The sequence below is a fragment of the Paraburkholderia sp. 22098 genome (genome assembly GCF_052045935.1).
GTDB classification, from domain to species: domain Bacteria; phylum Pseudomonadota; class Gammaproteobacteria; order Burkholderiales; family Burkholderiaceae; genus Paraburkholderia; species Paraburkholderia caledonica.
Window position 1 is genome coordinate 1 of record NZ_JBQEPV010000002.1, and the last position, 112,866, is coordinate 112,866.

The 112,866-nt window shown below is 62.4% G+C and carries 106 protein-coding genes, 1 rRNA gene and 1 pseudogene (1 of these 108 only partly in view); 56 read left to right on the plus strand and 52 right to left on the minus strand.

What is annotated here, in order from left to right; all coding sequences use genetic code 11:
• The first annotated feature begins 13 nt into the window (after positions 1–13).
• A 5S ribosomal RNA gene (gene rrf, locus ACTJLB_RS03560) occupies positions 14–127 on the plus strand.
• 100 nt (positions 128–227) lie between these two features.
• Here the strand turns inward: rrf and ACTJLB_RS03565 are convergent.
• Both ACTJLB_RS03565 and ACTJLB_RS03570 read right to left on the minus strand, forming a co-directional pair.
• Positions 228–461 (minus strand): annotated as a pseudogene (locus ACTJLB_RS03565) (lipocalin family protein); the annotation flags it as partial.
• A gap of 407 nt (positions 462–868) precedes the next feature.
• Positions 869–1,768: a LysR family transcriptional regulator gene (locus ACTJLB_RS03570; RefSeq protein WP_440782506.1), complete on the minus strand. Its 900-nt coding sequence runs from the start codon at positions 1,766–1,768 to the stop codon at positions 869–871.
• 110 nt (positions 1,769–1,878) lie between these two features.
• Here ACTJLB_RS03570 and ACTJLB_RS03575 point away from each other — a divergent pair, with 110 nt between their 5' ends.
• From ACTJLB_RS03575 to ACTJLB_RS03595, 5 genes are all read left to right on the plus strand, one after another.
• Complete coding sequence (locus ACTJLB_RS03575) at positions 1,879–3,297, plus strand: aldehyde dehydrogenase family protein (RefSeq protein WP_440782507.1); 1,419 nt, start codon at positions 1,879–1,881, stop codon at positions 3,295–3,297.
• A 370-nt stretch (positions 3,298–3,667) separates the two neighbouring features.
• Complete coding sequence (locus tag ACTJLB_RS03580) at positions 3,668–4,723, plus strand: sensor histidine kinase (protein WP_440782508.1); 1,056 nt, start codon at positions 3,668–3,670, stop codon at positions 4,721–4,723.
• A gap of 344 nt (positions 4,724–5,067) precedes the next feature.
• The gene (locus ACTJLB_RS03585) at positions 5,068–5,451 is read left to right on the plus strand and encodes a BON domain-containing protein (RefSeq protein WP_440782509.1); all 384 of its coding nucleotides are present in this window, start codon (positions 5,068–5,070) and stop codon (positions 5,449–5,451) included.
• 116 nt (positions 5,452–5,567) lie between these two features.
• The gene (locus tag ACTJLB_RS03590) at positions 5,568–6,011 is read left to right on the plus strand and encodes a DUF3331 domain-containing protein (RefSeq protein ID WP_087751601.1); all 444 of its coding nucleotides are present in this window, start codon (positions 5,568–5,570) and stop codon (positions 6,009–6,011) included.
• Between the two features lie 79 nt (positions 6,012–6,090).
• Positions 6,091–7,284, plus strand: coding sequence for an MFS transporter (locus ACTJLB_RS03595; RefSeq protein WP_440782510.1), 1,194 nt, complete (start codon positions 6,091–6,093; stop codon positions 7,282–7,284).
• Positions 7,285–7,311: 27 nt separating this feature from the next.
• Here the strand turns inward: ACTJLB_RS03595 and ACTJLB_RS03600 are convergent, their stop codons facing one another.
• Entirely contained in the window at positions 7,312–8,700 is a 1,389-nt protein-coding gene (locus ACTJLB_RS03600) for an aminotransferase-like domain-containing protein (protein ID WP_392395408.1), read from the minus strand.
• 160 nt (positions 8,701–8,860) lie between these two features.
• Between ACTJLB_RS03600 and ACTJLB_RS03605 the strand changes: the two genes are divergently transcribed.
• From ACTJLB_RS03605 to ACTJLB_RS03615, 3 genes are all read left to right on the plus strand, one after another.
• Positions 8,861–10,147, plus strand: coding sequence for a hydroxymethylglutaryl-CoA reductase, degradative (locus ACTJLB_RS03605; protein ID WP_088174978.1), 1,287 nt, complete (start codon positions 8,861–8,863; stop codon positions 10,145–10,147).
• Between the two features lie 359 nt (positions 10,148–10,506).
• Positions 10,507–11,007 carry a hypothetical protein gene (locus ACTJLB_RS03610; RefSeq protein WP_408194180.1) on the plus strand — a complete coding sequence of 167 codons (501 nt, stop codon included), beginning with the start codon at positions 10,507–10,509 and terminating at the stop codon, positions 11,005–11,007.
• Positions 11,007–12,386 (plus strand): tripartite tricarboxylate transporter permease, encoded by a 1,380-nt coding sequence (locus tag ACTJLB_RS03615; protein WP_440782511.1) that lies wholly within the window; start codon positions 11,007–11,009, stop codon positions 12,384–12,386. Before ACTJLB_RS03610 ends, ACTJLB_RS03615 begins: the two co-directional genes overlap by 1 nt.
• Positions 12,387–12,454: 68 nt before the next feature.
• On the opposite strand, the gene ACTJLB_RS03620 is transcribed toward ACTJLB_RS03615, so the two are convergent.
• On the minus strand, positions 12,455–14,146 hold the full coding sequence (locus tag ACTJLB_RS03620) for an FAD-dependent oxidoreductase (protein WP_440782513.1): 1,692 nt from the start codon (positions 14,144–14,146) through the stop codon (positions 12,455–12,457).
• 409 nt (positions 14,147–14,555) lie between these two features.
• Here ACTJLB_RS03620 and ACTJLB_RS03625 point away from each other — a divergent pair, with 409 nt between their 5' ends.
• The gene (locus tag ACTJLB_RS03625; RefSeq protein WP_440782514.1) at positions 14,556–15,644 is read left to right on the plus strand and encodes an ATP-binding protein; all 1,089 of its coding nucleotides are present in this window, start codon (positions 14,556–14,558) and stop codon (positions 15,642–15,644) included.
• Positions 15,645–15,831: 187 nt separating this feature from the next.
• Positions 15,832–17,232: an amidase family protein gene (locus ACTJLB_RS03630; RefSeq protein WP_440782515.1), complete on the plus strand. Its 1,401-nt coding sequence runs from the start codon at positions 15,832–15,834 to the stop codon at positions 17,230–17,232.
• A gap of 89 nt (positions 17,233–17,321) precedes the next feature.
• Here ACTJLB_RS03630 and ACTJLB_RS03635 read toward each other — a convergent pair whose 3' ends face one another.
• From ACTJLB_RS03635 to ACTJLB_RS03660, 6 genes are all read right to left on the minus strand, one after another.
• Complete coding sequence (locus tag ACTJLB_RS03635; protein ID WP_440782516.1) at positions 17,322–17,771, minus strand: universal stress protein; 450 nt, start codon at positions 17,769–17,771, stop codon at positions 17,322–17,324.
• 89 nt (positions 17,772–17,860) lie between these two features.
• On the minus strand, positions 17,861–18,373 hold the full coding sequence (locus tag ACTJLB_RS03640) for an RNA polymerase sigma factor (protein WP_440782517.1): 513 nt from the start codon (positions 18,371–18,373) through the stop codon (positions 17,861–17,863).
• A 756-nt stretch (positions 18,374–19,129) separates the two neighbouring features.
• Positions 19,130–20,092, minus strand: a complete 963-nt coding sequence (locus ACTJLB_RS03645) for an anti-sigma factor family protein (RefSeq protein WP_440782518.1) — start codon at positions 20,090–20,092, stop codon at positions 19,130–19,132.
• Entirely contained in the window at positions 20,089–20,637 is a 549-nt protein-coding gene (locus ACTJLB_RS03650; protein WP_020070054.1) for an RNA polymerase sigma factor, read from the minus strand. Before ACTJLB_RS03650 ends, ACTJLB_RS03645 begins: the two co-directional genes overlap by 4 nt.
• A 295-nt stretch (positions 20,638–20,932) precedes the next feature.
• Positions 20,933–21,778 (minus strand): CPBP family intramembrane glutamic endopeptidase, encoded by an 846-nt coding sequence (locus tag ACTJLB_RS03655; RefSeq protein ID WP_310360009.1) that lies wholly within the window; start codon positions 21,776–21,778, stop codon positions 20,933–20,935.
• 107 nt (positions 21,779–21,885) lie between these two features.
• On the minus strand, positions 21,886–22,680 hold the full coding sequence (locus ACTJLB_RS03660) for a GNAT family N-acetyltransferase (protein WP_440782519.1): 795 nt from the start codon (positions 22,678–22,680) through the stop codon (positions 21,886–21,888).
• On the opposite strand from ACTJLB_RS03660, the gene ACTJLB_RS03665 reads away from it, so the two are divergent.
• The gene (locus ACTJLB_RS03665; protein WP_408199773.1) at positions 22,679–22,876 is read left to right on the plus strand and encodes a hypothetical protein; all 198 of its coding nucleotides are present in this window, start codon (positions 22,679–22,681) and stop codon (positions 22,874–22,876) included. The two genes, ACTJLB_RS03660 and ACTJLB_RS03665, sit on opposite strands and share 2 nt — an antisense overlap.
• Here the strand turns inward: ACTJLB_RS03665 and ACTJLB_RS03670 are convergent.
• The 5 genes from ACTJLB_RS03670 to ACTJLB_RS03690 form a co-directional block, all read right to left on the minus strand.
• The gene (locus ACTJLB_RS03670; protein WP_408172028.1) at positions 22,873–24,105 is read right to left on the minus strand and encodes an MFS transporter; all 1,233 of its coding nucleotides are present in this window, start codon (positions 24,103–24,105) and stop codon (positions 22,873–22,875) included. The two genes, ACTJLB_RS03665 and ACTJLB_RS03670, sit on opposite strands and share 4 nt — an antisense overlap.
• A 93-nt stretch (positions 24,106–24,198) precedes the next feature.
• Positions 24,199–25,470: an epoxide hydrolase family protein gene (locus tag ACTJLB_RS03675; RefSeq protein WP_440782520.1), complete on the minus strand. Its 1,272-nt coding sequence runs from the start codon at positions 25,468–25,470 to the stop codon at positions 24,199–24,201.
• 236 nt (positions 25,471–25,706) lie between these two features.
• Positions 25,707–25,994 carry a hypothetical protein gene (locus tag ACTJLB_RS03680; RefSeq protein WP_440782521.1) on the minus strand — a complete coding sequence of 96 codons (288 nt, stop codon included), beginning with the start codon at positions 25,992–25,994 and terminating at the stop codon, positions 25,707–25,709.
• Positions 25,995–26,058: 64 nt separating this feature from the next.
• Positions 26,059–26,310 (minus strand): DUF4148 domain-containing protein, encoded by a 252-nt coding sequence (locus ACTJLB_RS03685; protein WP_440782522.1) that lies wholly within the window; start codon positions 26,308–26,310, stop codon positions 26,059–26,061.
• 306 nt (positions 26,311–26,616) lie between these two features.
• On the minus strand, positions 26,617–27,816 hold the full coding sequence (locus ACTJLB_RS03690; protein ID WP_440782523.1) for a cytochrome P450: 1,200 nt from the start codon (positions 27,814–27,816) through the stop codon (positions 26,617–26,619).
• Positions 27,817–28,136: 320 nt separating this feature from the next.
• Here ACTJLB_RS03690 and ACTJLB_RS03695 point away from each other — a divergent pair, with 320 nt between their 5' ends.
• From ACTJLB_RS03695 to ACTJLB_RS03705, 3 genes are all read left to right on the plus strand, one after another.
• Positions 28,137–28,466, plus strand: a complete 330-nt coding sequence (locus tag ACTJLB_RS03695) for a DUF4148 domain-containing protein (protein ID WP_027804956.1) — start codon at positions 28,137–28,139, stop codon at positions 28,464–28,466.
• Positions 28,467–28,617: 151 nt separating this feature from the next.
• The gene (locus ACTJLB_RS03700; RefSeq protein ID WP_020070045.1) at positions 28,618–29,649 is read left to right on the plus strand and encodes an alpha/beta fold hydrolase; all 1,032 of its coding nucleotides are present in this window, start codon (positions 28,618–28,620) and stop codon (positions 29,647–29,649) included.
• 22 nt (positions 29,650–29,671) lie between these two features.
• On the plus strand, positions 29,672–30,181 hold the full coding sequence (locus ACTJLB_RS03705; RefSeq protein WP_440782524.1) for a cytochrome P460 family protein: 510 nt from the start codon (positions 29,672–29,674) through the stop codon (positions 30,179–30,181).
• Between the two features lie 107 nt (positions 30,182–30,288).
• Here ACTJLB_RS03705 and ACTJLB_RS03710 read toward each other — a convergent pair whose 3' ends face one another.
• Both ACTJLB_RS03710 and ACTJLB_RS03715 read right to left on the minus strand, forming a co-directional pair.
• Positions 30,289–30,876, minus strand: coding sequence for a TetR/AcrR family transcriptional regulator (locus tag ACTJLB_RS03710; protein WP_408493036.1), 588 nt, complete (start codon positions 30,874–30,876; stop codon positions 30,289–30,291).
• 63 nt (positions 30,877–30,939) lie between these two features.
• Complete coding sequence (locus ACTJLB_RS03715) at positions 30,940–31,908, minus strand: LysR family transcriptional regulator (RefSeq protein WP_408493035.1); 969 nt, start codon at positions 31,906–31,908, stop codon at positions 30,940–30,942.
• Positions 31,909–32,068: 160 nt separating this feature from the next.
• On the opposite strand from ACTJLB_RS03715, the gene ACTJLB_RS03720 reads away from it, so the two are divergent.
• From ACTJLB_RS03720 to ACTJLB_RS03735, 4 genes are all read left to right on the plus strand, one after another.
• The gene (locus ACTJLB_RS03720; protein ID WP_087751631.1) at positions 32,069–33,358 is read left to right on the plus strand and encodes an MFS transporter; all 1,290 of its coding nucleotides are present in this window, start codon (positions 32,069–32,071) and stop codon (positions 33,356–33,358) included.
• Between the two features lie 118 nt (positions 33,359–33,476).
• Entirely contained in the window at positions 33,477–34,985 is a 1,509-nt protein-coding gene (locus ACTJLB_RS03725; protein WP_440782525.1) for a M81 family metallopeptidase, read from the plus strand.
• Positions 34,986–35,224: 239 nt separating this feature from the next.
• Positions 35,225–35,560, plus strand: coding sequence for a DUF4148 domain-containing protein (locus tag ACTJLB_RS03730; RefSeq protein ID WP_440782526.1), 336 nt, complete (start codon positions 35,225–35,227; stop codon positions 35,558–35,560).
• Between the two features lie 83 nt (positions 35,561–35,643).
• Positions 35,644–36,423 carry an alpha/beta fold hydrolase gene (locus tag ACTJLB_RS03735; protein ID WP_020070038.1) on the plus strand — a complete coding sequence of 260 codons (780 nt, stop codon included), beginning with the start codon at positions 35,644–35,646 and terminating at the stop codon, positions 36,421–36,423.
• Between the two features lie 103 nt (positions 36,424–36,526).
• Here ACTJLB_RS03735 and ACTJLB_RS03740 read toward each other — a convergent pair whose 3' ends face one another.
• Complete coding sequence (locus tag ACTJLB_RS03740) at positions 36,527–36,859, minus strand: hypothetical protein (protein WP_131320323.1); 333 nt, start codon at positions 36,857–36,859, stop codon at positions 36,527–36,529.
• Between the two features lie 415 nt (positions 36,860–37,274).
• On the opposite strand from ACTJLB_RS03740, the gene ACTJLB_RS03745 reads away from it, so the two are divergent.
• The 4 genes from ACTJLB_RS03745 (at position 37,275) to ACTJLB_RS03760 (ending at position 45,077) form a co-directional block, all read left to right on the plus strand.
• Entirely contained in the window at positions 37,275–42,353 is a 5,079-nt protein-coding gene (locus ACTJLB_RS03745; protein WP_440782830.1) for a trifunctional serine/threonine-protein kinase/ATP-binding protein/sensor histidine kinase, read from the plus strand.
• A 116-nt stretch (positions 42,354–42,469) separates the two neighbouring features.
• Positions 42,470–43,156 carry a response regulator transcription factor gene (locus ACTJLB_RS03750; RefSeq protein WP_088175008.1) on the plus strand — a complete coding sequence of 229 codons (687 nt, stop codon included), beginning with the start codon at positions 42,470–42,472 and terminating at the stop codon, positions 43,154–43,156.
• Between the two features lie 180 nt (positions 43,157–43,336).
• Complete coding sequence (locus tag ACTJLB_RS03755; protein ID WP_020070034.1) at positions 43,337–43,714, plus strand: response regulator; 378 nt, start codon at positions 43,337–43,339, stop codon at positions 43,712–43,714.
• A gap of 208 nt (positions 43,715–43,922) precedes the next feature.
• Complete coding sequence (locus ACTJLB_RS03760) at positions 43,923–45,077, plus strand: sensor histidine kinase (RefSeq protein ID WP_440782527.1); 1,155 nt, start codon at positions 43,923–43,925, stop codon at positions 45,075–45,077.
• 166 nt (positions 45,078–45,243) lie between these two features.
• On the opposite strand, the gene ACTJLB_RS03765 is transcribed toward ACTJLB_RS03760, so the two are convergent.
• Entirely contained in the window at positions 45,244–46,971 is a 1,728-nt protein-coding gene (locus ACTJLB_RS03765; RefSeq protein ID WP_440782529.1) for a hypothetical protein, read from the minus strand.
• A gap of 264 nt (positions 46,972–47,235) precedes the next feature.
• Between ACTJLB_RS03765 and ACTJLB_RS03770 the strand changes: the two genes are divergently transcribed.
• The gene (locus ACTJLB_RS03770) at positions 47,236–48,345 is read left to right on the plus strand and encodes a TIGR03118 family protein (RefSeq protein ID WP_440782530.1); all 1,110 of its coding nucleotides are present in this window, start codon (positions 47,236–47,238) and stop codon (positions 48,343–48,345) included.
• Positions 48,346–48,430: 85 nt separating this feature from the next.
• Here the strand turns inward: ACTJLB_RS03770 and ACTJLB_RS03775 are convergent, their stop codons facing one another.
• The 12 genes from ACTJLB_RS03775 to sctU form a co-directional block, all read right to left on the minus strand.
• Positions 48,431–49,186 (minus strand): winged helix-turn-helix domain-containing protein, encoded by a 756-nt coding sequence (locus ACTJLB_RS03775; protein WP_440782531.1) that lies wholly within the window; start codon positions 49,184–49,186, stop codon positions 48,431–48,433.
• A 187-nt stretch (positions 49,187–49,373) separates the two neighbouring features.
• Positions 49,374–49,823, minus strand: a complete 450-nt coding sequence (locus ACTJLB_RS03780; protein WP_020070029.1) for a CesT family type III secretion system chaperone — start codon at positions 49,821–49,823, stop codon at positions 49,374–49,376.
• 132 nt (positions 49,824–49,955) lie between these two features.
• Positions 49,956–50,210, minus strand: coding sequence for a hypothetical protein (locus ACTJLB_RS03785; protein ID WP_020070028.1), 255 nt, complete (start codon positions 50,208–50,210; stop codon positions 49,956–49,958).
• Positions 50,211–50,310: 100 nt separating this feature from the next.
• Positions 50,311–50,553 (minus strand): hypothetical protein, encoded by a 243-nt coding sequence (locus ACTJLB_RS03790; protein WP_020070027.1) that lies wholly within the window; start codon positions 50,551–50,553, stop codon positions 50,311–50,313.
• Positions 50,537–51,808: a type III secretion protein gene (locus tag ACTJLB_RS03795; RefSeq protein WP_440782533.1), complete on the minus strand. Its 1,272-nt coding sequence runs from the start codon at positions 51,806–51,808 to the stop codon at positions 50,537–50,539. Before ACTJLB_RS03795 ends, ACTJLB_RS03790 begins: the two co-directional genes overlap by 17 nt.
• 125 nt (positions 51,809–51,933) lie before the next feature.
• Positions 51,934–52,944 carry a hypothetical protein gene (locus ACTJLB_RS03800; protein ID WP_440782534.1) on the minus strand — a complete coding sequence of 337 codons (1,011 nt, stop codon included), beginning with the start codon at positions 52,942–52,944 and terminating at the stop codon, positions 51,934–51,936.
• Positions 52,941–53,204, minus strand: a complete 264-nt coding sequence (gene sctS / locus ACTJLB_RS03805; RefSeq protein ID WP_020070023.1) for a type III secretion system export apparatus subunit SctS — start codon at positions 53,202–53,204, stop codon at positions 52,941–52,943. The genes ACTJLB_RS03800 and sctS overlap by 4 nt, the downstream gene beginning before the upstream one ends.
• An 8-nt stretch (positions 53,205–53,212) precedes the next feature.
• Positions 53,213–53,881, minus strand: a complete 669-nt coding sequence (gene sctR / locus ACTJLB_RS03810) for a type III secretion system export apparatus subunit SctR (protein WP_027779213.1) — start codon at positions 53,879–53,881, stop codon at positions 53,213–53,215.
• Complete coding sequence (sctQ, locus tag ACTJLB_RS03815; RefSeq protein ID WP_440782535.1) at positions 53,859–55,112, minus strand: type III secretion system cytoplasmic ring protein SctQ; 1,254 nt, start codon at positions 55,110–55,112, stop codon at positions 53,859–53,861. The genes sctR and sctQ overlap by 23 nt, the downstream gene beginning before the upstream one ends.
• Positions 55,113–55,153: 41 nt before the next feature.
• Positions 55,154–55,783: a type III secretion system protein SctP gene (gene sctP / locus ACTJLB_RS03820; protein ID WP_440782536.1), complete on the minus strand. Its 630-nt coding sequence runs from the start codon at positions 55,781–55,783 to the stop codon at positions 55,154–55,156.
• A 27-nt stretch (positions 55,784–55,810) separates the two neighbouring features.
• Positions 55,811–57,919 carry a type III secretion system export apparatus subunit SctV gene (gene sctV, locus ACTJLB_RS03825; RefSeq protein WP_204521150.1) on the minus strand — a complete coding sequence of 703 codons (2,109 nt, stop codon included), beginning with the start codon at positions 57,917–57,919 and terminating at the stop codon, positions 55,811–55,813.
• 39 nt (positions 57,920–57,958) lie between these two features.
• On the minus strand, positions 57,959–59,035 hold the full coding sequence (gene sctU, locus ACTJLB_RS03830) for a type III secretion system export apparatus subunit SctU (RefSeq protein WP_440782538.1): 1,077 nt from the start codon (positions 59,033–59,035) through the stop codon (positions 57,959–57,961).
• A gap of 311 nt (positions 59,036–59,346) precedes the next feature.
• Between sctU and ACTJLB_RS03835 the strand changes: the two genes are divergently transcribed.
• The 10 genes from ACTJLB_RS03835 (at position 59,347) to sctC (ending at position 69,020) form a co-directional block, all read left to right on the plus strand.
• Positions 59,347–59,964, plus strand: a complete 618-nt coding sequence (locus ACTJLB_RS03835) for an HrpB1 family type III secretion system apparatus protein (protein ID WP_440782539.1) — start codon at positions 59,347–59,349, stop codon at positions 59,962–59,964.
• A 54-nt stretch (positions 59,965–60,018) separates the two neighbouring features.
• On the plus strand, positions 60,019–60,411 hold the full coding sequence (locus ACTJLB_RS03840) for a type III secretion protein (protein ID WP_440782540.1): 393 nt from the start codon (positions 60,019–60,021) through the stop codon (positions 60,409–60,411).
• Between the two features lie 59 nt (positions 60,412–60,470).
• Positions 60,471–61,229 carry a type III secretion system inner membrane ring lipoprotein SctJ gene (gene sctJ / locus ACTJLB_RS03845; RefSeq protein WP_440782831.1) on the plus strand — a complete coding sequence of 253 codons (759 nt, stop codon included), beginning with the start codon at positions 60,471–60,473 and terminating at the stop codon, positions 61,227–61,229.
• Positions 61,226–62,029: a type III secretion protein HrpB4 gene (locus ACTJLB_RS03850; RefSeq protein WP_440782542.1), complete on the plus strand. Its 804-nt coding sequence runs from the start codon at positions 61,226–61,228 to the stop codon at positions 62,027–62,029. The genes sctJ and ACTJLB_RS03850 overlap by 4 nt, the downstream gene beginning before the upstream one ends.
• Positions 62,014–62,793, plus strand: coding sequence for a type III secretion system stator protein SctL (sctL, locus tag ACTJLB_RS03855; RefSeq protein ID WP_087751649.1), 780 nt, complete (start codon positions 62,014–62,016; stop codon positions 62,791–62,793). Before ACTJLB_RS03850 ends, sctL begins: the two co-directional genes overlap by 16 nt.
• On the plus strand, positions 62,790–64,184 hold the full coding sequence (sctN, locus tag ACTJLB_RS03860; protein ID WP_440782544.1) for a type III secretion system ATPase SctN: 1,395 nt from the start codon (positions 62,790–62,792) through the stop codon (positions 64,182–64,184). The genes sctL and sctN overlap by 4 nt, the downstream gene beginning before the upstream one ends.
• Entirely contained in the window at positions 64,181–64,675 is a 495-nt protein-coding gene (locus tag ACTJLB_RS03865; RefSeq protein WP_440782545.1) for a type III secretion protein, read from the plus strand. The genes sctN and ACTJLB_RS03865 overlap by 4 nt, the downstream gene beginning before the upstream one ends.
• Positions 64,672–65,523 carry a type III secretion system export apparatus subunit SctT gene (sctT, locus tag ACTJLB_RS03870; RefSeq protein WP_131320338.1) on the plus strand — a complete coding sequence of 284 codons (852 nt, stop codon included), beginning with the start codon at positions 64,672–64,674 and terminating at the stop codon, positions 65,521–65,523. The genes ACTJLB_RS03865 and sctT overlap by 4 nt, the downstream gene beginning before the upstream one ends.
• Positions 65,524–65,737: 214 nt before the next feature.
• On the plus strand, positions 65,738–67,183 hold the full coding sequence (locus tag ACTJLB_RS03875; protein WP_020070009.1) for a helix-turn-helix transcriptional regulator: 1,446 nt from the start codon (positions 65,738–65,740) through the stop codon (positions 67,181–67,183).
• Between the two features lie 52 nt (positions 67,184–67,235).
• Positions 67,236–69,020: a type III secretion system outer membrane ring subunit SctC gene (gene sctC, locus ACTJLB_RS03880; RefSeq protein WP_440782547.1), complete on the plus strand. Its 1,785-nt coding sequence runs from the start codon at positions 67,236–67,238 to the stop codon at positions 69,018–69,020.
• A 96-nt stretch (positions 69,021–69,116) separates the two neighbouring features.
• On the opposite strand, the gene ACTJLB_RS03885 is transcribed toward sctC, so the two are convergent.
• The 3 genes from ACTJLB_RS03885 to ACTJLB_RS03895 all read right to left on the minus strand — a co-directional run bounded on the left by ACTJLB_RS03885 (position 69,117) and on the right by ACTJLB_RS03895 (position 70,436).
• Entirely contained in the window at positions 69,117–69,548 is a 432-nt protein-coding gene (locus ACTJLB_RS03885) for an HrpB1 family type III secretion system apparatus protein (RefSeq protein WP_088175036.1), read from the minus strand.
• Positions 69,549–69,714: 166 nt separating this feature from the next.
• Positions 69,715–70,200 (minus strand): lytic transglycosylase domain-containing protein, encoded by a 486-nt coding sequence (locus tag ACTJLB_RS03890; RefSeq protein ID WP_392395373.1) that lies wholly within the window; start codon positions 70,198–70,200, stop codon positions 69,715–69,717.
• Positions 70,201–70,208: 8 nt separating this feature from the next.
• Positions 70,209–70,436: a hypothetical protein gene (locus ACTJLB_RS03895; RefSeq protein ID WP_440782549.1), complete on the minus strand. Its 228-nt coding sequence runs from the start codon at positions 70,434–70,436 to the stop codon at positions 70,209–70,211.
• 373 nt (positions 70,437–70,809) lie between these two features.
• Between ACTJLB_RS03895 and ACTJLB_RS03900 the strand changes: the two genes are divergently transcribed.
• The 8 genes from ACTJLB_RS03900 to ACTJLB_RS03935 all read left to right on the plus strand — a co-directional run bounded on the left by ACTJLB_RS03900 (position 70,810) and on the right by ACTJLB_RS03935 (position 82,080).
• Positions 70,810–71,772: a phage tail tip lysozyme gene (locus ACTJLB_RS03900; RefSeq protein WP_440782550.1), complete on the plus strand. Its 963-nt coding sequence runs from the start codon at positions 70,810–70,812 to the stop codon at positions 71,770–71,772.
• A 96-nt stretch (positions 71,773–71,868) separates the two neighbouring features.
• Positions 71,869–72,111 (plus strand): anti-sigma factor family protein, encoded by a 243-nt coding sequence (locus tag ACTJLB_RS03905; protein ID WP_020070002.1) that lies wholly within the window; start codon positions 71,869–71,871, stop codon positions 72,109–72,111.
• A 26-nt stretch (positions 72,112–72,137) separates the two neighbouring features.
• Positions 72,138–74,288: an HrpF/NolX family T3SS translocon protein gene (locus ACTJLB_RS03910; protein ID WP_440782551.1), complete on the plus strand. Its 2,151-nt coding sequence runs from the start codon at positions 72,138–72,140 to the stop codon at positions 74,286–74,288.
• Positions 74,289–74,331: 43 nt separating this feature from the next.
• Entirely contained in the window at positions 74,332–75,729 is a 1,398-nt protein-coding gene (locus ACTJLB_RS03915; RefSeq protein ID WP_440782552.1) for a hypothetical protein, read from the plus strand.
• A gap of 241 nt (positions 75,730–75,970) precedes the next feature.
• Positions 75,971–76,588 carry a superoxide dismutase gene (locus ACTJLB_RS03920; protein ID WP_218779312.1) on the plus strand — a complete coding sequence of 206 codons (618 nt, stop codon included), beginning with the start codon at positions 75,971–75,973 and terminating at the stop codon, positions 76,586–76,588.
• 217 nt (positions 76,589–76,805) lie between these two features.
• Positions 76,806–77,513, plus strand: a complete 708-nt coding sequence (gene imuA, locus ACTJLB_RS03925; protein ID WP_027779232.1) for a translesion DNA synthesis-associated protein ImuA — start codon at positions 76,806–76,808, stop codon at positions 77,511–77,513.
• Positions 77,443–78,924: a Y-family DNA polymerase gene (locus tag ACTJLB_RS03930; RefSeq protein ID WP_310359439.1), complete on the plus strand. Its 1,482-nt coding sequence runs from the start codon at positions 77,443–77,445 to the stop codon at positions 78,922–78,924. The genes imuA and ACTJLB_RS03930 overlap by 71 nt, the downstream gene beginning before the upstream one ends.
• A gap of 6 nt (positions 78,925–78,930) precedes the next feature.
• Positions 78,931–82,080, plus strand: coding sequence for an error-prone DNA polymerase (locus ACTJLB_RS03935; protein ID WP_440782554.1), 3,150 nt, complete (start codon positions 78,931–78,933; stop codon positions 82,078–82,080).
• Between the two features lie 71 nt (positions 82,081–82,151).
• Here ACTJLB_RS03935 and ACTJLB_RS03940 read toward each other — a convergent pair whose 3' ends face one another.
• A complete protein-coding gene (locus tag ACTJLB_RS03940) occupies positions 82,152–83,072 on the minus strand; it encodes a dTDP-4-dehydrorhamnose reductase family protein (RefSeq protein WP_408199714.1) in 921 nt (306 codons plus the stop codon).
• Positions 83,073–83,086: 14 nt separating this feature from the next.
• Positions 83,087–83,284, minus strand: coding sequence for a heavy-metal-associated domain-containing protein (locus tag ACTJLB_RS03945; RefSeq protein ID WP_440782555.1), 198 nt, complete (start codon positions 83,282–83,284; stop codon positions 83,087–83,089).
• A gap of 123 nt (positions 83,285–83,407) precedes the next feature.
• On the opposite strand from ACTJLB_RS03945, the gene cueR reads away from it, so the two are divergent.
• The 4 genes from cueR (at position 83,408) to ACTJLB_RS03965 (ending at position 86,144) form a co-directional block, all read left to right on the plus strand.
• A complete protein-coding gene (gene cueR, locus ACTJLB_RS03950; RefSeq protein ID WP_440782556.1) occupies positions 83,408–83,860 on the plus strand; it encodes a Cu(I)-responsive transcriptional regulator in 453 nt (150 codons plus the stop codon).
• Between the two features lie 273 nt (positions 83,861–84,133).
• On the plus strand, positions 84,134–84,280 hold the full coding sequence (locus tag ACTJLB_RS03955; protein WP_020069992.1) for a DUF3563 family protein: 147 nt from the start codon (positions 84,134–84,136) through the stop codon (positions 84,278–84,280).
• Between the two features lie 221 nt (positions 84,281–84,501).
• Positions 84,502–84,879, plus strand: coding sequence for a hypothetical protein (locus ACTJLB_RS03960; RefSeq protein ID WP_020069991.1), 378 nt, complete (start codon positions 84,502–84,504; stop codon positions 84,877–84,879).
• Positions 84,880–85,106: 227 nt separating this feature from the next.
• Positions 85,107–86,144, plus strand: a complete 1,038-nt coding sequence (locus tag ACTJLB_RS03965) for an ABC transporter substrate-binding protein (protein WP_408417409.1) — start codon at positions 85,107–85,109, stop codon at positions 86,142–86,144.
• 48 nt (positions 86,145–86,192) lie between these two features.
• Here ACTJLB_RS03965 and ACTJLB_RS03970 read toward each other — a convergent pair whose 3' ends face one another.
• A complete protein-coding gene (locus tag ACTJLB_RS03970) occupies positions 86,193–87,038 on the minus strand; it encodes a 23S rRNA (adenine(2030)-N(6))-methyltransferase RlmJ (protein ID WP_087751674.1) in 846 nt (281 codons plus the stop codon).
• A 260-nt stretch (positions 87,039–87,298) separates the two neighbouring features.
• Positions 87,299–88,270, minus strand: coding sequence for a potassium channel beta subunit family protein (locus ACTJLB_RS03975; RefSeq protein WP_408130091.1), 972 nt, complete (start codon positions 88,268–88,270; stop codon positions 87,299–87,301).
• A 243-nt stretch (positions 88,271–88,513) separates the two neighbouring features.
• Between ACTJLB_RS03975 and ACTJLB_RS03980 the strand changes: the two genes are divergently transcribed.
• Positions 88,514–89,311, plus strand: a complete 798-nt coding sequence (locus ACTJLB_RS03980; protein ID WP_440782557.1) for a 3-hydroxybutyrate dehydrogenase — start codon at positions 88,514–88,516, stop codon at positions 89,309–89,311.
• Positions 89,312–89,321: 10 nt separating this feature from the next.
• Positions 89,322–90,560, plus strand: coding sequence for a DUF3734 domain-containing protein (locus tag ACTJLB_RS03985; protein WP_020069987.1), 1,239 nt, complete (start codon positions 89,322–89,324; stop codon positions 90,558–90,560).
• A gap of 118 nt (positions 90,561–90,678) precedes the next feature.
• Here ACTJLB_RS03985 and ACTJLB_RS03990 read toward each other — a convergent pair whose 3' ends face one another.
• The gene (locus tag ACTJLB_RS03990; protein WP_020069986.1) at positions 90,679–91,878 is read right to left on the minus strand and encodes an amino acid aminotransferase; all 1,200 of its coding nucleotides are present in this window, start codon (positions 91,876–91,878) and stop codon (positions 90,679–90,681) included.
• 336 nt (positions 91,879–92,214) lie between these two features.
• On the opposite strand from ACTJLB_RS03990, the gene uvrB reads away from it, so the two are divergent.
• From uvrB to ACTJLB_RS04015, 5 genes are all read left to right on the plus strand, one after another.
• Positions 92,215–94,308: an excinuclease ABC subunit UvrB gene (gene uvrB / locus ACTJLB_RS03995; RefSeq protein WP_020069985.1), complete on the plus strand. Its 2,094-nt coding sequence runs from the start codon at positions 92,215–92,217 to the stop codon at positions 94,306–94,308.
• 348 nt (positions 94,309–94,656) lie between these two features.
• A complete protein-coding gene (locus tag ACTJLB_RS04000; protein ID WP_440782558.1) occupies positions 94,657–95,205 on the plus strand; it encodes an iron transporter in 549 nt (182 codons plus the stop codon).
• A 119-nt stretch (positions 95,206–95,324) separates the two neighbouring features.
• Positions 95,325–95,657: a cupredoxin domain-containing protein gene (locus ACTJLB_RS04005; protein ID WP_020069983.1), complete on the plus strand. Its 333-nt coding sequence runs from the start codon at positions 95,325–95,327 to the stop codon at positions 95,655–95,657.
• 79 nt (positions 95,658–95,736) lie between these two features.
• Positions 95,737–96,582, plus strand: coding sequence for an FTR1 family iron permease (locus tag ACTJLB_RS04010; protein WP_408130093.1), 846 nt, complete (start codon positions 95,737–95,739; stop codon positions 96,580–96,582).
• Positions 96,579–97,985 (plus strand): 4Fe-4S binding protein, encoded by a 1,407-nt coding sequence (locus ACTJLB_RS04015; RefSeq protein WP_408199703.1) that lies wholly within the window; start codon positions 96,579–96,581, stop codon positions 97,983–97,985. Before ACTJLB_RS04010 ends, ACTJLB_RS04015 begins: the two co-directional genes overlap by 4 nt.
• A gap of 313 nt (positions 97,986–98,298) precedes the next feature.
• On the opposite strand, the gene hemP is transcribed toward ACTJLB_RS04015, so the two are convergent.
• From hemP to ACTJLB_RS04035, 4 genes are all read right to left on the minus strand, one after another.
• A complete protein-coding gene (gene hemP, locus ACTJLB_RS04020) occupies positions 98,299–98,562 on the minus strand; it encodes a hemin uptake protein HemP (protein WP_020069980.1) in 264 nt (87 codons plus the stop codon).
• Between the two features lie 226 nt (positions 98,563–98,788).
• A complete protein-coding gene (locus tag ACTJLB_RS04025) occupies positions 98,789–99,271 on the minus strand; it encodes an SRPBCC family protein (RefSeq protein ID WP_020069979.1) in 483 nt (160 codons plus the stop codon).
• A 94-nt stretch (positions 99,272–99,365) separates the two neighbouring features.
• Positions 99,366–99,764, minus strand: coding sequence for an OsmC family protein (locus tag ACTJLB_RS04030; RefSeq protein ID WP_408411257.1), 399 nt, complete (start codon positions 99,762–99,764; stop codon positions 99,366–99,368).
• 144 nt (positions 99,765–99,908) lie between these two features.
• Positions 99,909–100,787, minus strand: a complete 879-nt coding sequence (locus tag ACTJLB_RS04035; protein ID WP_440782559.1) for a pirin family protein — start codon at positions 100,785–100,787, stop codon at positions 99,909–99,911.
• A gap of 122 nt (positions 100,788–100,909) precedes the next feature.
• Here ACTJLB_RS04035 and ACTJLB_RS04040 point away from each other — a divergent pair, with 122 nt between their 5' ends.
• Positions 100,910–101,905: a LysR family transcriptional regulator gene (locus ACTJLB_RS04040; protein WP_440782560.1), complete on the plus strand. Its 996-nt coding sequence runs from the start codon at positions 100,910–100,912 to the stop codon at positions 101,903–101,905.
• 384 nt (positions 101,906–102,289) lie between these two features.
• Here the strand turns inward: ACTJLB_RS04040 and ACTJLB_RS04045 are convergent, their stop codons facing one another.
• From ACTJLB_RS04045 to ACTJLB_RS04085, 9 genes are all read right to left on the minus strand, one after another.
• Entirely contained in the window at positions 102,290–102,709 is a 420-nt protein-coding gene (locus ACTJLB_RS04045; protein WP_020069974.1) for an ExbD/TolR family protein, read from the minus strand.
• A 28-nt stretch (positions 102,710–102,737) separates the two neighbouring features.
• Positions 102,738–103,469, minus strand: a complete 732-nt coding sequence (locus tag ACTJLB_RS04050; protein ID WP_027779251.1) for a MotA/TolQ/ExbB proton channel family protein — start codon at positions 103,467–103,469, stop codon at positions 102,738–102,740.
• A gap of 27 nt (positions 103,470–103,496) precedes the next feature.
• On the minus strand, positions 103,497–104,231 hold the full coding sequence (locus ACTJLB_RS04055) for an energy transducer TonB (protein ID WP_440782561.1): 735 nt from the start codon (positions 104,229–104,231) through the stop codon (positions 103,497–103,499).
• A gap of 290 nt (positions 104,232–104,521) precedes the next feature.
• Entirely contained in the window at positions 104,522–104,758 is a 237-nt protein-coding gene (locus tag ACTJLB_RS04060; RefSeq protein WP_020069971.1) for a (2Fe-2S)-binding protein, read from the minus strand.
• 218 nt (positions 104,759–104,976) lie between these two features.
• Positions 104,977–105,861, minus strand: a complete 885-nt coding sequence (murI, locus tag ACTJLB_RS04065; protein WP_440782562.1) for a glutamate racemase — start codon at positions 105,859–105,861, stop codon at positions 104,977–104,979.
• 157 nt (positions 105,862–106,018) lie between these two features.
• Positions 106,019–106,498, minus strand: coding sequence for a bacterioferritin (gene bfr / locus ACTJLB_RS04070; protein ID WP_088175061.1), 480 nt, complete (start codon positions 106,496–106,498; stop codon positions 106,019–106,021).
• A 183-nt stretch (positions 106,499–106,681) separates the two neighbouring features.
• Positions 106,682–108,205: a fumarate hydratase gene (locus ACTJLB_RS04075; RefSeq protein ID WP_020069968.1), complete on the minus strand. Its 1,524-nt coding sequence runs from the start codon at positions 108,203–108,205 to the stop codon at positions 106,682–106,684.
• Between the two features lie 52 nt (positions 108,206–108,257).
• Positions 108,258–108,824 carry a TIGR00645 family protein gene (locus ACTJLB_RS04080; protein ID WP_020069967.1) on the minus strand — a complete coding sequence of 189 codons (567 nt, stop codon included), beginning with the start codon at positions 108,822–108,824 and terminating at the stop codon, positions 108,258–108,260.
• A gap of 275 nt (positions 108,825–109,099) precedes the next feature.
• The gene (locus ACTJLB_RS04085; RefSeq protein WP_088175063.1) at positions 109,100–109,993 is read right to left on the minus strand and encodes a DMT family transporter; all 894 of its coding nucleotides are present in this window, start codon (positions 109,991–109,993) and stop codon (positions 109,100–109,102) included.
• A gap of 432 nt (positions 109,994–110,425) precedes the next feature.
• Here ACTJLB_RS04085 and acs point away from each other — a divergent pair, with 432 nt between their 5' ends.
• Positions 110,426–112,408 carry an acetate--CoA ligase gene (gene acs, locus ACTJLB_RS04090; protein ID WP_310070869.1) on the plus strand — a complete coding sequence of 661 codons (1,983 nt, stop codon included), beginning with the start codon at positions 110,426–110,428 and terminating at the stop codon, positions 112,406–112,408.
• Between the two features lie 137 nt (positions 112,409–112,545).
• A protein-coding gene (locus tag ACTJLB_RS04095) for a DUF4212 domain-containing protein (RefSeq protein ID WP_440782563.1) crosses the window boundary here: on the plus strand, positions 112,546–112,866 show its 5' portion. The gene runs 114 nt beyond the window's last position; only the first 321 of its 435 coding nucleotides appear in the window; its start codon is at positions 112,546–112,548; its stop codon lies off the right edge, out of view.

Genomic DNA, 112,866 nt, shown 5'->3' on the forward strand with positions numbered 1-112,866 from the left:
CAACCCGTCAAAGCCTGATGACCATAGCGAGTCGGTCCCACCCCTTCCCATCCCGAACAGGACCGTGAAACGACTCCACGCCGATGATAGTGCGGATTGCCCGTGTGAAAGTAGGTAATCGTCAGGCTCCCCAGCAGCATCAGAAACCCCACCCCACAAAAGGTGGGGTTTCTGCGTTTACGCGGTGGTAAAACGCGGCGGTAAAACAGCCAGACCACCTTACAGCCTCACTGCCTGCCGATCCGCAGTGCGTTCGCATAACCGGTCAGCTCCAGATAAGCCCGCCCGAGATCGGCGCCATCGCGGCTCACGCGCACCGCGCCCTCCCAGTACACCGCGCCGGTAGACTGTCGCGAGTCCAGTTCCTGGTCGTCCATCAGCGGATCCAGTTGCCATGTCAGCGCGCCGGTTCGCACCGACATCGACACCGGGTACGACGTATTCATGCGCGGCGCGCGCCATTTGGTTCATCTGCGGCACGCTGCGAAGTCTTGCCAGAAGAGACGCTGCATATGAAGCGATTCGCAGCGGCCGCCAAAAAGACCGTTTGGCGGGCAACCTAATCGATTCAAGCTATCATTGCCGCCCGTCGTGGCAAAACGCTCGCGAGAAGACTTGGAAACGGCGATCGGCCCACAAAAACGGGGATCACCCTCAGCGCAACTCCCACTCAACGGTCCTTCCGCGGACCCGGACCCCGGAACGATCGTTCCCCAATGGTTATATCGCGGCGCCTCCACTACAGCACATTGCTGCCCTTGGCTGATCCGGCAGGGCAATGCCTCGCTCAGCGACCAAAGAGAAGCAATCACACGCCACCAAGGGCCAAAAGCCCCACCCATCCCCGCAAAACCAGGTCGTTCGCAACCTATCGGAAATCGCCTACCTCATGAATGAAGTCAATAAGCGCACGCAGCGCCGGCGGCAAATGCCGGCGACCGGAATAGTAAAGGCATAAACCCGGCACGGGTCTGACCCAGTCATCCAGCACGCGCACAAGACGGCCCTCGGCCAGGTCGTCCGCCACGTACCACTCGGCGAGCTGCGCAAGCCCCACGCCTTGTCGTACGGCCTCGCGCATCAAAATAGGCGCATCGAGTACCAATGTACCCGGCACGTCCATGTTGAACCTCTCGGTTCCCCGGTCGAATTCCCAAGGCGACGGCGCCCCGCTTGGCAGCCGGGCGCGAATGCACGAATGCTGCAGTAGATCAGCCGGCGTCATAGGCTTAGGATGCCTGACGAAATAGTCAGCCGACCCCACTATGGCCACAGGTGTATCGGCCGTTATTGGCACGCGGATCATGTCGCCTGGAACGCGCGAACTCGAGCGCAGTCCGGCGTCGAACCCTTCCGCGATGATGTCCACCATCCGTCCTTCGGTCACGAGATCGATGGTGATGCCGGGGTAGCGGTGCAGAAATCCGATCATAACGGGCTGGAACGTCATGAGCGCCGCGCCAAGAGAACTGTTGATCCGAATGGTTCCCGTCAGCTTGTCTTCGCGCTCGCTCACCGCTGCCATTGCATCCTGGATGTGCGCTACCGCAGGTCGGATCTGATCCACGAATCGCTGACCGGCCTCTGTCAGGGAGACGCTGCGCGTCGTACGGTGAAACAGGCGCACCCCCAGTCTTGCCTCTAGGCCCGCCACCGCGTTACTCACGGCCGATGTCGACATGTCGAGATCAACTGCGGCCGATCGGAAACCTCGCCGTCTCGCCACCGCCAGCACAACCTCGAGTTCGGTCAAACCGCTTCTGTTCATTGTTCTGGTTTCCGCGATAAGTCATCCCTGACTCCCCATATTATCAAATCAATGCCCCGCCCCCAGACTATCTGTATCCCGGCGACCGCCGGCGCTTTTGGGGAATCAATATGTGGAACATCGACAAGGCATACATAGACGGAAAGTTCGTCCCCGTGCACGGCGACGAAGTGATTGAGACGACCAACCCATCGACGGAGCAGGTCATCGGCACAGCAACGCTGGCTAACCGTGACGACGCCAGGCGCGCAATCGCGGCCGCTCAACGCGCTCAGCAGACGCTCGCGCGCACCATCAAAGCCGAGCGCATCGATATGCTGATGAGACTGCAGACGGCCGTTCTTGCAAGTACCGAGCGCATTCGTGACGCCACGATCGACGAATACGGCGGTCCTGTCGCGCGCGCTCAATGGGTCAGTGAATATGCGTCGCAGTGCTTCGCCAATACAGCGAAAGCGCTCGACGATTACCCGCTGACACGCCGTGTAGGAGACGCCACCGTGTTCATGGCGCCGGTCGGCGTGGCTGGCCTTATTGCGCCCTGGAACAGCACGGCCGGCACGATTTGCAGCAAGCTGGCATCGGCGATCGCGGCCGGCTGCGCCTCGGTCATCAAGCCGAGCGAGTTGAGTCCCATCCAGACTATGGTGGTCGCCGAAGCGCTGCACGACGCCGGCTTGCCTCCGGGCGTCTTCAATATTCTGCTCGGGCGGGGCGCGGACGTCGGCGACGAAATCAGCACCAATCCCGGCGTAGCGAAAATTTCGTTCACCGGCTCGACGCCGACCGGCAAGCTCATCGCCCGTGCCGGGCTCGAAACGATGAAGCGAGTCAGTCTGTCGCTGACCGGCAAATCTGCCTCCGTCATACTGGACGACGCGGACCTCAGCAGTGCAACTCCGCTCGCATTGAACGCCGCCTTCATGAACAACGGACAGGCGTGCGTGGCCGGTACGCGGCTTCTGGTACCGCGATCCCGCCTCGACGAGGTGATCGAACAGGTGAAAGCCGCGGTCGCAACCATGCGCGTGGGCGATCCGCGCGACCCATCCACGGTCGTGGGGCCGCTCGTCAACCGGGCTCAGTACGATCGCGTGCAGCGTTTCATCCGCCGAGGGATCGAGCAAGGCGCTCTGCTGGTGACGGGAGGCGAGGGCCGGCCGGCAGGACTCGACAAGGGCTATTTCGTGAACCCGACGGTGTTCGCGGGCGTACGCAACGACATGGACATCGCGCGTGAAGAAATCTTCGGTCCAGTGTTGTCGATTCTGGAGTACGAAAACGAGAACGACGCCATCCGGATCGCGAACGACTCTGTCTACGGTCTTCAGGCGTACGTGTTCTCGTCGCAGACCGGGAGGGCGGAGCGCGTCGCGTCGCAACTGGAAGCAGGCACGGTGCTCATCAACCGCATCAAGCCCGAACTTCTCGCGCCGTTCGGCGGGCTGAAGCAGTCCGGAATGGGGCGGGAGTTTGGCGTCTTTGGTCTGGAGGCATTTCTGGAGCCGAAGTCCATCGTCTCGGCGTAGTGAGGCAGAACAGGTCACACCGCATGTACTCGCGGCGCCTCCGCAATTGCCGTGTTGGGGAGTCGCCGCTCTTCGAACAGTCGCGCGCCGTTGCGCAACCTTTCTAGAACGCAGTGCAAAAAACAGCGCGCAAAAACGCTGCGTCCGGCACTGCATATCTACCTCACGCCTGTCTGCAAGCATAGCCCGAGCTTTGCGGACAGGCATTTTCCCAGCATCCAGGTTCATCTCTGCTGCATCGCAAACCTTCAAACTGTAGTGGGTACAGTTGGCTGTCTGTAGTCAGAATCTGTACCTTTTAAAAGGGTACAAAACACCTATCATTCGCGCATCCGCTTCCAAACAGAATGAGAGCAACTGGAGAACGACGATGATTGCGTATCCGACTCAGTCAGGTAACGCGCTGCTCGAACGGCCGACGCGGGATCGTACGCATTCGGTTCGACATCCGCGGCGGTTGAGAGGACGGGCAGGCCGGGCAGGGCGCGTGGGCGCGGTGCTTCTGTTGGCGGGCCTCACTGTCTATTGTGCGCACCTGGGGGAAGCGGTTGCATGGTCCTCGCTGAAAGGCGCCAGCTTGCCGCTCTTCGCAGCGGCCGTCGTCGGAATAAGCCTTGGCGTCGCGGCGACTCTTAAGGCGGCCGAACTGTTGAGCACACTGCGGCAGCTCTCTGCCGCGATAGAAGCAGACACCGGTGAAGGTACAGAGGCCATGTTGTCCGAGGACGGACCGCCGGCGATCGCCAGACTGGCTCGCGCGATCAACGCGGCCGCCCGCTATCGCGCCGGTCGTCAGGCCGAGCTGCTGCAGGTGCTCGCCGCCTATGCGCACGATCAGCGCACGCCGTTGACACGCATGGGCATGCGCTGCGAGTTGGTCGAAGACTCAGCGGTACGCGACGCATTGCAGCGCGATCTCGCGGAGATGGCCCAACTGGTCGAAGCCAGCGTGTCTTGCGCGAAGATGCAATGCAGCGTCGGCGAGCGGACACAGCGGGTCGACGCGGACAATCTGCTGGGCACACTGGTCGGCGATTACCGCGACGCCGGGCGCACCGTGGCATTGGAGGGGAGCGTGGGGCGTCCGCTCGTCACCTGTCCGCATGCGCTGCGCCGTGTGCTGATGAACCTCATCGACAACGCGCTCCGGTACGGTGGCGACGCGCGCCTGTGTGTCCGCGTCGAAGCTCGCCAGCTTGTGCTGGCCGTAGTGGACTCCGGGCCCGGCATTCTGCCTGCGCAAATGGACGCAGTGTTTGCGCCTTGGTACAGGTCTCCGGAGACATCCGCGCGTGCGCCGGGTTCAGGACTGGGGCTCGCGATCGCACGGCGTTTGACGCTCGCGATGCGCGGCGAACTGCAACTGGAAAACCGCTGCGCAGGCGGCCTCGAAGCGCGGCTCACCTTGCCACTCGCGACCGCCTGAATAACCTGGCATAAAAATCGCCCCTTCGTTTCTGCAGGCAGGGCTTGCATACTCAATCGACACCCGGAACAGGTACACCGCGAACCCCGGTTCGCACACGCACCTCTCGCGTTCTTCGGAGACGCGTTTCAACGGTGCGTCACCGGATACTTTCCGATACCGGGCCGACACATCCGGGATACATTTCGCGCTTCTAATGGACACATGGCGCGAGGTTAGCAAGGTCGAGAAAGCACTCGACGCAATACGTGCCCAGGCACATCGTAGTTGCAGTGATGGTTCTTGCAGTGACAGTTCGATAACTCAAACAAACGATTCTCTCTCATACTTCAAAGGATCAAATCATGAAACTTCGACATCTCGTCGTGAGCAGCGGCCTCGCGATTACCGTTGCTGCATTCGCGTACACGCCGGCCTTCGCGGCGGACGCGGCGGCTGCCGCGTCGGACAGCACCGCAGCGACCAGCAAACCGGCGCCGACCAAGAAGTCGGTTCGGGCAGCTAATCGTGCCTTCTCCAAGACGGTCCATAAGGCGATCTTCAAGACCAAAGGTCTCGAACAGTCGACGATCGCCGTTTTCGGCGATGCAAAGACGGGGCATGTAACGCTGTCCGGTCAGATCGAAAGCGAGGACCAGGAAGGTATTGCGGTCAACGCTGCAAAGAAGGTGCCGGGCGTGACCTCGGTCAGCAGCAAGCTGACGCTGCGCGAGCAAGGCGGAGGCTGATACAGCAGGCGACACATGGCGCAGCGTCTGAACGGATAACTGCGCCGCACGTGTCGTCACCGGCAAGCCTCGGGCCGTTTCGCACTATGTCCACGCACGCTAATGGAGATGGATCGATGACCGTACCTTCCAAAGACCATATCGTGGTTCGCGCGCTGCTGAACGTGCTCGATCCGTCCGCCGAGCAGCTCGACGCGTGCGCGAAAAAACCGTTCGTGAAGCTCAAGAAGCGCGGCGTCAATGCATGTGCGCCCGCCGCCGACGACCATCGCCGCGTGGTGGGACGGCCAGCCAACATCGTAGTGGTCGAGCGCCTGTCGGCGTGCACGATCAGCGTCTCGTGGAGCGACGCGTGTTCCGGCCGCTACACCGAACAGATCTGGTGCAGCGGTCTCGCTCACGTCGCCGCCGTCTGCGCGCTGACGGGCCGCGCGATCCATCGCGGCGATCAGGTGTTTCGTCCGCGCACACGTGAAGTGCGTGTGCCGCCGAATCGCCATCAGATGATTCTTGCCGCGACAATCGGTCATCGCGCCGACCTGGCAATCGCGGGAACGTGACACCACTGGTTTTTGAAGCTCGACGCTCGCGGCTCGCGTCTTCGTGAGCGCAGCAGAACGAGCTTCGGTTCGACCAGTCATGCGGATTCTGTCAATGCGCCCATTCAGCGCCTTTTTCGTGCTCATCGGCACCTTGCTAGCAGCGGGCGGGTACGGAGCAACGTTTTTCCTCTCGATGCATTTCCGCTCGATGGGAGGGAACGACCTCGACACCGGACTGGCGCTTGCGGAAGCGACAGTTGGCACGCTCGTCGGAGTCCCGCTGGTGGGTTGGTTCGCTCAGCGCATCGGCGCCGCTCGCACGACCGCTCTTGCGGCGTTGTGCATCGGTTTGGGCGTGGCGGGGTTTGCGTTGATCGACCGCATGAGCGGTTTGAGCGTATTTCCAGGCTTTCTCGTGGGATTCGGCTGGGGCGCGTTCTGTCTTGCTGCGCCGATGGCGCTCGCGGAACGCACGAGCGATACGGACCGCGGCTTCTGGTTCATGCGTTTCGGCACGATCCAGATGGCCGGCATCGGTGGATGTCCTGCCGCGGCCGCGTTCGCTATTCGTTCGTGGCATTGGCCGCTTACGAGCGTGCTCTATCTCGTCGGTGGTTTGTGCGCGCTCGCCGCGCTGATGCTCGAAGTGTTCGGCCGGATCTCGCCGCATTCGTCCGCGTCGCCGGTGCAGGAGCGCTGGTTGCGTCAAATAGGCGCTATCAGCCGAACGCGTGCGGCTTATCCGATTGTGATGATCTCGCTGTGCGCCTGCGTTTTCTCAGGCTTGATGACGTTCCAGATGTCTTTCGTGCAAGGCACGCATGCACAGGCGGGTACCTTTTTCAGCCTGTATGCGGTGACCGTCGTGGCCGCCCGCTGGCTGCTGACGCGCGCCGTGATCCGGCTACATCGCGCAGTCGCGACGAAGCTGCTGCTCGGCATCATGGTGCTCGGCATCGCAGCGATGTCCGCGGTGCCGTACTACACCGGGTTCCATGCCGCGAGCGCCGTGTTGCTCGGGACCGGTTACGGTCTCGTCTATCCGACCATTCAGGCGCAGGCGGTCAACGACTCCGCCGCGATGCACCGGCCGGCCGCATTGACCTGGTTCGTCGTCGCGTACTTTGTCGGCACGTTCGGTTTTCCGGCGATCGGCGGCTGGGTGCTCGTTCATCTGGGCAAGATCGCTTTGATTGCGCTGATCGCGATATGTGGCCTCGCGGCGCTCATGCTCGCGATCATGCGTGACAAGCATGACAGGCACAGCATTGGGCCATTTGCTGGGGCTTGAATAGCCACGGGTTGCGAGTGCGCCGCGTTAAGGCGCAAGCGCGCGCAACGCATTGACGAATCGTTCGTCGCTGAGATAAGCGACGTTGAACCGCGAGTATGCCGAGACGCGTTCCGACGCGGGCGAGAAAACGGCGCCGGGCGCGAGAATCACGCCGCGCTCCAGCATTGCCTTCGCGAGTTTCATTGAGTCGGTCCATTCGGGCAACGAGGCCCACAAGTACATGCTTTGCTCGCTTTCCTTGAAGATCTCCGCGCCCAGCTTTTTGAGCGCGGTTTTTGCCGTCGCGGTCGCGCGCTTCAATTTTTCCTGAAGTTGATTCGTATGCCGAAGGAAATGGCCGTCGCTGACAATGGCCGCGAGCGTCCGCTCGCTGTATTCCGAACTGCTTACGTGAATGAGCATTTTTACATCGGCGAGATCGCTCGCGAGCGCCGCATTGCACGCGAGAAAGCCGACGCGCAATGCCGCCGAGACGGACTTCGAAAAGCTGCCCACATAAATGGTGCGGCGCAGTTGATCGAGTGTAGCGATACGTGTCAATGATCGCGGCCGCAGATCGGCGAAAGCGTCGTCTTCAACGATGACCGTGTCGTGTGTTTCGGCAAGTTGCAGAATGCGGTACGCCTTCGCGGCGCTCGTGTCCGTGGCCGTTGGATTATGTCCGACCGATTGCGTGAAGAACAGCTTCGGCCGGTACTCGATCATGCAGCGCTCGAGTTCGGCGAGATTCGGTCCGTCTACTTCGCGCGGCACGCCGATGATATTCGCGCCGCTCAGTTTCAGTTTGCCGAACAGCGGATAGTAGCCAGGATCGTCCACGAGTACGGTGTCGCCGGGCCGCACGAAATAACGCAATACGAGATCCATGGCCTGATTGGCGCCATGCGTGAGAACGATCTGTGAAGGCGCGGCCTCGATCTCATAGCCGGAGAGCTTCTGTTGCAGCGACTGGCGCAGCGGCAGATAGCCGTAGCGGCTGCCATAGCGAAATAGCGACGCGACGCCGGTGCGCACCACCCGCTGATGGTACTGATCGAGTCGAGTCGCTTCGAGCCATTCGATAGGCGGAAAGCCTTCGCCCAGATTGAGAACGTCGGGCTTGACCTGCAATTGCTCCCGCATTAACCAGACGGTATCCATCGCGCGATCGAGCACGCCGCTTTCTTCTGCTTCAGTCGCGGCTCTTGCTCTTTGCGCGACATAAAAGCCGGAGCCGCGCCGAGGCTCGATCAGTCCGCTCGCGGTAAGCATTTCGAATGCGCTGATCACCGTGTTCTTCGAACAACCGGACGCATCAGCATATTCCCTGATCGAGGGAAGTTTGGCGCCCGCCGGAATCACGCCTTCTTCAATCTGTTTGGCGAGATTGTCTGCCATGGAACTCGACAGACTCGCACTTCTACGCAAGCTCATTAACGCGACTCCGGCGGGATATAAAAGTGTCACTGGTACAGCGGTTCAACTGTAAGCACCAACTGTACCTTTTAAAGGGGTACGGTCCGCCTATTATTGATCCTTTAATTCATAGTCGCAAGCCCGAATGAACGCGGCGACCGTAACCCCGAGGACAGTAATGGCTATTGATTCGACGCTGCCGAATTTCCGTTCACTCAACCCGCAGGAGCGTCTCGCTCATATCTGCAAAGCGGTCGGTCTGGATGACGCACAATATTCGCAATTGGCAAAGCCCGGCGCGTTGCCGCTCGAAACGGCGAATGGAATGATCGAGAACGTGATCGGTACTTTCGAATTGCCGATGGCGGTGGCAGGCTACTTCCAGATCAACGGCAAAGACGTCATCGTGCCCATGGCAGTGGAAGAGCCGTCCATCGTCGCGGCGGCTTCGTTCATGGCGAAACTTGCGCGAGTAAGCGGCGGTTTTCAGACGTCGAGCACCGGACCGCTGATGCGCGCACAGGTTCAGGTGGTCGGCGTGAGCGATCCCTATGGCGCGAGATTGGCGATCTTGAAACACAAAGACGAATTGATCGGCCTTGCGAATAGCCGCGACAAAGTACTCATCGGCTTGGGTGGCGGTTGTCGCGACATCGAAGTGCACGTGTTTCCGGACACGCCGCGCGGTCCGATGATAGTCGCGCATCTGATCGTCGACGTGCGCGATGCGATGGGCGCGAACACCGTCAATACGATGGCCGAGTCCATCGCGGAACGCGTGGAGCAGATAGCCGGCGGCAAGGTGCGTCTACGCATTCTGTCCAATCTCGCCGACTTGCGGCTCGCGCGTGCTTCCGTACGCTATTCGGCGGACACGCTCGCTACCAAAGACTATTCCGGCGAGGAAGTGATCGACGGTGTGATCGACGCGTATCTCTTCGCCGCGATTGACCCTTATCGCGCGGCGACGCATAACAAGGGCATCATGAACGGCATCGATCCGGTGATCGTCGCGACCGGCAATGACTGGCGCGCAGTGGAAGCGGGCGCTCATGCGTATGCGTCGCGCGGCGGCCGTTATACGTCGCTCACAACGTGGGAAAAGGCGCAGAACGGCGACCTCGTCGGCACGATCGAGATGCCGATGCCGGTCGGACTCGTCGGCGGCGCTACGAAGACGCATCCGCTCGCGCGTCTCGCACTCAAGATCATGGACGTGAAGTCGGCACAGGAACTCGGCGAGATTGCAGTCGCCGTTGGCCTTGCGCAGAACATGGGTGCTTTGCGCGCGCTCGCAACGGAGGGCATTCAACGCGGCCATATGACCTTGCATGCACGCAATATCGCTTTAGGTGCGGGCGCAACGGGTGACGATGTTGACTGGGTAGTCAAGCAAATGATAAGTTCGGCGGACTTCCGCACTGACTTCGCAATAGAAGTTCTACAGCGTCCGCGAGATGCATGACATCTGCGCGGATACGATTTTGCCGGGGCCGCAATCGACGGTCCTCGCAAAGCGAGACGGCGCTCTGCCGGCACCGGCTATTCCGTTGTACCGGCGCGCCGCGAACATCGCGCCAATAGTGAACGCGCAAACGCGCGCCGATTCGCAACCAGGCGGAGTACTTTCCCGCTATATGACTGAGCTTTCGCTGTTGCGTGTGAGCTGCGCTTGCTTGAGCAGCGCATCGTGCGTGACATCTTCGCTGATTAAATTAGACGGAACCTAACCGCAACTCGAAGGCCCACGGCGATGTTCTCGCCGTGCATGAGGCGTCGCGAGGCGCACTCCCAGAATAAAACATCTTGGTCAGGAGACAGACATTGAAATCATCCAGTGCCAGTGCAGCGACGGCCGCCGGCGACGGGTCGGGTATTCACGCGCACGTCGACGCGTCCACCTTGAAGCTTGCCGAAGTATGGGGCGATACCGTCGATCTCCGCCATCTGGCGTGGTCGGTGGCCTTAGGCGTGGCAATTAGCGTCGCCGCGTTCGAGGCCGGCAAGGCGGTGCTGTCGTCCGCTGTCAGCGACGCGGCCATCGTGCGTGCCTACGCAATGCTGATCGGCCTGGGCGGATGCCTCGCGGCGGGCGCGCTCAGTGCGTTCTTCTTCAAACCCAAGCGCGTGGTCACCGACCACACGGTTGGCGAATCGGACCGCCAACATGTGTTGAAGCAACTCGCTGAAGAAGGAGGCGGCATCGGATCGATCGCCGATCTTCCGCCAAACGCTGCGGCCGAATTAAAAGAGTTGGGACTCTACGATCTGTTCGCCGCATACGAGTTATCCGAGCAAGCCGCGCAAGCAAAGGGAGAACGCTGATGGACTCGCTGATCCAACAGTTTCCGATGGCCTTGGCAATGGGACTGCTCGGCGCTGTCGTCTTCGCGGCGATCGGCCTTGTTTCCGGCACCGACGAAACGACCACGATCGCACCGTTGACCTTGCTGGTCGCATTGCTCGGCGTGCCGCCAGCCGGCGTGTTCACCTTCTTCATGGCGGGCGCGGTCGCCAAGCACATGACCCACGCCATTCCCACCGCATTGCTGGGCATTCCCGGCGACACGATGGCCGCGCCGCTTCTCCAGCAGGCAGCGATGCTGCGCTCGCTTGGTGTGCCTCATATCGCGTTGCGCAAGATGATCTCCGGCGCGATCGTGGCGGCATTCGTTGCATTGCCCTTCGCCGTGCTGTTCGCCGTCATGCTCGCGCCTTTCGGCAGTCTGATCACGCGCGCCGCGCCGTGGGTGTTTCTGTTCGCGGCGGTTTGCATCGCGTACTTTTCGGCGGGACGGTGGGCTTCGGTGTTTCTACTGATTCCGTTCGTGTTGCTGATAGTCGGATTGCAAACGCTCACGCGCAGTCACGGCGTCAATCTTAGCGTCAGCTATTTTCTCGGCATTGCAATTGGCCCGCTGATTGCCGACCTGTTCTCGATACTCTCACCGGTCGAACGCCGACGCATGCGTCGCGACCACGTGTCGAACTTTGCGCTCGCGCCGGACCTCAAAGGCTGGAGCGGTTACTTTCCGAATCCGCTGAAAGTACTCGATCGGCAACAGACGGCATACACGGTCGCGACGGCGGCGGTATCGAGCGCTACCTTCGTGTTCAGTCCGGTCGCGATGACGGTACTGATGGGCGAGATAGTCGGCGCGCGAATCCGTCATGCGTACCATCGTTTGACGACGGTCATTGCCGTGCGTAACGGCGTGACCGAAGCCACTTACATTGCGGAAGCGCTGATCCCGCTGATCGCGTTCGGACTGCCGCTCAGTCCGGTGGCCGCGGGTCCTGCCGCGCCGCTCTTCAATGCGCCGCCGCGTTTCACCGTGAACACGGCGACCGGTCACATCGACAACCTTCACACGCTGATGACGACCTGGCAGTTTCTCGTCTTCGGTCTGTTGTCCATCGTGCTGGCCGCGTTGATCGCTTATCCGCTCGCGATGAACTATGCACACCGCGCCGCTTCTTTTGTCGCGCGCAAGCTGAGTCACGAGGCGATTATCGCGACGTTCTCCGGGCTGATCGTGGTGATCGGTCTTTGGGAAGGGCAGTTGCTGGGGCTTGCCGTGATCCTCACGGTCGGGCTGTTTGGCGGATTGCTGTCGCGTCTGTTTGCGTTCAATGCGGGCGTCCAGTTCATGGGCTATTACGCCGCCGTGCTGAGCGTGCCCGCGATCATCAAACTTTTCTAACAGGCAGGCGCCGCGCGCCTGCTGCGATGACTTCGAATCGCCAGCAGGTCAGCCGCGCCGGGCGCGCATCAAGCGGTAGGCGAAACAGAGCTCAGGAACTGGTGAATTTCGGAGACAACCGCCGCGCCGTCGCCCACTGCGGCGGCAACGCGTTTGGCCGAAGCCGCCCGCGCATCGCCGATCGCGAACACGCCCGGCACGTTCGTCTGCAAAGCGAAACAGGCCGTCTCCGGCCGCACTCCGGCGGTATAGCCCGTTTTGACGAAGCCGCGTTCGTCGATCTCGACGCTGCAATCGCGCAGCCAGCGTGTGTTTGGATCGGCGCCGGTGAACAGGAACAGGTGGCGCGTGGCGACACAATGCGGCCCGTCAGGCGTATCGCAGACGACCGATTCGAGTCCCCACTGATCGCTCGTGACCGCCGATACGACCGTGTTCGTATGCAGCACAATATTGCCAAGCGACGCGATGCGATCGATCAGGTAACGCGACATGCTTTTCGCAAGATCGTCGCCACGAATCAACATATGAACGCGGCTCGCATGCGAAGCGAGGAATACCGCCGCCTGACCCGCCGAATTGCCGCCGCCAATCAGCACGACCTCGGCGCCCCGGCACAAACGCCCTTCGACGGACGACGCCCAGTAGTAGACGCCGCGTCCGTTCACCGCGTCGAGTCCGGCAATCACGGGCTGCCGGTATGCCGCTCCTGTTGCGATGACGACCGTGCGCGATGCGATCCGCTGTCCGTCTTCGAGCGTGAGTTGTAGCGGCGTCTGTGCGCAATCGAGCGTCTCCACTCTCGCGGGCATCACGATTTCCGCGCCGAACTTAACGGCCTGAACGAACGCGTTCGCGGCCAGTTCGTGACCCGACACGCCGGTGGGGAAGCCAAGATAGTTTTCGATGCGTGCGCTCGCGCCGGCCTGGCCGCCCGGACCATGGCCGTCGAACACGATTACCGACAGACCCTCCGACGCGGCATATACCGCCGCGGCAAGACCCGCCGGCCCCGCACCGACCACGGCGACGTCATAGGTGCGGGCCGCGTCGACGTCGAGCAGAAGGCCGAGCTTCGCAGACAACTCGCGCGCGTCGGGGTTGCGCAATAACGTGCCGTCCGCGAGCATCACCACGGGATAATCGTTGTCACCGCCGCCCAGACCCGCGAACAGTTCGCGCACGGCGGGATCGGTGTCGGGATCGGCGACCGAATACGGATGATCCAGCCGATGCAGCAAGCCTTCGAGCGCCACCAGATTCATGTCGCCCGCGGGGCCGATAAGCACCGGCCCGCAGCCTTCATGCACGAGTCCGAAGCGGCGCAGAATCACCGAGCGCATGATCGTCTCGCCGATGTGCGCGTCGGCGACCAGCATCGCGCGAATCTGTTCGGGCGGAATCATCAACGCTTCGACGTCGGTGAGCGCGAGCCCGTCCGCGAGCGCGGGCTTGCCGCTCAACTGCGCGACTTCGCCGAGGAACTGGCCGGCGTTCAATTCGGCGATGACCTGCGAACGGCCGAGGCCGTCGCGCCGCGTGAGCCGGGCTTCTCCGCTAAGCAGCACGCGCATGCCGAGGCCCGGCTGTCCCGTGCGAAAAATCACATCGCCCGCGTTCCAATGTTCGAGCGTGCCGAAGCGCAGCATTTTGCCGATGTCGGTTTCGCTGAAACGCGGATAGAGGTGATCGCGCGGCGCACCGAGCGATGCGGGAAGGCGCGGCGCCGATGTGTGTTTGCTGCTTCGATCGTGGTTCATCGGATACCTTTCCTTGCGCGCCGGCCGCGCGTCGCCGGGCGCGCAGCGCGGATCGGCGGCCAGGCAATCATGCCGCCGGCCACAGCGACGGTCAAGACAAACGAAGGTATGCCCGCACACACATGGACCGTCCACCGGCAGAAGGTCTTCGGGCCCGGTTCCTAAGCTCGACTGACCATATTCGACGGCCTTCGCTCATACCTACATATGATGGCACTCCGCGCCTCGAACGATATGCTTCTATCACGGGCGATGACGGCGAGCGACTTCCTTTCATCCGACATGCTCGAATGAACAAGCCGCCTTCACACGGCGACCAGATGCCTGCTGCGAAGAACGTCGAAACGCTCGTGCGATTTGAACGCGAGTACCGATGTGCGCGCATCGCGGCGGCGATAGGAGAATCTCCATGACGATGATTGCGTTGATGCCATCCGATTCCACTCGCCGATCGCCTGCACTGGTTCGAGCAGATGCCGAAGACTCGGCGTTGCAGCCGGCCGTTGGAATTCGTCGCCTGCTTGTGACGGGCCGGATCCGCAACACAGTGGCAATCGCTGCGTGCGCGTTGCTCGTGCCGCTCTTCGACCTGGGTGGCCGGGCGATCACGCTGTTCGTGACTCGCTGTTTCGCCGCAACTGGTTCAGTGGCGATCGCCGCAGGCGTGGCCATCTCGTTGTCGCTGCTCGCCGCCGCATTGTGGATGTATGTGCGGCATCTGCGTGTGAGCATCGAGCATCTGACAAAGGCGATCGAGTTGCACAGTGCAAGCGACGAGCATGCGCCGCTCCCCGAGCGCGGTCCATCTGCGGTGTTGCGGTTGACTCGCGCAATCGATTTCACACGCGGCCGTCATGCGGCTCGCCTGGCGGAACTGCTCGATAGTCAGGCCGCTTACGCACACGACCTGCAGGTACCGCTTAAACGCATGGGTGTTCGCTGCGAGACGCTCGACGATCTCGCGTTGCGGCGTTCGCTGACGCGCGACCTCGCCGAGATGAAGCAGCTAGTCGAGGCGAGCATGGCTTGCGCGAGAATGCAGTGCAACGTGGAAGAGCCGCGGACTCATGTGTCTGTCGACGCGTTGCTAAACGGCCTGATCGACGACTATCGCGATGCGGGGCATTGCATCGAACTAGAAGGCGAGGTCGGTTATTCGATCGAGACATGCCCGCATGGGCTTCGTCGCGTTCTCGTCAATCTGATCGACAACGCATTGCGTTACGGCAGCGACGTGCGTTTGCGTTTGCGAGTCGAAGCGCAGGCCGTGGTGTTTGCCGTGCTGGATAACGGACCAGGCATTGAACCGTCGCAGATGGAAGCAGTATTCGCGCCGTGGTATCGCGCGCCGCGCACTGCCGCGCGCGCACCAGGTTCGGGCCTCGGTCTCGCGATCGCGCGGCGACTCACCCATGCGATGCACGGCGAGCTTTGTCTGGAAAACCGCCTGACGGGAGGCCTCGAAGCGCGGCTCACGTTGCCGTTAATCGTCGCGTGAACGACGTGACGTCGCGCGCCTCCTTCTTGCCGTTGCTGCATCGCCGTTCATGTGCACCAAGCGTGCTGACTTTCGTAGCGCAATGTATCTGCGGCGCTTCTGGAAAAAGTGGCTTGCAAAGCGGCATCAGTTGGAAATACGGCGGATACGTTGAGCCGTTCAAATAGGAATTCTTATTGGAGGCAACATGAGTGAACTATGGCGTTTGTCCGCGGCCGAGCTTGCCGGACTGGTCAAGACCCGCAACGTGTCTGCGCGCGAAGCGGCGCTCTCCGCGCTGGAGCGGCTCGATGCGGTGAATCCGAAAGTTAATGCAGTGGTCGCGCATCGGCCCGAACTGGTACTCGAGCAAGCGGATAACGTGGACCGCGCAATAGCGCACGGCGAAGATCCGGGGCCGCTTGCCGGCGTGCCGGTCACGACGAAGATCAATACTGACCACGCCGGTTTCGCGACCACCAACGGTACGCGGTTGCAGGAAAACCTCGTGGCGCAAACCAATAGTCCCGCCGTCGACAATCTGACGAAAGCCGGTGCGGTGCTGCTTGGCCGGAGCAATTCGCCGACCTTCGCGCTGCGCTGGTTCACCTCGAATCAGGTGCACGGCCGCACGCTGAATCCGCGCAACGCGAAACTGACGCCGGGCGGCTCGACTGGCGGTGGGGCGGCAGCGGTCACGGCGGGCATCGGCCAGCTTGCGCTCGGCACCGACATCGGCGGCTCGTTGCGCTATCCCGCCTACGCATGCGGCGTACACGGGCTGCGGCCGACCTTCGGTCGCGTGCCGGCCTTCAACGCTTCGTCGCCTGAACGCGCAATCGGTGCGCAACTCATGTCCGCAACCGGACCCATCGCGCGAACTGTGCAGGACCTGCGCCTCGGTCTCGCCGCGCTCGCCGCGGCTGATCTGCGCGATCCCTGGTATATGTCGATGCCGCTCGAAGGACGCGCGGTGCCGTTGCACGCGGCCATCTGTCTGCGGCCGGGCGGCTTGCAGATCGCGAAGGAAGTAGAGGACGCCTTGCTCGACGCCGCGCGCCGTTTGGTCGACGCCGGTTGGACCGTCGAGGAAATCGACGACGTGCCGGCGATTCGCGAAGCCGCGCAATTGCAGGAACGGCTGTGGCTCGGCGACGGCTTCGCGGCGCTCGCCGACATGGTAGCGAGCGACGGCGATCCTGGCGCGCACGCGGTGGTCGCGGCCGCGCGTCTCAAAGTGAAAGACCTGCCTGCCGATGTGATCAGCCGTTCGCTCGTCAGGCGCACGACGTTGCTGCGTCAATGGCGGCTGTTTCTCGACCAGTACGCGGTCGTGCTGATGCCGGTTTCATCGGAACTCCCGTTCCCCGACGACCTCGACATGCAGGGCGCAGCGGGCTTCGACCGCGTGTGGGAAGCACAACTGACGATGCGCGCTTTGCCTGCGATGGGTTTGCCGGGTCTGGCGGTAACGACACAACTCGTCGACGGCGTGCCGGTCGGCGTTCAGATCGTCGCGGCGCACTTTCGTGAAGACCTGTGCCTGCTCGCCGGCGAAGCGATCGAAGCGCGTGGTGCACCCGCGTCGCCTGTCGATCCGGATTGCTAAGTATGTGAAGGTCTGCACTGTGAAGCACTTGGGATCGCGAACCACCTGTTGTGCGCGTAACGCAACTTCACAGTGCGGAATATCCGACGCTATGCCGACGGCAGCGTGACGGTGACGATAGTCGATCCGCGAAGCCGTTCAGCCAGATCCAGATGAACCGGCCGCTCGCCCAGCCAGCGCAAGAACCCCTTCTGCGTTCGGTGGCCGACCACCACGATATCCGAATTGAAGTTGGCCGCGTGTCGCGAGACGGCGTCCGCCGTGCGTCCGAAAGTAAGGTAGCCGTGCGCGGTGACGCCGCTGTCCGCGAGTTTGCCAATGGCGGTTTGCAACGTATGGCGCGCGAATTCTTCGAGGCGGCTGTAGGCGAGGTCGCTCAGCATGCCCGCAGAGTGCGCATTTGCGCCTGCCGGGTCGACGATCGACACCACATCGACTGCGGCCGACAACGCCAGCGAGAGTTGCGAACAACGCAACAACGCGGCTTGGGACTCGGCTGTGCCGTCGTACACGAGCAGCATTCTGAAAAGAGATGACATGTGTGTCTATCGCAAGTAGGGCATGAGGGGCGGTGCTGACACAACAACACGCCACCGTGCACGTTTATTCCCGCTTGACGGAGCCGGCGCTATCTCGCCGTTTTGCAGTCGTCATCGAACAGCGCGCCGATGGTCCGCCGCGCGCGCGACAGTCGGCTCATCACGGTGCCCACAGGTATGTGCAGCGCGTCGGCTGCCTCCTGATAGCCGAAGCCTTCCACGCTCACCAGCAACAGGACGACACGCTGCGCTTCAGGCAGCCGCTCGACTGCCGCGATGATCTGCTGAGCCAGCGCACCCGCTTCCGACGCGGAGCCCGGATCGGCGACTGTCTCCGACAACGTGTCGCTCCATTCGGCCTGCAACTGGCTGCGCTGATCGCGCTGCTTCAGATCGTTGAGCCATGTTGAATGGACAATCGAGAACATCCAGTTCAATGCCGAAGTACCGGCGCGCAATTGATGCGCTCGCTCCAAACCCCGTATGCATGCTCTTTGCACCAGCTCTTCCGCGTCGTAGCGATTCCGTGAAAGACGGAATGCGAACGACCAGAGCCGCGGGAGCATGTCGGGGAGCAGAAGTGAGAGATCGGTTTGCTTCATTGCCCATGTAACGCTGATAAGAAATGCCACCCCTCTGCCTTATATGCCGTGTATGTCGCGTGGCCGGGCGAAGTGCTCTAAACCGGCCGAACGCATTCATCAACTGACGCAGGCGGACCACGCGTTACAGAGAATCCTGCTGAAGAAGTCCTTACACCTCTGGCAATGCATCGGACATGTTGTCCAGGCGACGACTATCCCTTCTCTGCGACGCGCATTAACGACTCGAATAACGAAGCCGTACAACGATTGGAACGCCTCAAGGTATCTGGCGTATGTCGGCGAAGTGGAGTTCTGCAATGTTGTGTAGCTGCCGCTCAGATGGATACATTGCAAAAAAATCGAGGGCGTAATTGGGAAGTATGTGTTGGGAGTGCTGCCCGTTACACACGACATGCCGAGAAGAATGAATGGCGCTGCAACCAGGAAGCGTTGCTGCCGGATGCCAAGTCGGTGTTTCCGCGCATACGGGCGCGTGTTATCGCTGGCGTACTGATTAAACGCATTTCGGGTGGCAGGTGCTGACTTGCCCGGCGACGCGTGACAGCGGCAATCATCCCAGTGCCGCTCACCTGAGGATCGCGAGAAGGAAGGGCGGATGCCGCGCGTGTGCCGGCGTGATAGCTAAGATGCAATCTTCAGGCGGCGCTGTAGCGAGTCGCCTTCGGATCGCCGATGTTCGTGTGGACAGTGCTGACGCAAGTACTCAAAGCTGCCCGAGGTGCGACACGTGGGCAGTTGTTGAAATACTGTTACTCAACTCGCGAATGGGCGTTCGGCTTTGGACAACTGGCCGATGAGTTCCTCAACATTGCTTTCGGAAATCCGTTTTCCGAGCGCACCGAGATCGGTATCGCCGGGCGTGGCGATTAGCGCATAGGTCAGTTTGTCGCGCCGCCACGTGACGACGTCCATGCTGTCCACCTGTTGTTGCGCGAGCGCCGAGTCGGCCTTTTCGTCCTTCATCACGCACAGTGCAACAGGCAAGCCTTTTTCGGGTAAATAAACGATCTGCACCAGCGGCTTGTTGTTATAGCGCAGCCGCTGTATGCGTTTGAATGTCAGTCCGGCCGAACGCAGGTCGGGCACGCGAATAGGCAGTCCGTCGTCGTGACGGATGTTATCGACAACGTGCGCGGCCGCGGCCATATTGGACGAATCCAATGCGACGGTATCACGCGTGTAAAGGCGCTGATAACTGACTGCCGCCATGACCCACGGCGACGCGCCGCCTTGTGCGCCGTCGTGCATGCCGTTCTGCCCGGCCACCTGAGCGGTCGATTGCGCGAAGCCGCCTTGCGCAGCGCCAGGCGCGAAGCGCAGCACCACGCCGCAGCAGAAAGCGCCGGCGACGAACGCGACCGCGAGCCACGGTGCCGCGGTGCGTAAGCGCGAGCGTACCGGCAGGGAAGGGCCTGCGAGAGGATCGGGCTGCGAGTCGGGGGCAGGCGCGCCATGGTTGCCGCCCACCGGCGACGCCGCCGCGGGTGTCGCGTACGCTTGCGCGAGCTCGGCGATTTTGCGAGTGAGGCTTTCCGGAACCGGCGGCAATGCCTGTTGCTGGAACGCGCGCCGATACGGCAGCACCGACGCTTCGAGTAACGCAACGCGTTCGGCGACATCGGCCGAGGTGCGAATTGCCTTCTCGACTTCCTCGCGCTCGTGTGGCGTTAGTTCGCCATCCACATATGCCATGAGCAGGATGTCTTCCATTTTCATGCCCCTTGGTCCTTACTAATCGCCGCGCTGTTTACGCGTTCTTCTTTTAGGTCACTAAAGAGGGCGCCGATGGCCTGGCGAGCCCGCGAAAGCCGGCTCATTATCGTGCCGATCGGCACGCCCAGCGCCTCGGCCGCTTCCTTGTAGGAAAGGCCCTCCACGCCTACCAGCAGCATAACGACGCGCTGTGCTTCGGGCAACCGCTGCACCGCCTTGACGATCTGGCCATCCATGACGTTCTGTTCCGGGGTGCGGGCGGCCGGGTCGGCGACGGTTTCCAGGAAGTCGTCGTCCCAATCCATGCCCGAGCGCCCGCGCACGCTGCGCGCGCGCAGTTCGTTGATCCACGTGGATTGCACGATCGAAAACATCCAGCTGAGCGGCGCGGTGCCCGGTTGCAACTGATGCGCGCGTTCTAGTGCGCGCACGCAGGCACGCTGCACGAGATCTTCGGCATCGTGCTGATCTCCCGAAATACGCAGCGCGAATGCCCACAGACGCGGCAGCAGCGGCGGAAGCATGGCGGACAGGTCGGCGGCGGTCATTGGCACGAGTCCTCGTCCGATACGGCACTGCCGGCGTGCACCGGCTCGGCGAATAAGTGCTCTCCGATATGACAGGAGCACCGCTGTCGGGTTGATTCGTGCGGCAGGGTCCGCGTCTGACTCGAACGTCGACGCTTGAGGACCGGTTGCGGTATCTGACGAGTATCCATGGGTTCAGGCGAAATTGGGCAGGCAATCCATCAACACGTAAACAACCCGATCGAATTATTATTCCATCAGGGCTGAAACATAACGCAAATTGCCGTATCGCACTTACCCGGCGCATTTGGGCTTTTTATGACCGGGCGATGAATGGATAGGTAAACAAGCCGAATTGCACCAGATTGAGTCCGAAGTGCGTAAGCATCGCGGCCTGCAGTCCGCCGGCACGATACGCCAGGCCGTAGCCGAGCCCCGATAGTCCCGCCAGCACAACCAGAGCCGTGCCACCCTGATAGTGCGCGAGACCGAAGAGAACGGCCGCGACGATCAGTCCGAACCACCAGGCTTGCGGCCGCGCTTTCATCAAGCGCGTTATTCCTGCCTGAATATAGCCGCGGAAGAATGCTTCTTCAGCGAACGCAACGAATAGGAAATTGTTGAGCATCCAGAGCCATGCGAGATGCGGCCACTTCGGCGCCCATGCAATCGAGCCGGCTTCAAACGCAATAAAAAGGCAGACCGCCGACGTGAGCGCACAAGCGCCGAGCGCAGAAACGGCCACCACCGGGAATGATTTCTTCAGCTGAACCCACGGATAGGTGAGTACCAGCCAGAAGCCGATTAACGGCTTATCGAAGTTCAGGTACATCGTATAAGGCGCGGCGTCGGGCGTGAAACGCGTGGCATCGATCACCTTCAGGTTCTGAAAGCCCGGTAACCAGTGCTGAAAGAGGCCGAGCGCCACGATTACGAAAACGACATTGCAGAGCAGTTTGCCGAGCGGCGAAGGGTTCCACTGCAACAGAATGCCGGTGCACAGCAGTAAGGCAATTGGAAGTATTGCGAGTACATGCAATTGTCCAAGTGCAAACGCGAGCCCGTAACCGATAGCGAGAAGGACTAATGTCAGTCGGCGGGGCGCTCGAAAAATTGCCGTGGAAGCGGCGATAAAAATGGCAATCCATGGCAATGCGGCCATTAGAACTTCCGGAAATATGTAAAGGCTATTGTTTGCTCTGCGCCGCGGCTTTACACCGCGGCTTAGCAGCACAGCTAGCAACGCGGATATGCGCGTCAGCTCACGCTTCAGGCCGGCCGATAAGTCTTGAATACCGTCGTGCGATGGTAGCCGACTCTCATGTAAACGGGCAGGCCCGCGTCGGTAGCGTGCAGGATGGTCCGCCTGATCGCCGTTGCATGGTAGGCCGCATTGAGCGCATAACGGACGGTGGCCTCGCCGAATCCGTTGCGTTGCGCGTCTGGCCGCGTCGCCACGAGCGCGAGATAGATGGCTCCGTCGTTGACAATCGCTGCTGCTGTCGAGACCGGCTGACCATTCAGATAGCCGATGTAAGCAAAAGCAGTTTTCTTCCAGAACGTCGAGCCCGCAAGGCCCGCGCGTCCTGCTTCGAGCGGAAAACCGTATCCTTCGCTATTGATGTCGGCATAGGCCTGCAATGCCGTTTCGCTGTCGACGCGCGCAAAGTCCAGCACCGGATGCGGCAAGCCCGTTTCGACCGGCAGGATATCGCCGGCCATACCGGTGATATCGAGCGCGAAAGTCAGATTCTCGCTGGCGGCGATCGCGTCGAGTTCTTCACGCGCCGCACCGCTCAGCAGATCTTCGCAGACGTACACGAGGCCGCTGTGCTGTTTTGCCAGCATATAAGTACGCGACATTCTCAGACGAACGCGCAGCAGATCGCGATCCGAAATGTTCTCGTTGATGAATAGCGCGTTCCAGAACGGGAACGGGCTGTCCGCCCAGCACACCGAGAGCCCCGCTTTATCGCGCAGATCGGCTCCCTTGCGGTCGCCGGCCAGTACTTTCCACATTGACACGTACTGGTCGTTGGATTCGAGAATTTCTGATCTTTTCATGACTATGGGGCTGTTGGATGAAGACGCGATGCAGGCGAAGCAATGGCGCAGAGATGCCTGCCGGCGCATATTCGAGCGTTGTATCAGTCAAGAACACCTGAGCCTCCGGCTTTATTCCAATGGCACGGTGTTTTTGGCAAAACGGGTTGTCATCGCCAGATGCGTCGTTGAAAGCGCGCGGCCAGATGTCAATTAACGCGGCTCGGACATCGCGGGCATCGCTTTGCTTCCCGATTGCGACAAGGGTCTTAATAGCGGCACCATCGACGTAATTGCGACAGCTACCAGGAAGAGCATCAGATACGAGGCGAAATAGCCGTCCGTGCGATCTCGCAGAAAGCCGAAGCTCAACGGCCCGAGCGCCGCCACCAGATAGCCGACGAAGAGCATGAATACGCTCCATGCATTGGTCTCGGCCGGCGTATGGGTGTTGTCGAGCGGCAAGGTCATCGCAAGCGTAAAACACATGCCTTGGCCGATGGCGATCAATACGATGCACGGCACGGGAAAAGCCGTAGGAGCGAAAGCAAGGCCGCCGAGTCCAAGCGCCGTGATAGCCGACGCGAGTCCCAACCAGCCGCGCCGGTCGCTCGAATGGCCGGCTTTCATGCCCATACCGAAGCTGCTCAACGCGAACACGCAAGTGAAGAGGCCCAGAACGAGGCCGGGTGAAAGCGCACCGATATTCATCTCCGCACTCGACGAAGCAAGCCACGCGAAGCACGCATAGACAATGAACTGACTCGCGCCGAAGTAGATGGCAACGCGCCAGGCGTCGATTCTCGTCCACGGAAGTCCGGCCGCCGCCGCAGATTTCGCGGGCTGGCGTTGTTCACGTTCACCGGTCTCCGGTTGCTGGAAGCGGTGAGCGAGTTTGCGCCAGCTCACAATGGCAGTAATGCAAAGCGCACTCCATAACGCCACGGCCACGCGCCAGCCGCCGAGGCTATGCGCGATATAACCCGACGAGCTTGCGGCAACCGTTGCGCCCACGCTGAGTCCCGCGCTGTAGATGCCCATGAAGTACGACGCGTCGCGCGCAAAGTGCTTTTTGACCCACCCGCCAATCAGGGAGCCGGAGATTGCGATGCCGATTCCCGCGAACACGGTGCAAACGAGCAGCACGGCCGCCGAGCCTGCCAATGCGCGAGCAATCATCGCAATGCAAAGCAGAGCGAGCGCGGCGACCACCGCGTTGTCTGTGCCGAACCGGCGCGCGACACCCGGCGCGACCAGCGCGAACACACCCATGCAGATGTCGGGAATCGCAGTGAGCAACGAAGCCTGCGTGTAGCTCAGGCTGAAACTCCTCTGTATCGAATCGAGTACCGGGCCGATCGAAACGATTGGCGGACGCAGCGCGACCGAAAGTATCAGAAGGGCAATGGCCGCGGCCGCTTTCTTTGTATTCGTGGATTCAGGCATGGAATTCCTGGCGTTGTGGCACTCGCTGCCGAAGTTGGCATGCGAAACGTCACGGCGACAGCGCGAGGCGCTCGCCGTGACTTACCGCTCTTCTTAACGAAGCGTGCGAAACGCGGCGCGAACTTCGGTTGCGAACAGTTGCGGCTGTTCCCACGCGGCGAAGTGACCGCCTTTGTCGACTTCGTTGAAATAGATCAGATTGTGATAGGCGCGCTCGGTCCAGCTACGCGGCGCCTGATAGATCTCACCGGGAAAGACCGTCACCGCGGCGGGTAACGAAATATCGACGGCATTGAAGTTGTTGGAATGATCTTCCCAATAGATCTGCGCGGCAGAAGTCGCGCTGTCCGTCAGCCAGTAAAGCGAGATGTCGTCGAGAATTTCGTCGCGGGTGAGCGAGCGTTCCGGCACGCCGCCGCTATACGTCCATTGCGAAATCTTGTCGTACATCCAGGCGGCCTGGCCCACAGGCGAATCCGCGAGTGCATAACCTACGGTTTGCGGGCGGGTCACCATCATCGATGCATAGCCGCAATTGTCGCGATAGAAAACATTCAGCGAGTTATAGGCGGCTTTCTCTTTCGGCGACAGATCGGCCGGCGCCGGTTCTCCGAGCAGGAGCAAGGTAGCCAGATCCGGCGGTACGGTTGCGGGCATGTTGACGTGAATGCCGATCAAGCCTTTTACTTTTTGCATCGCCATGCGGTGCGAGATGACCGATCCGCAATCGCCGCCTTGCGAAACGAACCGCGTATAGCCGAGACGCGCCATCAACTCGCCCCACGCGCGAGCGATATGGTCTGAGCCCCAGCCGGTTGTCTTCGGTTGTCCGGAGAAACCGAAACCCGGCAGTGACGGCACGACGATGTGAAACGCGTCGTCGGCACTTCCGCCGTAAGCGGTGGGGTCGGTGAGCGGGCCGATGACCTTGATGAGTTCGAAAATCGAGCCTGGCCAGCCGTGCGTCATGATGAGCGGCAAAGCATTCTTGTGGCGCGAACGTACATGAATGAACTGGATGTCGAGCCCGTCTATTTCGGTCATGAACATGGGCAGCGCATTCAGTTTCGCTTCGCCTTTACGCCAGTCGTAATCAGTGCCCCAATACTGCGCTAGCGCCTGCATTCTGACGAGCCGCACGCCTTGCGATTCATCGGCGACGGTTTCCTTACCTGGCCAGCGCGTGGCAGCGATGCGTCGGCGCATATCGGCGATCTCGGCTTCCGGTACGTTGACTTTGAACGGACGAACCTTGCTGTCGCCTGTCGCGGCGAACACGGAGCCGGGAATTAGCCCCATGGCGCCGACTGCGACAGAGGCGGCGAGAACGTGACGTCGAGCGGGAGAAAACGGTGTTGAAGACATGTTTGATTTCCTGACGCTATAAGAAGCCGGCGAGCCGTTCGCGGCGGACCGGAATGTTCACGAAGAGAGCGCTCCACCGCCGAGCCTGTCGATGAGCGAGCGGTATGGAGCGCGAGTCAGACAGCAGCGGACTCAGATCACAGTGATAACGACGTTGCCGGGCATCGGGGCGAATAGCGACACGTCGTATGTGTGAACGATGCAGACATCAGTGCTGTGTAATCAGTGATGTGTAATCAGTGATGTGTATACGGCGCGATGGAGACGCCGGACATTGCGCGCGAGCCTGCTTGCGAAGTCGTGTCAGGCATGCCGCCGTAAGACTGCGCGGCGTCGTCCGCGCTGGCCATCAACTCCGCCTGTTCAGCGCGCACGGTCTGCTCGCTCTGGCCGCGTTGCGAGGACGGCGCGCCGACGAGCGGGTTGTAGTGAGGCGCCGGACCGTAACCGCTGCTGGCGAAAACCGGCGCGGCAACTGCGGCACTTGCGCAGAGAACCGCGGCGATAACAAGGCGCTCGATCATGATGGAACCTCCAATGAATGAATTGGCAGCAAATGTTCTGTGTGGCTGAAATGGGGCGGCTAACCTAGCTGCCTTGATAGAGCTTGCTGAGTGCTGCAAGCTGACCGTCTTTCTCGGCGCGCACCAGTTCCTGGCGAACTTCGGCACGGGTCTTCGATTTCAGTGCTGTCTGGGCCGGTGCCCAGCTAGCCGCTTGCTGAGCGTCAAAGGTGTTGGCATTGGCGTTAACGCCGGCGGACGTCGCCGCAAAAGCGGAAGCACTCATTGCGGAAGCGGCTAAAGCAGCAAAGGCGAAACCTATGATCGAAACTTTCATGTCGTGCTCCTGAAACAGATCGGGTGGAAAGCATCCGTACGGGCATCTGAAAGTCGGCCGGGCACAGTGGGGTTCGCCGCGTCGCGTTGTTCAGATTCCGTCGTTGGAATGCATTAAAGCCACACGAGGTATCTGGTGTGTGTCACGAAAGCTGGCTATTGCAATGCCGTGTATCAGTTCGAATCTCATACACATTGAGAAACAAAACTGTCTATTCATTTGCAATAGCGCTTTGATTGAATCGCGAATAAACAGCGCGACAAACGCAATTAGAAGAAGCCGACGCACCGCGTCGTATGCAATCGCTCAGATATGTATCCGCAACGATTGCACGCCGCGCAGATTATTACGGCGGTGCCAGTTAAGCTGGTCAAGATCTTCGGGCTGCATCTGCGGGAAGCGCGCGAGAAGATCTCGCAGCGCCACTTCCATTTCGAGCAATGCGAGTCTTGCGCCGAGGCAATAGTGAATGCCGCCGCCGAATGCGAGGGAAGGGACACTTGGACCACGGTCGAAGTCGAGTTGGTCGGGATGCGAGAACACCGCGGGATCTCGATTCGCTGCGCCGGTCAGCATGAAGACGATCGTGCCTGGCTTGAGCGTTATGTCGTGAATCACCACTTCTTCCAGCGCGGTGCGTACCACCATTTGCACAGAACTGTCGAAGCGCATGCACTCGGCAACCGCCTTTGCAATTATTGCCGGCTCGCGCCTGAGCGCTTCGAGCCGCGCTGGATGACGAAACAGCGCGACCATTGCATTGCCAATCATGTTCGACGTGGTTTCATGGCCTGCAATGAATAACAGTATGACGTTCGAGACGATTTCATCGTCGCTTAAGGTCGTGCCCTCGTCCTCGACATGAACCAGCGACGAAACGATGTCGTCGCCGGGGCGTGCACGGCGCTGCTCGATGACCGTGCGGAAATAGCGTTCTAGCGTGAGCGCGGCTTCATTTGCATCGGCGAGCGCAGCCTCATCGAGCGGCGCGAGATCGAATGCGGCGACGAGGCGGCTCGCGGCCACACCGAGTTCAGTGCCATCAGAAGAGGGGATATCGAGCAGCCGGCAGATGATCTCGACCGGCAATGGCAACGCGTACTCGCTGAACAGGTCGAATTGGGCCGCGGAGCCGATGCGATCCAGAAGTTCGCGACTGGTCGCTTCGACTATCTCTTTCTGCTTTTCGACTTGTCGCGCGTTGAACGCTTTCATCAGCAGCGTCCGGAGCTTGGTGTGCGCCGGCGGGTTCATCATCAGAAAGGTGCGGCTGAGTGCCTGAAATACCGGTTGTTCGGTGGCCGCGTCGCCGTAACGTGCGCGTACACTTTGCAGATAAGTCTTGCCCATGCGCCGGTCGCGCAACAGCGCGTCGATGATCTCGAAGCGGCCCGTGACGAGCGCGTTGGGCCCGACAGGCAGCAGCGGACCTGCCTCCCGCAGCTTTTCGTACATCGGATAGGGATCGGTAAAGAAGGCGGGAGACGAGAAAGTCGCGAAATTCATCGTGCGGGGTGTTCCAGTAAGTCGGTGGACGGACGGCTACGCCGGTTGCAACCGATAACACCCGGCAGGCTTGTCTTATTCCACCTGCCACAGCGAATGCTGTCCATGCGGAGGAGGGTCAATGCGAGCCGTCTTCGTTTTGTATCCCAATGTGTCTGCGTGCCGGGGCGTTACATAACGTTGCACCGGCGCGGATCGCCGACATACGCCAGATACCTGGAGAGCGTCTAATGATTCCATGCCAGCCGCACTGGCGCTTGCAGAACCCGAAAACGCAAACGGGCGTTTGCGTCGAAAGACATTCTCTTGAGGTGGATATCATGAAAGTCATTCAATCGCTGATTGCCGTCGCTTCCGTCGCCGCTGCCGTTGCACTGCCGTCTGTATCGTTCGCGCAGTCGAACCAGCCGCTGACCCGCGCGGAAGTCCGCGCGCAACTGGTCGAATTGCAGAACGCCGGCTATAACCCCGCAAGCGATCAAACGCAGTATCCGAAGAACATCCAGGCCGCAGAGGCACGTATCGACGCCCAGAAGAATGTGCTCGCATCATCGTATGGATCGTCTACTTACGGCAGCTCGGCTTCCGGTTCGCCGCATTCGTCCGAGTCGGATGTCATCGGCCTCGGCCCGATCTACGCCAAGCCTTAACGAAACACACCGTTCATTTATCCCACTGCCTGTATTCATTTCGACGATCGACCTGTTCGTGCGCCGCTGATCGCGTGCGGACTCGTTAAGAGTTTTTTCCGCGAGTGCATGCAGGTCCTACCAGGTTTTCGTACAAGAAGAGGAAATAGCCATGTCTGAACAGGTCAATACGCGGCGGCGCCGTCTGCTCGGCACGACGGTCGCAGGCATCAGCCTGATGGAACTCGGTTTGAGCGGACTCGCGCACGCGCAGTCGAGCGGCACGAAATCCGGATCCGGCGCCACGTCGTTCGAGAACTTACGGCAGATCAACGCCGGCACGCTGAACATCGGTTACGCGGAAACAGGTCCGCAAAATGGCCCCGTCGTCATTCTGGTGCACGGTTGGCCGTACGACATCTATAGCTACGTGGAAGTCGCGCCGCTGCTGGCCGCCGCCGGCTACCGCGTGATCGTGCCGTACCTGCGTGGCTACGGCTCGACGCGCATTCTTTCGGCGGATACGCCGCGCAACGGCCAGCAGGCGGTTATCGCGGTCGACATCATCAACCTGATGGACGCGCTGAAGATCGACAAGGCCATTTTCGGCGGCTTCGACTGGGGCGCGCGCACCGTGAACATCATTGCGGCACTGTGGCCGGAGCGCTGCAAGGCGATGGTGTCGGTCAGCGGTTATCTGATTGGCAGCCAGGAAGCCAACAAAGCGCCGTTGCCGCCGAAAGCGGAACTTGCCTGGTGGTATCAGTTCTACTTCGCGACCGAGCGCGGCGTAGCCGGCTACGACGCGAACCGTCACGAGTTCAACAAGCTGATCTGGCATACGGCCTCGCCGAAATGGAATTTCGACGACGCGACGTACGAACGCACGGCGGCATCGTTCGTTAATCCCGATCACGTCGCGATCGTGATTCACAACTACCGCTGGCGTCTCGGCCTCGCGTCCGGCGAGCCGAAATACGACGACCTGGAGAAGCGCCTGGCAATGGGCCCGACCATCTCCGTGCCGACCATCACGATGGAAGGCGACGCCAACGGCGCACCGCATCCGGAGCCGTCGGCCTACGCGAAGAAGTTCACAGGCAAGTACGCGCATCGCAACATCGGCGGCGGCGTGGGGCATAACCTGCCGCAAGAAGCACCGAAAGCTTTCGCCGACGCCGTCATCGACGTCGCCCGTTTCTGAGCGGACGAACGGGAGACACGCAATGCGAACAATCCGGCTTGCACAGGTTGCGCTGAATGCGGCGCTCCTGCTTGGCACGGTGGGACATCATGCGCTGGCGGAGCCCGCGAAGTCGGCGCCCTCGCCAATCTACGGGGTGACGATTCCGGATGGCTACCGCAAGTGGCAGATGATCGCGCCTGCGGAAGAGGCCGCGCCGCTCGACGAACTGCGCGTGGTGCTGGGCAATCCCGCCGCGATCAAGGCAATCGAGAAGTCGACGTTGCCGTATCCCGACGGCACCATCCTGGTCAAGCTTGCGTACAAGCGCAAGCAGTCGCCCGAGTTCGCGACGGCGACCATCCCCGGAGAGCCCACTACCGTTCAGGTGATGGTCAAGGACTCGCGCCGTTATGCGTCGACGGGAGGCTGGGGTTTCGGGCGTTTCATCAACGGGCAGCCCGTTGACGCCGCGCAGCACGAGACGTGCTTTGCGTGTCACGCGGCGAAGGTGAAGGATCGCGATTATGTGTTCACGCGATTTGCGCCGTAGCCGAGGCGGCACGCGCACCGGGTGCATGTGAGTGTTTCAGAAGGGCGGGCTGCAGCGATGTGAATATCGCTGCAGCCCGTTCGAACGTTACGGTGTTCTTCGCTCTGCTATGAACGCACGACCAGCCGCTCGACGGCGAATTTCGCAAGGCGTCGCAGCGCAGCCGGCGTCATGCCTGCGCGTGCATTCAATTGAATGCTTTGCATGGTGCTGCCGATGAACAGCGCCACTTCTTCCGCGTTCATTTGCGGATCGATCTCGCCGTCGCGCTGCGCCTGTTCGATGCGAGCCAGCAAATGCTGCTTCAGGCGCTTTGCGCCTGCTGCGCGGATCGCGACGATATCGGCATCGCTCGCGCCGAACTCGGCGGCGCTGTTCACGCCCATGCAACCGTTTGCGCGCTCGGCGGCGTCCGACCCAATCGCGCCCAGCAACATCGCCTTGATGCCGGCTAGCGCCGACGCGCCGCGTGTGAGCCGCTCGACGTGCGCCGCGATGCTGTGCTGCTGATAACGGTCGAGCGCTTCCAGGTAGAGCTTGCGCTTGTCGCCGAATGCGTTGTACAGACTCTGCCGGCCAATTTCCATGGCCGCGAGCAGGTCGTCCGTGGACGTCGCCGAGTAACCCTTGGACCAGAACACGCGCATGGCGCGATCCAGCGCTTCGTCCCGATCGAATTCACGTGGTCTCACCATATCTTCAGCCTGGTAGTTGTGGACTGAACAATCAATAAAAAAGTTTCGCCGTATATGCCGCGGCTAGCCGCCGCTTGCGCGGCTGGATGTGCGTTTTTGCGGTTTGTGTCTGTGAGCGTTTCCGCGTGCGAACATCGGCATGCGTTCCTCGATCCATTTCAACAGTTCGAGCGGCCCGGCGGCGAGCGGCCGGTCGGCTTTGACCAGCACTCTCGCCTGCGCGCTTTCAAAGAGCGGATGGGCGACCGGAACGGTGGTGAACTCGTCGCTGGCGAGTTCGCGGTATGCGGCAAATTCTCCGATCAGCGTCATGAAGTTCTCCGCCGTGACGAAGCGCTTGAGGGCGCTCAACGAGTTGGTGGTCAAAGTTGCACGGATCGACACGTTCGCGGCCACCTGTGCCATCGACACGACATGACCGATGCCGAACGTAGACGGCATGAGCGCGAGCGGATAGGCCTGCAAATCCTCGAGACGCGCCGGGCCGCCACGTTTGACCAGAGGATGGTCCTTTCTCAGCAGCAGCACAACCGGCTGCGCGGAACTCGCCCGATACGCGATGCGCGCGTGCGGCGGTGGATTATAGGCGAGACCGATATGGGCGCGATTCTCCGCGACCTCGTCGAGGATCGCGTCTACCGCCAGCATCGTCATGCTGACTTCCAGACCGGGGTAGCACGTGCAGAACGGCGCGAGCACGTCGTCGACGAAGGTATCGACGAAACCTTCGCTGACAGCCAGTTGAATTTGCCCGGTGCGCAGCCCCCTCAGCGCGTGCAGCTGGTCTTCGAGCTTCTCCTGTTGCGAGCGGTAGCCGCGCCAGAACTCGAGCAGATGCATGGCGGCTTCGGTCGGTTTGACGCCGCGCGCCTGGCGCTCGAACAGGACGGCACCCAGTTCGTCTTCGAGCAGTTTGATCTGCCGCGTGATGACCGACGGCGACGTGTTGATGTGTTCGGCCGCGCCGCGAATCGTGCCGTGACTGAGCACCTCGTGGAAATAGCGTAGCCGCTGCTGGTTGATTTCTCGCATTTGATCGCTCCCACCGCCGGACCCCCGCTTACCGCAGGATTGGTGTCTGTTGCCCATAAGACAACGATATGTGAACTTAGTTGCTCTTGCTAGTCCGTTTTTGCGCTGCCACCATCGACTCAACCCCTGCAACGGGCCAGCAAGGCATACGGAGACAACCATGTCAGCAATCCATCCCTCGGCCGCCGGCGATCCCGCCGCCGCGCTCTACAGCAAGCTTAACTGGCGGCTGCTGCCGTTCCTTGTGGCCTGCTACATGTTCGCCTATCTCGACCGCGTCAACGTCGGTTTCGCGAAATTGCAGATGCAGTCCGACCTCGGTTTCTCCGACGCCGCATACGGCGTTGGCGCGGGCATTTTCTTCATCGGCTATGTGTTGTTCGAATTGCCGAGCAATCTGATGCTGCCGAAGGTCGGCGCTCGCAAGACGTTCAGCCGCATTCTGGTGCTATGGGGTATCACGTCGGCGTGCATGCTGTTCGTGCGAAGCGTGCCGGCGTTTTACGCGATGCGCTTTTTGCTGGGCGTCTTCGAAGCGGGCTTTGCGCCGGGCATGATCTATTACCTGTCGTGCTGGTACGGCCCGGCGCGCATGGCCCGCGCCATCGCGTTGGTGTTCGTTGCGGGACCGCTGGGCGGCATTGTCGGCGGACCGGTGTCGGCGTGGCTGATGACGAGCCTCGCCGGCGTCGGCGGCCTCGCCGGCTGGCAATGGATGTTCCTCGTCGAGGGTTTGCCGTGCATCGTGCTGGGCTTGCTGACGCTGCGCGTGATATCCGACCGACCCGCCGACGCGCGCTGGCTCGATGACGGCGAAAAAGCACTGCTCGAAGGCGAAACCGCGCCGACCCAGCATCGCGCGGATTCCTTCAAGGCGGTGCTGAAAAGTCCGCGAGTTTATGTGCTCGCGCTCGCTTACTTCAGCGTCATCTTTCCGATCTACGCGATCAGTTTCTGGCTGCCCACGTTGCTTAAGGAGCAAGGCGTGACCGATACGGTGCGCCTTGGCTGGTACACGGCGATTCCGTACGTGGCGGCTGCCGTCTGCATGTATCTCGCGGGCCGCAGTTCCGACCGTTTCGGCGAGCGCCGCTATCACTGCGCGATTCCGGCGCTAGGCGCGGCAGTCTGTCTGATCGCCACGGTCTTTGCGGACGGCAATCTCCCGCTCACGCTTCTCGCACTGACGTTGGGCACCGCGTGCTTGTGGATGGCCTACACGGTGTTCTGGGCGATCCCGTCGCAACTCGTTGAAGGGACGGCGGCGGCGGGCGGCATCGCGCTCATCAATACCGTTGGACTGTCCGGCGGATTCTGGGGGCCGGCGGTGGTCGGCTGGACCAAGGCTGGGACCGGCAGCATGCATGCGGGGCTTCTCGTCATGGCGTGCGCCGCCGCGCTGGCCGCCATTCTGATCCTGAAGGGCAAGTTGACGATGAAGCAGCAATAGCCGCTTCAAAGCGGGCTTCGCAGATCCGTATCGCGACATGACAGATAGGTATCCGAATTAATTTGTCGCTGCTGCGTCGTGATTTCGCGCAGCGGTGAAACACATCAAGGTGGACCACATGAAAATCCTGATTGCCGGTTTCCAGCATGAAACCAATACGTTCGCGCCGACCAAGGCGTCTTATGAGAGCTTTGTCCAGGGCGAAGGCTTCCCGCCGATGGTTCGCGGCGCAGACGTGTTCAGCCTGCGAGACGTCAACGTGCCGATCGGCGGCTTCATCAAGGTCATGGAAGCGAACGGCCGCGCACTGAAGCCGGTGATCTGGGCTGGCGCGAGCGCGTCGGCACATGTCACCACGGATGCGTTCGAGCGGATCGGCGGCGAGATCATCGCGGCCGTCGAGCAAGGCGGCTTCGACGCGATCTATCTGGACCTGCACGGCGCAATGGTGACCGAGCAGCACGACGACGGCGAGGGCGAGTTGCTGGAACGCGTGCGGCGGATCGTCGGCGATCGCATGCCCGTGGTCGTATCGCTCGATCTGCATGCGAACGTCACGGCCCGCATGTTCGCTCATGCGAGTGCGCTCGTTGCGTACCGCACGTATCCGCACGTCGACATGGCGGAAACCGGCGAGCGCGCCGCGCGTATTCTCGAAGATCTGATGTGGGAGAAACGCCCGTTGCATCGCGCGGTACGCCGGGTTCCTTTCCTGATTCCGGTAAACGGCATGTGCACGCTCGTCGAGCCGGCGAACGACATGTACCGCATGCTCGCCGATCTCGAGAAGCGCCCGGTCGTATCGGTATCGTTCGCGCCTGGCTTCCCTGCGGCAGATTTTCCTGAATGCGGTCCGACAATCTGGGCCTATTCGTTCGACGAAGACGCGGCGACGCAGGCCGCCGACGCGTTGTTTGCCAGGATCGTCGGCGAGGAAGCGCGCTGGGACGTGCCGTTTCTCTCACCCGACGAAGCCGCGCTCGAAGCGATTCGCGTGAGCGCATCCGCATCGCGCCCGGTCATCATCGCGGACACGCAGGACAACCCGGGCGTGGGCGGCGACTCGAACACCATGGGCATGGTGCGCGCGCTGTTGCGCAACGGCGCGAAGGATGCGGCAGTCGGCGTGATCTGGGACGCACAGGCGGCGGCCGCGGCACATCGCGCGGGCGTCGGGGCGCGCATTGCGTTGCGGCTCGGCGGCGGTGCGGGCGTGGAGGGCGATGCGCCGCTCGAAGCCGAGTTCGAGGTCGAGCACCTGTCGGACGGACGCTTCCGTTTCGACGGGCCGATGCTCAACGGCATGGAAGGCGAGTTGGGTCCGGTCGCATGCCTGCGAATCGAAGGCGTGCGGATCGCGGTGAGCTCCGTGAAAATGCAGGTCTTCGACCGCAATCTGTTCCGCGTGGCGGGCATTGAACCCGAGCGAATGAAGATCCTGGTCAACAAGAGTTCTGTCCATTTTCGCGCAGATTTCGAAGCGATCGCAGAGGCGATTCTCGTCGCCAAAGCGCCGGGCCCCATGGCCGCCGATCCTGCTGATCTGCCGTGGACGCATCTCGATCCGGAAATGCGAGTGCGGCCACTCGGTCCGTCGTTCAGTGATTTCAATACGGTAGCGGGCTGATTGGCTTCACTGCGGTTTTGTATCGCAGTGTATCCAGGCCGTGCCCCGATAAACACGCTTGCATTAAACGGGTTCGCGAAAACATTCCAGATACGTCGGCGGGTTCAAATGTCGTCACGCAAGGTTGATTCGCAACACTGCGCCCGATTCGGGTGACACGCTAGCTCGTAGATATGGGCTGCAGAGTGTTTCAACCGAACTTCTGACCTTTGAATGCCGTCGTTTTCTGGAGAAAGCTCATGAAACTCGTTCAATCCCTTCTCGTTGCCGCACTCGTTGCCGTCCCCGCTGTTTCATTCGCCCAGTCGAGTCACGCGGTGACGCGTGCCGAGGTGCGCGCGGAACTCGTTCAGTTGCAGAAGGCCGGCTACAACCCCGCCAGCGACAGCACCCAATATCCGAGGAACATCGAAGCCGCTGAAGCGCGCGTTGCCGCGCAGAACGCCTCGGCCGCCGCAGCATATGGCGGCGTCGTGCAAAGCCGTTCAGCAGCAGGCTCGCGTGCACAGACGACCGGCGCATCGGCGCCGCAGCAGGGCGTGGTCGGTCTCGGTCCGATCTACGCGCACTCGTGATACACGCGGCGGCGCGCGTTCGCCGCGCGTCGTCTGCGCAATAGTTCAATCAACGTCAACTCCATTCTGCCGGAAGAAAATCAATGACCAGGCTTCTCAAGAAATTCGTCGGTTCCGCGTTGCTGCTCGGCGGACTGTTCGCGCTGCAAGCATCGCACGCGGCGCCGCCGCAGGACCTGAAGGGCAAGAACATCGTGCTGGTGCACGGCGCATTCGCCGACGGTTCAAGTTGGGAGAAAGTGATCCCGCTGCTCGAAGCGCGCGGGGCACACGTGGTCGCAGTACAAAATCCATTGAGCTCGCTGGCCGACGACGTTGCCGCGACGAAACGCGTGATCGAGCAGCAAAACGGACCTGTGGTTCTGGTCGGCCATTCGTGGGCAGGCGTGGTGATCAGCGAGGCGGGCAACGAAGACAAGGTGAAAAACCTGGTCTACGTGGCGGCATTCGCGCCGGATAGCGGTCAATCGATCGAAGACATCACGAAGGGCAAGCCGGCGCCTGTATGGGCGAGTGAATTGCAGAAAGACTCGGCCGGCAATCTGACGCTGTCGACCAAAGCGGTGCTCGAAGATTTCGCGCAAGACGTGCCTTTGCCGCAGCGCCGTGTGATCGCTGCAACGCAAGGTCCGTGGGCTTCGGCATGTATCGGCGAGAAGGTCACGAAAGCAGCGTGGCATGACAAGCCGTCGTACTTCGTGGTGACCGAGCGGGACCGCATGATCGATCCGGGCCTGCAACAGACAATGGCGAAGAACATCGGCGCGCACGTGACGTTGGCGAATGCAAGCCACGTCGCGATGGTCAGCCAGCCGAAGCTCGTTGCCGACACGATCATCGCCGCGGCGAAGGCTGCGCAATAAGCTGCAATAGGCGCTAGTAAGCGGCAAAACAGCAGCAGCCTCGCTGCTAGCTTCATCGATTATTCGCCCGCTCACGCACGTGAGCGGGCGAATGATCCGTTGTTCAAACCGACACGTTAATCTGTTGTCCAGAAGCTTTCTGTTGTTGCATCTCTCGCTGTGCCTCCATCTCTTTCTTCAGCATTTCCCGGACTTTCGCCAAAATCTTCTCGCGCTCTTCCGGCGACATTTTCTTCAGTTCTTCTTCGGTGACTCCCAGCTTCGCGAGAATCATCTTTTCCATGCGCTCGCCTGGCGTGCCTTTCACATAATCGGTGAGTTCAGCCAATAGCGACTGGAACGACGGCTTATTGCTGCTACTCGCGCCAACCGACGTCGAGCCCGAAGTCGCAGATGTACCGGCGACGCTATTCACTTTCGAAAAATCGATGGTCATTGTTTTCCCCGAAGTTGGCTGCGGCTGATCGGCGGCAGCGGACGATTGTTAATTATGGATCAGTTGGTCCATAATAGGGCGTGCTTTTTCCGAAGGCAAGTGCGCAACGGCCTGTTTCAGGCCGTTATACGTGAACAGTACTGCTTCGGAATCAGGACAGTTCTAATCATCGATAGGGTACAGTTGTCGTGCTTTGATACGTACGATCGTACAGATTCTGCAATGTCTATTTTGTTTTCACTGCCTGACCCGAAATGAACTGGGAGTGGGTATTATTTTCGGCGCACACCGTTAGATAGATGCCAACTGGCTGCCCGTGGAACGGGGGTGAAGGAGTGTGCAATCGTCTGCATGGGTGCTGTGCGCACCTTCCCTGAACTGCTCGCGCGCGTCGCTGCGTCCATACCGTCTTCGCATGATCGAACTGTCGAACCGAAGCTTTATCGAACTGGGCAATGGTTCACCGCGTCTGCAACGAGCGGTTGCCGACGGCGCGTCGTCGGTGCTCGTCGCCGGCCGCGGGAGCGGTGCGCCGGCCGTGCTGGCGGCGCTGCAGCGCGAATACGCGTTGCGCGCCGCGCTGCATGAAACGTGGTCGGCGGTTCCGCAGGCGCTCGTGCCGCACGGCGAAGGCGCGCTGCTCCTGCTTGCCGATCCGGGCGGCGAGCCGTTGCGCTGCTGCAGCGGCTCACGCCAGGCCGGCACCGCAGCCTTCCTGAAGATCGCCATCGGCCTTGCGAGGGCCGTCGGCGCCATGCACGCGGCGGGCATCGTGCATCGTGCGCTGTCGCCAACCCGCTTTCTCGTGAACGACGAAGGCCAGGCGTTTCTCACCGGCTTTGGCTCCGCCACCCGTCCCGGCGACACCACTGCTTCGCCAGACGCCGACCTCGAATGGAACGACGGCAGCTTCATCTACATGGCGCCCGAACTCGGCGCGCGTATGAACGTGCCGGTTGACGAACGCGCCGATCTCTATTCGCTTGGCTGCATCTTCTATCAGTTGCTGACAGGCATGCCGCCGTTCGAGGCCGCCGACACCGCCGCGCGCGTGCATGCGCACGCGACCCACCGGCCGCATCCGCCGCACGAACTCGCCGCCGACGTGCAGCCGCAAATCTCGCGGATCGTGATGAAGTTGCTCGAGAAAGCGCCCGAGCAACGTTACGCCGACGCGGCGGGGCTGCTTGCGGACCTGCATCGATGTGAGGACCTGCAACGGCGTCACGGCGAGATCGCGCCTTTTACGCTCGACACCCATGCGGCGCTGCAACGCCTGCAGCAGGCCGACCGGGTGCTCGGCCGCGACGACGAAATCGAGGCGCTGCTCGCGCAGTTCCGTGCGGTCGTAGATGGACGGCAAGCCCGTGTCGCGTGGGTGTCGGGCAGTTCCGGGATCGGCAAGTCGACGCTGCTGCAAGAAGCCGTTGCGCGGATGCAGCGTGTGAGCCCGCCGCTTCTCGCCGTCAGCAAGAGCGAGGAAGGTCATCGCGGCAAGCCGTATGCGATTCTCGGCCAGGCGCTCGAGCAGTTGCTGCGCTTCGTGCTCGGCTGCCCCGACGGCGAGTTTGCGATCTGGCGTGAGCGCATCGCCACGGCCACGGCGCCCGTCGGCCGCACGCTGAGCACATTTCTGCCCGCGCTCGGCGCCGTGCTCGGCCCGCAGCCCGAAGCGCTCGACCCGCCGGACGCCGCGCCGGCGCTCGAACGCGAGCGGGTGCTTCAGGGGATCGCGCGGTTGATCGCGTGCTTTGCGAACGGCGCGCGTCCGCTCGTTCTCGTGCTCGATGATCTCCAGTGGGCAGACACCGGCACCTTGCAGGTGCTGGAGCGGCTGCTGCATCAGCATAGCGATGCGGCGCTGCTGCTGATCGGCGCGTTCCGCGACAATGAAGTGGCTGCGGATCACCCGTTGCGCGCGGGCAAACTGGCCGATGTGGCCGCCGCGCGGCATGTGCAACTCGGGCCGCTGAACGAGGGCGCGCTACGTGAATTGATTGCGCGTGCGCTACATCAGGACGCGGACTCGCTCGGGCCGCTCGTGGAGATGATCGGCCGCAAGACCGGGCGCAATCCATTTTTCGCGCACCATCTGCTGCGCCTGCTCGCGGACGACGGCCTCCTCGAATACGACGTGGAGTCGTCCGCGTGGCGCTGGAGTCTCGAACAGATGACGGCACAGCGCGGCGTCGAAAACGTCGTCGAACTGCTCGCGCGAAAGCTCGGACAATTGCCCGCCGCCACGCAATTCATGCTGCGGGTGCTGGCCTGCCTCGGGCAGCGCGCGTCCACTTCAACGCTCGCGGTGGCGGCCGGGTTGTCCGAACTCGATGCGACCCGGCATTTGCAACCCGCGCTCGAAGCCGGCACGGTATATCGCGAGAACGGCGACTGGGTGTTCTGGCACGACCGGATTCGCGAGGCGACTTATACGTCGATGCCGGCAGCCGAGCGCGCCGCGCTGCATTTGCAGATCACCCGTCGCCAGTTGGCGAACCGGGGCGGCGAGACGGATGTGTTCGCGCTCGCGGCACAAGCCAACCTCGCGCGCCCGGCGCTCGACGATCCCGACGAACGGCGCGTCTTCGCGCGCCTCAATCTGGACGCCGGGCGCGAGGCGAAAGCCGCAACGGCGCACGATTCGTCACTCGGCTTCTTCCGCGCGGCGCTCGACTTGCTGGGCGACCAGGCGGCGAGCGAAGACGGCCTGCTCGCCCGCAAGCTGTGCGGCGAGGCCGAGTTCATGACCGGCGCGCTCGAGGTTGCCGAGGCGCGCCTGTCGGCGCTGGAAGCCGAGGCGGGCGACGGCATCTTCGGCGCCGATCTTGCGCGGCTGCGCGCCGCGCTCTACACGACGCTCGGCCGCTATGATCTCGCGCTCGGCGTGGGTCTCGCGTTTTTGCATCGCGCGGGTATCGAGGTGCCCATGCATCCCGTCGATGCCGACGTGGACCGCGAATACGCGCGTCTGCGCAGTTGGCTGGACCAGCATGGCATTGGCGGGCTGCGCGAGTTGCCGATCATCGCGGATCCGCTGCGGCGCGCCATCACCGACATCATCTCGGACCTCATCCCGCCCGCGCTCTACACCGACCAGAATCTCGTCGACTTCATGCTGCTGCGCTCGGTCAACCTCGCGATCGAGCACGGCCATTCGGACGCGGCCGCGAACGTGTACACGTGCATGAACCAGATCTTCGGCGTGCGTTACGGCGACTACAGCTTTTCGCTTGCGTTCGGCCAGCTCGCGCTGCACCTGGTCGACGAACGCGGGCTCGTACGGTATCGCGCGCGTGTCTACATGGTATTCGGCACCTTCGTCGTGCCCTGGACCTTGCCGGCACGAAGCGCGCGCGATTATGTGCGCCGTGCCTACAACGTCGCCATAGAGAGCAGCGATCACACCTTTGCGCTGTATTGCGGCCGCAACGAAGCCACCGGCATGCTGTTCGCAGGCGAGTTGCTGGCCGACGTGCGCGAGACGGTGGCGCGCGCACTGGCGAGCGCGCGCGACGCCAACTTCCAGCTGGTGATCGACGCGCTGCTGTCGCAATGGGCGCTCCTCACGCACTTGCAGGAAGGCGAGCCCGACGGCCGCGTCGAGATGCCGCCGGTGCCCGTGGACGGCAGGCCGACCACGCTCGTGGACTTCTCTTACTGGGTGTACCGTTTGCAGCGCGCGCTGCTGTTCGGCGACCTCGCGGATGCGCTGGAATCGCGTCAACGTGCCGAAGCCTGCGCGAACGCATCGCGTTCCTTCGCCGAGAGCGGCGAGTTGCCCTTCTACGGGGCGCTCGCGCTGCTCGCATTGCCAGAGCGCGATGCGGCGCAAGAGACTGCGTTGCAGCGCCACGCCGGACAACTCGCGATCTGGGCGCGAGCCTGCCCGGAGAATTTCGTCGGACGATGCGAGCTGGTGCATGCTGAGATGGCGCGTGTCGAAGGCCGCGCGCTCGACGCGCTGGAAGCGTATGCGAGGGCTGTCGCGCACGCGCGTCGTCACGACTTCACGCAGGTCGAAGCGCTTGCGGCCGAGCTTGCGGCGTCGTTCCACGCTGCGCGCGGCGAAGAGGTGAGCGCGCAGGCGTACCTGCGTCACGCGCGCGGGGCGTGGCAACGCTGGGGCGCGATGGCGAAGGCGCGGCAGTTGCAGGCCGGCCACCCCGAACTGTTCGACGCCGACATGGATGCACCCGCCGCGAGCCGTCTTCAGGAACTCGACGTGCAAGCGGTGCTGCGCATTTCGAATGCGCTCGCAAGCGACATCGTCCCGGCGCGGCTCGTCGAAACGCTGTTGCGCACGGCGCTCGAAAGCGCCGGCGCCGGGCAGGGCGCACTCGTTTTGCTGCGCCGCGGCGTATGGCAGGTGCCGGCGCGCGCGCAGGTGGTCAACGGCGCGATCGCCGTCACGCAGGAGGCGGTGCCGTTCACGTCCGACGTGCTGCCGGTCTCGCTCGTGCAGGCCGTCGCGCGTACTCAGGAAGGCGTGGTAGCCGACGACCCGCACGACTCGCCGGTCTATGCGCAGGACGTCTACATCCGCCGCAAGCGTCCGCGTTCGGTGTTATGCGTGCCGTTGATGCGTTATTCGACGCTGGTAGGCGTGCTGTATCTCGAGAACGATCTGGCCGCGAAGGTGTTCACGGCGGCCAAGGCGGCGGTGCTCGAAGTGATCGCGTCGCAGGCGGCCTTCGCGCTGGAAAACGCGCGGCTCTACGACGATCTCGTCGAGCAGAACGAGCAGCGCGCGCGGGCTGAGGAACAGTTGCGCGCCGCGCTCACCGACCTCGCGCGCGCAACGCGTCTGAAGGCGATGGGCGAGCTGGTCGCTTCGATCGTGCACGAAGTCGGGCAGCCGCTCGCCGCCGTGGATACCTCGGCGAGCGCCGCGTTGCGCTGGTTGAGCCGCAGTCCACCGGAAATCGGCGAGGCGCAGCAGATGCTCACGCACATCAGCCGCAGCGCGACGCGCGCGAAAAGCATCATCGAGGCGCTCCGCGCAAAGGCGCGCAAGGCCGAGCCGCAGTTCACGAGGATCGACCTGTCCGAAGCGCTGCGCGAGGCCGCGGCTCTCGTGGCCGCGCACCTGGACACGCTGAACGTCACGCTGGAATTGCGCGGCCTGAACGAACCCGTCTACGTGCATGGCGACCGCGTTCAGTTGCAGCAGGTGGCGATCAATCTGCTGACGAACGGCGCCGAGTCGATGGCTGCGCTCGACACCGGGCGGCTGCTCGTGCTCGCGTGCACGATGGGCGCGGACGGCACGGTGCAGGTGACGGTGGACGATCTCGGCAGCGGCATCGCGCCCGAAGTCGCGGACCGGCTGCTCGAACCGCTCTTCACCACGAAAGACAACGGCATGGGCATGGGCCTCGCCATTTCGCATTCGATCGTCGATGCCCATGGCGGCACGCTGACTCTCGCGCCGCGCGAAGTGACCGGCACGCGCGCCCGGTTCGTGTTGCCGCGGCTCGACGCGGAAGGAACATAAGCAGCGCGCCGCCGTGCGGTTCGCACGAAGCATGTGTGAACCGGCGCCGGCGCTTCGAATTCGTCTAACCACCGGGCCGCCTCGCGGCCTTTAACGAGAGCTCTGCGAACGCCGCAATGTCCGATTCCCGAACCTTCCGTACAGCCGCTTCATCCACGGGCCGCGAGTCCCGCGTCGTCTACATCGTCGATGACGACGACCTCGTGCGTGGCGCGCTGGTCGGCCTGTTGCGCTCGATCGACCTCGAAGTGCACGCGTTCGCCTCGACCGAGGAATTCCTCGCCGCGCCCAAAAGCGCGAATCCGTCGTGCCTCGTGCTCGACGTGCGGCTGCGCGGGCAGAGCGGTATTGCGTTCCAGAAATCGCTGTCGGAGACCGGCCAGCCGCACATGCCCATCGTCTTCATGACGGGCCACGGCGACATAGCGATGACCGTGAAGGCGATGAAGGCCGGCGCGATGGATTTCCTCTCCAAGCCGTTTCGCGATCAGGACATGATCGATGCGGTGGTCGCCGCGCTCGACAGCGACGCAAAGCGGCTGGAGGCCGACCGCTCGCTGCACGAGGTGCGCGCCTGCTGGGAATCGCTGACGCCGCGCGAACGCGAGGTGCTCGAACACGTGGCCGCGGGGCTGATGAACAAGCAGATCGCGGCCAACATGGGAATCGCGGAGATCACGGCCAAGATTCATCGCGGGCAGGCGATGCGCAAGATGAACACGCGCTCGGTGGCGGAGCTGGTGCGCAAGATGCAAGCGCTCGGTATCGCCAAACTTGGCGGAATAGGCGCCGCGGAGCAGTAAGCGTACGTTTTATACCGTACCGTTCGCGCGCGCGAAGCTGTACCCACCGTGTTCCGGCAAGCGGCGCGGGTGTACCCATACCTACATATGATGGCGGTACCCATGCGTGGCGTTATGCTGGGCTACCGGTGAGCGGTGGGATGGGCCCATCCGTTTGCCTGGCCTCAGGCAGGTATCGCTTTGTCGCTTTCATCCACCGAACTCGTCGTCATTGTCGACGATGACCCCTTCGTGCTCGCCGCCGCCAGCAGCCTCGTGCGTTCGTTCGGCTGGGAGGCGCGCGAGTTCGCGAGCGCGGCAGCGTTTCTGGCGTCGGATGTACTCTCGCGAACCGATTGCCTGATCTGCGATATCCAGATGACCGGCATGGGCGGGATAGAACTCCTCGACAAGCTCGAAGCCGACGGCATGCGCATTCCCACCTTATTCATCACGGCCCTGGCCTCCGCGCGCACGCGCGCGAGGGTAGGGGCCAGCTCTGCGTTGTGCGTGATCGAGAAGCCCATCGACGCGAGCGAATTGGAGTCGTGGATTCGCCGCGCGCTGGGACACGGCTAGCAAAAGCGACACTAGCGACACCAGCGACACCAGCGACACCAGCGACACCAGCGACACCAGCGACACCAGCGACACCAGCGACACCAGTGCATGGCGAGGGCAAACCTTCGTAGGGGGTGGGCGACCTCTCGTTTGATGGTGCGAACGCCACGCCGCATGCTCTCATGTCTCCTATGCCGTCCGACGTGGCGGCGCCAGGAGAACGACGATGACCTTCATCCATTCGACCGTGTTGCGCGAGGCCTTGCAGGAATCCGTGTTGCGAATCTGCACCCGCGCGGCAAGAAACTCCTCGTTTAGGATTGCTCGCGCGAATCCGCCCAGTCCCGCGGCGAGCGCCGCTCGTGCGGTTCGCACCGTTCGCGCCATTCGCACGGGCGTGCAATCGCAGCGGATCAGCGCAATCGCGATGTTCGTGCTGCTCGTTGCGCTACTCGTCACGATAAGCGCACCTCCTGCCAACGCGGCGATGCTCTACACGCGGCCGTGCCGCGCCGACAGCAACCTGCTGCCGATCGTCTGCCTCGTCGCGATCGGCTTCGGGCTGCTCGCGGCGGCGCTGTGGGTATATGCGTACGAGCAGCGTTCGTGCATCGCGCGCCTCGCCGCCGCAATCGAGCAGCGCAGCAGCACGGACACGTTGCCGCAAGCGTTGGCCGAGTTCGGGCCGCCCACGGTCGCGCGCCTGGTACGCGCGATCAACAGCGCGCAGCGCTACGACGCCGAGCGCGTCGCCCAGGTGCTCGATGTGCTCGCAGCTTATGCGCACGACCTGCGCACGCCGCTGACACGTATGGCGTTGCGCTGTGAGCGGCTCGACGACGGCGATGTGCGCGACGCGATCGAGCACGATCTCGCCGAGATGGGCGAACTGGTCGAGGCAAGCCTCGCTTGCGCGCGAATGCAATGCTGGGCCGGACAACCGTTGCGATGCTTCGATGCGGACGGACTGATCGGTGCGCTCGTCGATAACTACCGGGACGCCGGCCGCTCGGTCGAACTCGAAGGCGAGGTAGGGTGTCCGGTCGTAACGTGCCCGCATGCGCTGCGCTGCGTGCTCGTCAATCTGATCGACAACGCGTTGCGCTATGACAGCGCCGTGCGGTTGTGCGTGCGCGTCGATGCACGGCGGGTGGTGCTGGCCGTGGTCGATTCCGGACCGGGTATCGTGCCCGCCGAAATGGAGACCGTATTCGCGCCCTGGTATCGCGCGCCGCGCACGACAGCGCGCGCGCCGGAATCCGGCTTGGGCCTCACGCTCGCGCGACGTCTTACGCTCGCGATGCGTGGCGAACTGCAACTGGAAAACCGCCGTAACGGCGGACTCGAAGCAAGATTGACGCTGCCTCTCGCGGTAGCGTGAGCATCAAACAGCGCTCGATAGAAAAGCTCCACGCGAACTCGCGGAATAAGCGAGCGGTCTCGCGTGTCGTAGCTGGAGCTTCATGTGCAGCGGTCCATATCGCGTGTGAGGACGCCCAGCGTTATCAAAGATGCCCGAACACCTCACATCCGTTCGCGCCGACGCCTTATGAGCGCAGCCGCAACGAGCCCTTGATCGCATCCTTCGACTCCTTCGCGGCGTCAGCCGGTTTAAGACCCGGCTCGCCGATCATGCCCGCGATCTTCTCGAGCTTTTCATCATTGGACATTGCACTCGGGTCTTGCGCTTCTGCTTTCGCCGATTTCTCTTCGGCGGGTTTCAACGCGTCGGCGGCGAGGCGCATCATCGCTTTGACCGCGTCGGCTCGCGGCATGCCGGCGTCGGTGAGGAGCGTGAGCGTGGCGCGCAATTGCGGATCGTTTTCGATCTGTTCCAGTGCAGCTTTTTCGCGCGCCGAACGCGTGAGGTTCGGCTCGCTGCTGGTCCCGTGCAACTGACCCAGGTTCTCGGGCTGCGCACGGCGCATTGCCTTTTGCGCGATCTCCGCGATGTGCGCGCTCACCACATCGGTTGCCGCGGTTTTGTAGACGCCAGCCTTGCGATCGTCGATCAACGAGCCGGGCAGCCGATAACCGAAATTATGCTGCTGCGCCGTTTTGCGGCGGGCGTTGTCGTACATATTCGCGTAGACGCCCGCTTGTGCTTCGAGCGGCGCGTTATCGAAGGCCTCGCTCTTGCTGGCTGATTGCGTGACATGACGCTGTACGTCGTCGGCTTTCTCGTCGCGCAGATTTTGCCGCGTTTCCAGCGCGAATTTCCTTATGTCCAACGCGTCCTTCACCGCATTGAGCGATTGCCCAGCGACGATCAGCGGCGTGGCCGCGCCATGCGTGCCTGCGGCGAGCACCGCGCCGGCCGCCGCCGCCGTCGCCGATGTCGCGCTCTCGTAGAGCGCGCCTCTGCGCCGCTTGCCCTGATTTTCCGCGATGGACATGGTCGTGAGCACATCGCGCGCACGTTGATGCTGCGGATGAGCCGGATCGTTCGCGGCACGCAGCAGTTTCGCCTTGTCGTATTGCCATTCGCCGTGCTGGCGCGTGACGATCATGTTCTCCGGTGTGGTCGGCAGATATCTGTTGGTTTTGTGTACGGCTGATTCGGGTGCGTTCGTGCGGACGGGCTCAGTCGTGGCCATCAAGTCTTCCGTCGGCGCTTGCGTTTGGGCTTGCGTTTCGTCATGGCTCGCCGCGACCCCGCCTTGCTCGGACGATGAAATCCCCTTCATCGGAATGCCCTTTGGCGCGGGTTGGGGCAACGCGTCGAAGGCAAGCACATCTTCGCGCAGCATCGCCGCAAGTTTCTGCTCATAGCGTTTGGTGGTTTGATGCGCGACCACGGCCGATGCGCCGCTCGCGATCATGCCGGGGATCTCGTGTGCGGTGTGGGCGTCGTACACGAAGCTGCCGCCGGCCGCGCGCGAATTCGCGCCGAGCACGCCCGTCAGCGGTTTTTTGGAAGCAAGGTTGAGCGGCGTGAAGCCTTTCTGTCCGCTGCCCAAAGCTTGCCTGATCGCGTTGAACACGCTCTTGCCGGCGCTGCCCTTCGGCGGCACGAAATTGTGAATGTCGTCGACTGCGGGCTGCGGTTTGGGCGGCGACGCGAGCTTGCCGATCGCGCCCATTGGCCCCTTCAGAAGTTGATCGCGGTAGGCACCGGGCTGCACGGGTTCGCGCTTTGGCTTGTATGGAGCAAGTTGCGCCGGAACCGGCGCACGCGCCGGAGCATTCGGCGTCGGGCCGCTCGCGGGCTTGTCGTCCTGCGCGGCTGGCGTCGCTGAATCAGGCGCTGCGGGCATTCCATTGACACGCATCATCTGGAGGCTCTCCGGTCGCATTCATGCAGACAACGGTAGCCGCTAACGTATGAGCGCCCCTCGATCGCGCGAAGTCATAAGCGCGCCAGCGAACTAGCTGCGCGCGGACTGCCCGGATGCAATGCACTCCTTCGCCAAACCGCGCAGACCTTCGGCATCGCCGCCAAACGCGGCTCACTCGAACTCTATTCTGCAATACGACGGTTCCTGGCCGGCCGCCCTCGTCGCAATCCATCCCTTCAACTTTGCAGACGGTAGATTCGAATGAAATATAAACCCGCGTTACTCGAGACAGCAGCCGCTCTACTTACCGCATTGACGCTCACCGCCTGTGGCGGCGGCGATCATGTCGACAACGGCAAGACGGCCAGCGCAAGCGTATTCAAGTCCATGGTGCTGGTATCCGACGGCAGCGTCGCCGCGCCCAACACCGCGCCCGATCTGAAGAACGGCTGGGGCATCGCGTTCAATCCGGCCGGCGCCGCGTGGGTCTCGGGCAACGGCTCGCAAAAGTCCGTGCTGTTCGACGGCAACGGCGTGCCGCAATCGCTGATCGTGACGATTCCGCCGGGCACCAACGGCGTGGCGGGACCGACCGGCATCGTCTTCAACGGCACGGCTACGGACTTCATGATCGCGACGCCGGACGGCTCTGCGAAGAGCAACGCCGTGTTCATGTTTGCGACGGAAGCGGGCACGATCGCCGCGTGGTCGCCGAAAGTGTTGCCGACCGCAGCCGTTACCGCGTTCGACGACGCGGCCGGTGGCGCCATCTACAAAGGCCTGACGCTCGCCAGCAACGGCGGCCGCAATCTGCTGTACGCAACCGACTTTCACAACGCAAAGGTCGACGTGTTGGATGCGGCGTTCAACAAAATCGCGCTGCCTGGCACGTTCAAGGACCCATCTGTACCGGCGGGTTTTGCTCCGTTCGGCATTCAGGCAGTCGGTTCGAAAATCTTCGTGACATATGCGCAGCAGGACGCGAGCCGCAAGGTTCAGGTGACCGGCGCGGGCCTCGGCGTGGTCGACGTATTCGATCTGAACGGCAATCTGCTGCAACAGATTCCAGCGGGTGGCGTGCTCAACGCGCCGTGGGCAGTCGCACAGGCGCCCGCCGGTTTCGGCACGCTGAGCAACGACATTCTGATCGGCAACTTCGGCGACGGTAATATCAACGCGTTCGATCCAGTCTCGCTCAAGCCGCTCGGCAAGCTCACGCTGCAAGACGGCACGGCGTTCCAGCAGACCGGTTTGTGGGGCCTCTCGTTCGGCAACGGCGTATTGAATCAGCCCAAAACGACGCTGTTCTATGCTGCAGGCCCGAACAAGAAAGTTGCAGGCGTGTATGGCCGTATCGATCTGGCCAACTGACGCTGAACGTCGAGATGGCGACCCGCGCTGCGGGTCGCCAAAAGGCCGTGTTCTCTGCTGCGTTACGCGCAATGGCCGGCAAGTGTCACGACACCGCTTCGGCCATTCGCGCGCGTGGCGCACGCGTCGTGCAGATATCCCGGCGATGCGGCGCTTCGATCTGTTCGAGCATGTAGCCGAGCGAATACACGGTGCGCAGTGTGAGGCCGCTGTGTTCGTCCAGTTCCAGTTTGGCGCGCAGTTTGTAGATGTGCTGTTCGAGCGAACGCCCAGCAATATCGAGTTCCTTTCCCCACACCGCGTGCGCCAGTTCCTTGCGCGTGATGAGCGCACCGGGATGCGAAAAGAACAGCCACGCTATGCTGAACTCACGCGCCGTGAGCCGCACGCGTTTGTCGAGTGTGACGAACTCGCGTGTCGCCCGGTACAGCGTCGAAGAGCCGAGCGTGATAGTGCTCTGCGCCGTGCGCTCGCCGCGCCGGCGCTCCACCGCGTGACGGCCGCGCGCCACTATTTCCTCGAGGCGAAACTCGCCCACGACGATTTCATCGACGCCCGCATGCAGTGCGTTCGTCATGCTTACCGAGTCCCACCATTGGCCGATCATCATGACCGGCAGGTCCTGTCTGAAATGACACGCCCGCCACGCGAGCACGAGATTGCTGGTGGAGAACTCCGTCTCCGATTCGATGATGACGAGATCCGGCGGACTGCGCTCGAGTGAGCGAATCAGGCCGAGTTCATCGGTATAGCGAACACAGTCGGGCATGCCGTCCGCTTCGAAAGCATTCTTGATCCGTCGAAAGGTCGAGTCGTTGCGCGTTAGCAAGGCGATTTGCATGATCGTTCCAAGATGAGAATGTCTGACCGAGGCGCGCGCCAGACATGTTTTTCGTTCTGGCGGCGCGGCTTTCGTCTCACGCTCCTGATCACACAACACGCGATAGTCGAGTCCTATTCCATTTAGTTTTTCGATCGCCGAAACGCCGGTGGGACGGCGGCTTCCGCACGCGAAGAAGATATGCGCATTACGCGCGGATCCACATGAAGGCGCCTGACGCGACGGCCTGATACTGCTCGTCGGTGGCTTGAAGTATGTTCTGCTGCCAGTAGCGGCCGTGTTCCGCATAGTGGGCAAGCAGGTCGGCGAGCGTTTCGCCGTTCAGCTGGGACAGTTCCGCGCGCACGACCAGCACGGAGCTGCCGGTGTCGCTGTCCACGCCCAGTTGCGCCTGGTCCTGCGCATAGACGAGCAGGTTGGCTTCCAGCATCAACCGATAAACACCGAGCACGCGTTCCGGCGCGACTGTTCCGAACTCGAACACAATATAAAGACCGGTGTCGTTATCGAAATGATCGAGCCGGACGTCGAAACCTTCCACTTCGATCGAGCGCGTGTCGAGCACATGACCGGCGTCGGGCAGACCGACCGTCGTGCATAGATCTTCGATCAGCGGCGTGTAGTAGTCGATGTCCACGGCGTGTCCGACTCCGGTTGATGTTGAAACCCGGCGTGCTCGACGCCGGAATTGAAAAGGCGCGTATCGCCGGGGCGAACGCGCCAGAAAGAGCCTGCTGCAACGGACGTGAAGCGCGTCCCCAGCCAGGCGTCAGCTTGCCTGCGCGGCCTTCGTCAGGCTCGATGCGCCCGACTTCAGCGCTTCGCCCACGGCTTGCAGCACACTCGCGTTCGACTGAGCCTGCGCGATCTTCAGTTGATCCTGTGCGTTGGCGTTGATCTGGTTGACCGCGGAATCAGTGCCGGCGGACGACGACAGATCTTCAGCCTTGCCGGCCGCGGTGGCCTGCGCCGCAGTGCCTGCGCCTGCTCCGAGGGAACTCGCTGCACTCGTGATTGAACCCATGATTGACACTCCTTGAAATGAACGGCCGGACCGGAGTGGCCGCGGCATCGGAATCCCGCGTAGTGCGGGGACAAACGTTTCGACGCAGTTGCGTCGAAACTCAGCCATTGAGCGCGTCTTCGCGCAGTTGAGCGATGATCCGGCTCGCCGCGAGCAACCCGCGATAGATCTTTGCGCGCGCATTGCGGTCTTCCGGCGAGCCGTCGGTGCGGCTATTGAGTTCCTCCGCGCTTTCTTCGAGCGCGCGGCGCAACACGGCGACTTGCGCATCGGCATCGGGCGCGCGCACGAGGCCTTGCAGATCGTTGAACTTAGCCGCATGACGTTCAATTGCCTGATACATGAGATTTCTCCGTGACAGAAGGTCCGGCTGCCGGGACGGCTGCCAATTGAGGGGGTTGCATGGCGGCTTGTGCGGCGGCTTGTGTGCCCGCTTGCGTGGCGGCTTCGGGTGCCGCGCCGCTCAGTCCGTGACTTCGTTCGCCATCGCTGTCGCCGTTCGCTGCGGCGTCGCTCGCGGACATGGGCGCATCGGCGGGGTCGTCGGCGAGGATGAAGATGTGCTTCACGCCATCCGGTGTCTGCGCATAGCGCACGCGATCGGACGACACCACGGTCGTGTATTGACCGTCGGCCTCGGCGGTGGGCGTCGCGTCGCTGCCCGTCGCGTCGATGCGCAGTTCCTTCACGTTCGCGTCGAGATCCGCGCGTACGCGCTGCACGGCCTGCTGCACGCCGTCGATGTCGACACCCGTACCCGTGATCGCGAACACGCCTTTGCCCGCGTAATGCACGTCGACGTTCGCCATGCCGATCGCTTCCTTGATGCCGCGCGCAGTGTCCTCGGCGTTGCCGTATTGGCGGGTCACTCGCGCGCCCGGGATGTGTTCGAGCAGACGCTGCGCGACCAGATCGTCGCCGGCACTGGAGACAAGCCCTGTCACCAGCACGCCGCCGTGGCCGTCGAGCGTCGCATGCAGATCGGTCAGACGCGCGCCCGCGAGATCGCGGTTGGCCTGTTCGGCGGCGGCGACGTCGGGCGGCGGCAACGATGCCTTGGCACGCGTGCTCAACGCCATCGACCCCACGCCCGACGCAATCGCCAGCATCACGCACGCGGCGCCCACGGCTGTCACCAGCTTGCGCTTGATGATCCATTGACCGCTTCCGGCGGCGGTCTCGTGCGCGGGATCGTCGGCGCTTTCGGGCTTGACCAGCAACGTCGAGAGGAGGGCGAGATCGCTCGGCCACACTGCGTCGTCGGGGCCGATGCATAGAACCGTCTGGTCGAACTGCATCGGCACGAAGTCGGTCATCAGCACGACGCCGGGGTCGAGTGCGTCCGGGTGCGCAGCTTCGTCGGTGTGAGCGGCGGCGGAGTCCGTCGAGTCCATTGCGGGTACTGCGTTGACTGGCGCGGGCTCGATGCGCGTAACCGTCACTACATCGGTTTCGTCGACGTTCAGCACGACTGCCGCGCCGCTCCAGTCGGTGATGCGGATGTCGGCATCGTCGTCGGAGTGGACCCGGTGAGCGCCCGTGCTGAGGCGGGCTTCCGCGCCGGCATGGTTACCTGTCAGGATGCGCAGCAGTTTCATGGTTTCAGACTTACGCGAAGATCGTTCGGCGCATCGGATCGACACGCCACGCAATCCAGATTAGCGATATCCGCGTGCAGCGTGCCCGCGTTTGCGAAGCCGTCCACGGCCGCACGAAACGCCACTCAGGCACGCGACGTGGTGCGCAGCCGCGCTTCGATCGCGCCGAGCAGGGCCGCGTTCAGATGACGCGCGCGCTCGGCCTGATCCGGCGTGTTCGGGCGTTCAAGCACGAGCAGGACGAGGTTCGCCAGCAGATTCACGCGCTGCGCAAGACCTGCGGTCGAACCGTGGGCGCTTGGCGCGCCTCGCGCATCGAGCTGTTGCGTTGAGCCGGCCGTACGCGTTGCGTCCAGTGCCGTTTGCGCGAGACGCTGTGAAACTGTGGTGAGCAGTTCGCGCCTCGCCGCCGACGTGCTGGGCGCAAGCGCGCCTTCGGCGGCGCGCAACATGTGGATGCGCTGCATCAGCGATTGCAATGCGCGATCGGCTGACGGCACGTTTCCCGCCGCGATATCGTCACGCAACTTGAGCAGCGCTTCGCCGATGGCACCGCGTATTTCGCCGCCGCGCGCGGCACTGGAGCGCGGCAGTGTGATCGCGCTGACGCCTTCAACGGCAGTGGCTGCAAAGATGCCGCCGGGCGCGCTGCCATGATCGTCGCGGCTATCCTGATCATGATCGTGCGGATCGTCGCGTTGCTTGCCGTTCTGTTGACCGCCTTCCTGCTGCGGCTGGCCGCCGCCACCGCCGCCGCCTTGCCGGCCGCCGTCGCGCGTGACGCGATCGGCTTGCACCTTGCTCCGCGCCGTTTTCGCGCTGGTCGCGTGAGCGCCTTTGAGCGCACCGTGTGCAGTGGACGCAGCGCGTTGCGAGGGCGCGAAGCGTTTGCCTGCGGCTCGCGCAGCCGCCTGACGCTTGCGCAACGCGGCGGCAAGTTGGCGCGCCTTCGCGCTGTTCGCTTGCGCAAGATGATGCGAGTGATGCGCGTGCGCAAACGTCACGTTGTTCTTGTAGACGGCAGAAAAGCGCACGGCCTGTGTATGCGATGCGTCGTGGTCCGCGCGGTTCGCCGCTGACGTTTCGGTGGACGCGCCGGCTTGCGCCGCGCGCGTCTGGGCGGAGACCGTCGTCATTGCGAGGTCGCGGCCTGCAACACCTGGTTGGCGAAGCGCAGCACGGCGGCAGCCGAAATGGGCGCGGCCACGACGAGCGCGACGACGACTGCCACCAGCTTGACGCCGAACGACAGCGTCTGATCCTGCAGCGAAGTGACGGCCTGCAGGAATGAAACGACGAGGCCCACGCCGGCCGCGATCACCACGATCGGCAGCGACACGTAAAGACACAGCAAAAGCCCCTGCGTCGCGAGGCCGATCAGCGCGTCGATGTTCATGAGAACTCCTAGCGATAGCCGAGAATGAGGCCGTGAATCAGGGTCGACCAGCCGTCCATCGCGACGAACAGCAGCAGCTTGAACGGAATCGCGACACTGGTCGGTTGCACCTGGCTCAGGCCCATTGCCATCAGCACGTTGGCGATGATCAGGTCCACCACGATGAACGCGATGTACAGCAGGAAGCCGATCTTGAATGCATCCGTGAGCTCGGTCAGCGTGAAGGCGGGCGCGAGCACGATGATGTCGGTGTCTTTGAGCGCCTTCGCCTGTTCCTTTGGCCAGATCGCGCTCGCCGAGCGCAGGAAGAACTGCCGCTCGCGGGGTTGCGCGTGAGCCTTCAAGAAGTTGCGAAACGGTTCGCGCGCGGCGGCGATGCCTTGCGTCACCGTCTGCGTGACCGTGCTGCCGCTCGTGTTCGCTCCGCTGCTGCCTTGCATCGCGCCGGCAGCGGTGAACGCGATGGGCGCCATGATGTACACCGAGACGATGATCGCGATGCCGTTCAGCACCATGTTCGGCGGCACCTGCTGGACGCCGAGCGCATTGCGCAGGAGCCCGAGCACGACGACGATCTTCATGTACGAGGTGACGACCATCGCCACGAACGGAATGATGCTGATCGCCAGAACGACGATCAGCAATCCGGTGATATCACCGGTCTGTGTCGCTGGCATAGGCCATCCCCGTGATGCGGATTCCAAGGTGTTCGCCCACGCTCACCAGTTCGCCGTGGCCGATCGTCTGACCGTGGGCGACGAGTTTGATGCGGGCGTCGGTCACAGGCGTGTCGAGCTCGATCACGTAACCACGCCGCAGCGCTGCGACTTGCGACAGCGGCAACGCCAGCGTGTCGATCTCGAACTGGACAGGCAGATCGAGTTCGCCGATGTCGGGAGGCGAAGTTTGGGTGAACGGTGCGGCTTCCTCTTCCGTTTCCTCTTCCGTTTCGGACTTTGTCGGCGCCTCGGTGCCTGTCGCGATAGCCGCTTCGTGCGGAACATCGTCCAGCGGAGGGTCGCCGTAGTCGATTCGCGGCAACTCGTCGCCTTCGACCTGCAGGGTTTCTTCACTCATGATGGGGTCGTCGTTTAGGGTGAGAAGGGCGCCGTCGAGCGCGACCGTGGCCAGCATGCAGCGTAGGCCCGGCGTGCCCCACGCGGCGCGCAGCTGCAAGGGGCCGTGGCCGCGCAAGCCGAGCACGGTGGCGCGGCTGAACGTGCGTAACAGCACATCGCCGGGACGTAGTTTTTGAAGCGCGCGGATCGACACGCGCCGCGCGCCGAGCGCGATGCGCCCCGGTACGCCGAGCGTCGCGAAGGCGTCTAGATCGCGACGCTGCTGCTGATCGCCGAACGACGCGAGCCGCGTTTCGATCAGCCGGAGCGTGGGCAGTGCGATATCGAACAGCGTTTCGTACGCGACGCCCTCGCGCATCAGCGCGATGCGCAGACGCGCCGTGTTGTCAGACTCGAACGTGGCCGATTCCTTCGTCGCGCGCTGCACGGATGCCACGCGCCACGTGCCTGCGCCGCTCGCATTGAAGCTGTCGACGAGCGGCGCAAGCACCGCGTTGGCAATCGCATTGCGCAGGCTCTGCTGCGTGCCGCTGTGGTCCGCCTCGGCGGGCGTGGCGAGTATCTGCAGCGACGGGTAACGCGCGAGATCGACATGAAGCGCGAGTTGCCCCGACAGATGTGCAAGGACGATACGGCCGGCATCCTCTAACGGTTCGGCGCTTGCGGCGTCGCGCGCATCCACGTGCGAGACGTGCACGGCATCAAGCCGGCCGAGCCGGCGCAATGCGTCGACGTTGCGCACGTCGCATAGCAGGCGCGCGGCGCAGGCGTCGGCGGGCTGGATGGCCGGCAGTAGGCCGGCGAGAGAGCGAGGCCGGGTTTCGAGCATTGCGGAAGTCAGCGTGAAGCCATGAGTAGGGAGGGCGGGACTTACCAGATGGTCAGCGTCAGCGAACGCGGTTCGCTCCAGCTGTCGAGCAGCGCCTTCAGTTGCCGTTCGAGCATGCCGCTATGCAGTAAGAGTAATTGCTTTGCCTGGGCGTCCTGCACGTCGAAGCGAAGCGACAGGCCGGCGAGCGAAAGCGTGAGATTGAGCACGGTGTCGGCGAGCAGGTTTGGGTCGAGCCGCATCGTCAGATCCCAACTGCCCGATTCGGCGACGAAGCGATTCGCCGATAGCCGCGCGACCTCGCGCGCGATCGAAGCCGCCAGTTCGATAAAGCCTTGCTGCTGCATATAGACCGCTTCGATCACCGGGGCGCTGCCGGCGCCGACGCGGCCCGCGACGGTCGTCCGATCCGGTGTGCGGTGCTGATCGGCGTCGCGTTCTTCGTCTTCGAGTGCGAAGGGATTCGCGTTGCTGGTGGCAAGCGCGCCTTGTTCGGGATCGCTCTCGCGTCGAACCAGCGCCGCATAGTCGAAGCCGCGCGCGCGCCGCGTGCGTTCGCTCGAAGTAGCGGACCCAGGCGCGAAACCCGAACCGGACACGCCGCCCGATTCCGTCGAATCGGGTGCGATGACGCGCGCGGGGCGTCGCATGGAGCGTGATAACGTCGACATTCAGGCTGCCCTCATGCCGTCATGCCGTCATGCCGTCACGCGGCCGATCGGCTGCAATTCCACGAGCCCGCCAAGCTCCTGGTACGAATACACGTTGAGCCAGTCGAGCTTGCCTTCCAGCATGCGCCTCACATAGCGGCGAATATCCATCGACGTGACGAGCGCGATGTCGTCGCGCGCAATCGTTCCGGCGTACGCTTCGATGCTGTCGAGCAGGAAGGTCACTTCGTCGGGCGGCAGCGCGAGGTAGTTGCCGGTGGGCGTCTGCTTGATCGCCTGGCGGATATGCTGCTCGACCGGCCCGTCGAGCAGCACGGCGGGCAGCACCTTCGCGCCCTGGGTCGCGCGATGAGCGAGAAAGCGTGCGAGGTCGCCGCGCACATACTCGGTCAGCATCAGCATGTCCTTCTCTTTCGGTCCCCACGCGATCAGGCTTTCCATGATGTTGCGAACGTTGCGGATCGGAATCTGTTCTTCGAGCAGACGGCGCAGCACGTCGGCGATACGCTGCGGCGGCAGCACCTTTTGCACTTCCGCGAGCAGACCCGGATAGTCGATGCCGAGTTGCTCCTGAATCCACTGCACTTCCTGAACGCCGAGAAACAGCGACGCGTGCCGCCGCAAGAGCCGCACCGAAACATGCGCGATCACCTGTTCCGCGCGCCACGCCTCGGTCTTTGCTGGCAAGCCTTTTTCGTCGTGCCAGTAACTCGGCTGACTGCTGCCGTCGAGCGGCGCGCGTTGCTCGCAATTGGGTGCGAGCGCGCGCAATTCGGCGTCGCCAGGCCGGTCTTCGCCAATGCCGCTCGCCTCGCGCGCGAGCGCGAGCGGCAGCGTCGGCAACACCACTTTTCCAGGCGGAATTTCTACGGTCAGATAAGGCACATCGTGCATCAGGAACTCGCACGTGGACGCGGCGAGGCGGTCGGACGTCCACATCGTGATGCCGGGAAACGGCAATCCCAACTCTTCCTGCAATACCTCGCGCTCCGCTTCGAACGACGTGTTGAGTCCCGCGAGACTCAGACGCGCGACCAGATCCGGCGCGATCCGCACGCCGAGCGCGCAGGTGAACGCGGGCGGATGCGTCGCGATGGCGGGCGTTTCGATTTTCGCGCCGACACGCTGCATGGAACGCACGGCTTCGCCGTCGTGCAACTGGCGCGACGGCTTGCTCTTTTGCAACCGGTATGCGGCGAACGCCAGCACGCCGGACAGCAGAATGAACAGCAGCCACGGAAAGCCCGGCACCGCGGCAAAAGCAAGCAGCAGCACCGCCGCGAAAAACAGGGCGGGCGGGCTCGTGATCAACTGCCGGCCAATATCCGCGCCGAGCGAGCGTTGCGTTTCGTCGCGATCGTCGGCGACACGCGTGATCATCACGCCGGCCGCGACGGAGAGCAGCAGCGCCGGCACCTGCGCGACCATCGCGTCGCCGACCGACAGAATCGAGAAGCGGTTCGCCGCTTCCGCCGCCGTCATGCCGTGATACGCGACGCCCACCGCGAGTCCCGCCACGATGTTGATGACCGTGATGATGAGTCCTGCCACGGCGTCGCCCTTGACGAACTTCATCGCGCCGTCCATGCCGCCGTGCAGCGCACTCTCCAGCGCGAGCGTCGCGCGCTTGTGGCGCGCTTCGTCGGAGGTCAGCAGATTGGCGCGCAGATCGGCGTCGATGCTCATCTGCTTGCCGGGCATCGCGTCGAGAGTGAACCGCGCGCCCACTTCGGCGACGCGTTCGGAGCCCTTGGCGATCACGATGAACTGCACCAGCGTGATGATGATGAACACGACCATGCCCACCACCAGGTTGCCGCCCACCACGAGCTTGCCGAAGCTGTCGATGATTTCGCCCGCCTCCGCGTGCAGCAGAATGGATTTGGTCGATGCAATGCTCAACGAAAGGCGGTACAACGTCGTGAAAAGAAGCAGCGACGGGAACGCGGACAACGACACCACGCTCGGCACGTAGAGCGTGATCATGAGCAGCGTTACGCTTGCCGCGATATTGAGTCCGACCAGAATATCGATCATGAAGGTCGGCAGCGGCAGAATCATCAGCGAGAGGATCGCGATGATCAGGAACAGCATCCCGATCTCGCCGCCCACAGGAAGTTTTAGCGTCTTGAGCATGGTGAATGTGGTGAGTCCAGCAAGAGCCGCGAACAACGCTTACGCGGCGGGTGTCTGCATACTTTGGCTTTGCTTCGCGAGACCGATCGAGTCGACCCAGCGCAGGATCGCCGCGACGGCTTCGAACAGTTCGTCGGGAATCGGCTCGTCGATCTCCACCTTGTAAAGCGCACGCGCAACCGGCGGATTGCCGACAATCGGCACGTTGTATATCTGCGCCTCGCGGCGCAATTGCGCCGCGGCTTCGTCCATACCCTTCGCGATCACGACGGGCAGCGGAAATTCGTCGGGTGCGTAGCGCACTGCGACGGCGTAGTGCGTTGGATTCACCACCATGATGCTGGCGGCCGACACTTTGCGCGGCGGCGCGGAGGTGGCGAGTTCGCGCGCGAGCCGCTTGCGTTCGCCCTTGATCACAGGGTCGCCTTCGTCCTGCTTGAATTCGCGCTTGATCTCGTCCTTGCTCATTTTCTTGCCGCGAATGTAGAGAAACTTTTGCAGCTTGAAGTCGACGCCGCCGAACATTACGAACAGCGCAGCGGCGGTGCCGAGAATCTTGAGCATCAACCCGCTCGCGAGCCGCGACAGTTGCGGCACCGACTGAAACAGCGAGCCGATCACGAGCGGCAGCAAACCTTCGATCGTTTTCCACATGACGATCATGAGTACCGCGCCCTTGACGATCATCTTCAACAATTCGAGCAGCGATTTCAGCGAGAAGATCTTTTTCACGCCGGCGGCGGGACTGATGCCGTCGAACTTGAACGAAACGGCCTTCATCGAAATGACCACGCCCACCTGCACGCCTACGGCGACGATCGCGGCGAGCACCGCCGCGCCGATGCTCGGCAAAATCGCGCCGATCACGTGTGAGCCGATCACGTGCAACGTCACATAAAGCGTATCCATGTCGCGCGGCCCGCTCACGAAGCGGAGCGCGTCTTGCACGCCTGCGCGCATCGCGTCGACCATCGAATCGCCTGCTGCCGCGAGCATCAGTACGCCGGCCGCGAGAACCACGCCGTCCGCGACGTCGGCGCTTTTCGCGACGTCGCCTTCCTCTCGCGCCTTGCGTAGCTTCTTGTCGGTTGGCTCTTCGGTTTTGTCGTCGCTCATCGCAGATGTCCAGTGAAGGGGAGGCGGGCGAGCCCGAACGTACGGCGTGTTCATGCAGCCATAGCGCGGCTCGATTCTATGCAGCACATGTCTCGCGCTATTGGCGGGATACGAAGCAGGACATCGGCGCGCGAAGCGACCGCTATGTGAGCGTGCCGTGTCGTGCCCGATGTAGCGCTCCGAGTTGTGCCCGGTGTCGAGCGCCGTTTCGCAATGCTGCTGATCGCTTCGCTCGCGGCGTGAGTCGGCGCGTTTTGCGCTGCTACCTTTCGCTCACTGGAAGCATCACCGAACACACGGAGTCAAACACCATGCTCGCAAACCAGCCCAAGTCGGCCCAGCTCTCTCAGTCGGTCAGCCAGGCCGACTATCTGAAGTGCAGTCAGGAGGTGATTTCCGCGCTCATCGAAACGGTGTCGGTCGGGCTCTTCAGCCATTTCCCGACGGTGCGCGGCGATACGACCGACATCGAACTCGTGCTGGATGCGTTGCGCGCGCTGCGTCCGAAAGTGAGCGAGATCGAGTCGTTGCAAGGCGTGCTGTACATCGTGCATGGCCGTTGGGACGACGCGGTGCAGGTGCTGCGCGACGTGATTCACGCGGCGCCGTCCTTTTCCTACGCGAAGGCGATGTTCGCTTACTGCCTCGCGTCGAAGGGCGATCCCAACTGGCGTCAATGGGCCGATGAAGCGCTCGCCGGCGACACGACGCCCGAAACGCGTTCGCTGATTCGCGCGCTGGAAGTGCGCGCAGATCTGCTGGCCGCGCGCGCAAGCTATCGCGGCGGCGAGTTTGTGTTGCCGCAGTCGTATCGCGAGCTGGCGGAGGAGCAGGAAGCCAAAGCCGCCGCCGAACACGCCAGGTCGGCCGTGCAGCCTGCGCGTGAGAACGCTGCGCAATTCCAGCAGATGGGTTTTCTGCGTGCCTGATTTGCGGCGCGCGCGTCGTTTCACTTCGCTCACAGTTCACGCGGGAGTATTCACATGAGCCTGTCCATCAGCAACGACTCGGTTGCCAAGGCGATTTCGGAAGCGTTCAAGACTGGCAATGGCGCCGAGACGCCCGGCGCCGACTCGGCCGCGAAATTCCAGGCGTTGATGCAGCAGGAGCGCGTCGCCCCGGATCAAGGCGGCGCGCATGCCCCAAACGACAAGCTCGTCGAAGCGATCTCGCACGAGGACGGCCAGATGGAAGCCGCGCTCAAGGAAGTCGCGCAGTTCGGCCAGCAATCCAGTTCGATGGCGCCCACGGAGGCAATCGCCAAAGCATCCGAAGTCGCGCTGAATCTGTCGATGGTGCAGTTCGACTTTCAGGCGAAGATGGCCGTGGTGACGTCGTCCAAGTCGTCGGCGGAAACCTTGATGAAGAACCAATGACCATGTTCACGGCTGAAGCATTCGGACCATGGCACTACGCGCGCTGGCGCCGCGCGGCGATGGTCGTATTGTGCGTTGCATGTGCGTTGCTCGCGGGTTGCAAGAAGGAGCTGTACGGCAATCTGAGCGAGCAGGACGTGAACGAAATGACGGTCGCGCTTCTGGAACGCGGCGTGAGCGCGGAGAAGACCACCGCGGACGGCGGCAAGACCTACTCACTGCAAGTGAGCGACGACGACATGGTTCGCGCAATGGAAGTACTGCGCGACAACGGCCTGCCGCACAGCAAGTTCGACGATCTGGGCAACCTGTTCAAGAAAGACGGTCTGGTTTCAACGCCGACCGAAGAACGCGTGCGGTTCATTTACGGCTTGTCGCAGGAACTGTCGGGCACGTTGTCCCGCATCGACGGCGTACTGGTGGCGCGCGTGCAGATCGTGATTCCGAACAACGATCCGCTCGCGCAGCAAGTGAAGCCGTCGTCGGCGTCGGTGTTCATCAAGTATCGGCCGGGTCTTGCGCTCAACTCGCTCGTGCCGCAGATCAAGAATCTGGTCGTGCATAGTGTGGAAGGCTTGTCGTACGAACAGGTCAGCGTGACCGGTGTGGCAGCCGACCAGGTCGATCTGAGCCGCCGCAGCGACGCGCATGGTTCGGTCTGGCCGTGGGTTGGCGCGGGGCTGCTCGTAGTCGTGCTGGTAGGTCTCGCGCTCGGCTTTGCGTTCCGCGACGCGTTGCAGCGGCGCTTCGGGCCGCTGTCGAATTTGACCGGTGCTTTGTCGCAGCGACTCGGCCGCAAGGATCGGCGCTCCGCATGAACATGCCGGCTTCGTATGTCGCCCCCCACGTCGCCTCCCGCGTCGCCCCCTATGTCGAGCCTCGCGCCGGCTTATTGCACGGCGGCCATCGCGGCCACGTTCGTCTCGGACCGAATGCCGATCACCTGGCGGGCATGCTTGCGAGCTATGAGCAGAACTTGCGCATGGCGATTCGCTGGGTCCACGGTTCCTGGCTGACGCGCGCATTGGGTCTTGGCGAAGCTGACGCGCTTGCGTTGCGTGAACGGCTGCAACACGGTCCGTGCGAAGACGTATCGCTTGCGCTGATGCGCGCGTTGCCGTTTGCGCCGCCCTCGCTCGAACGGCTGATCGGCGTGCCGGCGGCGCGGCTCGATGCACTGCCGATCGAGCAAGGTCTTGCCGCGCTGTGCATCCGCGCGCTGCTGCTGCGGCGCGCGCAGGTGCGTCGTCTGATCGATAGAAACACGCGTGTGCGGCTCGCGCAATGGGCCGGATGTCCGCTCGACCGCATTACCGGCTCGACCGCTGCGGACACGCTTGCCGCGCCCGATTTGACGCGCGTGCTGGGCGCGGCGGCGGTGCCGTCGCTGGAGTCGCTCGATCATACGCAACTCGCGCTGGAGGGCTACGCATTGCTCACGCGCGAGCCGCAAGCGGGCGACGTGCCCTGCGCGCTGCTGCGCTTCGCATTGCCGCACGACACGCGGCACGCTGCGTGGCTCGATGCCGTGCCCGCCGCGCTCGACGAAAGCGGAACAGGTGTTCTGCACGCGCGGCTTGCGGAGTTTTTGCCGGAGTATCCATGGTTATCTGGCTGAGTCATCCACGTATCGCGGATGCAACCGACGCGCTCGGCGAGACACGTTATGGCGTGAACGAGGACATCGTCGCGCGCGAGACGTTCGGCATGCTGGCGAGCGTCGACGATGTCTATGGGCGCGCCGAAGCCGAGCGTCAGGCGATTCTTGCCGCCGCGCACGTTGAGCGCGAGCAGCTATTACAGGCCGCACGCGCGGAAGCCGCCGCGCTCGTGGCCGAAGCGGCGCGCGAACGCGCCGACGCGGCCGGGGCGGGTTATCGCGACGGCATGGCGCAAGGGCTCGCCGACTGGCTCCAGCGGGTCGCGAATGTCAGCAACGACGCTCACCGTCTGCAGCGTCAACTCAGCAAGCGCATGGCCGAAATCGTGATGCTGGCGGTCGAGCAGATCGTCGGCGGGCAGGGTGCGCAGGCGTTGTTCGCGCAGGCGCTGGGTGCAGTGGACCGGATTGTCGAAGGCTCGACCTATCTGCGCGTGAGCGTGCATCCTGGCGATCTCGACGCCGCGCGCGCGGCGTTCGGCGATCTGGAGCGCCGTTGGCGCGAGCTGGGCCGTCCCGTTGCGTTGAGCGTACTCGGCGACAAGCGGCTCGCGCCCGGCAGCTGCACATGCGAGTCCGATGTCGGCATCGTCGATGCCGGTTTGTCGACGCAACTGGACACGTTGCGCGCGGCGGTCGAACGTGCGTTGCGGGCGTCGGTGGATGAATCCGTTGCGGCGCCCGCACAAGCCTTGCCTGTTGAAGAGGGTTGGAGCGCATGATCGAACTCGAAACACCTGCGCGCGACAAAGCCGCGGCCACGCACGACGGCCTGCTGGGCGGCGCGGGTTTGCGGCAACTGAGCGACGCGATCGAACGGGAGATTCTCGCGAGCGTGTCGATCCGCCAGGTCGGCAAGGTCGTGGAAGTGATCGGCACGCTGATCAAGGTCGCAGGCATCGATCTGAAGCTCGGTGAACTGTGCGAACTGCGCGCGCCCGGCGGGCGGCTGATGCAGCACGGTGAAGTGATCGGCTTCACGCGCGACTACGCGCTCGTCTCGCCGTTCTCGCGCCTGTCCGATGTGTCGCGCTCGACACAGGTGGTCGGCCTCGGCCGGCCGCTGTCGATCAAGGTGGGCGACAAACTGCTCGGCCGCGTGATCGACGCGCTCGGCGAGCCGATCGACGGACTCGGGCCGATCGACATCGACCGTTACCGGCCGATTTTCGCGGACCCGCCGAGCCCGATGAATCGCCGCATGATCGAGGCGTCGATGGCAACCGGCGTGCGCGTGATCGACGCCATGACGACGCTCGCCGAGGGCCAGCGCATGGGCATTTTCGCGCCGGCCGGCGTCGGCAAAAGCACTTTGCTCGGCATGCTCGCGCGCGGCGCGCAATGCGACATCAACGTGATCGCGCTGATCGGCGAACGTGGCCGCGAGGTGCGCGAATTCGTCGAGTTGATTCTTGGCCCCGAAGGCATGGCGCGCTCGGTCGTGGTGTGCGCGACGTCGGACCGTTCGTCGATCGAACGATCGAAGGCGGCTTATGTGGCGACCGCGATCGCCGAACACTTTCGCGACGAAGGCAAGCGTGTGCTGCTCATGATGGACTCGCTCACGCGTTTTGCGCGAGCCGGCCGGGAAATCGGGCTCGCGGCCGGCGAGCCGCCCGCGCGGCGCGGCTTTCCGCCGTCGATTTTCGCCGAGCTGCCGCGCTTGCTTGAGCGCGCGGGTATGGGCGAGACGGGCTCGATCACGGCGCTCTACACGGTGCTCGCCGAGGACGATTCCGGCAGCGACCCGATTGCCGAGGAAGTGCGCGGCGTGCTCGACGGCCATCTGATTCTGTCGCGCGAGATCGCCGCGCAGAATCGCTATCCCGCCATCGACGTGCTCGGCAGTTTGTCGCGTGTGATGCCGCAGGTCGTGTCGCGCGAATTCATGGCGTCGTCGTCACGGTTGCGCAAGCTGCTGGCGAAACACCGCGAGGTCGAGATGCTGTTGCAGATCGGCGAATACCAGCCCGGCACGAATGCGCTTGCGGACGAAGCGATCGAAAAGATCGACGCACTGAAAGCGTTTCTCTCGCAAGCGACGGATTCCTACGCCGATCCCGCCGCAACGGAAGCAGCGTTGCACGAACTCGCGCAAGGGCAGGCGGTATGAGCGCGCAGCGGCAGATCACGGCACTCAAGCGGTCGGGCGCGCGGCGAAAACGGTTGGACGAAGCCTTGCGTGGCGCACTTGCCCAGCGGCAGAACGAGCGCGCCGCGTGTTGCGCGCAAGCCGACGCGGCCGCGCAACGGCACGCGGAGCTCGACGCCGTGGTGCGCATGTATCGTCAGCGCATCGCGGCGATGATGACCGGCGCCGAGCCGTTCTCGATAGACAACTTCACGTCGATCCGCCGTTATACGGAAACGGTCGAGGAACGGCTTGCGCACGCGCAGTCGGAACTGAACGAAGCGCGCGCCGCAATCGCCGCGAAAGACAAAGAGATCGCCGCCGCGCGTCGCGACATCGCGCAGAATCGCGGTCGCATCGACATGTGCGAGCAGCGCGTGAAAAAGCTCGAAGCGGTGCTGGATGGCATTGCCGCCGACGCCGAGGACGAAGAGACCGAAGAAATGGCGCTTGCGCGACTGGGCCGCAAATGAACGCGTATCTGCTCGAACACGGTTTGCAATTCTCGCAGTATCTGGCGGTGTGGGGCGTGTGTTCGCTGCGTCTGTTCGCGCTGATGACGCTGTTTCCGCCTACCTCCGACGGCGTGCTGCAAGGCGTCGTGCGCAACGGCGTCGCGCTCAGTTTCAGCATGTTCGTCGCGGCGGGTCAGCCGGACTCGTTTGGCGCGTCGCTCACCGGCCTGACTCTGCTGACAATCGGTCTGCGCGAAACCTTTATCGGCATCGTGATGGGCTTTGCGGCGTCGACGGTGTTCTGGGTCGCGGAAGGCGCGGGCAGCTATCTCGACAATCTCACCGGCTTTAACAGCGCGCAGTTGCAGAACCCGATGCTATCGCAGCAATCCACGCCTTCAGCCACGCTGCTCGGTCAGGTCGCGACGGTTGCGTTCTGGTCGCTCGGCGGCATGCAGTTTCTGCTGGAAGCGTTGTATGCGTCGTATAAGTGGTGGCCGGTTTCGGCGTCCATTCCGGCGTCCGTCAATGTGCTCGATGCATTCGTGATGCACCAGACCGACACGCTGATGCAAACAGTTGCCAAACTTGCGGCGCCGATGCTGCTCGTGCTGCTGCTGATCGACATGGGCGTGAACCTCGCGTCGAAATCGGCGCAGAAACTCGAACTCAGCGCGCTCAGCCAGCCGATCAAAGGCGCAGTGGCCGTGCTGATGATGGCCGTGTTCGCCGGCATCTTCGTGACGCAAGTGCGAGATCAGCTCGACCTGCGTCTGTTGAAAACCAGCCTCGAAGCGCTCGCTCGGGGCGAGACGAAAGCATCTGCGGATGCGCCCGCCACCGTACCTTCACGGCCGCTGCGGTAAAGCCGCGCTCGCGGCGACACGCCAATTCTCAACTATTTTTAATAATCACCGTTTTCCTCTGATTATTGAGAATTGGCGAATCCAGCTTTGTTAAATTGACCTCCGTTGTCGCAAGGCGCTGACGATGCCGCCGAAGTCCGGTGCGCAGACAATCAAGATGCCTAAGCATTTCCATGCCGCGACGTCCGCTTGAAGACCTGTTACGGAGCAAGCCATGTTTTCAACCTTTTACTTTCCTCTCGTATCCGTTCTCGCGTCGTCGGCGGCGCCGGCGGGTCTCTATGACATGATCGCCGGGGGCCGGATTCTGGCGGCGTCGACACAGATCTCGCGCCACGTCGAATCGTGCGACGAAGACATTCTGCCCGCATGGCTGCAATTGCAGGGCGACCTGAACATGACCTTCGGCATGGAACTCGACGCCGACGAATCGTTTCGCCAGGCACAAAAGAAAATGCGCGCATCGCGCTCGCAGATGCGAGCAGCGTCGTGCCGTAATGCGGGCTGGCAGGCGTTGTTCCGTCATCGGCTCGGTACGGCGATGGCGTGCTTCACACGCGTGGTCGAAGATACGGGCGGCGACGCTGCGCTGCGTCTCGAAGGTTTGTTCGGCACCTTCTGCGTGTTGTTCGATCTGGGCCGTTTGCGCGAAGCGGGTCTCGCGCTCGACGAACTCGAAAACCTTCTTACTAGCGACGCCGCGCAGTTTCACAACGTGGCCGGCTGGCACGATCTGATCGACACCGTGCGCTTCGATCTGACGACGCAAAGCGAACTGCGCTCGCACGCCGAGCTTGCCGATCACGGCTACTGGCAACCGGGGTTCGCGGGCGACGCGCAATGCTCGGTGGTGTCGGTGCCCGCCGCGCTGATGCGGCGTGCAGCAGCGGGCGTTAAAGCGCCGCTGCTGCGTGGACGCATTGAGTTTCTCGAGCAATTGCATGCGTTGGCCGAGGGCGGCCGCGACGCGGAACGCACGCTCAACGAGCATCTGAACTGGGCCGCGGCGCAAGGATTGACGTCGTATCAGCGCGCAGCGCGTCTCGAGATGATGCTCGCGAGTCTCGCAGGCGGCGTGCCGCAACTCGCGGAGTCGATCATCAATCTGCTCAGTGCGGAGAGCCGCGGCTGGCAAGGGCATCGTCAACTGGAATATCTGTACGGTCTGGCAAAGCTGCGGCATTTGCAGGGCCGCAACGGCGAGTCGCTCACGCTCTACGCGCGTTATGCGGTCAACGCGCTGCGTTGCGTGCGCGACGAGGCCGGCGCGCTTGCGCAATACACGCAGCGCACCGCGCGTCCGCCGGAACAACTGGACGACATCGCCGCTCGCCTGCCGGCGAAATACCGGCGCGCGTATCGCTTTCTCGTCGCGAATCTCGAACGCAAGGATCTGTCGATACGCGAGATCGCGCTGGAGATCGGCGTCACCGATCGGGCGTTGCAAAGCACCTTCAAGAACAGCCTCGGCTCGACGCCGAGCGAAATCATCCGGCAGTTACGCATGCAGCGCATTCGCGCGGAACTGCAAGCCGCGAGCGGCAGCGAGCGGGGCATTCTGGAAGCCGCCAGCAAGTGGGGTGTGAGTAACCGCTCGACCCTCGTCAACGGATATCGGCGCCAATTCAACGAAGCACCTTCCGACACGCTCAATCGCTGAAATGGTGCATCACGCCTGCACGTCATCTCAATCACCGACTTTCCACAACATCATGAAATCAAAACTAGGTCGCTGTGCAATCGGCGCGGCTTTGCTTCTCTGTCTCACTACCGCTCACGCTGCGCCGATCAAATGGCGGCCGGGGCTCGTGCAGATCTCTGTGGAAAGCAAGGACGTGAAGGACGTACTCAGCGATTTCGCGGCGAGCCAGGGCATCATCATTTCCATTGCGCCAAATATCCAGGGCACGGTGTCGGGCCGCTTCAACCTGCCGCCGCGCAAGTTCATCGACACGATGGCCGCGACCTTCGGTTTTGTGTGGTTCTACGACGGCAGCGTGCTGTCGATCAGCGCGGCCAACGACGTCTCCACGCGAGTCATCAACCTCGACTTCGCCGGAACGGAAAATCTGCGTCAGACGCTCAAGCAGATCGGCCTCGAAACCGACCGCTTTCCGATCGTGTACGACCCGGTTCAGGGCGTTGCCCTGGTCACCGGACCGAGCCGGCTCTTGTCACTCGTGAGCGACGTGGCGGCGCGCATCGATCAGAACGCGAATCGGCGCACCGGCAGCGAGGTCCGCGTGTATCCGCTGAAAAACGGTTGGGCCGACGATCATAAAGTGGTGATCGACGGCAAGACAGTGGTCGTGCCTGGCGTGGCGAGCGTGCTGTCGAGCCTGTATCACCCGCAAAACGATAGCGACAAGAAGGGCAACTCGCGTGGCGCGACGCCGGATGTGACGCCTTCGGTGCGACCGGTCGACGCGATGGCGGACGTGCGGGGCGGAACCTCCGGCGGCTCGCCGTATCCCGACAACGCGGGCGTCAATCCGCCGTTGCCGGGTCTGTTCGGCGCGCCGTTGCCGAGCGCGGCGGGGCCCGTCGGCGCGCCTTCGCAAGGCGCGCACAACGGCAACGACGCGAGCGGACGAGGCGCGCCGTCCACGGCCGCGCTACCCGACGGCGCGGGCTCGTTGCCGGTCATCATTGCGGACCCGCGCACGAACTCGGTGCTGGTGCGGGATCTGCCGCAACGTGTCGATCAGTACAAGCCGCTCATCGACCGGCTCGACGTGAAGCGCCGCATGATCGAGATCGAGGCGAACATCATTCAGATCAACGACAACGCGCTCAAGCAGATCGGTGTGGACTGGCGCGCTCACAACAGCCACGTCGACTTTCAGACGGGCAACGGCGTGACGAGTGCGAACAGCTTTAACGGCCAGTTGAATCCGACGTTCACGGGAACCGACGCGAACGGCAACACGATTGCCAACGTGACGCCGGCGGGCTTGTCGCTGACAGCGGTGGTGGGCGATGCGGGGCGTTATCTGCTCGCGCGCGTCAATGCGCTCGAACAGGACGATCTCGCGCGCGTCGACGCAAGCCCGAAGGTCGCGACGCTGGATAACGTCGAGGCGGTCATGGACAACAAAACGCGCTTCTTCGTGAAGGTAGCGGGGTTCACGTCGAGCGATCTGTTCAGCGTGTCGGTCGGCAATACGCTGCGGGTGCTGCCAATGGTCACCGACGACGAAGGCAAGACGCAAATCAAGTTGCAGGTGCATGTCGAGGACGGACAGATCGTGCCCGGACAAACCACCGACCAGATTCCTCAGATCGCCACGAGCGAAATCAACACGGAAGCCGTTGTGACGGAAGGGCAAAGTCTGCTGATTGCCGGATATCGGATCGATAACCAGACCAATGGCGAATCGGGCGTGCCGGTCCTGTCGAAGATACCGTTTCTGGGCGGACTGTTTCGCTATCGGCAGAAACAGAATAGCCATATGGAACGGTTGGTATTGCTTTCGCCGCGCGTGATCGAATTCTGATCGAGTCCTGACCGAGTTCTGGTAACGGATGCAGGAACGAAACGCTGAATGCCGGTTGTGCGCGATATGCGTCACACCGGCATTTTTTCCGGTGCTTCAGGCGTGCACGGCTTCGGTCACACGCTCGGCGAGAAGCGACGGGTGCGCGCCCGGCTCGATCGTCACGCCGAGAAACCGCCCGACGATAGCGATTGCTGTCTGATTGCCGCTCTCCAGAACCTGCGCGCCGAGACGCCGCCATTCGTCGTCGCGCAGCATGAAGAGACACAAGCCGTGCAGCGCCGATACGATCGGCAAACCCGCGTGCCGGTCGCTCACCTGACGCAGCAGTTGCGCCGCTTCTCGCCAGTCGGTGCGGCTGATATGCAGACGCGCTTCGAGTACGTCGGCGAGCGGCGAATCGGGCTGCCATGTTCGCAACGCGAGCAACATGTCGTCGAGATCGGCCTGCGCTCCGATGCGCATGCCGCCCGAAAATACGGATAGGAAAGCGTCGAGTACGGTGGCGCTGCATTGAATGGTCGGCATGCTGATTTCACAGAGAAGAAGGAACAAACGATTCTCGTGGTGCGTTCATTTGCATTGTGCGATGCGGCCCGCCGCGACAAGCGGATCGCGCGAAGCGTCGTGCTTTGCCACGAAGTGGGCCATGTGCAACCGCGGCTTTAGCGCATGCTCGACGCATGGCGGCACGTCAAGGAGCCGGCATTCCCGATGCCGATGCCGATGCCGATGCCGATCCCATACTCCACCGCTCGACGATAGCGGCGATGCGACGCGCGTAGTCGTCGCGTAAGGCGGGCGTCGCCGAGTGATACGCGCCAACAGCGGCCCACGTATTGCCGTATTTGACGACCTGCCGGCGCAATTGCCATGCGGCGATGTAGACGTTCTTGCACGGCGTCATCAACGCTTCCTGACCGATTCCGTAGCGCGCTAACGCGCTCAGGTGGATCGAATTGATCTGCATGAGACCGTAGTCGATCGAGCCGTTTGCGTTCTTGTGAACCGCGTCCGCACGATAGTGTGATTCCTGCCAGGCGATTGCACGCAGGATAGTCGGATTGACGTGCTGATACGCGGCGGCTTCGTCGAAACAATCGGCATATGCGGGCGCTGCTGCAAACATGACGAGCGAACAAACGGCGGCGCCGGCAATGCGCGGTTTTAGAAGGCACATGGGCGGCGTCAATCCAGTTGCCCGCGTTCGCTTGCGGCGTGAGCGCGTTGCGCGTGTTCACTGCGTTGGCGATAGTCGTCGTGAATTGCCTGCTGACGGCGCGCGTCCTGCTGACGTTGTTCCCACAACCGCTCCTCGCGCAACCGTTCCTCGCGATGCCGCTCCGCCGCGGCGTCGTAATGTGCATCGACACGCTCGAACCCGGTGGCTGCTTGCGTCAAAACCGAAAACGTCATCGAGAGGGCTGCGCCGGTGAACAACGAAGCGCAATGGACGGCACAAGAAACACAAGATCGGCGAATGAACATGACAGCGTTGCTCAAGATGAGCGATTCACATGGAGAACTCCACCATACCCATGGCCAGCGTTCGCGCATGACGTAACGCGAAGCGGCACCACGGCCGTGCGAAGCGCGCATCGCAAGTCGCTTACGATCGCCTCGGGCCGTCTCGAAGCAGGCGATTTTCAGATTGCGGGCGCGCAGGTTCGGCGCACTGCATGCGGCTTCGCACGCGCTACGCAACAGCGCCCGAGGGAAATCTATCTTGATGCAAACGCGGCGCTGTCGAGCGTCACGCGTCTGTCACTCATCGAGAGAAGAGAACGCCATGAATCCCATATCTACAGCGAGCGGTAATTACTTCGTCGGCACGTCGACAAACAGATTACCCAATGCGGACAACGATCGTTCGCACGGCTCGGACGTCAGCAATCTGCTGCGCGATATCGCGAACCTGCTCGACGGCGGCAATTCCACGAGCAGTGCGAGCAGCAACGGCGCGGGCCAGGATGGCCAGGTCAACGACGTCGCGAAGTTCATGCAGGATCTGCTCGCATTGCTCAAGCAAAGCGACGACGCTCAGGATCAGGGTTCGGGCATGGCGGGGGCCGGCGGGCATCACGGCGGGCATCATGTGTTGGCGGGGCTTGGCGCTGCGCATGGAGGCGCAGCGGGCCAGGCCGGGGCTTTAGCGCCCGGGGCTTCCGGCGGTGCGTCGTCTGCTGCGCCTGCCGCTGATTCCGCCGCGAGCGCAGCAGGTGCAGCGGGTGCATCGTCGAATGGCGGCAGCACCGGTCTCAGCACTGCGCCGCAAACCACTGCAAATACGCCTGCACAAAGCAAGCAGGTTGCTGACGCCTACATGGCCAATTTGCAAAAAGACTTCGGCCTGACGAAGGACCAGGCGGCCGGCGTCGTCGCGAATCTGTGGCATGAGAGCGGAGGCATGAACTCCGGCATCAACCAGGGCGGCGCGATCGGCAAGCCGAGCGGCAACATGGCCGACGACAACGCCAACGGCTACGGAATCGCGCAGTGGGGCGGCTCGCGCAAGCAAGGTCTGCTCGACTTCGCGGCAAGCCAGAAGCCGCCGCTCGATCCGTCGAGCCAGGCCGCCAACTACGGCTTCCTCAAGCAGGAACTGGAAACGACACAACGCGGCGCGATCGACGCGGTGAAGAACGCGAAGACACCGCAAGCCGCGACCGAGGCGTTTTCCGACGCGTTCGAACATCCAAGCGATCCGCAGATGGCGTCGCGGCTTGCGAATCTTTCGACGATTCTGGCGTAACGGTCTCGCCGCGCGGCAACGCAGTCGGGACGGCAGCGGGGCTGAACGGCCGGCGCCTGTCAATCCCGCTATTTCGGTCCGACCTGGAACGGCGCTATGTATGCAAGTGAGTTGCTGCTGATGTCTTATCTGGACGGCCAATTGTCCGCGGACGCTTCGTACGCGTTCGAAATCACGCTGCAACTGCGCCCCGCGCTTCAGACGCGGGCGGCGGCGCTGCGAAGACAGTATGAAGCGTTGCAGGCGGCTTTTGCACGCCAGCATCTGCCGCCAATGTCCGCGAACGTCGCGCGGCGAATCGAACTGCTTGTTCGCGGTGCGGGCAAGTCCGGCCAATAACCCGAAATCATCAAGGAAAGCTAACAATGAATATGCGCGTACTGACGCAAACCACGCCGCCGCAGGCCAACACCGCGAGCGATGTCGGCACGCCCGAAGCGGCGGCGCTGAGAAACGGCGCGCCGGCCGACACGCAGGACACCGGTTCGGCGGAAATGCAGGCATTGTTCAGCGCGATGCTGACGGGTTTGAAGCATGCGTCGTCGGCTGGAGGCAAGGCGCCGGGCGCCCCTGACGGCCAGACCGTGCCGCGCGGACTCGTGCTGCGCAATCTCGCGCAAGCGGGCGGCGCTCAGCCGAACGCGAGCGGACCCATGTTGCGCAACACGATGCAACCGGCGGACGGTCAGCGCGCCGACGCTGCCGGCGATGACAGCGGCGCGGCCGCGCCGGTCGCCGCGCAACCCGAGCCCGCCAATACAGCGGCGGCCGACGCCGACGCGAGCGCGTCCCCGGCATCGCCCGCACCCACGCCGGAAGAACAGCAGGCTCAGCAACTCGCCCAACGGCGCTCGAACACGTTGAGCGTGCTCGACGCGCACTCGAAGGAACTGGGCACGATGAGCTTCTCCGATCTCGACAAGAAGATCGACGATCCGAAGACGCCGCCCGACCTGAAGCAGGCGCTGCAATCGCTGAAGAACGATCCCGACTTGCAGAAGCAACTCGACGGCGCATTGAACGGCAAGTCGGACGGCAAGTTCATCGCAGGCGACATAAAGCGCACACTCGCGGACCAGCAGCTGGCCGCGTCGCCGGATCGTGCAAACGCGCTCAACGTGTTGCAGCGTCACGAGGGCGAACTCGGCACGCTCAAGTTCTCGGATCTCGACAAGAAGATCAACGATCCGAAAACGCCGCCCGATCTGAAGGCGGCATTGCAAACGGTAAAGAACGATCCCGGCTTGCAGCAGATGCTGGACTCGGGCAAGAACGGCAAGACGGACGGCAAGTTCAGTGGCGGCGACGTGAAAGCGCTTTCGAACTCCCCCACGTTGATCGCGATGAACCAGAAGCAGGCCAGTTCGTTCGAGAAGAACTACATTCCGTCGGACGACACCAGCGGCGCGAAGCAGGGCCGCCCCATGACCGCTAACGACGCCGAGCGCGAGCTGTACCGCTATTCCGACAACCTGCCCGACCCGGTGACGAAGGACTCATTGCAGCAGATCGTCGACGGAACGGGCAGCGAGGGAAAGCGCCCGCCTCAAGTGATCGCGGCCGCCCAGTATTACCTCGATCATCCGGACGACTGGCAGAAGCTCGCAGGCAACGCCGACGGCAAGGTCAAACGCGGCAAGCTGGAAGACGCGATTTCATCGAACGTCGAATTGAATGCAGACGAAACCGCCACCGTGAAAACAATGCAGGCGAATTCCGACGCGTTCTTCAAGGACGGAAACCTGACGCGCGACAAGCTCAAGACCTTGTCGAACGATCCGAACCCCGACGTCGCGAAAGCCGCGAAGCAGCTGCTCAACGATCCGATGCTGTTCGGCATGATGGACAACGCGCTGCACGGCAATAGCGGCTCTTTTTTCCACGCCGCCGACGACGGCAAGATTTCGAAAAAGGACTTCGACAAATTCACCTCGACGATGAACAAAACGCCCGCGCCGACCTACGCGACTCAGGCGCCGTCGAGCGCTGAGGACGCGAGCGCGGTCGCCGCGATGCAGGACGGCGAAGCCGACCAGCCGGACACGAAAGCAAAGAAGGGCGGCCAGTTCCAGGACTTCCTGCACGGACTTCTCACGATCGCCTCGAAGATCGAGGGTGTTGTGTCGAAGGTGCTCGGCGTGATCGCCGATCTCAAGATTCCGCTTATCAGCCAGCTGGCGGCAGCGGGCTCGGTTGGCGCGCAGGCGCTTTCGAGCGGCTACGAACTCGCCGACACCGCGCTCGAAGGCGGCGACATGAAGCAGGCCGGCATCAAGGCCGGCTTCGATGTGGGCGGCGCGGCCCTCGGCGCGCTGACCGTGCCGGGTGCGGGCACGGCGCTCAAGGGCGCGGAGTCGGCCGCACTGAACGCGGCGTATCAGGCCAACAAAGGTGTGATCAACAAAGCGGCCGCGAAGGAAGCGGGTAAGCAGATCGCCAAGGACGGCGCGAAGGAAGTTGCCGGAACCGAGTACGACGATCACAAGGACGATTTGAATCTTCCGGGCGCGGCCTGATAGCAGCGATGCACCGCGAGATCACGCGGATTGGAGAAAGACGATGCTGAAAGGGATTCCCTTGGATCACAGGGTGCCCGACGGGCGGGCGAACAGTAGTGCGGCCACTAATGCGAACGCTAATGCGACCGGTGAGGTGACGGATAAAGCGGCCGGTGACAGACCGCTTGCGCAGTCGTCAGGAGCGAAGCCGCGCAGTGCGCGCGAGCCGTCGGCGGCGCTGGCAAATTTGCCGGACAAAAGCAACGGCTCACCTGGGCCGCTTAAAGTACGGGCGTCGAAGAGCGCCGCTTCGGCGTCGAAGTCCGGGTCGCGCATCGAGCCCGACGACAACGCGCAGTTGCTCCACGAGCAGATAACCGGCGCTGTGAAGTCCGGCGGACTTCGTGCGTGGAGCTTGCAGACCCAGGGCGGCGCCCCGAAGGTCGCGCCAGAAGACGTTGCGGAGCAGTGGAAATACTCCAGGAATGACTCCGATAGTCAACGGACTTCGACGCGACTCGCGGGCTTCATTCTGGACGGGAATCCGAAGTTGCACGGAACCGAGTTGCAGGCCGTTGCGTCCCGTGCGAGCAATCGCATTGTGATGTCGATGAACAATGGCGAAGCGAACGAGAAGCTCCAGAGGCGTTACGGCGATGCAGCGAGGCTCAAGGACCATCTCGGCGAATTCATTGCCGAAAAACTTCGTACTGCGCCGCAAAGCGGTGCTTCGCCGTTGCTCAATACAGACGACAAGCTGCGCCGCGCGCAGAAGCTGTTCAACTGGCTCGGCGAAAATCCCGATGTCGTCCTGACCGTGACCGACAACCCGTCCCGGCACCACGCCGAGATCAGTGTGAGGCTGACGATCGAAAAGAACTATCCCGAGATGTTGAAGGAAGGTCGCGCCGCGGGTTCCAAGCCGCCGTGCCTTGGTTGCGTCTTGTGGTTCAACGACCGCGACGAGCTGACGGAATATCAGGACGAAGAGCAAAAGGTCCCGGCAGGTCCGCTGTTTCTCACGCCCGATAGTGGCTTGCGCACGCAGTTCGCAACACACGGGGTCGAGCCGATGGGTGCTGTGACGCCTGCTGTCATCGGCGAGGTCGCGGACACCGTCAAGCGCCAGGTGTCCGGTCTGAAGCTCGACATACGTCCGGTAACGAGTGGCAGAACCGACAACATCCCGCGCTCGCCGACAGACGACGAACCGGACACGGCGGATTACACGAAGGCGTTCGAATTCGGCAAGCCGCTCTTCGAGCAGAAGCTCGCTGCGAAGCAGAAGGTCCATGCGAAGCAGAAGCGCGTTTTGAATCAGCAGAACGACGCGAAGCAGAAGACCGACACGAAGCAGAAGATCGACGCGAAGCAGAAGACCGAAGCGAAGCAGAAGACCGAAGCGAAGCAGCAGAGCGACGCGCCGCAAGGCTCCGGATCGTCCCAATCGTCCCGTTAGAAGCCGGCAAATAATTCCCCGCCGCGATGGAATAGCCAGATAGCGTGGAATGTTGTGTGAGTGCGGCGGACATCATGAGCGCCGCGCCACATTACTGGGGATTTCAAACATGCTCAAATCGTCTTTGTCGCGCCGTCGTCTGATGGCAACCGGATCGCTGGCGTCAGTCGGTGTGCTGCTTTCGAAGATGTCATTCGGCGCGAGCACGCAGGCCGCTACAACGGCTGCAAGCTCGCGTGGGGTGCCGGCGTATCTCGGCGCGTCGCCGCAAACTCTGCCGCCGTTGCCGTGGGCGGACAACGCGCTCGAACCGGTTATCTCGGCGCGTACGATCGGGATTCACTACGGCAAACATCATCGTGCGTACTTCGACAATCTGCACAAGCTGCTGGCCGGCACGCCGCTCGCCAATGCGTCGCTCGAAGAGTTGATCATGCAGTCGCACGATCAGCCGGCGCTCGTCGACGTGTTCAACAACGCAGCGCAGGCGTGGAATCACAATTTCTACTGGAACTCGCTCAGTCCGGATGCGAGTGCGCCGAGCGAGAAGCTACAGGCGGCGATCCAGCGCAAGTTCGGCTCCACGGAGGCGTTGACCAAAGCATTGGTGGCCACTTCGGCGTCGCAATTCGGCAGCGGCTGGGGATGGCTGGTGGTCGATCGAGGCGAACTCGCGGTGGTGAAGACGAGCAATGCGGAAACCCCGTTCACGCGCGGTCAGGTGCCGCTGCTGACGGTGGATGTGTGGGAGCACGCCTATTACCTCGATTATCAGAATCGCCGGCCGGATTATTTGGTCGCGACCGTGTCGCGTCATTTGAACTGGGCGTTTGCTTCGGCGAATCTGGATCGGGTTTGATCCCAGCGCTTCAGCCCGTTCATTGAGATTCAGACCGCACATCGCCGCAATGGCGGTGTGCGTCGGGAAGTGCCTGCTGTATGGCGTTTTCTCTGGAATGGATGGCCCACGAGCTTGGGTACACACCTGTCCCTCCATTCGTTCCCAAAAAAAGTGCCTGTTCCCCGTCGCGAAAATCCGTGTAGGATACTGTACATCCATACAGGTTTTTTCGTCCATGACTGCCTCTTCTCCACCGCCCGAAGCGATACACCCGTCCCTGTGGCGGGCGTCCCAGCTTGCGCGCGGCCGGGGGCAGGTGGTCGACACCGGCTACCCGGCGCTATCGGCTGAACTGCCTGGTGGCGGCTGGCCAGTGGGCGCACTGGTCGACCTGCTCGTGCAGCAGCCGGGTGTAGGCGAACTGCGGCTGCTACGCCCGGCACTCAGTGCCGCGGGCAACCGGCCCATTGCGTTCGTCCAGCCCCCGCATACACCGGACGGCCTCGGGCTCAGCTACATCGGCCTGTCGCTTGAGCAGGTGCTGCGCGTCAAGGCGCAGAAAACGGCGGACGCGCTGTGGTCGGCAGAACAGATTCTGCGTGCCGGCAGTTGCGGTGCGCTGATTTTCTGGGCGCAGTATGCGCAGGCTTCGTCGCTTCGGCGCCTGCATCTGGCGGCGCAGTCGTCGGAGACGCTTTTCGTCATGGTGCGGCCGCTCGCGAGCGCTCAGGACGCGTCGCCGGCGCTATTGCGGCTGGCGCTCAAACCATCTGCCGACGGCCTGACCGTCGACATCGTGAAACGACGAGGGCCCTCGCGCGCGGAGCCCCTGTCGATTCCCCTTCAACCCACTCCTGTTCTGCTGTCACGACATGCGCGTCTTCCTCGCCGTTCACCTGCCGAAGTTGCCGCTCGAAGTTTTCAGGCCGAAGTGGTCGCCTGAGCCCGCTCACGGCAGTGTCGTGCTCGAGAAGGACAAGGTCGTGATTGCGGACAGCGTCGCGCGCGCGGCCGGAGTGAGGCTCGGCATGAAACGCGGGGGCGTGCTCACGCTGTCGCCCGAGACGGACATGCACGAACGCGACTTCGCCCGCGAACAGTCCGCACAACGCGAGGTCGGCGTGGCGCTAATGCGCTTTTCGCCCGAAGTCGCGCTGCTCGATGAAGCGACCGTCGTCGTGGAAATAGGCGCGAGCCTGCGCCTCTTTGGCGGACTGCTTGCGCTGTGCCGCGAGGCGAAGGCGCTGCTTGCCACGCTCGGTCTCACCGCGCGCGTGAGCGCCGCGCCGACCGGCCAGGGCGCGTGGCTGCTGGCGCGATATGCGAAGGGGCGGGGCGCGCGGCGCGTGCTGAAGCTGTCCACGCTCGAGCAGCGCCTCGCCGCGTTGCCCATGATCGCGGTCCCCGAGGTGCGCGAGTTCGCCGACTGGTTCGCGGGGCTCGGCTGCGAAACCATCGCCGACATTCGCCGGCTGCCGCGCGCCGGGTTGCAGCGGCGCTGCGGAGAACACCTGCTCGATTCGCTCGACCGCGCATTCGGCACCGCACCGGAACTCTTCGACTGGCTCGAATTGCCGCCCACGTTTTCCGCGCGCATCGAAATGCCTGACCGGCTCGAACATGCGGACGGCGCCGTGTTCGGCGCGCATCGGCTGATCGTGCAGTTGTGCGGCTGGCTCTGCGCAAAGCAGTTGGCGGTCACCGCAATACGTTTGTTGCTGGAGCACGAGCGGGGGCGCGACGCCATTGAACCCACCACCATCGACATTGCCCTCGGCGAGCCAACGTGGCGTGAAGAACACCTGGTGAGGCTGCTGAAGGAGCGCTTGCATCGCATCGAGCTCACCGCGCCGGTTATCGCATTGCGTCTGGACGCCTCGAAAGTGGAGTCTGCTGCGCCGGCTTCCGATACGCTTTTTCCCGAGCCCGGCGGCTCAAAGGAAGATCATGCACGGCTACTCGAACTGCTGGTCGCGCGGCTGGGTGACGAGAACGTGCTGCGGCCCGCGCCGAGTCCCGACCATCGGCCGGAAGTCGCCAACTGCTGGGTGCCGGTGACGCAACCGGTGAAGCCCGCAGTCATACCGGAAGGCTTGCCGAGGCCCACGTGGATGCTCGATACGCCGGTGCGCTTGATAATGCGCCAGCATCGTCCGTTCTATGGCTCGCCGCTGCGCATGGTGTCGCCGGGGGAGCGTATCGAGGCGGGCTGGTTCGACGGCGAACTCGTGACACGCGACTACTTCGTCGCTCAGGCCGACGACCAGAGCTGCTACTGGATTTACCGCGAACGTGTCAGCAGCCGCGACGCCGAAGAAGACCAGCGGTGGTTCCTTCATGGCCTTTTCGGATGACGCGCCATGGATGCCACCTTCAGCATGCTGCCGGCGTATGCCGAGCTTTTCTGCCTCTCCAATTTTTCGTTTCTGCGTGGCGCGTCGCACGCCGAGGAACTCGCTGAGCGCGCCGCGCAACTGGGCTACTCGGCGCTTGCCATTACCGACGAGTGCTCGCTTGCCGGTGTGGTGCGCGCGCACGTCGCGGCGAAAGAAGCGAAGCTGCCGTTTATCGTCGGCTCCTACTTTCGTCTGGTGAACGCCGACGGCTCGCCGGCATTCGGACTCATCCTGCTGGCGAAAAATCGCGAGGGCTACGGCAATCTGTCCGAACTCATCACGCTGGCGCGTACGCGCGCGCCGAAGGGCGAATACCGGCTCACGCCGCAGGACCTGTCGCGACCGGAGAAGGAATACCGGCACCTGCTGGGCCTGCCGGACTGCCTGGCCATTCTCGTGCCGACCTTCCCGGCAAAAGAAGATGTGCTCGATGCCCAGGTCGAATGGCTGGACGAGACCTTTCCCGCACGCGCGTGGGTGGGCCTCGTGCTTCATCAGCGGGCGATGGACGACATTCACCGCGGCGCGGTTGAATTCGTCGCGCGCAACCGGGACGTGCCGGTGGTCGCACTCGGCGAAGTGGTCATGCACGTGCGTTCAAGAAAACCGCTGCAGGACACGATAACCGCCATTCGCGTCGGCAAGCCGGTTCATGAATGCGGATACGAGCTTGCGCCGAATGCGGAGCAGCACCTGCGCTCGCGGCTGCGGCTGGCCAATCTGTATTCGCCGGAGGCACTTGCCGCGACAGTCGACATCGCCGCGCGCTGCACCTTCTCGCTCGACGAACTGCGCTACGAGTATCCCGACGAACTGATACCGCCCGGCTTCACGCCGACCGCCTATCTCCGGCAGGAGACGTACATCGGCGCGCAACGGCGCTTTCCGTCGGGCATTCCGCACCACGTGCAGGAGCAGATCGAGCACGAGCTTGAACTGATTGCCGACCTGCAATATGAACCGTACTTTCTGACGGTCTACGACCTGGTCCGCTTTGCGCGCAGTCAGCACATTTTGTGTCAGGGACGCGGATCGGCGGCCAATTCGGCTGTCTGCTATTGCCTCGGCGTGACGGAAGTCGACCCCGCGCGCGGCAACATGCTTTTCGAGCGCTTCATCTCGAAAGAGCGTGGGGAGCCGCCTGACATCGACGTCGACTTCGAGCATCAGCGGCGCGAAGAAGTGATTCAGTACATCTATCGCAAGTACGGTCGCGACCGCGCGGCGATTGCCGCTGCGGTCTCGACGTATCGGGCGCGTGGCGTCTTGCGCGAAACGGGTAAGGCGCTCGGTGTCGATATGCAGATAGTCGATGCGGTCGCCAAGTCGCATCACTGGTTCGATAACAGTGCGGACCTGCTGAAGCGCTTCGAGGAATGCGGGCTGAACCCGCAAACGCCGCTCATCCGCGCGTGGGCCACGCTCGCCGCGCAACTGTATGGTTTTCCGCGGCACCTGTCGCAGCACTCGGGCGGGTTCGTCATCAGCCGGGGCAAGCTCACGCGCCTCGTTCCCGTTGAGAACGCCGCGATGGCAGAGCGCAGCGTCATCCAATGGGACAAGGACGACCTCCAATCGCTGGGGCTGCTCAAGATCGACGTGCTTGCGCTCGGCATGCTGTCGGCCATTCGGCGCACGCTCGACCTCGTGTCGGAGCAGCGCGGCGAGCGCTTCGAGATGCAGGACATTCCCTCAGAAGACGATGCGACCTACGACATGATTTCCGCCGCCGACACGGTGGGCGTCTTCCAGATCGAGTCGCGCGCACAGATGTCGATGTTGCCGCGCATGCGGCCTCGAACGTTCTACGACCTGGTGATCGAAGTGGCCATCGTGCGGCCGGGTCCGATTCAGGGTGGTGCGGTTCATCCTTATCTGCGCCGTCGCCAGGGCTTTGAGCCGGTCACCTATCCGAGCAAGGATTTGGAGACCGCGCTGGGCCGCACGCTCGGCGTGCCGATTTTTCAGGAGCAGGTGATGCAGGTCGCGATTCTCGCCGCAGGCTTTACGGCGGGCGAGGCCGACCAGTTGCGGCGCGCAATGGCGGCGTGGAAACGCAAGGGTGGTCTCGGCAAATACTATGACCGCATTGTGCTCGGCATGCAGGAGCGGGGCTATGACCTTGCGTTTGCGGAAGCCATCTTCGAACAGATAAAAGGTTTTGGCGAATATGGTTTTCCGGAGAGTCATGCCGCGAGTTTCGCGCTGCTCGTGTATGCGAGCAGCTGGCTCAAATGCCATGAACCCGAGGCATTTCTGGCCGCCATGCTCAACAGTCAGCCCATGGGCTTTTACTCGCCATCGCAACTCGTGCAGGATGCGCAACGGCATGGTGTCAGCGTACTGCCAGTCGATGTGACTATCAGTGGGTGGAACTCGTCTCTTGAGCGTATTGCGGATGCCGCACGGCCTGCGGTGCGTCTGGGTCTGTCGCTGCTACGTGGCATGAAGGAGGGCACAGCCGAGCGGATTGAGAATGCGCGTGCGGTGCGCCCGTTCGCAAGCGCGAAAGACCTCGCGCGTCGCGCGGCGCTCGATCGCCGGGACCTGCATATCCTGGCGGACGCCAATGCACTGGTCTCGCTTGCCGGCAACCGGCGCGAGGCGCTCTGGCAGTCGGTCGCTGCCGTGCCGGACAAGGACATGCTTGCAATCGCGGCCGTCGAGGACGAAACGCCCGAACTCGGCGCGCCCTCCGAAGCACACGACATCGTGGCGGATTACCGCTCAGTGGGTCTGACGCTCGGGCGCCATCCGCTGGAACTGTTACGCCCGCAGTTGCTTGCAAACCGGTTGATGCCGGCTGCGACGCTGCGCACTTATCGCGACGGCCGGCTTGCGCGAGGCTGCGGTCTCGTCACCGTGCGGCAGCGTCCCGGCACCGCGAAAGGCGTGGTGTTCGTGACGATCGAAGACGAAACGGGCAACGTGAACGTCATCGTGTGGCCAAGCCTGCTCGAGAAGCAACGCAAGGAAGCGCTCAGTGCGTCGCTGCTGGCTGTGTATGGAGTATGGCAATGCCAGGGCGAGGTCCGGCATCTGGTCGCACAACGGCTCGTCGATATGTCGCATCTGCTGGGCGGGCTGCATTCCGTTAGCAGGAATTTTTGCTGAGACGTTGGTGCGCTTCGAGCGGTCGTCAACGTTCAGCGCATGCCTGCAGAGCAAAAATCGCGATATCCGGTTCAGGCGGATGTATCGCCGCGCCACGGAAAGGCGGCCAACACCTCGCGTATTGCCGTATCGAACGGCGTGCGGCGGCCGATCCCGAGTTGCTCCAGCCGGTCCGACGCCAGGTGGCAATTATGCGGACGCGGCGTCGCATCGGCCGGCGTGTGTTGCGGCACGAGCCGCGCGTCGAGTTGCAGCGCTTGCGCGAGGCGCATGGCGATCTCGTACTTGGTCATCGGTTCGTCGCCCGACCATTGCACGATGCCGCGAATCGCGTCACCCGCGGCGTGACGCTCGAGCATCTGCCGGATCACAAACGCGACGTCCGGCGTGAAGGTCGGATAGCGGATCGCCCATGCGTCCATGTTGGCCGCCTGGCCCTGCGCCGATGCCGACGCGGCAATGGCAGGCACGAGACTCGTCACGGCGGATTCCGACCAATCGACAATCGGCCCATACAGCAGCGGCAAGCGCAGCACGCAGCCCAGGTCGGTCGTGTCGGTCAACGCCTGCTCGCCGTCCAGCTTGCTGCGCCCATATGCATTGAGCGGCGCCGGTGTGGAATCCGGCCGATAGGGCGGATGAGTGCCGTCGAAAACGTAATCGGTGGAAATGGACAGCGTCCACGCGCCGCGGCGATGCGCGGCGGCGGCGATCGCGCGCACGGCATCCACATTGAGCGCGCGGGCCACTTCCGGCTGACGCTCGCACACATCCGGCCGACGCTCGGCGGCGGCAATCACGAGCGCATCCGGCGCTTCGCGCTCGACAAACTGCTCGACTGCCCGCGGATCCCGGACATCGAGCGTGACGGTGTTCGGCATTGGCCGGCTGAAGGCAGTGCCGACGACTTGCCAGTCCGGCTGAGCCGCCAGTTCGTCGACGACAGCGCGACCGAGCAGGCCAGACGCTCCTATGACTGCGACCTTGAACATGATCCGCGTTCCCCTTAGCTCGCCGCGCCGGGCGACACGCCTTTGACCGTGTAGCCGGCCTCGTCGACCGATTGCGTCGACTCGACCGCGACCCGGCCCGCCACGAGATCTACCTGCACTTGCGCGGCTTCGTCGTGCTCGCGAATAGCGTTGGTGACTGCCGCAACACAATGCTGGCAGCTCATGCCTTCGACCTGGAATTCGGTTTTCATCGGAATTGCCTCGGGGAAATGTCGGTTGCGATGATTGAATTATGCCTTCCTGACCAGATTTAGGTGGCTGACCTTCCCATCATGGGAAGGTGTACGATCGACGCATTGAGTGGGGAAACAGTGATGAACATTGGTGAAGCGGCCCGCGCGTCGGGCGTTACGGCGAAAATGATTCGCTACTACGAAAGCGTCGGCTTGCTCGCGGCGAAATCCCGAACGACTGCCGGCTATCGTGTCTACGGTCCGCAGGAGGTGCATTCACTGCGCTTCATTCGCCAGGCGCGTCGACTGGGCTTTCTTGTGGAAGACATCCGGCGGCTGCTCGCGCTGTGGCACGACCGCACGCGCGCGAGTGCCGAAGTGAAGGCAATCGCGCTGGACCACGTGGCCGAACTCGATCGACGCATCGCCGAACTCACCGATATGCGCGACACGCTGGCGCATCTTGCCAACCATTGTCACGGCGACGACCGTCCGGAATGTCCGATTATCGAGGGGCTTGCGGACGCCGGCATGGTTTCGCCGGAGAGCGGGAACGCTTGCAAGGCGCTTTCGAAGGCGAACGTTAGCGATTAGCGAGGCGGGCTGGCGATTCGTTGCTGTATGCACCTAATGTGTGCGTCAGGTGAGTCTATCTCATACTTTTTGGTCTACGGGCGTTTCTGCCTCTCAATCAAATCAACGTGCTTTATGCACCTAGGGAGTGCGGCATTCCATTTTGGAATGCACATCATGCGAGCATTTCACTGGCGCGGTTGCACCATCAGCCTATAATCCGGGTTAACCCTTTTACGGGAAATCCCTGATGCCCAATCCACCGGGGATTCAATCTGATCCTTGGAGAACATCATGTTTGCATACGTCCTTGAAAAACTGAGCACCTGGTTTGAAACCGCAGAGCGCGACCGCCGTGAAGCGTATCTGGCTTCGTCGTCGGATATCGTCCAGCTCGAACAGCGCATCCGCTCGCTCGAAGCCAACGGCTATTCGCTGTAAGTTTTTAGGCGAGCGTCTTTTGCCGCCACAGTAGTTCAGAAGTAGCTGTTAAGTGTGAGCCCCGTCTTTTGCGGGGCTTTGTCACATCTGGGCGCCGCGTTGTCTTCAAGGCGTCACAAAGCTCGAGATGGCGAATATCGACTAGCGGCGAAGTCCGCGTCGCGGTAAGGTAAAGCGTTTTTCAGCGCAATCCGGCCTTCGCGGCTCAACCGGTCCGCCCCATGTCTTCGACCCATTCGTTCAAATTCTCTCTGACCGCCATTGCAGTTTTGTTTGCCACGGCTTGCGCCGTGTCGAGCGCGTCTGCTGCGTCGAGCAATAGCCGCAAGCCTGTGATCCTCGACTCGCAGAATGGAATTAGCGACGGGCAGAGCGGAACCGTCCTGCAGACAGCGCCGCTGTCGCGGCAGCCCATCGTCGAAGCACAACCTATCGCTACGCCTACCGAACTGGCGCCGAATTCGTCCGTGCCGATCGTCGTCGCGCCGTATATCCAGTTGCCCGTCGGCGGCGGTGGTGTCGCACCGCAACCTCAACCGTATCCTCAGCCGTATCCTCAACCTTATCCCGTGCCTCGGCCCGCTCCGCGTCCGCAATAGCCGACTCGCGCCGATCCTGCCCGTAGATTGCTGCCAGACGTCCGCGCGAGACGCGGCGCAGCGAATTTGCGCGCCCGCGCCTGGCCATTCGGGTTTGGGCGCATGGCGCGCCACCAGTCGGGCGACGACAATCCTCAAGCGGTCTGTGCCGCAAAGTCGCGCCGATAGCGCCCACACGGGCGGCCGGCAACCAGATTGAACGAGAACATACAAAAAGGAGACGTCAAATGCCCAATCACTGGATGCGGCGTGCCGCCGTTTGCGCCACGTTGTTCGCCGTTGTCGCACTTCACGGCGTGGCGTCCGCGAAAGACGTCCCCGAAAAGCCGGCTTTGACAATGGCCGTTGGCGGTCTGCCGGGTCTTTACTACTTGCCGGTGCTCACGGCCCAGCAGTTGGGCTATTTCAAGGACGAGGGTCTCGAGGTCACGCTCGAAGACTTCGCGGGCGGTTCCAAAGCACTCGAAGCAGTAGTGGGCGGCAGCGCGGATATCGGCGCCGGGGCATTCGAGCACACACTATTCATGCAGGCGAAGGGGCAACGCTACCGGGCCTTTGCGTTGATGGGCCGCGCGCCGCAGATCGTCGTCGCCGTATTGACGTCGAAGGCAGACAAGATCAAGACGCTTGCCGATTTCAAAGGCGCAAAGGTCGGCGTGAGCGCGCCGGGGTCATCGACCGATCTCGTGCTGACTGTCGCCTTGCGCAAGGCCGGCGTGCAGAGAAGCGACATTGCGGCGATCGGTGTAGGCAGCGGCGCAACGGTGCTCGCGGCAGTGAGCAACGGTCAGATCGACGCGCTATCCAACGTCGATCCGATGATGACGAAGCTCACACGCGGCGGCGCAATCAAGGTGCTGGTGGATACGCGCACCGTGAAAGGTACGCAGGAAGTGTTCGGCGGAACAATGCCGGCGGCCACACTCTATGCGTCGGAGAGTTTCATTCAGAAATACCCGAAGACGACGCAGGCGCTCGCCAATGCCATCGTGCGCGCGGATCACTGGCTGCAGACCGCGAGCGATGCCGATCTGCTGAAGATGGTGCCGCCGGCCTATCTGCTCAACGATTCCTCGCTCTATGTCGAGGCGTTCCACAATGTGCGGGACGCTTATTCGCCAGACGGCCTGATGCCCGCCGACGGCCCGGAGACTTCGTTGCGCGCACTGGCGTCGTTCGATAACCGGCTCGATCCGAAAAAGATCGACCTGAACGCGACCTATACCAACGACTTCGCCCGCAAGGCCGCGGCACAACTCAAGTGACAGCGCGGCGAGGGGGCGCTATTCGACGATGCGCGGCCTCGCCCGGCGTCAATCGCCGCGATATTCGACCTTGAACTGCGCGGCCTTGTCCTCACCGAGCGCTTTGACCAGCCAGGGCATCTGGTCCTTCAGCAGCTTCGGCAGCGTGTACGGCGGATTCAGGATGAACATGCCGCTGCCATAAAGCCCGAATCCGTCCGTGGGCGGATTGCTCACTGTGAGGCTGACGTGCAGCCAGTTGCGCTCCTGCAGCTTTTTCAACTGGTCGGGAAAGCGTTGTGACTCGAGGCGCTTCACTTGCGGATACCAGACCGCGTAGGTGCCGGTGGGGAAGCGCTTCAGGCTCTCTTCGACGCACCGCAGCGTGCGCGTGTAGTCGCGCTTGTCCTCATACGAAGGATCGAGCAGTATCAGCGCACGGCGCGGCGCTGGCGGGAGCAGTGCGAGAATGCCGTCGAAACCGTCGCCCGCGTACAGCATCGCGCGCCGGCCCGCATCGCGAAAATTGTGACGCAGCACGTCGATCTCAGTGGTGTGCAACTCGAATAAACGCATACGGTCCTGCTCGCGCATCTGGCGCCAGGCGATATACGGCGAGCCGGGATAGAAGCGCAACTGGCCGTCGGGATTGAGCGCGGCGACTTCATCGACATAGTCGGAGAAGAGCGACGGGAGATCGTTGCGCTCCCACAGCCTGGCGATGCCTGTCTGAAACTCGCCGGTCTTGACCGCATAGCCTTCCTGCAGCGAATAGACGCCCGCGCCGGCATGCGTGTCGATATACCAGTAGGCCTTGTCCTTCTGACCGAGGTAGCGCAATAGCTGCAACAAGACCGCGTGTTTGAGAACGTCGGCGTGGTTGCCTGCATGAAAGGCGTGGCGATAGCTGAGCATGATGAGGAGATGCAGAAAGAGGGCGCGCCGTTCCAGGCTGGAGTCGGCGATGCGGATGCATTGCGGCGGCACGCCGGCACAGAACGCCGATGTGCCGCGCGGTCGCGTATTGTACGCGACGCCGCGCGCGGCGCAGTGAGTTGCGGCGGTGCTGCCGTACGCGTTGTCGGATTGCGCGGTACCCTGCGCGACTACCACCACGACTGGGACCACGGCCACAATCTTGCCCCGGCTGTACCCAGACGTCCGACAGAGCGACGTTAGTCGTACACGTCTCCGAAAATACCTTCGATTCTCTCCTTGATCTCCGGCGTGATCTGCTCGGCGACCTCAGCGGATTTCATGTTCTCGCTAATCTGCTCGACGCGCGATGCGCCTGTAATCACCGTGCTGACATGCGGATTCTTGAGAATCCATGCAATCGCAAGCTGGCCGACGGTGCAGCCCAGTTCGTCGGCCACTTCGCCGAGCTTGCCGACCACGTTGTTTTTGCCTGCGTCGGTAACCTGTTTGCGCAGCCAGTCGTAGCCCTGCAACTGGGCGCGGCTGTCGGCAGGCACGCCGTTGCGATACTTGCCGGTGAGCAGGCCGGACGCGAGCGGGCTCCAGGTAGTCAGACCGAGACCGATATCTTCGTAGAGACGCTTGTATTCCTGTTCGACGCGCTTGCGGTGAAACAGGTTGTACTGCGGCTGTTCCATGACCGGCTTGTGCAGATGGTGCCGCTCCGCGATGTCATAAGCGGCGCGGATTTCGTCGGCGCTCCACTCGGACGTGCCCCAGTACAAGGCTTTGCCGCGCGTGATCATGTCGCTCATTGCCCATACGGTTTCCTCGACGGGCGTGTTCGGGTCTGGCCGATGGCAGAAGACCAGATCGACATAGTCGAGTTGCAGACGCTTGAGCGACGAGTCGATTGCGTTCAGCAGATATTTGCGGTTCAGCGTGTGGTACTGATTGGGCGCTTCTTCGAGCCCCCAGAAGAATTTCGTCGACACGACGTAGCTCACGCGTGGCCATGCCAGTTCCTTGAGCGCCTGACCCATGATTTCTTCCGACTTGCCGCCCGCGTACACCTCCGCGTTGTCGAAGAAATTGACCCCCGCATCGCGCGCGGCAGCGAGCGATTCACGCGCCGCGCTATGGTCGACCTGATTGCCGTAGGTAACCCACGAGCCGATGGACAACTCGCTGACCTGCAGTCCCGAGCGGCCTAGACGCCGATAATTCATGCAATTCTCCTCGATAGTGAAGCGACCGGAATCCCGCCAGAACGCCTAGTTTAAATAGATAAGCCGGGGCGTGCTTTTTACCGATCGATTCCACACGGTTCATGCACAATAGCAGCATTGGCCGCAGTGCAACATCGGCCGAACGGTATAGGACAGTGCCTATGCGCGCCTATGCCATTCGGTCTACTTCTCGCTGCGCGCGGCTCGTGGTCTCATTGCTCATCAACTGCATGGAGGTTCTGGATGTCGTCACTGAACACAAATCTGAATGGCAAGGTCGCGGTCGTCACCGGCGCGGCGAGCGGCATCGGCAAGCAGATTGCGTTGACCCTTTCGGCTGCGGGCGCCGCTGTCGCAATTGCCGACCTGAACCAGGCCGGCGCGAATGCCGTCGCTGAAGAAATTACGAAGGGCGGGGGCAAGGCAATCGGCATCGCAATGGACGTCACCAACGAAGACGCGGTGAACCAGGGCATTGACAAAGTAGCGGCAGAGCTCGGTTCGGTCGACATCCTCATTTCCAATGCCGGCATTCAGATCGTCAATCCGATTGAAAACTACTCGTTTTCCGACTGGAAGAAGATGCAAGCCATTCACGTGGACGGGGCGTTCCTGACCACGAAGGCGGCGCTCAAGCACATGTACAAGGACGATCGCGGCGGCATCGTGATCTACATGGGTTCGGTTCACTCGCATGAGGCGTCGCCTCTCAAGTCCGCTTACGTGACGGCCAAGCATGCGCTGCTCGGTCTCGCTCGCGTGCTCGCCAAGGAAGGCGCAAAACACAATGTGCGCTCGCATGTGGTGTGTCCGGGTTTCGTGCGTACGCCGCTCGTCGACAAGCAGATTCCGGAGCAGGCCAAGGAACTGAACATCAGCGAAGAAGAAGTGGTCAAGCGCGTCATGCTGGGCGGTACGGTCGACGGCATTTTCACCACGGTGGAAGACGTCGCGCAAACCGTCCTGTTCCTGTCGACTTTCCCCACCGCTGCACTGACGGGCCAATCGTTTATCGTAAGTCACGGCTGGTACATGCAATAAGGAGGTGCGCATGGCGCAACGCAATCTCAAACGGGCTCGCGTCGGCGCGGCCGGTAATGAGGAAGGCGCAGGCGCCAGCGCGGCGTCTGCATCGGCCCGCGGCAAGCGCGTGCAATTGCCGGCCTATGAAACCATCGCGCTCACACTGCAGGGTGGCGGCGCGCTGGGCGCATATCAGGCCGGCGTTTTTCAGGGGCTTCATGAAGCAGGCGTCGAGCCGAACTGGCTGGCAGGCATTTCTATCGGCGCGTTGAATACGGCGATCATTGCCGGCAATCCGCCGGAAAAGCGGGTCGAACGGCTGCTGCAATTCTGGGAAACCATCTGCCAGCCCGCATTCGGTCTGCCGTTGCCCGCTTTTATCGAGCACGCGTTTTTCAATTCGAGCGACGCAGTGCGTAAAGCTTTCACGGCAACACAGGCCGTTGGCGCGCTCGTGGAAGGACAGAAGGGCTTCTTCGTGCCGCGCTTTCCGCCGCCTTTGCCGACCGTGTCGGGACCGCCGCAAGCGGCCAGCTACTACGACACCGCGCCGCTCAAAGCGACGTTGGAAAGTCTGTGCGACTTCGACCGCATCAACTCGCGGGAAATGCGCGTGTCCGTGGGCGCCGTCAATTGCGGCACGGGAAATTTTGCGTACTTCGACAACACGCAGACCACACTGAGGGCTGAGCACTTCATGGCATCCGGGGCTTTGCCGCCCGGCTTTGCTGCTGTGGAAATCGACGGCCAGTATTACTGGGACGGCGGCTTGATGTCGAACACGCCGCTCTACGAGGTGATTCAAACCACGCCGCGGCGCGACACGCTGGCGTTCCAGGTCGATCTGTGGAGCGCGATCGGGCCGGTGCCCGACAACATCACCGACGTGCAGGGGCGCATGAAAGACATTCAATATTCGAGCCGCACGCGTCTTGTGACCGACATGCTGCAACGCTCACAGCGTTTCCGGCACGTGCTGCGCGAGGTGCTGGACCGGGTCTCGCCGGACCAGCGCGACGATCCATGGTGCAAGCTGGCTGAAGACCTGTCGTGCTCGAAGCGCTACAACGTGATTCATCTCATCTACAGGCAAAAAGAATACGAAGGGCACTACAAGGACTTCCAGTTTGGCCTCTCGACCATGCGGGAGCACTGGGAAAGCGGACTGGCAGACATCCGCCATTCGCTCTCGCAGCCGGATTGGCTCGCCATGCCGGATAACGACGCGGGTTTCGTTACGCACGACATTCATCGCGACTCGCGCTGAAACCATCCGCCAACGCGGAGTCCAGAAACGAGAACGGCGCCCTCAAAGGGGCGCCGTTCTCACATTCGGCTTCAACCGAATCAACCAGAGCGCGCGGGATCGCGCGCCTTGAAACGCTTTACTTCAACACGTGGGCAATCGCGTTGGCCACCACGTCGAGGTTGCGCGTATTCAATGCAGCAACGCAGATGCGGCCCGTGCTGACAGCGTAAATGCCGAACTCTTCGCGCAGACGATCCACTTGCGGCGCGGTCAGGCCTGAGTACGAGAACATGCCGCGCTGCGCATTCACGAAGCTGAAGTCGCGATCCACGCCGCTTGCCTTCAGGCGTTCGACGAGGCCATTGCGCATTGCGCGAATCCGGTCACGCATCCCCGCCAGTTCCGTTTCCCACGTGGCGCGCAGTTCCGGCGACGCGAGCACCGCGGCGACTACCGAACCGCCATGCGTCGGCGGGTTCGAGTAGTTCGTTCGGATCACGCGCTTGAGTTGCGACAACACGCGAGTAGCTTCTTCCTTGCTGCCCGTGATGATGGACAGCGCGCCGATACGCTCCCCGTACAGCGAGAACGACTTGGAGAACGACGACGAGACGAACACGTTCAGTTCAGAGGCCGCGAAGAGTCGCACGGCCGCTGCGTCGGCTTCGATGTTGTCGCCAAAGCCCTGATAGGCGATGTCGAGGAACGGCACCAGATTGCGCGCCTTGACGACCTCGACGATCTGTTTCCATTGATCGACGGTCAGGTCCACGCCCGTCGGGTTATGGCAGCAGGCGTGCAACACGACAACCGTGCCCGCTGCGTAGCTGTTCAGCGCGCTCAGCATGCCGTCGAAATTGACGCCGTGAGTGTGCGCGTCGTAATACGGATACGACACGACTTCGAAGCCCGCGGCTTCGAACAGTGCGCGGTGGTTTTCCCAGCTCGGGTCGCTGATCGCGACCTTGGCGCTCGGATTCAGACGCTTCAGGAAGTCCGCGCCGATCTTCAGCGCGCCCGTGCCGCCCAGTGCTTGCGCCGTCACGACGCGGCCCGCGGCGATCAGCGGCGAATCGTTGCCGAGCAGCAGCTTTTGCACGGCTGCGTCGTAGGCGGCAATGCCTTCGATAGGCAGATAGCCGCGCGGCAATGCGGCTTCGACACGTGCCTTTTCCGCGTCGCGCACGGCGCGCAGCAGCGGAATCTTGCCTTCTTCGTTGAAATACACGCCAACGCCGAGGTTGACTTTGGTGGGGCGCGTGTCGGCGTTGAAGGCTTCGTTCAGGCCCAGAATCGGGTCGCGGGGAGCAAGTTCGACGGCGGAGAACAGAGACATGGTGGGTGGGCAGCAGTAGTGAAAAGAGGGCAGCTACGAGCATGCGCGACCGTGCCGACTGCGTTTCATGCAAAACGCAAACGCCGGATGATGCAGAACGCGGACAGCCGCAAGCGAGCGCAACTTCGCATTGTAACGAATATACGAACGTTTTTCGGACGAGAACGCCCCTTGGCGGACTTATTTGCTTGAAAAACGGGCAGGCCGTCGCTAAATGTCTAAAACCGCCCGCATGACTCAGCGCTGCCAGCCTACGCAGATCCGCTTGGTCCGTCGCCGGTCCATCTCGATGCAACCCGTTAGAATAGTTTTTTGCCCAAGGCCGCTGCCGCCCCCATGTCCGAACAACATTTGACCGAAGTCGACGACGCGCTCGACGAATCCCGATTCGTCCGCTTCGAAGGCTCGCCGTTCCAGCTTTATCAGCCCTATCCGCCCGCCGGCGACCAGCCAACGGCGATCGAGACGCTCGTCGAAGGCGTCGAGGACGGCCTCTCGTTCCAGACGCTGCTCGGCGTGACGGGGTCGGGCAAGACCTTCACGATGGCCAACACGATCGCGCGGCTCGGCCGTCCGGCCATCGTGTTCGCGCCGAACAAGACGCTCGCTGCGCAGCTTTACTCGGAATTCCGCGAGTTCTTTCCGCGCAATGCCGTCGAGTACTTCGTTTCGTACTACGACTACTATCAGCCGGAAGCCTACGTGCCGCAGCGCGACCTGTTCATCGAGAAAGACTCGTCGATCAACGAACACATCGAGCAGATGCGCCTGTCGGCCACGAAAAGCCTGATGGAGCGGCGCGACGTTGTGATTGTCGCGACCGTGTCGGCTATTTACGGCATCGGTAATCCGTCCGAATACCACCAGATGATTCTCACGCTGCGCACGGGCGACAAGCTCGGCCAGCGCGACATCATCGCGCGGCTCATCGCGATGCAGTACAACCGCAACGAGGCGGACTTCCAGCGCGGCTCGTTCCGCGTCCGAGGCGACACCATCGACATCTTCCCGGCCGAACACGCGGAAATGGCGGTGCGTGTGGAATTATTCGACGACGAAGTCGAAACGTTGCAACTCTTCGACCCGCTCACCGGACGGGTGCGTCAGAAAATTCCGCGTTTTACCGTCTATCCGTCGTCGCATTACGTGACGCCGCGCGACACCGTCGTGCGCGCGGTCGAAACGATCAAGGCCGAACTGCGCGAGCGGCTGGAATTCTTCTATAGCGAAGGCAAGCTGGTCGAAGCACAACGGCTCGAACAGCGCACCCGTTTCGACCTGGAGATGCTGCAGGAGCTCGGTTTCTGCAAGGGCATCGAGAATTATTCGCGGCACTTTTCGGGCGCGGCGCCCGGCGAGCCGCCGCCCACGCTGGTCGATTACCTGCCGTCGGACGCCATCATGCTGCTCGACGAATCGCACGTGCTGATCGGCCAGTTGAACGGCATGTACAACGGCGACCGGGCGCGCAAGGAAAACCTGGTGGACTACGGGTTCCGTCTGCCTTCCGCGCTGGACAACCGGCCGCTGAAATTCAACGAGTTCGAGCGCAAGATGCGCCAGGTCGTGTTCGTGTCGGCCACGCCGGCAGATTACGAAAAGAAGACCTCGGGTCAGGTTGCGGAGCAGCTCGTGCGTCCGACCGGACTCGTCGACCCGGAAATCGAGGTGCGGCCCGCGCGCAGCCAGGTCGACGATGTGCTCGCCGAGATCAACGAGCGCGTCAAGGCGGGCGATCGCGTGCTGGTGACCGTACTGACCAAGCGCATGGCCGAGCAATTGACGGAGTTTCTCAGCGACCATGGTGTCAAGGTGCGCTATCTGCATAGCGACATCGACACGGTGGAGCGCGTCGAGATCATCCGCGACTTGCGGCTCGGCACTTTCGACGTGCTCGTCGGTATCAACCTGCTGCGCGAGGGTCTGGATATTCCCGAAGTGTCGCTCGTCGCGATTCTCGACGCGGACAAGGAAGGCTTTCTGCGCGCCGAGCGCTCGCTGATTCAGACCATCGGCCGGGCGGCGCGCAACGTGAACGGCAAGGCCATTCTGTATGCGGACAAGGTGACGGATTCAATGCGCCGCGCCATTGACGAGACCGAGCGGCGGCGCGCCAAGCAGATTGCGTTCAACCTCGAACGCGGTATTACGCCGCGCGGCGTGGTGAAGCGTATCCGGGACATTATCGACGGCGTGTACAACGTCGACGACGCCCGCGCGGAGCTGAAGGAACAGCAGACGCGCGCCAAATTCGAGGACATGTCCGAAAAGCAGCTTGCCAAGGAGCTCAAGCGCCTCGAAAAACAGATGATGGAGCACGCGAAAAACCTCGAGTTCGAGAAGGCCGCGCAAACCCGCGACCAGTTGGCGTTGCTGCGTCAGCGCGTGTTCGGGGCGAATGTCGGCGACCACGTCTCGGGCGTCGACTAAATCGGCAGGACCATGCAGCGAAGATGGAGCGTGGTTCCGGCGCAAAGGGCGCGGCAATGTGCCGCGCTTCTTTTTGCCGATACGCGGACAAGACCGTAAAGGGAATTGCACGCAGGAAACTGCCCGCCGCTTTACGCCCACACCCTGTTTCTTAAGACATCCTTAAGCCCCTGCTGGCATAAGGCTCGGCGTGCGTCCGTATTTGTTCCAGCAGGCGAGAGATGATAAACTCGACCAATATTGAGAATGGTTCGCATTAACGTTCAATTATGCGATCTGCTTCGGTTCGTCGCCCGACGCACTGTTCCAATGGGATCAAATCGAGTCTGATAAAAACAAGGAGTTTCAATGCGGATTTCTTCATTTGTGCGTGGCGGCATTGCCACGGCTGCGGCGGTGGCGGCTCTTTCGGCAACGGCCGCCGAATATCCGATCGGCAAGCAGCAGATTCAGGGCGGCATGGAAATTGGCGCGGTGTATCTGCAGCCGATCACGATGGAGCCGGAAGGCATGATGCGCAAGGCGTCGGATTCGGACATCCACCTCGAAGCGGACATCCACGCAGTCAAGAACAATCCGACAGGCTTCGCGGAAGGCGACTGGATGCCGTATCTGCAAGTGCGCTACGAACTGACGAAGGTCGGTTCGAAAGAGACGCAGAAGGGCGACATGATGGCGATGGTCGCCAACGACGGCCCGCACTACGGCGACAACGTGAAGCTGCAAGGCCCCGGCAAGTATCACCTGAAGATGATCGTCGAAGCGCCGATGCAAACCGGCCACATGGCGTTTGGTCGCCACGTCGACAAGGAAACCGGCGTGGGTCCGTGGTTCAAGCCGATTACGCTTGAATACGACTTTACGTTCGCCGGCATCGGCAAGAAGGGCGGGTACTGATCTCCACGAATCGTCGCAACTCGTCACCTGGCAGTATGCGAGCACGCTGTGACAGGTGAATGAATGCAGCAGGCGGCGCGCGGACTCCACGCCTCGCGCCGCGTTTTCTGGAAACGCCAATGAGAATCAACCGAAAGATCGCTGTGCTTGCCTCGTCGATTTTGCTGGCGGGCGCGGCGCATGCAGCCGATCTGCCCACGTTCAAGCTCGAAATGAACGACGGCAAGCTGAATCCGGCCCGCATCGAAGTGCCGGCGGGGCAGCGTATCAAGATCGAGGTGCGCAATACCGGCAAGGGCGCGGCCGAGTTCGAAAGCGTCCAGTTGCGCAAGGAAAAAGTCCTCGCGCCGGGCGCGGATTCTTTCGTCGTGATCGCTCCGCTGGAACCCGGCGAGTACAAGTTTTTCGACGATTTCCACCAGCAGGCGCAGGGCGTGATCGTCGCGAAGTAGCAGTGGTTTTTGAGGCGGGCGCGAAGGCTTAGGGCCGCTGCGCTTGCAAGAGCAGTTGCAGAGCAGAAGGGAGTCCTTGATGGGTCAGATTCTATTCATCGTGTGGCGGGAAAGTGTCGAGGCATTGCTGGTCGTCGGCATCCTGTACGCGTGGCTGAAAAATGGCGACGACGATGCGCGCCGCGGTCTGCCGTACCTGTGGGGTGGCGTCGTGGCGGGCCTGATCGCGGCGGTGGCGCTTGGCGCGGCGCTCGTCGGCTTCACCGAGGTGCTCTCCGGCGACGCGCAGGATTATTTCCAGACCGCGATGGTGCTGGTTGCCTGCGTGCTGATCGTGCAAATGGTTCTGTGGATGAAACAGCACGGCCGCTCGCTGAAACGCGACATGGAACGCTCGCTGCAACAAAGCCAGCGCGACTCCAACTGGTGGGGCGTGGCGGTGCTCGTGGCTCTTGCGATCGCCCGCGAAGGCAGCGAGACCGTGATTTTCCTGTACGGCCTCGGCTTCGGTCAGTCCGGTCACGTGGATACCAATCAGATGCTCGCGGTCGTGATCGGCCTCGGTCTCGCATTGCTCACGTTCTACGTGCTGCAACTGGGCGGCAAGTTCTTCTCGTGGCGGCTCTTTTTCCGCGTGACGGAAATCATGCTGCTGTTCCTCGGCGCGGGGCTCTTTCAAACGGGCGTCGATAAACTGATCGACAAGGAATTCCTGCCGACCATCGTCGACCAGATGTGGAACACGTCGGCCGTGCTCGATGATTCGAGCACCTTCGGCTCGCTCGTCGCGACGCTCACCGGTTATCGCGCGCATCCGGCGCTGATGAATCTGATTGCGTACGCGGTGTACTGGGCGGTCGTCTATCTGCTGCTGCGCCGTGCCAACCGCAAGCCGGCGCAACAAGCGGCAGGGCGTGCAGCATGAGTACCGTCATGACCCGCCCGGGGCGTCTCGCCGCGGCCGGGCAGTGGATGCAGCGTCACGGTTCCGCAATCCGCGGCATCCAGTGGGTTGTGGTGACGGTGTACGCGTTGCTGATCCTGGTTCCGGCCGTGATGCCGTTGCCGGATGACAGCGCGCATTTGTGGAACAACCTGACGCTTGCGGCCCAATTCGTGTTCTGGGGTATCTGGTGGCCGTTCGTTCTGCTGTCGATGGTCATGCTCGGCCGCGTCTGGTGCGGCGTGCTGTGTCCCGAAGGCGCGCTCGCGGAATTCGCCAGCAAGCACGGTCGCGGCAAAGCGATTCCGCACTGGATGCGCTGGGGCGGCTGGCCTTTCGTCGCGTTCGGCATCACGACCATCTACGGTCAAATGGTGAGCGTCTACCAGTACCCGAAAGCGGTGCTGCTGGTGCTCGGCGGCTCGACGTTGGCGGCTATTGTCATCGGCCTGCTGTATGGGCGAGAGAAGCGCGTCTGGTGCAAATACCTGTGCCCCGTCAACGGGGTTTTTTCGCTTCTGGCGCGCCTCGCGCCGTTCCACTACAAAGTCGATGAAGATGCATGGCGCCGCTCGTACAAGAACGGCGAACACGGGCATCGCGTGATTCCGATCAATTGCGCGCCGCTCGTGCCGTTGCGCAATATGAAGGGCGCGTCCGACTGCCATATGTGCGGACGTTGCAGCGGCCACCGCGACGCGATTGCGCTCACGTGGCGCGCGCCGTCTTCGGAAGTCGTGCAGCTCGGCGACAAGCAGGCGAATGTGTGGGACACCGCGCTGATCCTGTACGGCCTGCTCGGTATTGCAATTGGCGCATTCCACTGGACGGCTTCGCGCTGGTTCGTCGACCTGAAGATGTTCTTCGCCACGTGGCTCGTCGAACACGACATCACATGGCCGCTCGATACGAACGCGCCGTGGTTCCTGTTCACGCATTACCCGGAACAGAACGACGTGTTCTCGTGGCTCGACGGCACGATGGTGATCGGCTACATCCTCGCGACGGCGCTCGTCTACGGTACTGCGCTGCTCGTTCTGATGACGGGCGCGACGCGCATGCTCGGGCGCTTTAGCGCCGTGCGTCTGCATCACCTGACGCAAGGGCTGATTCCGATCGCAGGCGCGGGCGTGTTCCTTGGTTTGTCGGCCACCACGCTGTCGCTGTTGCGTGCCGAGCATGTGCCGCTGTGGTGGGCATCGGACCTGCGCATCGCGATTCTGGCGATCGCCAATCTGTGGAGCGCATGGCTCGCGTGGCTCGTCACGCGGCGCTACAGCGAGCGCTTCGTTCAACGCGGCCTGGCAATGCTGTGGTTTGCCGCTGCGCTTGCTGTGGTCGACAGCGCCTGGTGGCTGATGTTCTGGGGCTGGGCCTCGAAGTAGGCGGGAATCGGGCCGCTACGCTGCTGAGCGCTCGCGTGCCCAAGCCGCCCGACACAAAAAACAGAAGCCGTGAAGACGATCTCGCGACATCGCGACATCGTCTTCACGGCTTTTTCATTGGCATGACGGTACACGGTATTTCGTGTCCGCATGGGCGGGAACCAAAAAAGCGGCCTGGCTGGCTGCGACGGCTGGCTTGGTGTCTGCACGAAGGGGTCTAGTTCTCACGTGCAAGCCGTCGTGGCTGGCTAATGCCTAACACCTCTCTGGGAGGTGGTCCCCACAATACCCGGTACTGAAATCTCGTTCGTCGTTACTTGGTCAGGATCAGCTTGCCCAAACGAGTGGCGCGCAGTTGATACGTTTCTCCGTTATGCAAAATGCTGATGTGACTATGTCCTTGCAGCAAAGCGTCGCTACGCACCACCCGTTCGGCCGTTTCGCCGGAACCGTTCGCACGCTCGGCAGCAGGCTTGGCGGCGGCCGTTGCCGTCGCTGCTGAAGCCTTCGGACGGCTGGTCAACGCGGCGGCCGGGCGGCGCAGGCTGAGCGTGCTGGTGCGAGTGGTATCGGTCATTCGTCTTCGCTGTTGTTTGATTCGATGGATGAATTCTAAATGATAACCATTCCTATTTACAAGAGGCAGAAATTCATCGGTTGAGACTTTCGATAGGCGCAGCGGAATCGAGCCTAAAGGCGGAGCAGGGGAGAAGGCGCACGGTGTCGCGCAGCGCGGTCCGGCGCCGCCCCGGTCATGTGATTCACTCGGGCGGCGGTGGGATGGTAGACCAGAGGCAGGTCGCTCAATGCAGCGAGCCCGGCTCCTGTTTCGCCTGCACATACTGACGAATCAGCCGCACCGTATCGATGTCGTTCTCGCGGTAAGCCGACTTGACGATCTCCTGCGTCTGCACGGCGTCCTGGTCGTCGGAAACGGGCAGCGTGGTCGCGTATTCGAAGCGCAGGAACAGTTGCAGTTCATCCGGCTGTTCGATCGTCATCGTCAGCGAGCCGCCGACATAGTCCGCCGTCGGCAGGATGTCGTAGCGCACGGCCTGGCTCTCGTGGAGTGTCACGCGATCGCGCACGGTGGCCTGGCCATAGTGCAGTTCCCGCTCGATCGTATTGCCTTCGCGCGAGAGGATCGTGCAGCTGTCGAGTCCGATCACGAACAGTTGCGGCTGTTCGGCGCGCAGCACGAGACCTTCCCATAACTGCTCGCGGGTCATGGAGTCGACAAACGGATTCAACGGGTCGTTGATCTGGATAAGGTGTTCGAAATTCAAGACGACGGCATCCTATGAAAGCGTTGCAAGCGTTGCAAGCGTTGCAGTAACGCGGCCCGGACAGCTTCGCGCGCGTGCCGGGCCGTTCGCAGCGTCACGCGACAGTCAGACCCGATCGGATCGTGATGGAGCGCGTGAGAATCTTGTGAACTGGGCATGCATTGGCAATTTGCAAGAGCCGTTCCCGCTGTTCATCGGACAACTCGCCGAGCAGCGTGATTTTGCGGTCGATGGTCGAGCCCTCGTCGCCCTGTTCGATACCGAGCGTCACATGCACCTCTTCGAGCGGCCAGTCCTTGCGCTGCGCGTACATCTTGAGCGTGACCGACGTGCATGCGCCGAGACTCGACAGCAGCAGCGATACTGGAGCGGGGCCGCGATCGCCGCCGCCGAGCGATTCGGGTTCGTCGGCGAGCCACGTGTGCTTGCCGTCGTCGAGACGGACCTGGTAATTTGTCGAACCGATATGCGCGGTGACGGTGGCTTCTGCCATGCGGGCTCCTGAGCAGGACGGAAAACGCCGCGCGCGGCGGCTCGACGGCGTCAAGACCGGGGCGCGGCAGGAATTGCTATTGTGAACGAAGTCGGCGGCATTTGCGCCGCGAGTGCGCCCCGGCGCGCGCGCTCGGCAAGTTGCTCAGTGGGTGATCGAACCCATACGGCCGGCCTGATAATCGACGACCGCCTGGCGGATTTCGTCTTCTGTATTCATGACGAACGGACCGTAGCGCACGACAGGTTCCTTCAACGGCACGCCCCCGAGCAGCAGTACCTCGAGCGGCTCGGCGCCGGCCGTGAGCGTCACCGAGTCGCCGTCGTTGTTGAACACGACCATCTTGCGCGGGCCGATTTCCTGGCGTGCGTCGCCTTCGCCGTAAAAGCCTGTGCCCGACAAGCCGTATGCGAATACGCGATAGTCAGCCGGCACCGGCTGCCGGATCGTCGCGCCGGGTTGCAACGAAAAGTGCTGGTACAGAATCGGCGTGCGTGTTTCGACTGCGGCTTTCACGCCGAGCGCCTCGCCGGCGATCACCTTCACGCGAACCTTGCCGTCGGCCGAGGTCGCCACCGGAATTGCCGACGACGGCATCTCCTGATAACGCGGCGCGATCATCTTGTCGCGGCGCGGCAGATTCACCCACAGTTGCAACCCATGCACGCGTCCGCCTGTCCGCACAAACGACGGGTCGGGCATCTCGCTATGCACGACGCCCGCGCCCGCAGTCATCCATTGCACGTCGCCGGCATGCAGGGTGCCGGAGTGGCCCGCCGAATCCTTGTGGCCGAACTGGCCTTCGAGCACATAGGTGACCGTTTCAAATCCGCGATGCGGATGGTCGGGCGCGCCTTTGGCCTCGCCGGGCGCGTAGTCGACCGGTCCCATTTCGTCGAGCAGCAGGAACGGATCGAAGTCCATCAGCATGCGCGTGGGAAACGGGCGGTGGACGACGAAACCGCCACCTTCGGTCGTGCGAACGGCAGGATAAGTGCGTTCGATCGTGCGTGTCGCGGTCATCAATGTCACCTCGAAAAATGGGGAATAGCGTTATTTTTGAAACATGGAGCTATTATAGGGACCGTTTTTTCGGGTGCCAGTCGCCGTCACGCAATGGATTGTTCTATTACTGGAACGATGAGATGAAGATCGATTCACACAATCTGAATGACCTGATGTATTTCTCGCAGGTCGTCGAACATGGCGGTTTTTCCGCCGCCGAACGCGTGCTGGGTATCTCCAAGTCGCGGCTGTCGCGCCGCTTGACGGAGCTCGAGGCGTCGCTCGGCGTGAGGCTTTTGCAGCGCTCGACACGCAAGCTCGCGCTCACAGAGGCGGGCCAACTTTTCTACCAGCATTGCCAGGCGATGTTGAGCGAGGCGCAGGCGGCCGTGAACGTCGTGCAGCAACTGCGTTCGTCGCCGCGCGGCACGGTGCGCGTCAGCGTGCCGGTCACGATTTCGCAGACGATACTGTCGACCATCCTGCCGGAATTCATGCATCGCTATCCGGAAGTGCGCGTCGTCATGCGCGTGACCAACCGCGTGGTCGATCTGTTCGAAGATTCGATCGACGTCGCATTGCGCGTGCGCTCCGATCCTCCGGAAAACGCCAATATCGTCGTGCGTCCTCTATGGCGCACGCAGCAGATGCTGGTCGGCGCGCCGAGTCTGTTGCAGCAGAATGCGCCGCCGCTGCAACCAGGTGATCTGTCGCGCTTCGAAACGCTCGACGTACCCACGGGCGACGGACGGCACGTCTACAACCTGATCGCGCCGGACGGCACGCGTCACGTACATGAACACGAGCCGCGTCTCGTCACCGCCGATCTGTTGACGATTCGCGAGGCCGTACTCCGTGGGGTAGGTATCGCTGCGTTGCCGGAGATGATGTACGGCGCCTCGTTGCGCGCGGGCCAGTTGTCGCCGGTTATGCCTGGCTGGACTTTTCCTATGCCGCAGTTGTACGCCGTTTTCGTGTCGCGCCAGGGAATGGTGCCGGCCGTACGCGCTTTCGTCGACTATCTGGTCGAGATGCTTGATCCCGATGAAGGCAAGCACATCATGGGCGAATGCCCGGCGTCCGAAACGCACCAGCAGCCCGTACCCGTGCGTGCGGCGGCCGCTATCGCGTCCTAGCAGATCGCGAGCTTCGCGGCATCGCTTTTAGCATTGAAGCGCGGGCTGTCATGAGTACTTTCAATGGCTATTTGCTTGTGTGCGCGAGCTCATGGGGCTATATTGAAATCCCTTCGCTAAGGAGTCTCTTATGCGAAAACTCATGGCCGCTATCGTAGCCGGCCTGATAGGGCTGACCGCGCTGTCCGTGTCGAGCACGGCTGTCGCATGCGGTGATTCGAGCCAACAGTCTTCGGCTGATGGCAAATGATCCCGCCGCCCGAAGGCGCCAAGCGCGCACAAAAAAAGGCCTTCATCGTTTGATGAAGGCCTTTTACTTTCCAGCCCTTGTTTCATGGGCTTTTCTTCACTTCCGGGTACTGCGCCCCATCGAATCTGGTAAGGTCACTTGCCTTTCGGCTGCGTGACGAAACCGATTTTCGTCAGGCCACCGGCCTGCGCTGCGGACATTACCTGCGCGACCTTTTCGTAAGGCACTTTACGATCTGCATCGAGATGCAATTCGGGTTGCGGATTCGCCTGCGCGGCCTCTGCAATTTTCGCGCTCAGTTCGGCCTCGTCCACTTTTTTGTCGTTCCACAACACGTTACCGTCAGCGTCGACTGCGACCGTGACCTGAGCAGGCTTGGTGTCTTCCTTCTGACTGCTTGCATGCGGCAGATCGATTTTCACCGCATGACGGATCACCGGAATCGTCACCATGAAAACGATCAGGAGAACCAACATCACGTCGACGAGCGGCGTCATGTTGATTTCGTTCATCAGGCCGTCGTCATCGTCGCCGGCGAAGGGGCTCATTGCCATCTATATGCCTCGTCGTTCAGTTGGCGCTTCAGTTGGCGCGAGTCGCGAGACGCAGGCCGTCGCCGCGCTTGGACGACGACAGGCGCGCGCCCGTCACGAAGAATGCGTGCAAGCCGTGCGCGAAACGGCTCAGCTTGGCGACGATCGCCTTGTTGGCACGCGTCAGTGCGTTGTAGCCCAGCACGGCCGGAATTGCAACGAAGAGACCGAATGCGGTCATGATCAGCGCTTCGCCTACCGGGCCCGCCACCTGGTCGATCGATGACTGGCCGCTCGCGCCGATTGCCAGCAGCGCGTGATAAATGCCCCACACCGTGCCGAAGAGACCCACGAACGGCGCCGTGCTGCCGATCGACGCGAGAATTGCGAGTCCGCTCTGCATGCGCGCAACGCTTTCGTCCATCGTGTCCTTCAAACAGCGCGTGACCCAATCCGACACGTCCATGCGGTCGTGCAGATGCGGCTGCGTCTGGTGATGATGATCGGCCGCTTCCTGGCCCGACAGCGCGAGCGCGAGGAACGGATTGTCATGCGGCGTCGACGATCCGGCGCCGAGCTTTTTCACGCCGTCAGCGAGATCGTCGGAATGCCAGAATGCCTGCTCGGCGTTCTTCGTGAGGCGGTTCAAACGCATCACGTTCCAGCCTTTGATGACGATCACGCTCCACGACATCACTGACATCACCAGCAGCGCGAGCGCGATGCCGCGCGTGACGAAATCCCCTTGCGCCCACACGTGCGCCAATCCGTAGTTTTGCATTGCAATTCCTTTTTTTTGAAATCCGCTTCAATCTTCGAGATTGAAGTTGTAAGGCTGGGTGTACGCGGCCCGAACGGGTTGGCCGTCTTCGAGATAGGGTTTGCATGCGCTCGAATGCGCGGCGGCTAGCGCGGCGTCGTCGAGCCGGCTGAAGCCGCTGCTTTTCTTCAGCTCGATGTTCTCGAGCTTGCCGGTCAGGCCCACCACGAACTTGACGTACGCGGTGCCGCTTTCCCCGCGGCGGCGCGAGAGGGCCGGGTAGTCCGGCTTCGCAATGTTGCAGTCGAGGTGCGAGACATTTTTCGGCGCGGTGATTTCCATTGTCTGACGCCCGATTGCCGGAGCAGCCGGTGCCGGGGGCGCCGCCGGGACGGGCGGTGCGGCCGGCGTCGGTTCGGCGGCCGCCACGGGCGTTGGCGAAGGCGCGGGCGCCTCGTGAAGCGGCGCTGGCGTTGGCTTCGTAGGCGTCGGCTTGGGCTGCACCTTCGGCTTGCTGCGAACCGGCGGCGCCGGCGTGGGCGGGGGCGGCGCGACCGATTGCATCGCGACCGGCGCGGCAACCGGCGCCGGCGGCAGCAACTGCGCAGTCATCACGCGCGACTCGATGGTTGCCTCGACCGGATCGTGACGCAGCGTCAGGACGACGGCCAGCAGCGCGACGTGAACCGCCGCTACCATGGCGGTCGCCGTCAGGACGCGGGAATTCATTCGGGGGGACGAAGCCGGTGCGGCACCGGCTAAAGCGGTATGCGAAGCCTGCATGTTAGCGTGGCGGCGCGCTGTCGAGGGAGCGCGGCTGACAAAACATCGTCATGTTCGGAAGATCACCAGCGAAATACACATTGTGGTCACGAAACCAATCAGCAATTCCATCTCGAACTCCATTAATGGGTGAGCGGGTAGCTGGCTGGCAGGGATACTGGCTTGCTGACGGCAGTGCGATTAACTGAAAAGCGTTGAATCGGCACCAGAAAACAGGGAGCAACGGCTAACGATACGGAGCAGGCACTCAGACGTGCCTCACGTCCTCGCGCCAGGTTTCGAAGGGTACGTTACGCCGCCTTGCGCTCGTAAAACATCATGGGCACAGCTTGCGGTTGATGCTCGAAGCCGCAGCGGCTTGCGCACACGCCGCTTTGCATCATCACGTCGCGCACCGAATCCGCGCACTTGCCGCAGCAGGACGCAACGCCGAGCTCGAATTGCAGCTCGTCGAACGAATCGACGCCTTCCGCGATCGAGGCACGGATCTTTCGGTCAGAAACAGACTTGCAGACACAGACAATCATGGCAGGGCGTCATAGCTAACGTTAATGCGAATTATTATCATTATGTCTGAGCCGTTTGGCAAGCGTCCCACGCGGTTTTTTGTAACAAAACCAGACTCTTAGAAGGGTTTCGACTATGCAGACGGCGGCTAGAGAGCCGCGTACGCCCCCGCCAAACGCCATCGAAGGCACGCATAAAAGCGCCAGAAAGGCTCTGGAACGGGCGCCCGGGGAGGCTTTCAGGCAGGTTGCGAGGACGGTGCGGTACGGCGCGAAGGAATAAGTACGCGCTCAACTTGCGCGTCGATTTCCAGCAGCGTGGCGACAAGTTGCCGCAGATGCGTGCCGTCGCCGGTGGAATAGAAGCGCGGCAGCGCGGCGTCCGCCGTTTGCGGCGCTGCGCGCACGCCGTGTTGTTCGAGCACGCGCTCCAGCTGGCGAGCAATAGCCACGCTGGTGTCGATAAGCGCGAGCCGGTCGCCGACGATGTCGCGAATCGCGGCGTCGAAGAATGGATAGTGCGTGCAGCCAAGCACCAGCGTGTCGGCGCCCGCGTCCAGCATCGGCTGAAGATAGCCGCGCAGCAGCGCGCGCAGTTCCGCCGAACCGACGTCGCAGCGCTCGACCGCCTGCACGAGCCCGTGACCGGGCTGGCACAGAAAGCGGCAATCCGCGGCGTAGCGTTCCAGCAGCGCCTGAAAGCGCGCGCTGCGCAACGTGACTTGCGTGGCGAGCACGCCGGCGACTCGCGTTTTCGATTGCAACGCGGCGGGCTTGATGCCCGGCTCGACACCGACGAGCGGAATGGACAGTTTCTCGCGAACCAGCGCGATGGACTGCGCGGTCGCCGTATTGCAGGCCACGACGAGCGCTTTCGCGCCCTGTTTGACGAGCCACTCGCCGATAGCCAGCGTGCGGTCGGCGATGAAGTCGTCGTCGCGCTCGCCATACGGCGCATAAAGCGAATCGGCGACGTAGAGCAACGCCTCGTCAGGCAACTGCGCCCGAACCGCTCGCAACACCGACAGCCCGCCGAGGCCCGAGTCGAAAATGCCGACGGGCGCCCGCGAATCCGCGCTCAGGGAGCCAATTGATGCGTTCAGAGACGACGATTGTTCGGGCATAAGCGATCGGGGCGGCCGGCGCGGCGTTCAGGAAAAGCAGGGGAAGCAGGGAAAAAGCGAAGCGAGCAAGTATATCGCCAACGCGGCGCATGCTATCCCGTATGAGCCGGGACCTGCGCCAGCGCTTGAGCGTACCCGGCGGACCCGCGCGATCCGATCAGGACTCCACCGAACCCATGGCGGTTTGCTGGTAGTTCTGAATGCCGACCTTGTCGATCAGGTCGAGTTGCGTTTCGAGCCAGTCGATGTGCTCTTCTGTGTCGTCGAGAATCTTCACGAAGATTTCACGCGAGATGAAATCGCGAACCGATTCGCAATACGCAATGGCTTCCTTGCAGGTGCTCTGCGAGATCTGCTCAAGCTTCAAATCGCATTCGAGAATTTCTTTCGTTTCCTCGCCGATCAGCAGTTTGTGCAGATCTTGCAGGTTCGGCAGACCGTCGAGCATGAAAACGCGTTCGATCAGCCAGTCGGCATGCTTCATTTCGCCGATCGACTCATCGTATTCATGCTTGCCGAGTTTCTCGAGGCCCCAATGCTTATACATCCGCGCGTGCAGGAAATACTGGTTGATCGCGGTCAGCTCGTTTTTCAACTGCGCGTTGAGGTACTCGATAACTTTTGTGTCGCCTTGCATGATCTTTCCTTTTTCGGGGGACTTCAATTTTCCAACAACAATAAACGCCATGCCTTAAAAAGCCAAGAGAACAGAACATCTTTCGACGTCGGTCCCGGCATGCGCGTAATACGGGGCATCCATGAAAAAAGCCGGGACCGTGGCCCCGGCTTCTCAAGACACGCTATGCGCGTCGGCGGCGAATCAGACGGTTGCGACGGGAATCTTGCCGATCTTTGCCTGCCATTCCTTCGGGCCGGTCTGGTGCACCGAGGTGCCGCTCGAATCGACTGCCACTGTAACCGGCATGTCCTGCACGTCGAACTCGTAAATCGCTTCCATGCCGAGGTCTTCGAATGCCAGCACCTTTGCGCTGCGAATCGCCTTCGACACCAGGTAAGCCGCGCCGCCCACGGCCATCAGATACGCGGCCTTGTGCTTCCTGATTGCCTCGATCGCGACCGGTCCGCGCTCGGCCTTGCCGATCATCGAGATGAGACCCGTTTGCGACAGCATGGTCTCGGTGAACTTGTCCATGCGGGTTGCCGTGGTCGGCCCTGCGGGGCCGACAGCTTCGTCGCGCACCGGATCGACCGGGCCGACGTAGTAGATCACGCGGTTCGTGAAGTCGACCGGCAGCTTCTCTCCCTTGGCCAGCATGTCCGCGATGCGCTTGTGCGCGGCGTCGCGGCCCGTCAGCATCTTGCCCGACAGCAGCAGCGTCTGGCCCGGCTTCCACGAAGCGACTTCTTCCGGCGTCAGAGTGTTCAGATCGACGCGCTTGCTGGTCTCCGTGTTCGGTTCCCATTGCACCTTCGGCCATGCATCGAGCGACGGCGCTTCGAGCTTGGCGACGCCCGAGCCGTCGAGCGTGAAGTGCGCGTGACGCGTGGCCGCGCAGTTCGGGATGATCGCAACCGGCTTGGACGCGGCGTGCGTCGGGGCGGCCATGATCTTCACGTCGAGCACCGTGGCAAGGCCGCCCAGGCCTTGCGCGCCGATGCCGAGCGCATTGACCTTCTCGTGCAGTTCGACGCGCAGTTCCTCGATCCAGTCTTTCGGGCCGCGTGCGATTACGTCCTGAATGTCGATCGGGTCCATCAGCGATTCTTTTGCCATCACCATGGCTTTCTCGGCCGTGCCGCCGATGCCGATGCCGAGCATGCCCGGCGGGCACCAACCCGCGCCCATGGTCGGCACCGTCTTAAGAATCCAGTCGACGATGGAGTCCGACGGATTCAGCATCGCGAACTTCGACTTGTTTTCCGAGCCGCCGCCCTTGGCCGCGACTTGCACGTCGACCTTATCGCCCGGCACGATCTCGTAGTGAATCACGGCCGGCGTGTTGTCTTTCGTGTTCTTGCGCGCGCCTTCGGGCGGGCTCACGATCGACGCGCGCAGCACATTGTCCGGGTTCAGGTAACCGCGGCGCACGCCTTCGTTGATCATGTCGGTGACGCCCATCGTCGCACCGTCCCAACGCACGTCCATGCCGACCTTCACGAACACTGTGACGATGCCCGTGTCCTGACAGATCGGACGCTTGCCTTCGGCGCACATGCGGCTGTTGGTGAGAATCTGCGCAATCGCATCTTTCGCGGCCGGGCTCTGTTCGAGTTCGTACGCGCGGCCCAGGGCCTGGATGTAGTCGAGCGGATGGTAGTAGCTGATGTATTGCAACGAATCAGCAATGCTCTGAATCAGATCTTCCTGTTTGATGACGGTCATGGCTAAGCTCGGTGGGGACGGTAGCGCTTTTTTCTGTTCGCAGGCTGTGCGGTCAGTCGTGCGCTTTCAGGGGAGTGGAACCGCTGGAACCCAGCGGCTGCAGATCCGCGGGTTCCTGAAAATGAGTCGGATGCGTGTGCGTGGTCAGCCGGTCGACCAGGGCCATGATCAGTGCCGAGACGAGGAACGCGACGTGGATGATGACCTGCCACATGATGGTGTGCGTCGAGTTCTGGTCCGGGCTGATAAACGTTTTCAGCAGATGGATCGACGAGATGCTGATGAGCGCCATGGCGAGCTTCACTTTCAGCACGCCGGCGTTCACGTGGTCGAGCCATTCGGGCTCGTCGGGATGGCCTTCCACACCGAGGCGCGACACGAACGTTTCATACCCGCCGATGATCACCATGATCAGCAGGTTCGAAATCATGACCACGTCGATCAGACCGAGCACGACCAGCATGATGTTGGTTTCGTCGAGCGTCATCGACGCTGTAACGAGATGCCAGACTTCCTTCAGGAACAGCACGACGTACACGGCCTGCGCGACGATCAACCCGAGATACAGCGGCACCTGCAGCCAGCGGCTCATGAAGATGACGACAGGCAGCGGGCGCATGGGTCGGCGTTGGCGCGGGGAATTGATTCGCGAAGCGGACATAGACAGAAATCGGATCGAACGCAGGTGACGGAACGTGGAGCAAATGAGCCCGACAGCGTGCGAATCACGCGCGCGGATCGGCACGGAAAGCGAAGTGCGCAAGGCGCGGTACGGGCGCGAGGCGAGCCCATTCTGGGCCGGCAGCGGCCCGGCAACGCTGGCATCAGCGCGCGCTATTGTACAGCGTTGGGCGAATTTGCTGCGGCGCGGCGGGCACGGTCGAGGCCCAACGCTTAGGATGCAACCGGCGGCACGCGCTTCACTTTCAGACTCGCGAGTCCAATGCCCGCAATCACGCACGCAAGCGCGACGCCGTGCGCAAGCGTCGGACGCTCGCCGAGAAACGCAATGCCGTAGATGGCCGCGGCAACCGGCAGCACGGCGCTGAATACGCCCGCAAGACTGCCGGGCACGTGCCGGATACCTTTCATCCAGAGCCAGAAGGAAAAGATGCTTGCGGACAGTCCATACCACAGCACCAGTGTCCACACGCCAGGCGGCACCGCGCGATAGTCGAAATCGACGAGCGCTGTCGCGCCGAACGGCAGCATCAACAGCAGGCCGAACAGATGCGTGTATGCACAGATGTCGATAGGTGCGAGCGTTTGCGTGAGGCGCCGCGACAGGATGATGTAGAGCGACTCGCAGCACACTGCGCCGAGCACCATCAGGTTGCCCGTGAACGAAGTCTCGCCGTGCGCGCCCGCATCGACATGCGCGAGATTGATGACCACCACGCCCGCAATGGCCAATGCAATCGATGCAAGCGCGCGTCCATTGGGACGCTCCTTGAGAATAAGCCAGGACAGCAGCGCGACGACGGCCGGAATGGTGCTCGTGATGACGCCCGCCGCCACCGCACTCGTGCGCTGCACGCCGTTGAGCATGAGTAGCGTAAACCCGAAGGTGCCGAAGAGCGCCTGCAGAAACAGATTGAGCCATTCATCGCGCTTTACGTGACGCAGTTTCGCGATGCGCAAAAGCGGCCACAGCACGGCCATAGCGATCACGAAGCGCAGCAGCGCGAACAGCGGAACGGGGACGAATTGGACAATCGATTTACCGATGCCGACATTGCTGCCGACGAGCAGCATCGAACTGATAAGGAGCAGGGCGTAGCGATTCAAACTGGAATCCGGGCAGCTAGTTCAGTTAGCATTGTATTAGGGCTCGCAAAGCAACGTGAGGGAAGCAGGCGTAACGAAGGTGACCTGCATGGCGTGCGCGAACGGCGCAGCATGGAAGGCTCGCTGAAAGCGTCGTACGAATCGCGTAAGGGTTTGTGCGGGCAAGCCGATGCCGCTCGCGTAAGTGGCCGGTAAGTTGCACCGCTTATGGTTGAACATGAGAGCGGACGTTGTCCCGCCTGCGTTTATGTTGCGTTGCGACATGACGCAGGCTGACGGAAGCGGTCCGTGGCGCAGCGACCTCGCACGGTCGGTGCGCGAGGCGGGAGACACGCGCCTGCAATCGCGTCTGATTGCGGCGTCCACATGACACGGCGCGCGAACGGTGCGCCGGCACAGGTTTTACGTTTCATCTTCACCAAGGGGTTGTCGATGTCTGCGATTGAATCGGTTCTTCAGGAACGCCGTGTTTTCCCGCCCTCCGCCGAAGCAGCGGCCGGCGCCACGATCTCCGGCATGGACGCTTACCATGCGCTGACCGCCGAGGCGGAACGAGATTACGAAGGCTTCTGGGGGCGCCTCGCTCGCGAGACGCTAAGCTGGAACAAACCCTTCACGAAAGTGCTCGACGAATCGAAAGCGCCGTTCTACACGTGGTTCGAAGACGGCCAGCTGAATGCGTCCTACAACAGCATCGACCGTCATGTGGAAGCGGGCAACGGCGAGCGCGTCGCGATCGTTTTCGAAGCCGACGACGGCACCGTCACCAACGTTACGTATCAGGATCTGCTGCAACGTGTGTCGCGCTTTGCGAACGCGCTGAAAACGCGCGGCGTGAAGAAGGGCGACCGCGTGGTGATCTATATGCCGATGTCGATCGAAGGCATTGTCGCGATGCAGGCATGCGCGCGGATCGGTGCGACGCACTCGGTGGTGTTCGGCGGCTTCTCGTCGAAGTCGCTCAACGAACGGCTCGTCGACGTGGGCGCAGTCGCACTCGTCACGTCGGACGAACAGATGCGCGGCGGCAAGGCGCTGCCGTTGAAGAACATCGCCGACGAAGCGCTCGCAATGGGCGGCTGCGAAGCCGTCAAGAGCGTGATCGTCTACCAGCGCACCGGCGGCAAGATTGCGTGGAACGAAAGCCGCGATCTGTGGATGCATGAGATCTCGCAAGCCGAGTCGGATCAATGCGCGCCCGAGTGGGTCGGTGCCGAGCATCCGCTTTTCATTCTCTATACATCGGGTTCGACGGGCAAGCCGAAGGGCGTTCAGCACAGCACGGGCGGCTATCTGCTGTGGGCCGCGCAGACCATGAAGTGGACCTTCGACTGGAAGTCCAGCGACGTGTTCTGGTGTACCGCGGACATCGGCTGGATCACGGGTCACAGCTACATCACTTATGGTCCGCTGACGCTCGGCGGCACCCAGGTCGTGTTCGAAGGTGTGCCGACCTATCCGAACGCCGGCCGCTTCTGGGACATGATCGCGAAGCACAAGGTCACGCTGTTCTATACCGCGCCGACCGCGATCCGCTCGCTGATCAAGGCCGCGGAAGCCGATGCGAAAGTGCATCCAAAGAGCTACGACCTGTCGACGCTGCGCATCATCGGTACGGTCGGCGAGCCGATCAATCCGGAAGCGTGGGTGTGGTATTACGAGAACGTCGGCGGCGGGCGCTGCCCGATTGTCGATACGTGGTGGCAAACGGAAACCGGCGGCCACATGATCACGCCGCTACCGGGCGCAACGCCGCTCGTGCCGGGCTCGTGCACGCTGCCGTTGCCGGGCATCATGGCGGCGGTCGTCGACGAAACCGGTCAGGACGTGCCGAACGGGCAGGGCGGCATTCTGGTGGTGAAGCGGCCTTGGCCTTCCATGTTGCGTAACGTGTGGGGCGATCCGGACCGTTACAAGAAGAGCTATTTCCCCGAGGAACTCGGCGGCAAGCTTTATCTCGCCGGCGACGGCGCGGTGCGCGACAAGGACACCGGCTACTTCACGATCATGGGCCGTATCGACGATGTGCTCAATGTGTCGGGTCACCGTCTAGGCACGATGGAGATCGAATCGGCGCTGGTGTCGAACCCGATCGTCGCGGAGGCCGCCGTGGTCGGCCGGCCAGATGCAACGACCGGCGAGGCGGTATGCGCGTTCGTCGTGTTGAAGCGCGCGCGTCCGGAAGGCGAGGAGGCGGTCAAGCTTGCCAACGAATTGCGCAACTGGGTCGGCAAGGAGATCGGTCCGATCGCGAAGCCGAAGGACATCCGCTTCGGCGAGAATCTGCCGAAGACGCGCTCAGGCAAGATCATGCGCCGTCTGTTGCGTTCGCTTGCAAAGGGCGAGGAAATCACGCAAGACGTGTCGACGCTGGAGAACCCGGCGATCCTCGATCAGCTCGGCGAGTCGCTTTAAAAAGCATGCGTCTGCCGGCACGTTGCAGATGAAAAGGCAGGGGCGTATCGGACGATGCGCTCCTCGCCGAATGCCTGATCAGCCCTCGGGCGGACAATCCCGATTGCCTGCGCGGTGCCTTTTTGATACATAGGCGCATGGCCGCGCCTCACCACTCCTCTCACGCTGCGCAGAACCCCGCGCCCGAACCGCCGGCGGTGTCGGCGGCGCTTGCTCGCGCACATCAGAAGTACTGGCGCTTCAATCTCGCGCTCATCGCGGCGTTGATGTCGGTGGGCTTCGCCGTATCGTTCCTGTTGCCGCTCGCGGCACCCGCTCTTGCGCATCTGCGTTTTGCCGGCTTCAGGTTGCCGTTTTACTTCGGCGCACAGGGCGCGATCCTGATGTATCTCGCGCTGATCGTCGTGTATATCGTGTCCATGCAGCGCGCCGACCGCCACTTGCAACGCGCGTTCGAG

Excerpts from the sequence above, each read along its gene's own strand:
- ACTJLB_RS03630 (WP_440782515.1), top strand. The coding sequence starts at position 15,832 with ATGAGTGAACTATGGCGTTTGTCCGCGGCCGAGCTTGCCGGACTGGTC.
- ACTJLB_RS03960 (WP_020069991.1), top strand. The coding sequence starts at position 84,502 with ATGTCTTCGACCCATTCGTTCAAATTCTCTCTGACCGCCATTGCAGTT.
- ACTJLB_RS03650 (WP_020070054.1), bottom strand. The coding sequence starts at position 20,637 with ATGACCGCCGCCGACCTGTCCGCCATGCTTCCGCCGCTGCTGCCGCGT.
- ACTJLB_RS03775 (WP_440782531.1), bottom strand. The coding sequence starts at position 49,186 with ATGCAAATCGCCTTGCTAACGCGCAACGACTCGACCTTTCGACGGATC.
- ACTJLB_RS03625 (WP_440782514.1), top strand. The coding sequence starts at position 14,556 with ATGACGATGATTGCGTTGATGCCATCCGATTCCACTCGCCGATCGCCT.
- imuA (WP_027779232.1), top strand. The coding sequence starts at position 76,806 with ATGACTGCCTCTTCTCCACCGCCCGAAGCGATACACCCGTCCCTGTGG.
- sctC (WP_440782547.1), top strand. The coding sequence starts at position 67,236 with ATGAAATCAAAACTAGGTCGCTGTGCAATCGGCGCGGCTTTGCTTCTC.
- ACTJLB_RS04035 (WP_440782559.1), bottom strand. The coding sequence starts at position 100,787 with ATGACCGCGACACGCACGATCGAACGCACTTATCCTGCCGTTCGCACG.
- ACTJLB_RS03715 (WP_408493035.1), bottom strand. The coding sequence starts at position 31,908 with ATGCGAGAAATCAACCAGCAGCGGCTACGCTATTTCCACGAGGTGCTC.
- ACTJLB_RS04000 (WP_440782558.1), top strand. The coding sequence starts at position 94,657 with ATGCGGATTTCTTCATTTGTGCGTGGCGGCATTGCCACGGCTGCGGCG.
- ACTJLB_RS04005 (WP_020069983.1), top strand. The coding sequence starts at position 95,325 with ATGAGAATCAACCGAAAGATCGCTGTGCTTGCCTCGTCGATTTTGCTG.
- ACTJLB_RS03700 (WP_020070045.1), top strand. The coding sequence starts at position 28,618 with ATGTCTGAACAGGTCAATACGCGGCGGCGCCGTCTGCTCGGCACGACG.
- ACTJLB_RS03790 (WP_020070027.1), bottom strand. The coding sequence starts at position 50,553 with ATGTATCAGGCAATTGAACGTCATGCGGCTAAGTTCAACGATCTGCAA.
- ACTJLB_RS03675 (WP_440782520.1), bottom strand. The coding sequence starts at position 25,470 with ATGTCTTCAACACCGTTTTCTCCCGCTCGACGTCACGTTCTCGCCGCC.
- ACTJLB_RS03765 (WP_440782529.1), bottom strand. The coding sequence starts at position 46,971 with ATGATGCGTGTCAATGGAATGCCCGCAGCGCCTGATTCAGCGACGCCA.
- ACTJLB_RS03985 (WP_020069987.1), top strand. The coding sequence starts at position 89,322 with ATGGCGCAACGCAATCTCAAACGGGCTCGCGTCGGCGCGGCCGGTAAT.
- ACTJLB_RS03955 (WP_020069992.1), top strand. The coding sequence starts at position 84,134 with ATGTTTGCATACGTCCTTGAAAAACTGAGCACCTGGTTTGAAACCGCA.
- ACTJLB_RS03965 (WP_408417409.1), top strand. The coding sequence starts at position 85,107 with ATGCCCAATCACTGGATGCGGCGTGCCGCCGTTTGCGCCACGTTGTTC.
- ACTJLB_RS03890 (WP_392395373.1), bottom strand. The coding sequence starts at position 70,200 with ATGTGCCTTCTAAAACCGCGCATTGCCGGCGCCGCCGTTTGTTCGCTC.
- ACTJLB_RS04080 (WP_020069967.1), bottom strand. The coding sequence starts at position 108,824 with ATGCGCCCGCTGCCTGTCGTCATCTTCATGAGCCGCTGGCTGCAGGTG.
- ACTJLB_RS03640 (WP_440782517.1), bottom strand. The coding sequence starts at position 18,373 with ATGAAGCAAACCGATCTCTCACTTCTGCTCCCCGACATGCTCCCGCGG.
- ACTJLB_RS03745 (WP_440782830.1), top strand. The coding sequence starts at position 37,275 with ATGATCGAACTGTCGAACCGAAGCTTTATCGAACTGGGCAATGGTTCA.
- ACTJLB_RS03690 (WP_440782523.1), bottom strand. The coding sequence starts at position 27,816 with ATGAATTTCGCGACTTTCTCGTCTCCCGCCTTCTTTACCGATCCCTAT.
- ACTJLB_RS03990 (WP_020069986.1), bottom strand. The coding sequence starts at position 91,878 with ATGTCTCTGTTCTCCGCCGTCGAACTTGCTCCCCGCGACCCGATTCTG.
- ACTJLB_RS04045 (WP_020069974.1), bottom strand. The coding sequence starts at position 102,709 with ATGGCAATGAGCCCCTTCGCCGGCGACGATGACGACGGCCTGATGAAC.
- sctP (WP_440782536.1), bottom strand. The coding sequence starts at position 55,783 with ATGTCGACGTTATCACGCTCCATGCGACGCCCCGCGCGCGTCATCGCA.
- ACTJLB_RS03760 (WP_440782527.1), top strand. The coding sequence starts at position 43,923 with ATGACCTTCATCCATTCGACCGTGTTGCGCGAGGCCTTGCAGGAATCC.
- sctV (WP_204521150.1), bottom strand. The coding sequence starts at position 57,919 with ATGCTCAAGACGCTAAAACTTCCTGTGGGCGGCGAGATCGGGATGCTG.
- sctU (WP_440782538.1), bottom strand. The coding sequence starts at position 59,035 with ATGAGCGACGACAAAACCGAAGAGCCAACCGACAAGAAGCTACGCAAG.
- ACTJLB_RS03850 (WP_440782542.1), top strand. The coding sequence starts at position 61,226 with ATGAACATGCCGGCTTCGTATGTCGCCCCCCACGTCGCCTCCCGCGTC.
- ACTJLB_RS03600 (WP_392395408.1), bottom strand. The coding sequence starts at position 8,700 with ATGAGCTTGCGTAGAAGTGCGAGTCTGTCGAGTTCCATGGCAGACAAT.
- ACTJLB_RS03660 (WP_440782519.1), bottom strand. The coding sequence starts at position 22,680 with ATGAAAAGATCAGAAATTCTCGAATCCAACGACCAGTACGTGTCAATG.
- ACTJLB_RS03910 (WP_440782551.1), top strand. The coding sequence starts at position 72,138 with ATGAATATGCGCGTACTGACGCAAACCACGCCGCCGCAGGCCAACACC.
- ACTJLB_RS04075 (WP_020069968.1), bottom strand. The coding sequence starts at position 108,205 with ATGACCGTCATCAAACAGGAAGATCTGATTCAGAGCATTGCTGATTCG.
- ACTJLB_RS03730 (WP_440782526.1), top strand. The coding sequence starts at position 35,225 with ATGAAACTCGTTCAATCCCTTCTCGTTGCCGCACTCGTTGCCGTCCCC.
- sctN (WP_440782544.1), top strand. The coding sequence starts at position 62,790 with ATGATCGAACTCGAAACACCTGCGCGCGACAAAGCCGCGGCCACGCAC.
- ACTJLB_RS03685 (WP_440782522.1), bottom strand. The coding sequence starts at position 26,310 with ATGAAAGTTTCGATCATAGGTTTCGCCTTTGCTGCTTTAGCCGCTTCC.
- ACTJLB_RS03695 (WP_027804956.1), top strand. The coding sequence starts at position 28,137 with ATGAAAGTCATTCAATCGCTGATTGCCGTCGCTTCCGTCGCCGCTGCC.
- ACTJLB_RS03635 (WP_440782516.1), bottom strand. The coding sequence starts at position 17,771 with ATGTCATCTCTTTTCAGAATGCTGCTCGTGTACGACGGCACAGCCGAG.
- hemP (WP_020069980.1), bottom strand. The coding sequence starts at position 98,562 with ATGACCGATACCACTCGCACCAGCACGCTCAGCCTGCGCCGCCCGGCC.
- ACTJLB_RS03655 (WP_310360009.1), bottom strand. The coding sequence starts at position 21,778 with ATGGCCGCATTGCCATGGATTGCCATTTTTATCGCCGCTTCCACGGCA.
- ACTJLB_RS04010 (WP_408130093.1), top strand. The coding sequence starts at position 95,737 with ATGGGTCAGATTCTATTCATCGTGTGGCGGGAAAGTGTCGAGGCATTG.
- ACTJLB_RS03595 (WP_440782510.1), top strand. The coding sequence starts at position 6,091 with ATGCGGATTCTGTCAATGCGCCCATTCAGCGCCTTTTTCGTGCTCATC.
- ACTJLB_RS03905 (WP_020070002.1), top strand. The coding sequence starts at position 71,869 with ATGTATGCAAGTGAGTTGCTGCTGATGTCTTATCTGGACGGCCAATTG.
- ACTJLB_RS03800 (WP_440782534.1), bottom strand. The coding sequence starts at position 52,944 with ATGACGACGGTCTCCGCCCAGACGCGCGCGGCGCAAGCCGGCGCGTCC.
- ACTJLB_RS03770 (WP_440782530.1), top strand. The coding sequence starts at position 47,236 with ATGAAATATAAACCCGCGTTACTCGAGACAGCAGCCGCTCTACTTACC.
- ACTJLB_RS03945 (WP_440782555.1), bottom strand. The coding sequence starts at position 83,284 with ATGAAAACCGAATTCCAGGTCGAAGGCATGAGCTGCCAGCATTGTGTT.
- ACTJLB_RS03580 (WP_440782508.1), top strand. The coding sequence starts at position 3,668 with ATGATTGCGTATCCGACTCAGTCAGGTAACGCGCTGCTCGAACGGCCG.
- ACTJLB_RS03875 (WP_020070009.1), top strand. The coding sequence starts at position 65,738 with ATGTTTTCAACCTTTTACTTTCCTCTCGTATCCGTTCTCGCGTCGTCG.
- ACTJLB_RS03645 (WP_440782518.1), bottom strand. The coding sequence starts at position 20,092 with ATGAAAATGGAAGACATCCTGCTCATGGCATATGTGGATGGCGAACTA.
- ACTJLB_RS03865 (WP_440782545.1), top strand. The coding sequence starts at position 64,181 with ATGAGCGCGCAGCGGCAGATCACGGCACTCAAGCGGTCGGGCGCGCGG.
- ACTJLB_RS03585 (WP_440782509.1), top strand. The coding sequence starts at position 5,068 with ATGAAACTTCGACATCTCGTCGTGAGCAGCGGCCTCGCGATTACCGTT.
- ACTJLB_RS04050 (WP_027779251.1), bottom strand. The coding sequence starts at position 103,469 with ATGCAAAACTACGGATTGGCGCACGTGTGGGCGCAAGGGGATTTCGTC.
- sctS (WP_020070023.1), bottom strand. The coding sequence starts at position 53,204 with ATGAACATCGACGCGCTGATCGGCCTCGCGACGCAGGGGCTTTTGCTG.
- uvrB (WP_020069985.1), top strand. The coding sequence starts at position 92,215 with ATGTCCGAACAACATTTGACCGAAGTCGACGACGCGCTCGACGAATCC.
- cueR (WP_440782556.1), top strand. The coding sequence starts at position 83,408 with ATGAACATTGGTGAAGCGGCCCGCGCGTCGGGCGTTACGGCGAAAATG.
- sctL (WP_087751649.1), top strand. The coding sequence starts at position 62,014 with ATGGTTATCTGGCTGAGTCATCCACGTATCGCGGATGCAACCGACGCG.
- ACTJLB_RS03725 (WP_440782525.1), top strand. The coding sequence starts at position 33,477 with ATGAAAATCCTGATTGCCGGTTTCCAGCATGAAACCAATACGTTCGCG.
- ACTJLB_RS04040 (WP_440782560.1), top strand. The coding sequence starts at position 100,910 with ATGAAGATCGATTCACACAATCTGAATGACCTGATGTATTTCTCGCAG.
- ACTJLB_RS03915 (WP_440782552.1), top strand. The coding sequence starts at position 74,332 with ATGCTGAAAGGGATTCCCTTGGATCACAGGGTGCCCGACGGGCGGGCG.
- sctJ (WP_440782831.1), top strand. The coding sequence starts at position 60,471 with ATGGTCGTATTGTGCGTTGCATGTGCGTTGCTCGCGGGTTGCAAGAAG.
- ACTJLB_RS03710 (WP_408493036.1), bottom strand. The coding sequence starts at position 30,876 with ATGGTGAGACCACGTGAATTCGATCGGGACGAAGCGCTGGATCGCGCC.
- ACTJLB_RS03615 (WP_440782511.1), top strand. The coding sequence starts at position 11,007 with ATGGACTCGCTGATCCAACAGTTTCCGATGGCCTTGGCAATGGGACTG.
- ACTJLB_RS03840 (WP_440782540.1), top strand. The coding sequence starts at position 60,019 with ATGAGCCTGTCCATCAGCAACGACTCGGTTGCCAAGGCGATTTCGGAA.
- ACTJLB_RS03895 (WP_440782549.1), bottom strand. The coding sequence starts at position 70,436 with ATGACGTTTTCGGTTTTGACGCAAGCAGCCACCGGGTTCGAGCGTGTC.
- ACTJLB_RS03835 (WP_440782539.1), top strand. The coding sequence starts at position 59,347 with ATGCTCGCAAACCAGCCCAAGTCGGCCCAGCTCTCTCAGTCGGTCAGC.
- ACTJLB_RS03980 (WP_440782557.1), top strand. The coding sequence starts at position 88,514 with ATGTCGTCACTGAACACAAATCTGAATGGCAAGGTCGCGGTCGTCACC.
- ACTJLB_RS03670 (WP_408172028.1), bottom strand. The coding sequence starts at position 24,105 with ATGCCTGAATCCACGAATACAAAGAAAGCGGCCGCGGCCATTGCCCTT.
- ACTJLB_RS03570 (WP_440782506.1), bottom strand. The coding sequence starts at position 1,768 with ATGAACAGAAGCGGTTTGACCGAACTCGAGGTTGTGCTGGCGGTGGCG.
- ACTJLB_RS03795 (WP_440782533.1), bottom strand. The coding sequence starts at position 51,808 with ATGAAACTGCTGCGCATCCTGACAGGTAACCATGCCGGCGCGGAAGCC.
- ACTJLB_RS03705 (WP_440782524.1), top strand. The coding sequence starts at position 29,672 with ATGCGAACAATCCGGCTTGCACAGGTTGCGCTGAATGCGGCGCTCCTG.
- ACTJLB_RS03720 (WP_087751631.1), top strand. The coding sequence starts at position 32,069 with ATGTCAGCAATCCATCCCTCGGCCGCCGGCGATCCCGCCGCCGCGCTC.
- ACTJLB_RS03740 (WP_131320323.1), bottom strand. The coding sequence starts at position 36,859 with ATGACCATCGATTTTTCGAAAGTGAATAGCGTCGCCGGTACATCTGCG.
- ACTJLB_RS03930 (WP_310359439.1), top strand. The coding sequence starts at position 77,443 with ATGCGCGTCTTCCTCGCCGTTCACCTGCCGAAGTTGCCGCTCGAAGTT.
- murI (WP_440782562.1), bottom strand. The coding sequence starts at position 105,861 with ATGCCCGAACAATCGTCGTCTCTGAACGCATCAATTGGCTCCCTGAGC.
- ACTJLB_RS03735 (WP_020070038.1), top strand. The coding sequence starts at position 35,644 with ATGACCAGGCTTCTCAAGAAATTCGTCGGTTCCGCGTTGCTGCTCGGC.
- ACTJLB_RS04055 (WP_440782561.1), bottom strand. The coding sequence starts at position 104,231 with ATGCAGGCTTCGCATACCGCTTTAGCCGGTGCCGCACCGGCTTCGTCC.
- acs (WP_310070869.1), top strand. The coding sequence starts at position 110,426 with ATGTCTGCGATTGAATCGGTTCTTCAGGAACGCCGTGTTTTCCCGCCC.
- ACTJLB_RS03970 (WP_087751674.1), bottom strand. The coding sequence starts at position 87,038 with ATGCTCAGCTATCGCCACGCCTTTCATGCAGGCAACCACGCCGACGTT.
- bfr (WP_088175061.1), bottom strand. The coding sequence starts at position 106,498 with ATGCAAGGCGACACAAAAGTTATCGAGTACCTCAACGCGCAGTTGAAA.
- ACTJLB_RS03940 (WP_408199714.1), bottom strand. The coding sequence starts at position 83,072 with ATGTTCAAGGTCGCAGTCATAGGAGCGTCTGGCCTGCTCGGTCGCGCT.
- ACTJLB_RS03680 (WP_440782521.1), bottom strand. The coding sequence starts at position 25,994 with ATGATCGAGCGCCTTGTTATCGCCGCGGTTCTCTGCGCAAGTGCCGCA.
- ACTJLB_RS04060 (WP_020069971.1), bottom strand. The coding sequence starts at position 104,758 with ATGATTGTCTGTGTCTGCAAGTCTGTTTCTGACCGAAAGATCCGTGCC.
- ACTJLB_RS03975 (WP_408130091.1), bottom strand. The coding sequence starts at position 88,270 with ATGAATTATCGGCGTCTAGGCCGCTCGGGACTGCAGGTCAGCGAGTTG.
- ACTJLB_RS03885 (WP_088175036.1), bottom strand. The coding sequence starts at position 69,548 with ATGCCGACCATTCAATGCAGCGCCACCGTACTCGACGCTTTCCTATCC.
- sctT (WP_131320338.1), top strand. The coding sequence starts at position 64,672 with ATGAACGCGTATCTGCTCGAACACGGTTTGCAATTCTCGCAGTATCTG.
- ACTJLB_RS03750 (WP_088175008.1), top strand. The coding sequence starts at position 42,470 with ATGTCCGATTCCCGAACCTTCCGTACAGCCGCTTCATCCACGGGCCGC.
- sctR (WP_027779213.1), bottom strand. The coding sequence starts at position 53,881 with ATGCCAGCGACACAGACCGGTGATATCACCGGATTGCTGATCGTCGTT.
- ACTJLB_RS03935 (WP_440782554.1), top strand. The coding sequence starts at position 78,931 with ATGGATGCCACCTTCAGCATGCTGCCGGCGTATGCCGAGCTTTTCTGC.
- ACTJLB_RS03665 (WP_408199773.1), top strand. The coding sequence starts at position 22,679 with ATGACTATGGGGCTGTTGGATGAAGACGCGATGCAGGCGAAGCAATGG.
- ACTJLB_RS04030 (WP_408411257.1), bottom strand. The coding sequence starts at position 99,764 with ATGGCAGAAGCCACCGTCACCGCGCATATCGGTTCGACAAATTACCAG.
- ACTJLB_RS03785 (WP_020070028.1), bottom strand. The coding sequence starts at position 50,210 with ATGGGTTCAATCACGAGTGCAGCGAGTTCCCTCGGAGCAGGCGCAGGC.
- sctQ (WP_440782535.1), bottom strand. The coding sequence starts at position 55,112 with ATGCTCGAAACCCGGCCTCGCTCTCTCGCCGGCCTACTGCCGGCCATC.
- ACTJLB_RS03575 (WP_440782507.1), top strand. The coding sequence starts at position 1,879 with ATGTGGAACATCGACAAGGCATACATAGACGGAAAGTTCGTCCCCGTG.
- ACTJLB_RS03900 (WP_440782550.1), top strand. The coding sequence starts at position 70,810 with ATGAATCCCATATCTACAGCGAGCGGTAATTACTTCGTCGGCACGTCG.
- ACTJLB_RS04015 (WP_408199703.1), top strand. The coding sequence starts at position 96,579 with ATGAGTACCGTCATGACCCGCCCGGGGCGTCTCGCCGCGGCCGGGCAG.
- ACTJLB_RS03620 (WP_440782513.1), bottom strand. The coding sequence starts at position 14,146 with ATGAACCACGATCGAAGCAGCAAACACACATCGGCGCCGCGCCTTCCC.
- ACTJLB_RS03590 (WP_087751601.1), top strand. The coding sequence starts at position 5,568 with ATGACCGTACCTTCCAAAGACCATATCGTGGTTCGCGCGCTGCTGAAC.
- ACTJLB_RS03605 (WP_088174978.1), top strand. The coding sequence starts at position 8,861 with ATGGCTATTGATTCGACGCTGCCGAATTTCCGTTCACTCAACCCGCAG.